Source organism: Leifsonia sp. NPDC058194 (assembly GCF_042883605.1).
In the GTDB taxonomy this organism is placed as follows: domain Bacteria; phylum Actinomycetota; class Actinomycetes; order Actinomycetales; family Microbacteriaceae; genus Leifsonia.
In genome coordinates, this window is sequence record NZ_JBHVVL010000001.1 from 380,206 (window position 1) to 490,778 (window position 110,573).

The 110,573-nt window shown below is 68.0% G+C and carries 115 protein-coding genes and 3 tRNA genes (2 of these 118 only partly in view); 46 read left to right on the plus strand and 72 right to left on the minus strand.

The genetic code is table 11. The features are described 5' to 3' along the window. The 10 genes from ACFVU2_RS01710 to ACFVU2_RS01755 form a co-directional block, all read right to left on the minus strand. Positions 1–184: the 5' end (the start) of an NADPH-dependent FMN reductase gene (locus ACFVU2_RS01710; RefSeq protein WP_387870197.1), read on the minus strand. It extends 386 nt beyond the left edge of the window; only the first 184 of its 570 coding nucleotides appear in the window; its start codon is at positions 182–184; its stop codon lies beyond the left edge, outside the window. Between the two features lie 67 nt (positions 185–251). Beyond that, positions 252–1,166: an NADP-dependent oxidoreductase gene (locus ACFVU2_RS01715; RefSeq protein WP_387870198.1), complete on the minus strand. Its 915-nt coding sequence runs from the start codon at positions 1,164–1,166 to the stop codon at positions 252–254. Between the two features lies 1 nt (position 1,167). Next, positions 1,168–2,190, minus strand: a complete 1,023-nt coding sequence (locus tag ACFVU2_RS01720; protein WP_387870200.1) for a sugar phosphate isomerase/epimerase family protein — start codon at positions 2,188–2,190, stop codon at positions 1,168–1,170. Then, the gene (locus tag ACFVU2_RS01725; RefSeq protein ID WP_387870202.1) at positions 2,187–3,278 is read right to left on the minus strand and encodes a sugar phosphate isomerase/epimerase family protein; all 1,092 of its coding nucleotides are present in this window, start codon (positions 3,276–3,278) and stop codon (positions 2,187–2,189) included. Before ACFVU2_RS01725 ends, ACFVU2_RS01720 begins: the two co-directional genes overlap by 4 nt. Then, positions 3,275–3,682 carry a DUF6379 domain-containing protein gene (locus ACFVU2_RS01730; protein ID WP_387870204.1) on the minus strand — a complete coding sequence of 136 codons (408 nt, stop codon included), beginning with the start codon at positions 3,680–3,682 and terminating at the stop codon, positions 3,275–3,277. The genes ACFVU2_RS01725 and ACFVU2_RS01730 overlap by 4 nt, the downstream gene beginning before the upstream one ends. Positions 3,683–3,704: 22 nt before the next feature. Beyond that, positions 3,705–5,246, minus strand: a complete 1,542-nt coding sequence (locus ACFVU2_RS01735) for a GMC oxidoreductase (protein WP_387870206.1) — start codon at positions 5,244–5,246, stop codon at positions 3,705–3,707. Positions 5,247–5,249: 3 nt separating this feature from the next. After that, positions 5,250–5,633 carry a DUF6379 domain-containing protein gene (locus tag ACFVU2_RS01740; RefSeq protein ID WP_387870208.1) on the minus strand — a complete coding sequence of 128 codons (384 nt, stop codon included), beginning with the start codon at positions 5,631–5,633 and terminating at the stop codon, positions 5,250–5,252. A gap of 21 nt (positions 5,634–5,654) precedes the next feature. Continuing rightward, the gene (locus tag ACFVU2_RS01745) at positions 5,655–6,653 is read right to left on the minus strand and encodes a sugar phosphate isomerase/epimerase family protein (protein WP_387870209.1); all 999 of its coding nucleotides are present in this window, start codon (positions 6,651–6,653) and stop codon (positions 5,655–5,657) included. Positions 6,654–6,684: 31 nt separating this feature from the next. Next, a complete protein-coding gene (locus ACFVU2_RS01750; RefSeq protein WP_387870211.1) occupies positions 6,685–7,779 on the minus strand; it encodes a Gfo/Idh/MocA family protein in 1,095 nt (364 codons plus the stop codon). A gap of 249 nt (positions 7,780–8,028) precedes the next feature. Then, on the minus strand, positions 8,029–8,205 hold the full coding sequence (locus ACFVU2_RS01755) for a hypothetical protein (protein WP_387870213.1): 177 nt from the start codon (positions 8,203–8,205) through the stop codon (positions 8,029–8,031). A 33-nt stretch (positions 8,206–8,238) separates the two neighbouring features. On the opposite strand from ACFVU2_RS01755, the gene ACFVU2_RS01760 reads away from it, so the two are divergent. Then, positions 8,239–9,252 (plus strand): ROK family protein, encoded by a 1,014-nt coding sequence (locus ACFVU2_RS01760; protein WP_387870215.1) that lies wholly within the window; start codon positions 8,239–8,241, stop codon positions 9,250–9,252. A gap of 75 nt (positions 9,253–9,327) precedes the next feature. Here the strand turns inward: ACFVU2_RS01760 and ACFVU2_RS01765 are convergent, their stop codons facing one another. The 7 genes from ACFVU2_RS01765 to ACFVU2_RS01795 all read right to left on the minus strand — a co-directional run bounded on the left by ACFVU2_RS01765 (position 9,328) and on the right by ACFVU2_RS01795 (position 15,886). After that, positions 9,328–10,161: a carbohydrate ABC transporter permease gene (locus tag ACFVU2_RS01765; RefSeq protein ID WP_387870216.1), complete on the minus strand. Its 834-nt coding sequence runs from the start codon at positions 10,159–10,161 to the stop codon at positions 9,328–9,330. Next, positions 10,161–11,015 carry a carbohydrate ABC transporter permease gene (locus ACFVU2_RS01770; RefSeq protein WP_387870218.1) on the minus strand — a complete coding sequence of 285 codons (855 nt, stop codon included), beginning with the start codon at positions 11,013–11,015 and terminating at the stop codon, positions 10,161–10,163. The genes ACFVU2_RS01765 and ACFVU2_RS01770 overlap by 1 nt, the downstream gene beginning before the upstream one ends. Before the next feature lie 151 nt (positions 11,016–11,166). Beyond that, entirely contained in the window at positions 11,167–12,486 is a 1,320-nt protein-coding gene (locus tag ACFVU2_RS01775) for an ABC transporter substrate-binding protein (protein ID WP_387870220.1), read from the minus strand. Positions 12,487–12,646: 160 nt separating this feature from the next. Beyond that, positions 12,647–13,279, minus strand: coding sequence for a 3-oxoacid CoA-transferase subunit B (locus tag ACFVU2_RS01780; RefSeq protein ID WP_387870222.1), 633 nt, complete (start codon positions 13,277–13,279; stop codon positions 12,647–12,649). Beyond that, positions 13,279–14,058, minus strand: a complete 780-nt coding sequence (locus tag ACFVU2_RS01785) for a CoA transferase subunit A (protein WP_387870223.1) — start codon at positions 14,056–14,058, stop codon at positions 13,279–13,281. The genes ACFVU2_RS01780 and ACFVU2_RS01785 overlap by 1 nt, the downstream gene beginning before the upstream one ends. A 2-nt stretch (positions 14,059–14,060) precedes the next feature. After that, the gene (locus ACFVU2_RS01790; protein WP_387870224.1) at positions 14,061–14,903 is read right to left on the minus strand and encodes a fumarylacetoacetate hydrolase family protein; all 843 of its coding nucleotides are present in this window, start codon (positions 14,901–14,903) and stop codon (positions 14,061–14,063) included. Continuing rightward, the gene (locus tag ACFVU2_RS01795; RefSeq protein ID WP_387870225.1) at positions 14,900–15,886 is read right to left on the minus strand and encodes a VOC family protein; all 987 of its coding nucleotides are present in this window, start codon (positions 15,884–15,886) and stop codon (positions 14,900–14,902) included. Before ACFVU2_RS01795 ends, ACFVU2_RS01790 begins: the two co-directional genes overlap by 4 nt. 133 nt (positions 15,887–16,019) lie before the next feature. Here ACFVU2_RS01795 and ACFVU2_RS01800 point away from each other — a divergent pair, with 133 nt between their 5' ends. Then, positions 16,020–17,633 carry a bifunctional 3-(3-hydroxy-phenyl)propionate/3-hydroxycinnamic acid hydroxylase gene (locus tag ACFVU2_RS01800; RefSeq protein WP_387870226.1) on the plus strand — a complete coding sequence of 538 codons (1,614 nt, stop codon included), beginning with the start codon at positions 16,020–16,022 and terminating at the stop codon, positions 17,631–17,633. A 24-nt stretch (positions 17,634–17,657) separates the two neighbouring features. Here the strand turns inward: ACFVU2_RS01800 and ACFVU2_RS01805 are convergent, their stop codons facing one another. Then, a complete protein-coding gene (locus ACFVU2_RS01805) occupies positions 17,658–19,661 on the minus strand; it encodes a GMC family oxidoreductase N-terminal domain-containing protein (RefSeq protein ID WP_387870228.1) in 2,004 nt (667 codons plus the stop codon). Continuing rightward, entirely contained in the window at positions 19,651–20,052 is a 402-nt protein-coding gene (locus tag ACFVU2_RS01810; RefSeq protein WP_387870230.1) for a DUF6379 domain-containing protein, read from the minus strand. Before ACFVU2_RS01810 ends, ACFVU2_RS01805 begins: the two co-directional genes overlap by 11 nt. Before the next feature lie 145 nt (positions 20,053–20,197). On the opposite strand from ACFVU2_RS01810, the gene ACFVU2_RS01815 reads away from it, so the two are divergent. Genes ACFVU2_RS01815 through ACFVU2_RS01825 form a run of 3 tightly spaced genes read left to right on the plus strand, consistent with a single transcriptional unit; the run spans position 20,198 to position 23,144 of the window. After that, positions 20,198–21,169 (plus strand): hypothetical protein, encoded by a 972-nt coding sequence (locus tag ACFVU2_RS01815; protein ID WP_387870233.1) that lies wholly within the window; start codon positions 20,198–20,200, stop codon positions 21,167–21,169. After that, positions 21,166–22,056: a sugar phosphate isomerase/epimerase family protein gene (locus ACFVU2_RS01820; RefSeq protein ID WP_387870235.1), complete on the plus strand. Its 891-nt coding sequence runs from the start codon at positions 21,166–21,168 to the stop codon at positions 22,054–22,056. Before ACFVU2_RS01815 ends, ACFVU2_RS01820 begins: the two co-directional genes overlap by 4 nt. After that, complete coding sequence (locus ACFVU2_RS01825) at positions 22,053–23,144, plus strand: Gfo/Idh/MocA family oxidoreductase (RefSeq protein WP_387870237.1); 1,092 nt, start codon at positions 22,053–22,055, stop codon at positions 23,142–23,144. The genes ACFVU2_RS01820 and ACFVU2_RS01825 overlap by 4 nt, the downstream gene beginning before the upstream one ends. On the opposite strand, the gene ACFVU2_RS01830 is transcribed toward ACFVU2_RS01825, so the two are convergent. Beyond that, a complete protein-coding gene (locus ACFVU2_RS01830) occupies positions 23,114–24,316 on the minus strand; it encodes a multidrug effflux MFS transporter (RefSeq protein WP_387870239.1) in 1,203 nt (400 codons plus the stop codon). The genes ACFVU2_RS01825 and ACFVU2_RS01830 overlap by 31 nt on opposite strands. 63 nt (positions 24,317–24,379) lie before the next feature. Here ACFVU2_RS01830 and ACFVU2_RS01835 point away from each other — a divergent pair, with 63 nt between their 5' ends. Both ACFVU2_RS01835 and ACFVU2_RS01840 read left to right on the plus strand, forming a co-directional pair. After that, positions 24,380–25,561 (plus strand): acetyl-CoA C-acyltransferase, encoded by a 1,182-nt coding sequence (locus ACFVU2_RS01835; RefSeq protein ID WP_387870240.1) that lies wholly within the window; start codon positions 24,380–24,382, stop codon positions 25,559–25,561. A 31-nt stretch (positions 25,562–25,592) separates the two neighbouring features. After that, complete coding sequence (locus ACFVU2_RS01840) at positions 25,593–26,309, plus strand: nuclear transport factor 2 family protein (RefSeq protein ID WP_387870242.1); 717 nt, start codon at positions 25,593–25,595, stop codon at positions 26,307–26,309. 49 nt (positions 26,310–26,358) lie between these two features. Here ACFVU2_RS01840 and ACFVU2_RS01845 read toward each other — a convergent pair whose 3' ends face one another. Next, positions 26,359–26,652, minus strand: a complete 294-nt coding sequence (locus ACFVU2_RS01845; protein WP_387870244.1) for a hypothetical protein — start codon at positions 26,650–26,652, stop codon at positions 26,359–26,361. 622 nt (positions 26,653–27,274) lie between these two features. On the opposite strand from ACFVU2_RS01845, the gene ACFVU2_RS01850 reads away from it, so the two are divergent. From ACFVU2_RS01850 to ACFVU2_RS01860, 3 genes are all read left to right on the plus strand, one after another. After that, positions 27,275–27,556 carry a hypothetical protein gene (locus tag ACFVU2_RS01850; RefSeq protein ID WP_387870246.1) on the plus strand — a complete coding sequence of 94 codons (282 nt, stop codon included), beginning with the start codon at positions 27,275–27,277 and terminating at the stop codon, positions 27,554–27,556. A 315-nt stretch (positions 27,557–27,871) separates the two neighbouring features. Next, entirely contained in the window at positions 27,872–29,401 is a 1,530-nt protein-coding gene (locus ACFVU2_RS01855) for a ParB/RepB/Spo0J family partition protein (protein WP_387870248.1), read from the plus strand. 406 nt (positions 29,402–29,807) lie between these two features. Continuing rightward, positions 29,808–30,671, plus strand: a complete 864-nt coding sequence (locus ACFVU2_RS01860; protein WP_387870249.1) for an ArdC-like ssDNA-binding domain-containing protein — start codon at positions 29,808–29,810, stop codon at positions 30,669–30,671. Between the two features lie 116 nt (positions 30,672–30,787). Here ACFVU2_RS01860 and ACFVU2_RS01865 read toward each other — a convergent pair whose 3' ends face one another. Then, a complete protein-coding gene (locus tag ACFVU2_RS01865; protein ID WP_387870251.1) occupies positions 30,788–32,551 on the minus strand; it encodes an SIR2 family protein in 1,764 nt (587 codons plus the stop codon). A gap of 292 nt (positions 32,552–32,843) precedes the next feature. Here ACFVU2_RS01865 and ACFVU2_RS01870 point away from each other — a divergent pair, with 292 nt between their 5' ends. Next, entirely contained in the window at positions 32,844–35,513 is a 2,670-nt protein-coding gene (locus ACFVU2_RS01870; RefSeq protein WP_387870253.1) for an AAA family ATPase, read from the plus strand. A 534-nt stretch (positions 35,514–36,047) separates the two neighbouring features. On the opposite strand, the gene ACFVU2_RS01875 is transcribed toward ACFVU2_RS01870, so the two are convergent. The 15 genes from ACFVU2_RS01875 to ACFVU2_RS01945 form a co-directional block, all read right to left on the minus strand. Further along, positions 36,048–36,695, minus strand: coding sequence for a hypothetical protein (locus ACFVU2_RS01875; protein ID WP_387870254.1), 648 nt, complete (start codon positions 36,693–36,695; stop codon positions 36,048–36,050). Between the two features lie 146 nt (positions 36,696–36,841). Continuing rightward, the gene (locus ACFVU2_RS01880) at positions 36,842–38,563 is read right to left on the minus strand and encodes a DUF3696 domain-containing protein (RefSeq protein ID WP_387870256.1); all 1,722 of its coding nucleotides are present in this window, start codon (positions 38,561–38,563) and stop codon (positions 36,842–36,844) included. Between the two features lie 153 nt (positions 38,564–38,716). Further along, a complete protein-coding gene (locus tag ACFVU2_RS01885; RefSeq protein WP_387870258.1) occupies positions 38,717–39,160 on the minus strand; it encodes a single-stranded DNA-binding protein in 444 nt (147 codons plus the stop codon). Between the two features lie 103 nt (positions 39,161–39,263). Further along, the gene (locus ACFVU2_RS01890) at positions 39,264–39,566 is read right to left on the minus strand and encodes a hypothetical protein (RefSeq protein ID WP_387870260.1); all 303 of its coding nucleotides are present in this window, start codon (positions 39,564–39,566) and stop codon (positions 39,264–39,266) included. Positions 39,567–39,730: 164 nt separating this feature from the next. Further along, complete coding sequence (locus ACFVU2_RS01895) at positions 39,731–39,937, minus strand: hypothetical protein (RefSeq protein WP_387870261.1); 207 nt, start codon at positions 39,935–39,937, stop codon at positions 39,731–39,733. Between the two features lie 194 nt (positions 39,938–40,131). Then, positions 40,132–41,907 carry a type IV secretory system conjugative DNA transfer family protein gene (locus tag ACFVU2_RS01900; RefSeq protein ID WP_387870263.1) on the minus strand — a complete coding sequence of 592 codons (1,776 nt, stop codon included), beginning with the start codon at positions 41,905–41,907 and terminating at the stop codon, positions 40,132–40,134. Positions 41,908–41,933: 26 nt separating this feature from the next. Then, positions 41,934–43,385, minus strand: coding sequence for a hypothetical protein (locus ACFVU2_RS01905; RefSeq protein ID WP_387870264.1), 1,452 nt, complete (start codon positions 43,383–43,385; stop codon positions 41,934–41,936). 1 nt (position 43,386) lies between these two features. Beyond that, a complete protein-coding gene (locus ACFVU2_RS01910; RefSeq protein WP_387870265.1) occupies positions 43,387–44,922 on the minus strand; it encodes an SCO6880 family protein in 1,536 nt (511 codons plus the stop codon). A 3-nt stretch (positions 44,923–44,925) separates the two neighbouring features. After that, complete coding sequence (locus ACFVU2_RS01915) at positions 44,926–45,960, minus strand: hypothetical protein (protein WP_387870267.1); 1,035 nt, start codon at positions 45,958–45,960, stop codon at positions 44,926–44,928. Between the two features lie 6 nt (positions 45,961–45,966). Next, complete coding sequence (locus ACFVU2_RS01920; protein WP_387870269.1) at positions 45,967–46,290, minus strand: hypothetical protein; 324 nt, start codon at positions 46,288–46,290, stop codon at positions 45,967–45,969. Beyond that, the gene (locus tag ACFVU2_RS01925; protein ID WP_387870270.1) at positions 46,287–46,439 is read right to left on the minus strand and encodes a hypothetical protein; all 153 of its coding nucleotides are present in this window, start codon (positions 46,437–46,439) and stop codon (positions 46,287–46,289) included. The genes ACFVU2_RS01920 and ACFVU2_RS01925 overlap by 4 nt, the downstream gene beginning before the upstream one ends. Before the next feature lie 6 nt (positions 46,440–46,445). Continuing rightward, positions 46,446–47,114, minus strand: a complete 669-nt coding sequence (locus tag ACFVU2_RS01930) for a hypothetical protein (protein ID WP_387870271.1) — start codon at positions 47,112–47,114, stop codon at positions 46,446–46,448. A gap of 73 nt (positions 47,115–47,187) precedes the next feature. Next, on the minus strand, positions 47,188–48,294 hold the full coding sequence (locus ACFVU2_RS01935) for a hypothetical protein (RefSeq protein WP_387870272.1): 1,107 nt from the start codon (positions 48,292–48,294) through the stop codon (positions 47,188–47,190). Further along, positions 48,291–48,935: a hypothetical protein gene (locus ACFVU2_RS01940; protein WP_387870274.1), complete on the minus strand. Its 645-nt coding sequence runs from the start codon at positions 48,933–48,935 to the stop codon at positions 48,291–48,293. Before ACFVU2_RS01940 ends, ACFVU2_RS01935 begins: the two co-directional genes overlap by 4 nt. Before the next feature lie 540 nt (positions 48,936–49,475). After that, positions 49,476–49,673 (minus strand): helix-turn-helix transcriptional regulator, encoded by a 198-nt coding sequence (locus ACFVU2_RS01945; RefSeq protein WP_387870276.1) that lies wholly within the window; start codon positions 49,671–49,673, stop codon positions 49,476–49,478. 103 nt (positions 49,674–49,776) lie between these two features. Here ACFVU2_RS01945 and ACFVU2_RS01950 point away from each other — a divergent pair, with 103 nt between their 5' ends. Both ACFVU2_RS01950 and ACFVU2_RS01955 read left to right on the plus strand, forming a co-directional pair. Further along, entirely contained in the window at positions 49,777–50,361 is a 585-nt protein-coding gene (locus tag ACFVU2_RS01950; RefSeq protein ID WP_387870278.1) for a helix-turn-helix domain-containing protein, read from the plus strand. 10 nt (positions 50,362–50,371) lie between these two features. Beyond that, positions 50,372–51,526, plus strand: a complete 1,155-nt coding sequence (locus ACFVU2_RS01955; RefSeq protein WP_387870280.1) for a tyrosine-type recombinase/integrase — start codon at positions 50,372–50,374, stop codon at positions 51,524–51,526. A 106-nt stretch (positions 51,527–51,632) separates the two neighbouring features. Here ACFVU2_RS01955 and ACFVU2_RS01960 read toward each other — a convergent pair. The 4 genes from ACFVU2_RS01960 to ACFVU2_RS01975 all read right to left on the minus strand — a co-directional run bounded on the left by ACFVU2_RS01960 (position 51,633) and on the right by ACFVU2_RS01975 (position 53,235). Beyond that, positions 51,633–51,706 (minus strand) — tRNA-Met (locus ACFVU2_RS01960). A 29-nt stretch (positions 51,707–51,735) separates the two neighbouring features. Next, positions 51,736–51,807 (minus strand) — tRNA-Thr (locus tag ACFVU2_RS01965). A 106-nt stretch (positions 51,808–51,913) separates the two neighbouring features. Next, on the minus strand, positions 51,914–52,870 hold the full coding sequence (locus ACFVU2_RS01970) for an aldo/keto reductase (RefSeq protein WP_387870281.1): 957 nt from the start codon (positions 52,868–52,870) through the stop codon (positions 51,914–51,916). 113 nt (positions 52,871–52,983) lie between these two features. Beyond that, positions 52,984–53,235, minus strand: coding sequence for a hypothetical protein (locus ACFVU2_RS01975; RefSeq protein WP_387870283.1), 252 nt, complete (start codon positions 53,233–53,235; stop codon positions 52,984–52,986). Positions 53,236–53,526: 291 nt separating this feature from the next. Between ACFVU2_RS01975 and ACFVU2_RS01980 the strand changes: the two genes are divergently transcribed. The 4 genes from ACFVU2_RS01980 to ACFVU2_RS01995 all read left to right on the plus strand — a co-directional run bounded on the left by ACFVU2_RS01980 (position 53,527) and on the right by ACFVU2_RS01995 (position 58,753). Then, positions 53,527–54,375 (plus strand): pentapeptide repeat-containing protein, encoded by an 849-nt coding sequence (locus tag ACFVU2_RS01980; protein ID WP_387870284.1) that lies wholly within the window; start codon positions 53,527–53,529, stop codon positions 54,373–54,375. A 144-nt stretch (positions 54,376–54,519) separates the two neighbouring features. Continuing rightward, entirely contained in the window at positions 54,520–55,743 is a 1,224-nt protein-coding gene (locus ACFVU2_RS01985) for an Ig-like domain-containing protein (protein WP_387870286.1), read from the plus strand. Positions 55,744–55,874: 131 nt separating this feature from the next. Further along, positions 55,875–57,020 carry a LacI family DNA-binding transcriptional regulator gene (locus ACFVU2_RS01990; protein ID WP_387870288.1) on the plus strand — a complete coding sequence of 382 codons (1,146 nt, stop codon included), beginning with the start codon at positions 55,875–55,877 and terminating at the stop codon, positions 57,018–57,020. After that, positions 57,017–58,753 (plus strand): glycoside hydrolase family 13 protein, encoded by a 1,737-nt coding sequence (locus ACFVU2_RS01995; RefSeq protein ID WP_387870290.1) that lies wholly within the window; start codon positions 57,017–57,019, stop codon positions 58,751–58,753. Before ACFVU2_RS01990 ends, ACFVU2_RS01995 begins: the two co-directional genes overlap by 4 nt. 33 nt (positions 58,754–58,786) lie before the next feature. Here ACFVU2_RS01995 and ACFVU2_RS02000 read toward each other — a convergent pair whose 3' ends face one another. The 3 genes from ACFVU2_RS02000 to ACFVU2_RS02010 form a co-directional block, all read right to left on the minus strand. Further along, positions 58,787–59,470, minus strand: coding sequence for a M23 family metallopeptidase (locus ACFVU2_RS02000; RefSeq protein WP_387870292.1), 684 nt, complete (start codon positions 59,468–59,470; stop codon positions 58,787–58,789). Positions 59,471–59,724: 254 nt separating this feature from the next. Beyond that, positions 59,725–60,537, minus strand: a complete 813-nt coding sequence (locus ACFVU2_RS02005) for an inositol monophosphatase family protein (protein ID WP_387870294.1) — start codon at positions 60,535–60,537, stop codon at positions 59,725–59,727. 80 nt (positions 60,538–60,617) lie between these two features. Continuing rightward, positions 60,618–60,699: transfer RNA gene (locus ACFVU2_RS02010), tRNA-Tyr, on the minus strand. Between the two features lie 188 nt (positions 60,700–60,887). Here ACFVU2_RS02010 and ACFVU2_RS02015 point away from each other — a divergent pair. Further along, complete coding sequence (locus ACFVU2_RS02015; RefSeq protein WP_387870296.1) at positions 60,888–61,448, plus strand: ATP-dependent Clp protease proteolytic subunit; 561 nt, start codon at positions 60,888–60,890, stop codon at positions 61,446–61,448. A gap of 21 nt (positions 61,449–61,469) precedes the next feature. On the opposite strand, the gene ACFVU2_RS02020 is transcribed toward ACFVU2_RS02015, so the two are convergent. Both ACFVU2_RS02020 and ACFVU2_RS02025 read right to left on the minus strand, forming a co-directional pair. Further along, positions 61,470–61,838, minus strand: a complete 369-nt coding sequence (locus ACFVU2_RS02020) for a helix-turn-helix domain-containing protein (RefSeq protein ID WP_387870298.1) — start codon at positions 61,836–61,838, stop codon at positions 61,470–61,472. Positions 61,839–61,924: 86 nt separating this feature from the next. Continuing rightward, positions 61,925–62,140 carry a DUF2283 domain-containing protein gene (locus tag ACFVU2_RS02025; protein ID WP_387870300.1) on the minus strand — a complete coding sequence of 72 codons (216 nt, stop codon included), beginning with the start codon at positions 62,138–62,140 and terminating at the stop codon, positions 61,925–61,927. A 144-nt stretch (positions 62,141–62,284) separates the two neighbouring features. Between ACFVU2_RS02025 and ACFVU2_RS02030 the strand changes: the two genes are divergently transcribed. The 4 genes from ACFVU2_RS02030 (at position 62,285) to ACFVU2_RS02045 (ending at position 64,493) form a co-directional block, all read left to right on the plus strand. Beyond that, the gene (locus ACFVU2_RS02030; protein WP_387870301.1) at positions 62,285–62,428 is read left to right on the plus strand and encodes a hypothetical protein; all 144 of its coding nucleotides are present in this window, start codon (positions 62,285–62,287) and stop codon (positions 62,426–62,428) included. Between the two features lie 89 nt (positions 62,429–62,517). Beyond that, positions 62,518–62,832 (plus strand): YbjQ family protein, encoded by a 315-nt coding sequence (locus ACFVU2_RS02035; RefSeq protein WP_387870304.1) that lies wholly within the window; start codon positions 62,518–62,520, stop codon positions 62,830–62,832. 82 nt (positions 62,833–62,914) lie between these two features. Then, positions 62,915–63,952, plus strand: a complete 1,038-nt coding sequence (locus ACFVU2_RS02040) for a YeiH family protein (protein WP_387870306.1) — start codon at positions 62,915–62,917, stop codon at positions 63,950–63,952. A gap of 52 nt (positions 63,953–64,004) precedes the next feature. Further along, positions 64,005–64,493, plus strand: a complete 489-nt coding sequence (locus tag ACFVU2_RS02045) for a YajQ family cyclic di-GMP-binding protein (RefSeq protein WP_387870309.1) — start codon at positions 64,005–64,007, stop codon at positions 64,491–64,493. On the opposite strand, the gene ACFVU2_RS02050 is transcribed toward ACFVU2_RS02045, so the two are convergent. The 4 genes from ACFVU2_RS02050 to ACFVU2_RS02065 all read right to left on the minus strand — a co-directional run bounded on the left by ACFVU2_RS02050 (position 64,480) and on the right by ACFVU2_RS02065 (position 68,972). After that, on the minus strand, positions 64,480–65,481 hold the full coding sequence (locus tag ACFVU2_RS02050) for an alpha/beta hydrolase (RefSeq protein WP_387870311.1): 1,002 nt from the start codon (positions 65,479–65,481) through the stop codon (positions 64,480–64,482). The genes ACFVU2_RS02045 and ACFVU2_RS02050 overlap by 14 nt on opposite strands. A gap of 69 nt (positions 65,482–65,550) precedes the next feature. Then, on the minus strand, positions 65,551–66,933 hold the full coding sequence (locus tag ACFVU2_RS02055; protein WP_387870314.1) for an FAD-dependent oxidoreductase: 1,383 nt from the start codon (positions 66,931–66,933) through the stop codon (positions 65,551–65,553). Positions 66,934–66,951: 18 nt separating this feature from the next. Next, positions 66,952–68,010 carry a polyprenyl synthetase family protein gene (locus ACFVU2_RS02060; RefSeq protein WP_387870317.1) on the minus strand — a complete coding sequence of 353 codons (1,059 nt, stop codon included), beginning with the start codon at positions 68,008–68,010 and terminating at the stop codon, positions 66,952–66,954. A 20-nt stretch (positions 68,011–68,030) separates the two neighbouring features. Continuing rightward, positions 68,031–68,972 carry a demethylmenaquinone methyltransferase gene (locus ACFVU2_RS02065; protein WP_387870320.1) on the minus strand — a complete coding sequence of 314 codons (942 nt, stop codon included), beginning with the start codon at positions 68,970–68,972 and terminating at the stop codon, positions 68,031–68,033. Between the two features lie 122 nt (positions 68,973–69,094). On the opposite strand from ACFVU2_RS02065, the gene ACFVU2_RS02070 reads away from it, so the two are divergent. Then, complete coding sequence (locus ACFVU2_RS02070) at positions 69,095–70,396, plus strand: isochorismate synthase MenF (protein WP_387870323.1); 1,302 nt, start codon at positions 69,095–69,097, stop codon at positions 70,394–70,396. A gap of 7 nt (positions 70,397–70,403) precedes the next feature. On the opposite strand, the gene ACFVU2_RS02075 is transcribed toward ACFVU2_RS02070, so the two are convergent. Next, positions 70,404–71,258: a polyphosphate kinase 2 family protein gene (locus tag ACFVU2_RS02075; protein WP_387870327.1), complete on the minus strand. Its 855-nt coding sequence runs from the start codon at positions 71,256–71,258 to the stop codon at positions 70,404–70,406. 38 nt (positions 71,259–71,296) lie between these two features. Further along, entirely contained in the window at positions 71,297–73,216 is a 1,920-nt protein-coding gene (locus ACFVU2_RS02080; RefSeq protein WP_387870329.1) for a hypothetical protein, read from the minus strand. Between the two features lie 90 nt (positions 73,217–73,306). Here ACFVU2_RS02080 and ACFVU2_RS02085 point away from each other — a divergent pair, with 90 nt between their 5' ends. The 3 genes from ACFVU2_RS02085 to ACFVU2_RS02095 are packed head-to-tail and all read left to right on the plus strand — an operon-like array spanning position 73,307 to position 75,116. Continuing rightward, on the plus strand, positions 73,307–73,693 hold the full coding sequence (locus ACFVU2_RS02085) for an SHOCT domain-containing protein (protein WP_387870332.1): 387 nt from the start codon (positions 73,307–73,309) through the stop codon (positions 73,691–73,693). Positions 73,694–73,737: 44 nt separating this feature from the next. Beyond that, positions 73,738–74,415, plus strand: a complete 678-nt coding sequence (locus tag ACFVU2_RS02090; protein WP_387870335.1) for a GntR family transcriptional regulator — start codon at positions 73,738–73,740, stop codon at positions 74,413–74,415. Further along, complete coding sequence (locus ACFVU2_RS02095; RefSeq protein WP_387870338.1) at positions 74,415–75,116, plus strand: GntR family transcriptional regulator; 702 nt, start codon at positions 74,415–74,417, stop codon at positions 75,114–75,116. Before ACFVU2_RS02090 ends, ACFVU2_RS02095 begins: the two co-directional genes overlap by 1 nt. A gap of 72 nt (positions 75,117–75,188) precedes the next feature. On the opposite strand, the gene ACFVU2_RS02100 is transcribed toward ACFVU2_RS02095, so the two are convergent. The 5 genes from ACFVU2_RS02100 to ACFVU2_RS02120 all read right to left on the minus strand — a co-directional run bounded on the left by ACFVU2_RS02100 (position 75,189) and on the right by ACFVU2_RS02120 (position 76,765). After that, on the minus strand, positions 75,189–75,485 hold the full coding sequence (locus ACFVU2_RS02100) for a Dabb family protein (protein ID WP_387870341.1): 297 nt from the start codon (positions 75,483–75,485) through the stop codon (positions 75,189–75,191). Continuing rightward, positions 75,482–75,745, minus strand: coding sequence for a glutaredoxin family protein (locus tag ACFVU2_RS02105; protein ID WP_387870343.1), 264 nt, complete (start codon positions 75,743–75,745; stop codon positions 75,482–75,484). The genes ACFVU2_RS02100 and ACFVU2_RS02105 overlap by 4 nt, the downstream gene beginning before the upstream one ends. A gap of 123 nt (positions 75,746–75,868) precedes the next feature. Then, positions 75,869–75,967: a 30S ribosomal protein bS22 gene (locus ACFVU2_RS02110; RefSeq protein ID WP_003792170.1), complete on the minus strand. Its 99-nt coding sequence runs from the start codon at positions 75,965–75,967 to the stop codon at positions 75,869–75,871. A gap of 70 nt (positions 75,968–76,037) precedes the next feature. Then, on the minus strand, positions 76,038–76,253 hold the full coding sequence (locus ACFVU2_RS02115; protein WP_025156026.1) for a helix-turn-helix domain-containing protein: 216 nt from the start codon (positions 76,251–76,253) through the stop codon (positions 76,038–76,040). 89 nt (positions 76,254–76,342) lie between these two features. Further along, positions 76,343–76,765: an ArsR/SmtB family transcription factor gene (locus ACFVU2_RS02120; protein ID WP_387870349.1), complete on the minus strand. Its 423-nt coding sequence runs from the start codon at positions 76,763–76,765 to the stop codon at positions 76,343–76,345. A 66-nt stretch (positions 76,766–76,831) separates the two neighbouring features. Here ACFVU2_RS02120 and ACFVU2_RS02125 point away from each other — a divergent pair, with 66 nt between their 5' ends. From ACFVU2_RS02125 to ACFVU2_RS02135, 3 genes are all read left to right on the plus strand, one after another. Next, entirely contained in the window at positions 76,832–78,268 is a 1,437-nt protein-coding gene (locus tag ACFVU2_RS02125; RefSeq protein WP_387870351.1) for a TrkH family potassium uptake protein, read from the plus strand. Continuing rightward, positions 78,261–78,932, plus strand: coding sequence for a potassium channel family protein (locus ACFVU2_RS02130; protein ID WP_387870354.1), 672 nt, complete (start codon positions 78,261–78,263; stop codon positions 78,930–78,932). The genes ACFVU2_RS02125 and ACFVU2_RS02130 overlap by 8 nt, the downstream gene beginning before the upstream one ends. A gap of 138 nt (positions 78,933–79,070) precedes the next feature. Beyond that, a complete protein-coding gene (locus ACFVU2_RS02135) occupies positions 79,071–79,979 on the plus strand; it encodes a hypothetical protein (RefSeq protein WP_387870356.1) in 909 nt (302 codons plus the stop codon). Positions 79,980–80,050: 71 nt separating this feature from the next. Here ACFVU2_RS02135 and proC read toward each other — a convergent pair whose 3' ends face one another. Beyond that, positions 80,051–80,899 (minus strand): pyrroline-5-carboxylate reductase, encoded by an 849-nt coding sequence (gene proC, locus ACFVU2_RS02140; RefSeq protein ID WP_387870358.1) that lies wholly within the window; start codon positions 80,897–80,899, stop codon positions 80,051–80,053. 22 nt (positions 80,900–80,921) lie between these two features. Between proC and ACFVU2_RS02145 the strand changes: the two genes are divergently transcribed. Next, the gene (locus ACFVU2_RS02145) at positions 80,922–81,884 is read left to right on the plus strand and encodes a cation diffusion facilitator family transporter (protein WP_387870361.1); all 963 of its coding nucleotides are present in this window, start codon (positions 80,922–80,924) and stop codon (positions 81,882–81,884) included. Further along, positions 81,881–82,597, plus strand: a complete 717-nt coding sequence (locus ACFVU2_RS02150; RefSeq protein WP_387870363.1) for a gamma-glutamyl-gamma-aminobutyrate hydrolase family protein — start codon at positions 81,881–81,883, stop codon at positions 82,595–82,597. Before ACFVU2_RS02145 ends, ACFVU2_RS02150 begins: the two co-directional genes overlap by 4 nt. 8 nt (positions 82,598–82,605) lie before the next feature. Here the strand turns inward: ACFVU2_RS02150 and tadA are convergent, their stop codons facing one another. Continuing rightward, positions 82,606–83,073: a tRNA adenosine(34) deaminase TadA gene (gene tadA / locus ACFVU2_RS02155; protein ID WP_387870366.1), complete on the minus strand. Its 468-nt coding sequence runs from the start codon at positions 83,071–83,073 to the stop codon at positions 82,606–82,608. A 38-nt stretch (positions 83,074–83,111) separates the two neighbouring features. On the opposite strand from tadA, the gene upp reads away from it, so the two are divergent. Together upp and ACFVU2_RS02165 are read left to right on the plus strand one after the other, a co-directional pair. Beyond that, a complete protein-coding gene (gene upp / locus ACFVU2_RS02160) occupies positions 83,112–83,744 on the plus strand; it encodes a uracil phosphoribosyltransferase (RefSeq protein ID WP_387870369.1) in 633 nt (210 codons plus the stop codon). Between the two features lie 398 nt (positions 83,745–84,142). Continuing rightward, a complete protein-coding gene (locus tag ACFVU2_RS02165) occupies positions 84,143–84,847 on the plus strand; it encodes a winged helix-turn-helix domain-containing protein (RefSeq protein WP_387870373.1) in 705 nt (234 codons plus the stop codon). Positions 84,848–84,926: 79 nt separating this feature from the next. On the opposite strand, the gene ACFVU2_RS02170 is transcribed toward ACFVU2_RS02165, so the two are convergent. From ACFVU2_RS02170 to ACFVU2_RS02180, 3 genes are all read right to left on the minus strand, one after another. Beyond that, complete coding sequence (locus tag ACFVU2_RS02170) at positions 84,927–85,760, minus strand: ABC transporter permease (RefSeq protein ID WP_387870375.1); 834 nt, start codon at positions 85,758–85,760, stop codon at positions 84,927–84,929. Continuing rightward, positions 85,757–86,770, minus strand: a complete 1,014-nt coding sequence (locus ACFVU2_RS02175; protein ID WP_387870378.1) for an ABC transporter ATP-binding protein — start codon at positions 86,768–86,770, stop codon at positions 85,757–85,759. The genes ACFVU2_RS02170 and ACFVU2_RS02175 overlap by 4 nt, the downstream gene beginning before the upstream one ends. A gap of 161 nt (positions 86,771–86,931) precedes the next feature. Beyond that, positions 86,932–87,609, minus strand: a complete 678-nt coding sequence (locus ACFVU2_RS02180) for a helix-turn-helix transcriptional regulator (protein WP_387870380.1) — start codon at positions 87,607–87,609, stop codon at positions 86,932–86,934. Positions 87,610–87,695: 86 nt separating this feature from the next. On the opposite strand from ACFVU2_RS02180, the gene ACFVU2_RS02185 reads away from it, so the two are divergent. The 4 genes from ACFVU2_RS02185 (at position 87,696) to ACFVU2_RS02200 (ending at position 92,010) form a co-directional block, all read left to right on the plus strand. Next, positions 87,696–88,187, plus strand: coding sequence for an acetyltransferase (locus tag ACFVU2_RS02185; RefSeq protein ID WP_387870382.1), 492 nt, complete (start codon positions 87,696–87,698; stop codon positions 88,185–88,187). A gap of 291 nt (positions 88,188–88,478) precedes the next feature. Then, the gene (locus ACFVU2_RS02190; RefSeq protein ID WP_387870384.1) at positions 88,479–88,943 is read left to right on the plus strand and encodes a MarR family winged helix-turn-helix transcriptional regulator; all 465 of its coding nucleotides are present in this window, start codon (positions 88,479–88,481) and stop codon (positions 88,941–88,943) included. Between the two features lie 91 nt (positions 88,944–89,034). Continuing rightward, complete coding sequence (locus ACFVU2_RS02195) at positions 89,035–91,377, plus strand: transglycosylase domain-containing protein (protein WP_387870387.1); 2,343 nt, start codon at positions 89,035–89,037, stop codon at positions 91,375–91,377. A 48-nt stretch (positions 91,378–91,425) separates the two neighbouring features. Further along, the gene (locus tag ACFVU2_RS02200) at positions 91,426–92,010 is read left to right on the plus strand and encodes a TetR/AcrR family transcriptional regulator (RefSeq protein WP_387870389.1); all 585 of its coding nucleotides are present in this window, start codon (positions 91,426–91,428) and stop codon (positions 92,008–92,010) included. Positions 92,011–92,024: 14 nt separating this feature from the next. Here the strand turns inward: ACFVU2_RS02200 and ACFVU2_RS02205 are convergent, their stop codons facing one another. From ACFVU2_RS02205 to ACFVU2_RS02220, 4 genes are read right to left on the minus strand one after another with little or no spacing between them, the layout of a single operon-like run. Next, positions 92,025–92,465: an SRPBCC family protein gene (locus ACFVU2_RS02205; RefSeq protein WP_387870392.1), complete on the minus strand. Its 441-nt coding sequence runs from the start codon at positions 92,463–92,465 to the stop codon at positions 92,025–92,027. A 59-nt stretch (positions 92,466–92,524) separates the two neighbouring features. Beyond that, positions 92,525–94,228 carry an alpha-glucosidase gene (locus ACFVU2_RS02210; RefSeq protein ID WP_387870395.1) on the minus strand — a complete coding sequence of 568 codons (1,704 nt, stop codon included), beginning with the start codon at positions 94,226–94,228 and terminating at the stop codon, positions 92,525–92,527. 10 nt (positions 94,229–94,238) lie between these two features. After that, positions 94,239–95,147 carry a Gfo/Idh/MocA family protein gene (locus ACFVU2_RS02215; RefSeq protein ID WP_387870398.1) on the minus strand — a complete coding sequence of 303 codons (909 nt, stop codon included), beginning with the start codon at positions 95,145–95,147 and terminating at the stop codon, positions 94,239–94,241. Further along, positions 95,144–96,346, minus strand: coding sequence for an ROK family protein (locus tag ACFVU2_RS02220; protein WP_387870401.1), 1,203 nt, complete (start codon positions 96,344–96,346; stop codon positions 95,144–95,146). The genes ACFVU2_RS02215 and ACFVU2_RS02220 overlap by 4 nt, the downstream gene beginning before the upstream one ends. Before the next feature lie 161 nt (positions 96,347–96,507). Between ACFVU2_RS02220 and ACFVU2_RS02225 the strand changes: the two genes are divergently transcribed. From ACFVU2_RS02225 to ACFVU2_RS02265, 9 genes are all read left to right on the plus strand, one after another. Beyond that, on the plus strand, positions 96,508–97,260 hold the full coding sequence (locus ACFVU2_RS02225) for an amino acid ABC transporter ATP-binding protein (RefSeq protein ID WP_387870403.1): 753 nt from the start codon (positions 96,508–96,510) through the stop codon (positions 97,258–97,260). A gap of 76 nt (positions 97,261–97,336) precedes the next feature. Continuing rightward, positions 97,337–98,281, plus strand: a complete 945-nt coding sequence (locus tag ACFVU2_RS02230; protein WP_387870406.1) for a glutamate ABC transporter substrate-binding protein — start codon at positions 97,337–97,339, stop codon at positions 98,279–98,281. A 63-nt stretch (positions 98,282–98,344) separates the two neighbouring features. Further along, complete coding sequence (locus ACFVU2_RS02235) at positions 98,345–98,989, plus strand: amino acid ABC transporter permease (RefSeq protein ID WP_387870409.1); 645 nt, start codon at positions 98,345–98,347, stop codon at positions 98,987–98,989. Further along, positions 98,986–99,933 carry an amino acid ABC transporter permease gene (locus tag ACFVU2_RS02240; protein ID WP_387870411.1) on the plus strand — a complete coding sequence of 316 codons (948 nt, stop codon included), beginning with the start codon at positions 98,986–98,988 and terminating at the stop codon, positions 99,931–99,933. The genes ACFVU2_RS02235 and ACFVU2_RS02240 overlap by 4 nt, the downstream gene beginning before the upstream one ends. After that, positions 99,926–100,936, plus strand: coding sequence for an asparaginase (locus tag ACFVU2_RS02245; protein WP_387870414.1), 1,011 nt, complete (start codon positions 99,926–99,928; stop codon positions 100,934–100,936). Before ACFVU2_RS02240 ends, ACFVU2_RS02245 begins: the two co-directional genes overlap by 8 nt. Continuing rightward, a complete protein-coding gene (locus ACFVU2_RS02250; RefSeq protein WP_387870415.1) occupies positions 100,933–101,673 on the plus strand; it encodes a copper homeostasis protein CutC in 741 nt (246 codons plus the stop codon). Before ACFVU2_RS02245 ends, ACFVU2_RS02250 begins: the two co-directional genes overlap by 4 nt. Beyond that, a complete protein-coding gene (locus ACFVU2_RS02255; RefSeq protein ID WP_387870418.1) occupies positions 101,670–102,563 on the plus strand; it encodes an ROK family protein in 894 nt (297 codons plus the stop codon). Before ACFVU2_RS02250 ends, ACFVU2_RS02255 begins: the two co-directional genes overlap by 4 nt. Before the next feature lie 58 nt (positions 102,564–102,621). Then, entirely contained in the window at positions 102,622–104,118 is a 1,497-nt protein-coding gene (locus ACFVU2_RS02260) for an FUSC family protein (RefSeq protein ID WP_387870420.1), read from the plus strand. Positions 104,119–104,122: 4 nt separating this feature from the next. Continuing rightward, entirely contained in the window at positions 104,123–106,261 is a 2,139-nt protein-coding gene (locus ACFVU2_RS02265; protein ID WP_387870422.1) for a S9 family peptidase, read from the plus strand. 165 nt (positions 106,262–106,426) lie between these two features. Here the strand turns inward: ACFVU2_RS02265 and ACFVU2_RS02270 are convergent, their stop codons facing one another. The 6 genes from ACFVU2_RS02270 to ACFVU2_RS02295 form a co-directional block, all read right to left on the minus strand. Continuing rightward, positions 106,427–106,924 carry an RNA polymerase sigma factor gene (locus tag ACFVU2_RS02270; RefSeq protein ID WP_387870425.1) on the minus strand — a complete coding sequence of 166 codons (498 nt, stop codon included), beginning with the start codon at positions 106,922–106,924 and terminating at the stop codon, positions 106,427–106,429. Continuing rightward, positions 106,921–107,676, minus strand: a complete 756-nt coding sequence (locus ACFVU2_RS02275) for a hypothetical protein (RefSeq protein ID WP_387870427.1) — start codon at positions 107,674–107,676, stop codon at positions 106,921–106,923. The genes ACFVU2_RS02270 and ACFVU2_RS02275 overlap by 4 nt, the downstream gene beginning before the upstream one ends. Before the next feature lie 37 nt (positions 107,677–107,713). Further along, positions 107,714–107,968: a hypothetical protein gene (locus tag ACFVU2_RS02280; protein ID WP_387870429.1), complete on the minus strand. Its 255-nt coding sequence runs from the start codon at positions 107,966–107,968 to the stop codon at positions 107,714–107,716. 100 nt (positions 107,969–108,068) lie between these two features. After that, complete coding sequence (locus ACFVU2_RS02285) at positions 108,069–108,398, minus strand: hypothetical protein (protein ID WP_387870431.1); 330 nt, start codon at positions 108,396–108,398, stop codon at positions 108,069–108,071. Between the two features lie 17 nt (positions 108,399–108,415). Then, positions 108,416–109,528, minus strand: coding sequence for an Ig-like domain-containing protein (locus ACFVU2_RS02290; protein ID WP_387870434.1), 1,113 nt, complete (start codon positions 109,526–109,528; stop codon positions 108,416–108,418). Positions 109,529–109,967: 439 nt separating this feature from the next. Continuing rightward, a protein-coding gene (locus tag ACFVU2_RS02295; RefSeq protein ID WP_387870436.1) for an aldo/keto reductase crosses the window boundary here: on the minus strand, positions 109,968–110,573 show its 3' portion. Its footprint extends 219 nt past the window's final position; the window shows 606 of its 825 coding nt (coding positions 220–825); its start codon lies beyond the right edge, outside the window; its stop codon occupies positions 109,968–109,970.

The following is a 110,573-nucleotide window of genomic DNA, read 5'->3' on the forward strand; positions in this document are numbered from 1 at the left end:
TCGTGTAGAGCTCGAGCGACGGCTGGTTGGGCTCGTCGAGGTGGGGAAGCGGGTGATCGGCCAAGTCGATCAGCTCATACACCGCGTCCTGACGGCCCTCGGTACGGCGCATCACCCAATCGGCAACATCTTTCCCCCTGCGGCCGGGACGCGTGGACCCGAGCACGACACCGATGCGGATCATGCGTTGCTCCTTTCCTGTGCTTCGCACCCTCGGAGGACCCCCATGATGGTCGCTATCGTTCCGCTCATCACAGTGATCCCCCCTGAATCACGACGCGGGCCGGCGCGTGCCGCGTCTCCGCCCGCGCGATCGCCGACCGATACTCTTCGAAGGGGAAGACCTCGGGTTCAGGGAGCACGAGCCCCCCGGTGACGACCAGGTCCGCCAGCAGAGCGAGCGTCTGCGGGTGCATGCCCTGACGTCCCACCCTCCGAACTCCATACTTCGTCGGATCGGTGGCGACGGTGTTGATCCGTTCGCGGGGAACCCCGAGTTCGATCGCCTGTTCGATCGTCTCGTCGCCCCACTGGTCGAAAGCCACCGTGATCCCACTCCCCGCAGCGTTGCGGATCCGGTCGACCCCTCCCTCACCGTAAGCGACCGGGATGATCCCGACACTGTGAAGAAAGGGATGGTTCCGTGTGCTGGCCGTACCGATGACGGTGGCACCCGTCCGCCTGGCTAGCTGGGCGAGGATGACTCCCACTCCCCCGTTCGCGGCCGACACGAGAGCCGTGTCGGCCGCGGTGACGGATTGCGACGCCAGCGCATCGTAGGCGGTGGAGCCGGCGACGGCGAGCGACCCGGCGACGCTCCACGGGAGTGCTCCCGGCTTGGCTGCGACTTGGCTCCGATCGACGAGGACGTATTCGGCGAGTGCGGCGAACGCCGTGCTGCCGAAGACCTCGTCTCCGGGACGGATGTCGGCCACCTCGGCCCCCACCGCGTCGACGACCCCGGCGAAGTCGCTGCCGGTACCGCTCGGAAACGTGATCCGGAAGATCTCCTGGCGAAGCCCACGGCGAACGAGGAAGTCGACGGGGTTCACTCCGGTCGCGACCACACGGACCAGCAGCTGTCCGGGGCCGGGCTTCGGCGTCGGGAGCCGCACGGTCTCGAGCACCGCGGTCCCGCCGTAGCGGGAGAACTGGACGGCTTTCATCTCAGTCCTGGTTGCTGAACGCGGCGTCGAAGGACGCCGTGGGGGTCTTCCAGAGCAGCGAGCGGATGTAGCCGACGGCCTCTTTCGCGCCGTGCAGGCGGTCCATGCCGGCGTCCTCCCACTCGATCGAGATCGGGCCGGTGTAGCCGATGGATTCGAGGGCGCGGAAGGAGTCCTCCCACGGCACATCCCCGTGCCCGGTGGAGACGAAGTCCCAGCCGCGGCGCGGGTCGCCCCAGGGCAGGTGCGAACCCAGCACGCCGGCGCGGCCGTTGCGCGGGCGCAGGCGCGTGTCCTTGCAGTCCACGTGGTAGATGCGGTCCTGGAAGTCGACGATGAAGCCGACCGGGTCGATGTCCTGCCACATCATGTGCGACGGGTCCCAGTTGAAGCCGAACGCCGTCCGGTGGTCGATGGCCTCCAGCGACCGCACCGACGACCAGTAGTCGTACGCGATCTCCGACGGGTGCACCTCGTGCGCGAACCGCACGCCCTCGCCGTCGAAGACGTCGAGGATCGGGTTCCAGCGGTCGGCGAAGTCCTGGTACCCGGCGTCGATGACGGAGGCGGGAACCGGCGGGAACTGCGCCACGTACGGCCAGATCTTCGATCCCGTGAACCCGACGACCGTGTCCACGCCCAGCTTGCGCGCGACCTTCGCCGTCAGCTTCAGCTCCTCGGCCGCGCGCTGGCGCACACCCTCCGGGTCGCCGTCGCCCCACACCTTCGAGCCGACGATCGCCTGGTGGCGGAAGTCGATCGGGTCGTCGCAGACCGCCTGGCCCTTGAGGTGGTTGGAGATCGCCCACACCTTCAGGCCGTACTTGTCCAGGATGTCGAGGCGGCCCTGCAGGTACGCGTCGTCCTCCGCGGCCCGCCACACATCCAGGTGCTCCCCCGACGCCGCGATCTCGAGGCCGTCGTAACCCCACTCGCTCGCGAGCTTCGCCACCTCCTCCAGCGTCAGATCGGCCCACTGGCCGGTGAACAGCGTGACCGGGTGCGTGCTCTTCAGTTCGGTCACTTGTCGAATCCCGTCAGTTCGCGGGCCTCGGCGGCGTCGGTGACGACGTGCGAACCGAGACGGTCGACCGTTCGACGCACGAGCGCCTGCTGTCCGGCGATCATGTCGAACGGGTCGGAGGTGTTGTTCCAGTGGAACCCCTCCCACTCGGTGGAGATGGTCTTCGAATAGCCGTTCTCGACGAAGACCTCGAGGATCTTGGGGATCGGCACCGCGGTCTCGTTGCCGTCCGCGTCGAGTTCGTAGAACTTGCCGTGGGTATGCACCGCCCAGGGCAGGATCTCGGCCCACTCCTCCGGGCTTCCGTGGCCGAACAGCTCGGTGGCGTTGACCGCGAGTTCGATGGCCAGATCGTTCTCGCCGTGGCTGTGCGCGAGCTCGACGATCTCGCCGAAGTACTCGTGCGCCTTGACGTCGTCGAGCTGGGCACCCTGAGAGTGCAGGGTGTTCCAGAAGTCGTCGACGGCGTCCACGAGCTCGGGCTTGACACCACGGTCACGGTACTTCTGGATCAGCGTGCGCGGCATCCGATCCATCGTGGACCCCCAGTCCGGGATGAAGCCGAGCAGCGGGGAGCCCAGCTTCTCGTAGCGCTCGAGAAGCGCCTGCATGACGGGGTGGTGCACGGAGTGCGGGGCGTGGAGTTCCATTCCGAGAGCGATATCCTCGCGTTCGGCGATGGGGAGCAGTCGCTCCATGTCGTCGGGCGTGACCGAGAATTGCACGCGCACGATGCGGAAGCCGAGCTTCTTCGCGGCGAGGATCTGCGCGGTCATGTACTCGACCAGTTCGTCGTTCGTCAGGCGGCGGTCACGGCGCAGGCCGGCGTCGGCGTTCGCTCCGAGTGCCGTGGGGATCAGGCCCACCTCGTCGATCAGCGAGCGGAAGCTCGAGGCGAACTCGTCGCTCACGTTCGGGAAGTTCCGGATGCTCTGGAATCCGACGATCTCGAGCCCCGGACCGAGACCTCGGCGGGCGACTTCGCGGATGAGCTCGTCGAAGGCCAGCTTCCGCGAGTGGAACAAACGTGTGAACGAGTAGAGGGTCACTCCCTGGATCGGCGTGCCCAGTGCGGTCAGGGTGCTCATGCGGTAACGCCTTCCTTGACCGGCATGGTCTTGATGTCCTGCTCGCCGATGGCGATGAAGCCGGGCCCGGCAGGCAGGTATGGGATGTAGAGGCCGACCTTGGCGCGCACCGTGTGCTCGCCCTTGACAGCGACTGCCTCGGGCCAATCGCCCTCGATGACGGCCGAGTCGAGTACGTACCACCATTCGTCGAACCGTGGAGGCAGCTCGTCGAGCGTGTAGGTGGTGCCGTTCACCGTCCAGGTGAGGGAATCACGCTCGATGTCGTGTCCGTCGATGGCGAACTCGACGCCGGTGATCGATGAGAGCGGGAGAGCGCGGTACCAGGGGATACGGACGGAGATGGCGGCGCGTGCGCCGCGCTTCTCGAGCGTCCCCTGCTCGATGATCCGGTCAGGGAGCATGTGTTCTGTCCTTTCGTGTCCGCTAATCGCGGAGGAGGTCGACGATGCGTCGAGCGCCGCGGACGGCGAGGGCGACGCTGGTCGCGGTGGGGTTGCAGGCGGTGGCGGTTGGGATGACACCGTTTCCGCCGACGAAGAGGTTGCTGGTGCCCCAGACCTTGCTGTCCGTGTCACAGACGCTGGTCCCGTCATCGGCCGTACCCATACGGGTCGTGCCCATGTAGTGCAACGAGCTGCCCGCCGGCATCACGATCGGAGGCCGGTCGTCGACGAGCCGTCCGAGAGCGTTCGCGAGCTCGGTGATCCTGGCCGAGGCCGCGGTGAGCGTGCGCCGGTCCGTCTCAGTGAGCGTGTAGTGGATGCTGATCTGCGGCATGCCGAAGTAGTCGACCTCGGTCGAGCTGAACTCGACCCGGTCGCTCGCCTGAATGTCCTTCGTACAGAAGAACCCGAGGCCGACGATGGAGCCGGGCCACGGCTCGGTGACCCCTTCGATCGGCACCGGGGACGCATCCATCTGGACGATCTGCCCGTGGAAGGGGAAGGTCTCACGGTCGTACGGGATCCAGCTGACACCGCTCAGCGGGTCGACCGTGCCTGCGGCCGTCTTAGCCGGCCGGTCGCCCGTCGGGATGAACCTGTCGTCGAGCTGGAGGACGCCCAGAACCTGCGGGTGATCATTGAGGTAACGGCCGAGCGCCTCCGGACGGATGCCCGACGCCCACAACAGCTGCGGGGTGCGCAGGGCATCACCGGCGACGACGACGATCCGGGCGGCGACCTCATAGGTCTCTCCCGTCGCTCTGTCCTTCATTACGGCGCCCGTGACGGTGGTGCCGTCTCTGAGCAGCCGTGAGGCGAGCGTCTCACTGCGCAGCTCGAACCCGTCATGGGTCCCCGTTGCCAGGTCGCCGAGGATGACGTCGGGTCCCGTCCAGTAGCGATCGCCGTTGCCGTCGACGGTGATGCCGAGGGGCATCGGTTGCACGATGCGATCCGCCGGACGCCCGGCGTTCAGCTGCTCGCCCAGCAGGGCGCGCACCTCATCGCCGAGCGGAGTGTCCCGGAAGGCGTCCTGGGTCACATGGAGCAGCTCCCAGCCCGCCGCGAACAGCTCATCGAACTCGTCCCTGGGAATGAGGTCGATGCGCTCACCGTCACCGGGAGGCGGGCACGCGCATGTCCAGTGGGAACCCATGCCGCCGACGTTGGCCGACATCGCGGCACCGGGCATTCCGTCCTCGCCGGGGAGCCTGGCGGTGGCGCCGAGCAGAAACGTCCCGGGGCGGGCGACGACCGGGGCGTCCTCGGACGTGCGCGAGCTTCCGCCGCCCGCGCCGTACCGGTACTGATCCGGCCCCTGGGCGGCGATCTGCGCCGTCTCGAACTCGTCCTTGTCGACGATGGTCTTGACATGCCGACCGGCCGGGGTCGCGATCTGGGGCCCGGCCTCGACCATAAGGACGGACAGTGTCGGATCGAGGTCGCGGATCGTCCGGGCGTACGCGCTCCCGATCGGACCGCTGCCGACGATCAGGACGTCGACCGATTCCCTCTCCGGCATAGTTCAGGCCACCGAATAGGTCTTGGTGAGGGTGGTCGGGTGGGTGCCGGAATACGAGACGCGGAGCCACTCAGTGAATGTCACCGTGTGCTCGCCCGGTGCCAGTCCCCCGGCCACCGCGACCGACAGGGTCGCGGGCTCGGTGAATCCCCAGCGGTCGTCGAAGATCTCGCCCATCTGGTCGGCGCGGTAGCTGTTGCCGTGGACTGTGAAGGTGATCTCCTCGGTGGGAACGGCCACACCGTCCACGGTGAGGGCCACATCGACCATCGACAGGCCGAGGCCGCGGTAATAAGCGATGCGCGTGTCCACCGCATAGCCGGTGACGGAGCCGTCCGTCTCGACGTTGCGAAGGGTGTCGTCCACCAGGATGTACTTGTCGAACATTGTCTGCGTTTTCCTTCCGGCTCAGGCTTGGGTCTCGCCGAGGAGCTTGGCGAACATGGCGTGCTGGCGTCGGACCTGTTCGACGCTGTCGACCTCGTGGATGTCCTGGATGTGACGGTTCCCCTCGTACTCGCTGGAGAGGTAGCCGTTGTAACCGCCCTCGATGAGAACGGGGATGATCTCGTCGTACGGGATCGAGTACTCCGTCTCGTCGTCGAGCATCTCGTAGAACTTCGCCTGGATGTGGAAGAGGTACGGCATGTGCGGCAGCATCGTCTTCGGATCGACCCAGTTGTACATGCACGCGGCGTTGGCGAGGGCGAGGTCGGCAGGATTGCCACCCGCCCAGTTGATCTCCACCGGTAGCACCTGGAGGTCGGTGGCCTCGTGATCGTTGTAGACCTTCACGATCTTGTCGACGAGCTTCGGGGTCGCACCGTCACGCAATGCCCGCTCGATCTGGATCCGGGGGAACTTCCTGACGAACGTGCCCATGTCGGGAAGGAGTCCGAGGTAGCCGTTGTCGACCTTGTGGATCACATCGATGAAGGGAAGCACCCATCGCTGGTCGTAGCGCATGGGCGAGTGGATCTCGACGGCGAGCTTGACGTCGTATTCCTCCGCGTACGGAGCAGCCTTCTCGAAGACCTCCGGCGGAGTATTGATGATGACGCGGATGACTTTGCACCCCAGCTTGTTCGCCAGCTTGATGTCGCGCACCAACGACTCGACGCCCTCGTCGATGGTCATCAGGCGATCCTTGCGACGCTTCAGGTCGATGAACATGTCGTACGCGGTCGGCGTCGTCCCGTACTTCTCGTGGAGGCCGAACCACTCGGCGATCTGCTGATCCGTGAGGTTCGGGAAATTGTCGTACGACTGCTCCGGGATGATCTCGATGCCTCGGGCGCCGAACGATGCAGAAGCGGCGATCGCGCTCTCGAGATCGAGCTTCCCCAGGAAGATCTCCTCCTGGTAGGAGTAGAGGCTCACACCCCGCTTGATGTTGTGCTGGACCATCCGGTCGTCCTTCCTATTGGTTGTGGAGAGATCAGTTCGTGTGGCGGTCGACATCGACCCACGTGCGCGTCCGGGAAGACGCGACCACCGCCTCCGTGATGTGTGCTGCTCGGAGCCCGTCGGCGAACGACGGGAGGACGTCGGATCGCCCCTGGCCGCGAATCGCGGCGTAGACGTCACCGACGAGATCGTTGAAACAGGTCTGGTACCCCTGCGGGTGTCCGCCCGGCAGTGCATTCGCGCGTGACGCGTCGCCGCTCTGCACAGACGGGTCGCGCGATACCAGCAGGTTTGCTCCTGCGCGTCCGATCCACGCGGTCTCCGGAGCCTCCTGGTCGAACGAGTACGATTCCTCTGGCCCGTCGAAGGAGAACCAGAGGCGATTGCGGCGGCCGGCGCTCGCCTGGCTGATGACGAGGGATCCCATCGCGCCGCCGTCGGTCTCGAAGGAGATCACGCCGCCGTCCTCGGTGGCATTCTGGGCCTGCCCACCCTGGCGCTCGAACGCTCGACCAAGTGCGGCGTGGACACGGACGATCCGCTGGCCGGTGACGAACTCCATCAGGTCGCACCAGTGGACGCCGATGTCACCGAAGGCTCGGCTCGCGCCACCCCTGCCCGGCTCGACGCGCCAGTTGGTCGCTGCGCTGTCGGAGAGCCAGTCCTGGAGGTAGCTGCCGTGCAGCAGCCACAGACCGCCTCCGTCTCGCGTAGCGATCCGCTCGCGGATGTCGAGGACCATCGGGTAGTAGCGGTAGACGAAGGGGATGGCCGTGAGGAGATCCTTGGCCGCCGCGCTCTCGACCAGCGCACGTGCGTCAGACGACGATGTGGCGAGCGGCTTCTCGCAGATCACCGGGACCCCGGCCGCGATCGCGGCCTCCGCCTGCTCTCTGTGCAGCGCGTTCGGGGTGCAGACGTGGATGACGTCGACGCCAGCGGCCACCATCTCATCGATGGAGGAGACCGCTCGCGCACCGGGATACATCTGTGCCCCGCGCTCGCTTGATGCGGTGCTCGATCCGAGAATGGCAGCGACGACTCCCCCGTTGGAAAGCACGGCTTGAGCATGGACAGAACCCATGAAGCCGGTGCCCAGAATCCCGGAGCGGAGCTGTTCTGGCATGACTGTTCCCTTCACGACATCGCTGTGCGCGTGCGCCACTTTGCGCGAGAGAACGGGTTTACAATTCATCTATCAACAAATCGAGCAACACTTTTCTCGCTTTCCGCAATACTAATGTTGGCGAGCGACATATGTCAACGAGCGATCGACATATAGCGTGGAATGCATCGGGGTGACGAAAGGACCAGCACGATGACGAGCACTGAGGTCGAGGCCCCGAGCCTCGTCACCCTGGATCAGGTCGAGTCGCTAGCCCGCATCGTCGACCTGGTGCGCACGGGCGCGGCGACGACGCGACCCGAGCTCGCGCGCGAAGCCGTACTCGGCCGTAGCATCGTCACGCAGCGTGTGGAGCAGGCCATCGAGCTCGGCCTTCTCGCCGATGGCGACCTCGGCCCGTCGAGCGGCGGTCGCGCGCCGCGGCATCTGAACTTCCGCGCCGACCGCGGGTTCTTCCTGGTGGCGGTCTTCGGCGCCCTCAACATCGGCGTCGGGATCGCCGATTTGAACGGGCGGCTGCTCACCACTCACCACGAGTCATGGGACATCGCCGCCGGCCCTGTCGCCTCTCTGAATCACGCGTCGAAGATCCTCGACGAGATGCTGACCGCCCACGTCGGTGCGGAGATCTGGGGAGTGACGATCGGGGTTCCCGGCCCCGTCGACTTCGCGACCGCCCGTCCTGTCTCTCCGCCGATCATGCCAGGCTGGAACGGTTTCGATATTCGCGGGTGGTTCGAGGACCGCTACGACGCGCCGGTCTGGGTGGACAACGACGTGAATCTCATGGCGATCGGCGAGTTCACCCACTCACCGGTCGAAGGCGCGGAGGACCTCCTCTTCGTGAAGGTCGGCACGGGAATCGGCGCCGGCCTGATCTCCAGCGGCCACGTGCACCGCGGCGCCAACGGCGGTGCCGGCGATGTCGGCCACATCATCGTCACCGAGGCGCCGGACGTCGTCTGCCGGTGCGGCCAGACCGGCTGCCTCGAGGCGATTGCCGGCGGCTGGGCGCTCGCGCGTGACGCTCAACTGGAGGCGAGCGAGGGCCGCAGCCTCTTCCTCGCCGAGCGATTGACCGAAAAGGGCACGATCCTCCCGATCGACGTCGCCGACGGCGCCCGCGCGGGCGACCCTGTGTGCACCGAGCTCGTGGCCAAGTCGGGGCGCTGGGTTGGTGAGAACGTTGCGAGCATGGTCAGCTTCTTCAATCCGTCTTTCGTGGCGATCGGAGGAACGATCGCCGAAACAGGGGACCAGTTCCTCGCTGCCGTGCGCCAGACGGTCTACCGTCGTTCGCTGCCGCTCGCGACGCGTAATCTGCAGATCATTCCGGCATCGCTGGAGCACTCGGAGTCCCTTGTCGGTGCGGCTCAGCTCGCACTCGAGCAGGTCTTCGAGATATCCCGTCTACAGAGCTGGATCTCGGAAGGAAGCCCGGCACGCGCACCGCGCGCCGCTTTCTACGTCTGAACCCGCTTCCAGCGCCGAGAAGGGCGGACCGCGCTGAGGCAGTCCGCCCTTCTCAAATCTGTCGATTGCTTCTCGTCAGCTCTTGATGCCGCCCGCGAATCCCTGGATGAACTTCCGCTGCGCGAACAGGTAGAAAACCAGGATCGGGATCATCGAGATGATGATGGCAGCGAAGATCACGTTCCACCGCGCTCCGAGCGAACCCACGTAGGAGTAGATGACGACGGGAAGGGTCGATGATCCGGAACCGCTCAGGAAGATCAACTGGGTGAAGAAGTCGTTCCAGATGATCAGCCCGCACAGGATCGCCACGGTTCCGGTGGCAGGGGAGAGCAGCGGGAAGATGATCCGACGGAAAGTCGAAAACCGGCTCGCACCGTCGATGGTCGCGGCCTCCTCGTACTCCCTCGGGATTTCGCGGGCGAAACCGAGGTAGAGGAAGACGGTCAGCGGCATCATCAAGCCGGAATAGAGGATGATGAGCCCGACCGGGCTCCCGACGAGCCCGAAGGTGCGCAGCGCCGAGTAGGCCGGAATCATTCCCAGCTGGAACGGCAGGATAATGCCGATCAAGAAGAGCATGCTGGCGGCCTTCGACCACCTCGCCGTGCTCCGCGCGATCACGTAGGCGGCGATCGATCCGAAAGCGATCAGGATGATCACCGACCCCACGGTGATGATCGCGCTGTTGAGCATTCCGGCAGCCAGGCTCCTCTGGCCTTGGGCGTTCCAGGCCTCGAAGAAGTTGTTCAACGACGGATTGGTGAAGCTCATAGGCGGCGACGTGAGTGTGTCGCTGTCGCTCTTCGTCGAGGTCACGACGAGCAGGTAGAACGGGACGAGCATGGCCACCGCGATAGCGACGACGATGATCTCGCGGACGAAGGTGAGCTTGGTATAGCGGAACATCAGTTGGACTCCCTGCTGCGAAGCAACCACATCTGAACGAGCGAGAAGATGATCACGATCAGCGTTAGGACGAGCGACAGGGCGGCGCCGTAGCCGAACTGCCCGTTGATGAAGGTCTGTCGCCACACCTGGGTGGCGAGGGTCTCGGTCGCGTTGAAGGGCCCGCCTCCTGTGAGGCCGATCACCTGGTCGAAGACTTTGAGCCCCTGGATGAGCATGAGCACCGAGGCGATCACGATCGACGGACGGATCAGATGCACCGTGACGTTCCAGAAGCGCTTCCAGAGTCCCGCCCCATCGAGGGCGGCGGCCTCTTCGAGCTCCGGCGGCACGTTCGCCAGTCCCGCCAGGTAGATGACCATGACCAGTCCGATGTGCTGCCACACCATCACCGCGATGATGGTGAAGATGGCGTATTGCGGATCGCCGAGCCACGCCTTCTGGAACGCCCCGAGACCGATCGCGCCGAGGAACTGGTTCAGCGGCCCCTTGAACTGGAAGATGAACTGCCACACGTACGACACGGCGAGCGGACTGAGCACGACGGGTGCGAACAGCACCACTCGAAGGAAGTGCCGACTCTTCAGCTGTCTGTTGAGTGCAAGAGCGAACCCGAGTCCGAGCACGTTCGTCAAGACGAGGAAGGCGATCGCGATCACCAGCGTGTTGATCAGCGCTGTGCGGGTCAGCGGATCGGCGAAGATCCGGGTGAAGTTCTGGAAGCCGACGAAGTTCGGGCTGGTGAAACCGTTCCAGTCGGTGAAGGCGTAGACCGAGCCTGCACCGATGGAGAGGTAGAGGATCCCGACCACCAGCAGGATCGCTGGGAGCGCCCACCACCAGTAGCCGCTCACCACTCCGGCATACCGCCGTTTCCGGCCGGCCCCGGACGCACCGGGGCCGGTCGGATAGTGCGGACGTCGCGAGCTTCTCGACGGTCGATCGATTTCATCGAGGGCGGAGCGTGTAGACGTCATCGTCGTGCTTCCTGTCAGTGCTGTATCGCTACTTGGTCGGTCCCCAGGCGGAGTCCATCGACTCGAGGACCTGCTTGATGGAGGCCTGCCCGGTGAGCAGACCCTGTACTCCCGTCTGCAGCGCAGTGTAAACGGAAGCGTTCGGCCAGAGGAGGTTGGCGAGCGGGAAGTACTTGTCCTGGTCCTTCAGATACGGTGCGATCAGGGAGAACTCGTCGGGGAAGGTTCCCGACGTCACCGTGGTCATGGACGCGTTTCCGGTCAGGCCGGCATACTTGTCCGCCACCTTGGGGTCCGTCATGTACTTCAGGAAGGCCAGTGCCGCGTCCTTGTGCTTGGACGCCGCGTTCACGCCCAGCGCGTTGGTCGGGGACGAAAACACGCGGGTGTCCGACTCCGTCTTGCCCGGGAACGCCGAGACCTTGTACTGGTTGTCCGCCACCAGGTTGTGGAGGTCGGTGGTAGCGCCCGCCGGGGCGGCGAGGGCCATCGCATCACCGGAGGCGACCGCCGGGAACAGCTGAGCGATCGTTCCCGCCTCCACGCCGTCCTGGAAGCAACCCTTCTTCTGCAGGTCGAGGATGATCTGCAAGGTGTTCTGCCATTCCTTGCTGTCGGCGAAAGTCACCTTGCCGGACGCACGCTCAGAGTTCCACTTCGGGTCCTGACCGTACACCGCGGACGCCGCGACCGACATCACGAAGATGCCGGCGTTGGGGCCGGCCGCAGCAGCCAGGTTGAAGAGGGTCTTGCCCTTTTCCTTCACGGCGGAGCACTGGTCGTACAGGTCGGGCAGCGACGTCGCGGGGGCGTCGAACCCGGCTGCCTTCAGTGCGGTGAGGTTGTAGATCGTTCCGACAGGAACCATGTCGATCGGGATGCCGTACTGCTTCCCGTCCGCGACGAACAGGTCCTTGGCGTTGCTGGGCACCGACTTCGTGGCCCAGTCATAGTCGTTCATCGGCAGGACATAACCGCCCTTTGCGAAGGCAAGGATGCCGCTCGTGTCGCCTGCACCCGAAGTCGCCCAGAAGATGTCGGGTCCGTTGCCGGCCTGGAACTGGGTCTGCAGCACCTGCGCGTAGCTCGCGACCGGAGTGAGGTTCACATTGATCTTCACGTTCGGGTGCAGTTTCTCGTAGTCCGCGACGATCGTGTCGATGGGGCTGGTGTTGCCGATCGCTGTCTGGTTGTAGAGCGACAGCGTGACCGGCGCCTCGGGGTCGTAGCTGGCCGTGCTGGTCGAGCCGGATCCGCTGCACGCGCTCAAGCCGAGAGCGACCGCGGCCGCGACGGCCGCGACGGTGAGGAGGCGCTTGCGACGCCCGATGCGGGATTGCTGTGTCATGAGGACTGCCTTTCAAACTCCATCGTTTGAGCCTCAGAGGGGGTTCTGAGGCGCCCTGCCGCGGGTGCACTCACCCGTGGACAAAGTCGATTATGACTCCACTTCTGATTTTCTGCAACATAAGTCGCGACAATCTCAACAAAAAGAGAGAAAGGGACCGTCAGGCCTGGATTACCGGCGCGCCCGTGCGATCGACGACGACGTCGAAGGGGACGCCCGGCGCCAACTCTCGTGCGACGAATGCCTCTCCCCCGACGTCGAATACGCCGAGGTCGGTGATGATCCGATCGACCACGGCTTCGCCCGTGAGCGGCAGCGAGCAGCGGGTCCGCAGACGGAAGTCGCCCTGCTTGGTGACGTGCTCCATCAGCACGATGACACGCCTCGCACCGTGCACGAGGTCCATCGCACCGCCCATCCCCTTCACCATCGCGCCCGGAACGATCCAGTTCGCGAGGTCGCCGGAGGAGGACACCTCCATCCCACCGAGGATGGCCGTGTGAATGCGACCGCTGCGGATCATCCCGAAGCTCGCAGCGGAATCGAAGGTGCTCGCACCGCGGAGGAGCGTGACGGTCTCCTTGCCCGCATTGATGAGATCGGGGTCCACCTCGTCATCGTACGGAGAGGGCCCCACGCCGAGCAGTCCGTTCTCCGACTGGAGCACGATCTCACGGCCGGCCGGAACGTGATTCGGCACGAGGGTCGGCAGGCCGATGCCGAGGTTGACGTATTCACCGTCGGCCAGTTCGGCGGCCGCGCGCGCGGCCATCTCGTCGCGCGTCCATGCCATCAGCCACTCGCTTTCTCGCGTGTCACGCGCTTCTCGATGCTCTTGTCCCGCACCTCGTCGGGTGCGAGCACCACGACGGCGTCGACGAAGGCTCCCGGCAGGTGGATCTCGTCCGGATCGAGGTCGCCGGGCTCGACCAGCTCCTCGGCCTCCACGACGGTGTAACGCGCGGCGGTCGCGCACAGCGGGTTGAAGTTGCGGGCCGAGGAATGGAACACCAGGTTTCCGTGCCGGTCGGCCTTCGCGGCTCGCACCAGACCCCAGTCGCAGGTGATGCTCATTTCGAGCACGAAACGGCTCGGCTCACCGGCGACGTCAAACTCGGCGGTGGCCAGCGGAGGCGACGCCAGGGCGACAGTCCCGTCGGCCGCGTACCTCCACGGCAGGCCTCCGTGCTCGACGACGGTGCCGACGCCGGTCTTCGTATAGAACGCGGGGATCCCGGCGCCACCCGACCGGAGTTTCTCCGCCAGCGTCCCCTGAGGAGTCAAGCGCACCTCCAGCTCGCCGGAGAGATACTGCCGTGCGAATTCCCTGTTCTCGCCGACGTACGACGCGGTGATCCGCTGGATGCGACCGGCCTCGAGTAGCAACCCGAGGCCCTTGCCATCGACTCCGCAGTTGTTGGAGACGATGTCGAGGCGGCTCGCGCCTCCCTCGAGTACAGCCGCGATAAGGACGCTCGGGATGCCGCACAGCCCGAACCCGCCGACGGCGATGCTCGAGCCGTCGGCGAGCCCGGCCACGGCCTCCGCCGCGGACCTGACGACCTTGTCCACGGTCAGGGGGCGACGCAGCGCTGGCGGATGGTTCCGATGCCCTCGATGCCGGTCTCGACGACATCGCCCGGCTTGAGGTAGATCTGCGGGCTGCGACCGAAGCCCACACCTGCCGGTGTGCCGGTGAAGATCAGGTCGCCCGGGAAGAGAGGGATGTCCTGGGAGAGGTACGAGACGAGCTCGGCGACGCCGAAGATGAGCCCGGCCGTGGTGCTGCGCTGCATCTCCTCACCATTGACCGTGCACCAGAGCGGGATGTCGTCACGATCGGCGAACTCGTCCGGCGTGACCAGGTACGGGCCCGTCGGAGCGAAACCGGGGAGCGACTTCGCCAAGGTCGGCTGGGTGTTCGGGCCGAGACGGCCCTGGATCGCGCGGTCTGAGAAGTCCTGCCCGACGGTCAGGCCGGCGACGTGCTCCCACGCCTCATCCTGACTGACTTTGTAGGCCGAGGCCCCGATCACGACGACGAGCTCGACCTCCCAGTCGATCGTCTCGCTCGGCACGACCACATCGCCGAACGGGCCGGCCAGGGCCGCGGCCGTCTTGGTGAAGACGAACGGGTACTTCGGCAGGTCGAAGCCGGATTCCTTCGCATGCGGAGCGTAGTTGAGGCCGATCGCGAAGACCTGGCGGGGCTCGGGGCTTGGTGCGCGGAGACCGCTCTCGACGTACTCGACGGTCTCGGCATCCGTAACGCCGGCGGCCCAGGCGAGCACGTCGGACCAGCGCTCGAGGGCTGCCGCCGGGTCGGCCGGCAATGCGCCGGCGCTCGCACGCTCGACGTCGACGAGTCCATCCTCGAGCACGAGGTGCAGGCGGTCGTTCTGGTTGGCGAATCTCATTTTTTACCCCACGGGTTTCCCGAGTCCCCGACCGTGATCGTGGACTCGTCGTCGATTGGCGGAAGCACCTCGAGGAAGGCCTCGGGCAGCGGATTGCTCAAGTAGAAATCGGCGGAACCGTCCTCCGGGTGCCACATGCGCGGCTCCCAATCGGGCTGCACATTGCGGTAGCCGCCCGAGACGATCTCGACGCGCATGCCACCGGGCTCGCGCACGTAGACCGACATGGACTCTCCGTGGCCGTGCCGGCCCGGGCCCCACTCGATGGTCACGCCGTGTTCGCGGAAGAGCTCGGCCGCGCGGATGACGTCGTTGCGCTCATCCACCCACAGCGCCAAGTGGTGGAATCGGCCGAAGATGCCGGAGTCGTCGCGCAGGAGCGCGAGATCGAAGGTGTCCGCGGAGGCGAGCGTCGCGAAGATGGAGACAGGTGCGTCGGAGAGCTGCGTCCACTCGAGGAAGCGGCTCCCGAGCACTTCGTGGTACCACTTCGCCTCTTCGACCGGGTCGGCGGCGGGAAAGTTCACGTGGTCGAGGTAGCGGGCCGTCGCACCGCGGCCGGTGTACCGCTGCGGGCGCGCAGGGAAGACGGACTTCAGATCGTCAGGAGCCTCGTACCGGTCGACCTCCCAGAAGACCTCCTGGATCTGGCCGTTCGGCCCAGCGAACCGGTAAGCGGGCCCGTGACCCACACCGGCTGGGATCCAGCCGATGCCCTGGCCCGACTCCTCCAGTCGGCGCGCCGCCTCCTGGAGTTCGTCCGGACCCTGGGCACGCCAGCCGACGTGGCCCAGCGCCGGCTTCTCGCCCGCCGTGAGCACGATCGTGTGGTGGAAGTAGTCGCCCCAGGTGCGCAGATAGACGGAATCCCCGACCCGCTCTGTGACCTCCAGTCCGACGAGGTCGCGGAAGAAGGCGACCGACTCCTCGAGGACAGGGGTGATGAGCTCGACATGGGCGACCTGCGAGATGAGCTTCGTCATTGGATCTCTCTTCACTGCGCGAATGGATGTTCCCGCTACTCAGCGGTCGGAATTTACGATAAGTTTGTGAGAAACAAAAGTCAAACCGATTGCGACAAATGTTGTCGTCATCCGTCCTGCAAGGAGGCAGGTTATGTCTGACGAAGTCTTCGACGTTCTCATCGTAGGTTTCGGGCCCTGCGGCCAGGTCCTCGCCGCCCAGCTGGGCGGCCGCGGCCACAGCGTGTTCGTCGCCGAGCGCTCACCCGATCCCTATCCGCTCCCACGCGCCGGACACGTCGACGACGAGATCGTCCGCGTCTTCCAGGGCATCGGCGCGGCCGACGAGTTCGAGGACCGGGCCGTCACTCCACGCGGATACGAGTGGCTCTCCGCCGACCGCGAGACGCTGTTCGTGATCGACTGGAACAAGCCGACATCGTCGACCTGGCGATCCGACTACATCTTCTATCAGCCGTACCTCGAAGAGGCTCTCACCCGCGCCGCCCTGGCACAGCCCACCATCACGGTGGTCACCGGATGGGAAGCGGTCGCCATCGTGGACGAGGGAGACGTCTTCACGGTCGAGCTCCGTGAGGGCGCCCGGACGAACGGAGACCGCTGGCAGCCCACAGGGCGCACGCGCACCGTCCAGGCGAAGTACGTCATCGGCGCCGACGGCGCGAAGTCCTTCGTCCGCGGAGCGATGGGCGTTCGCTACGAAGACCTGGCTTTCGAGGAGACGCTCTCCATCGTCGACCTCCGGCTCGACGATCCGGACATGGACATCGACATGCCCGACGCGGGGCAGATCTGCGACCCAGTTCGCCCGATCTCGCTGTTCCGCTGGCTCGGCCGCGAGCACTGCCGATGGGAATTCATGCTCCTGCCAGGAGAGGATCCTGAGGAGCTGGTGAGCGAGGCCGGCTCGTGGGCGAAACTCGCGCAGTGGGGCGTGACACCCGAGAACGCGACCATGATCCGGCGCACCCTCTACACCTTCAATTCGCTCATCTGCGAGGACTTCCGCTCGAACCGGCTCTTCCTCGTCGGCGACGCCGCGCACCTCATGCCCCCCTTCCTCGGACAGGGAATGTGCACCGGCTTGCGCGATGTCACGAACCTCGCCTGGAAGCTCGACCTGGTGCTTCGCGGGACGGCCGGTCCCGATCTCCTGGACACCTACACGACCGAGCGACGCCCGCACGTTCGCGAGGTGACCGCGACGGCGATCGAGCTAGGCAAGGTGCTCTGCGAGCTCGATCCGGAGATCGCGCAGCATCGCGACGACGCACTCCGTTCAGGGATGGTTCCACCGACGCCTCCGCTCCCCGGGCTCGCCCACGGCGTCCTCCAGCGGACGCCCGACGGCGACATCGACTTCGCGCACGGCGCGGGGATCCTGGGAATCCAGGGTCACGTCACGCTGGACGGTCGAACCGGACGCTTCGATGACGTGGTCGGTCGCGGTTGGGTGGTGCTCTCCCGCAAGCACGGGCTCGAGCACCGCCTCAGCGACCCCGCCCTTGCGACGCTGGAGGCGCTCGACGCGACAGTGGTCCACGTCACGAAGGCGGCGATGCCTATCGAGGCGCACTCCGTGATGGACCGCGACGGCGGCTACGCCGCGTGGTTCCGGCGGCTCGACGCCGACGTGATCATCGTTCGTCCCGATTTCTACACGTACGGCTCTGCCGCTGAAGAAGACGCCGCAACCCTCATCGAGGGCCTCGCCGACGCACTCTCGCTGGCGACGCAGCCGGTGTGACGGCTCCGGGGATCGCGACCGGGTTCAGAGGGCCGCGATCCCCTCGGCCACCCGCATCGCGTTGGCGATCAAGGTGAGCGTCGGGTTCACGCTCCCGTTGGTCGGATGCAGTGAGCCGTCGCACACGTGGACGTTGGAGGTGCCCCAGACCCGACCGATCGGGTCGGTGGCCGACACCTCCGCCGAAGCCCCCATCCGCATCGTTCCGGCGGAGTGCTCCGTCGCCGGGGAACGGCGGCCTCCGCCGGCCGCGCCGAAGACATCGACGATGCGGGTGCAGCCGGCCGATGCGAGCCACTCACGCATCCGCCCGGTGAGATAGTCCCGGACGCGGGCCGTCGCGGGATGCTCCGCCCGATGGATCACCGCGGAGGGCATTCCCGCGGCATCGGTGATCGCCGGGTCGATCGTGATGCGCGCGTTCGAGGTCGGGACCTCCTGGCCCATCGTCATGACGCCCACGATCGTGCCGAGCGCATCGCGCATCGCCGCCTTGTGGGAGGCGCCCCACCGTGGTGCACCCAACGCATCCATCCAGTCCGCGTACTGCATCGGATACGGCGAGAAGGCGTCGAACAGGACGCCGCCGCCGAACGGGGCTCCTCCTCCGTGGACGAAGTCCATCGTCGCGACCGAATGACCGGGCCCGCTGAAGGTCGGGATGCCCGAGACACCTGACCCGACGAGGAGCGAGACGGCGTGCCCCTGGAGGTTGCGACCGACCCAGGCGTTGCCCAGAGCGGAGGCGAGTACCAGTCGCGGCGTCTCGATCGCGCCGGCCGCCACGATGACCCGGTCGCAGCGCACTACCCGGACGCGTGCAGGGCCGGGTCCGGAAATGCGGATCCGCACCGCCGACGCGCGGCCGTCCCGGTGCTCGATCGCGAGGGCCTGCGCACTGGTGAGTAGGTCGCACGATCCCGTGTCCAAGGCCTCGGGCAGGAATGTATTGTGGGCACCGTTCTTCGCATCGACAGGACACGTGTGGCCGATGCATTGCAAGCACTCGATGCACGCCGGACGGCCGTTCCTGGGCACGCTGTTGATCGCGAACGGGATCGGACCGCTCGCCCAGCCGGCCCGTGCGGCAGCCGACCCGAGCAGCTGGCGAGTCGGTCCGCCGGGCAGCGGCGGCATCGGATAGCCCACGTGCCCTGGCATCCGTGAGGTCAAGGGGCCGAGCGCCCCCGAGACGCCGAGCTCCCACTCCGCGCGATCGTAGTACGGCGCCAGCTCGTCGTAGCCGATCGGCCAGTCAGCCAAGCTGCTGCCCGGCGGCACCCCGTGCCGCCGGGCCATCTCGAAGTCTTCGGGCAGGAATCGCCACGACATCCCCTGCCATACACGGGTGCCGCCGCCCGTGCCCAAGGCATTGAGCCCCCACTCGTCGCCGCTCCCGTCGCCGTCGACCACCCACGATGATCCGTCCGGCTCGACGACGGTCCGCGGATTCCCCGCACCGGGTCCGAGCACCGGGTCGTACCGGGAGAGCCGCTTGCCGTGCAGGTGATCGCCCCACAGCTCGCGATCCGTGTGCGCCCTCCCGCGCTCGACGATGAGCACGCGAGCGCCGTTGCGAGCGAGTGTCCGCGCCGCGACGCTTCCGCCCGGACCGGAGCCGATGACGATCGCGTCGTAGTGCGGAAGGGGGTCGTCGACCGTCACCTGAGCCGTAGGACGGTCCTGGAATCCTCCCAGCGAGTAGCCGAGCATCGACCATCCCGCCGGCTGATGCTCAGCGTCACCTCCGTAATACCCTTCGCGGCAGACCCGCAGGAGCGCTTCCATCTCTTCGGGCGGCGTTCCAGACGACATCGCTTTGGAGACGAAAGCGGTCGCCGTCCCGGCATCGCGCACCCCAGCCCCGCTCGCACGCTCGGCGAGGCGGGTGAGCGGAGCGTGCGCCCAGCGGAGATCCCTCTCCCACGCGCGCTCAAGGTAGGCCGCGACGCCGCCCTCCCATCCACCGGGGTGGTCGTCGACGGGGAGGACCGCGTCGACGAGGAGGCGAAGGGTGTCAGCCCGCATCCGGCGTCGCGTCGACGGTTCGGTCGACGAACGCTGGCACCACCATCGGGGAGTCGCCCCCGAGATAGGAGATGCTCAGGGCAGCGCTCGCCTCGATGCGGACAGCGCTCGGATCACGGACGACATGGGCGGGCACCGCGATCTGCAGCGGGACACCGACGCCCCAATATCCCTGACCGCCGTCGTGCAGTGCGCCGTACGTCCGTTCGACCCCGTCGACGACGATGCGCCCTCCCGCCGTCGGCACAGGCGTGCCGTCGACAGAGAGGGTAAGGTCTCCGATACTGCTCCAGGGGAGGGCACGCATCCACGGGAGCCGGACGCTGACGACGTACCCGTCGTCAGCGCCCCGGAGGGCATCTTCGCGGATGAAACCAGAATTGAATGCCACCTGATCCTCCTCGACCGGCGTTCTTCTTCGTGGGCTTGAACTTATATCGCGCATCAACCAAAGTCAATGTATTCTGAACATAAGTCATTGATCGGAGGCAGCGTTGCCAGACGTCACCCTTGCGGACCCCCATTGGTCCGTCACCATGTTCTCATTCACGACCGAGCTCGTCCGCGGCGACCGGTCGCCGTTGGAGTTGATCGAGGATGTCCTCGCCAGCGGCGTCACGGACACGATCGAGGTCGACGGGCCGCAATGCTTCACGAGCCTGCCCGTGTTCCCGCCGGAGGAGGTGACGGCGTTCCGCGAAATGGTCGATCGGACCGGAGTGGGCCTCAGCATGCTGGGCGTATACAACGACCGCTTCACCCGTCCCGGGCATGTGTTCACAGCACAGGAGGGCGCCGACTTCATCTCCGGGCAGCTCGCCTCGGCAGCGGCTCTCGGCTTCCGCGATACTCGGATCGCCTTCCCGACCGATCCCGAGGTGCTCCGCCTCGTCGCCCCGTCCGCCGAAGAGCATGGCGTGCGCCTGCTCCAGGAGGTGCAGGGAGCGGCGACGCCTGATGATCTGATCCGCGCTCTGGAGGCGGTGGACCGCATCGGATCCGACGCTCTCGGCTTCGTCTTCGACCTCAGTGCATGCATGCCGGCACTGCCGTTGACCTACCTCGAAGCACTCCGCCGCGACGGGGTCCCCTCGTCGCTCGTCAGCTACCTGGACGACGCGTGGCGTGCCGATTCGCTCGACTCCATGCGGCAGCGACTGGCCGAGCTCTCGCAGGATCTTCCCCTCGCACCGGCCGCCCGCACGCGCTTGTCGATGCCCTTCGGCCGCTTCGGACGCACGACCGTCGCAGACTGGCGACCGCTACTCTCGCACTTCGACGCCATCCACCTGAAGTTCTGGGACTTGGAGGACGACGAGCTCCGCGTCTCGGCTCCGATCGCCGATGTACGGCAGGAGTTCGGGGCCATCGGCTACGACGGCGTGGTCACCAGCGAGTGGGGCGGGCACGAGTGGTTCGAGCTCGCCGAACACGGTGGTCAGGAGATGTCCGTCGGGCACCGCCGCCTCTACGACGAGTCGGTCGTCCTCGACCAGCAGTCGGTATGACGCGGCGGATCGCCGTCTCGAGCTTCTCCGTCTGGGAGGATCTCGGCGGTCTGCGCATCCCCATCCAGGACGAGCGTGGCGATCCTGCCGAGATCGTTCTGGAGCGTCCGCGGCGCGTCGATCTGCTCGACTTCCCCCGGCTGGCGCGCGAGCGCTTCGATGTCACCGACATCGAGATCTGCCAGATCCAGATCCGGGACAGCTCACCCCCGGCCATCGATGCGCTCGCCACCAGCCTCGACGACGCCGGGGTGCGACTGCTGAATCTGCCGATCGACGCTGACGGCGCCGAGGCAACGCGATGGCTGGACATCGCGGGCCGACTCGGGGCGAGCTACTGCCGCATCCGTGCGAACTTCGACTGGTCGGCAGAGGCGGTGGCCTCCTCGCTCACATCCTTCGTGCGGCTCGCGAGCCGCGCGAAGGAATCGGGTATCGAGCTCCTCGTCGAGAACCAGGGAGGCATCAGCGAAGACCTCGATCGCTACGAGGACTTCCTCGACCTCCTCATCCCCCTCGGCGTCGGGCTCCTCCTCGATACGGGGAACATCGAACCGCTCATGTCGCAGAGCAATGCGCGCACAGGCGGGGAGATCGCACCTCACCGTCCGTGGAACACCCGCGAACTCGATCGGGTACACCGAACCGTCGCCCGACTCGCCCCGCGCGCTGTCGCGCTACACGCCAAGGCGAACGGATTCGACGCGGACGGCGAGCACGTCCCGGTCGACCTGCGCGCCATCCTGACCACGGTCGCCGACTCCGGTTTCGACGGACCGGTGACGGTGGAGTACGAAGGCATGGTGGGAGACAGATGGAACAACACGGCGCGCACGCTCGAGCTGGTGCGTTCCGTCTTCTCCGGGACCAGATTGGACTCAGCATGAACGCCCCCATCCGGACAGCCGTCGTCGGCTACGGCTTCAGTGGCCGGCGCATCCACCTGCCACTTCTGCAGACGACGGACGGCTTCGAGGTCACCGCCATCGTCGCCCGCTCGGACGACGCCCGCCGCATCGCCGCCGAGGAACACCCCGGCGTCGCGCTCGCCACGTCCGTCGAAGAGCTTCTCTCCACCGGACCGGCGATCGACCTGTGCGTGGTCGGCACTCCGGACGACGCGCACGTCCGCACCGCCACCCCGCTGCTCCGTGCCGGGATCGACGTCGTCATCGACAAGCCGCTCACACCCACGGCGGCCGACGGCCGGGCCCTGTACGATCTCGCCGAACAGACCGGCGCGCGGCTCACCGCGTTCCAGAACAAGAGGTGGGACGCCGATTTCCTCACCGTGCGCGCAACGCTCGAATCGGGGATCATCGGTGAGCCCACTCGATACGAGGCGTCGATCGTGCGGTGGGCTCCGGAGGTCGGGCAGACCTGGCGCGAGCAACGCCGGCTCGGCACGCTGGATGGCCGGCTCGCCGACTTGGGCAGCCATCTCGTCGACCAGGCCGTCGCCCTCCTGGGCCCGGTCGCATCGGTTTACGCCGAGCTGGATGTCAGGCGCCCCGGGGCGCGGACCAACGACGACGTGTTCCTCGCCCTCACGCACCAGCAGGGCGTGCGGAGCCACCTGCATATGGGATCCGTGACCTCGCACCCCCGGCCGACCTTCGCGCTCCAGGGGTTGGCCGGGTCGATCGAGACACACGGACTCGACGGTCAGTTCGCTGCCCTGGCGCACGGAATAGTCCCGGGAACGGACCGTTGGCGCGAGTTCGACTCCTGGACGTCCCGCGTGCTACTCGGTACTGAGCCGAGCCCCGCACCGTCTTACGTGGGCGACTGGCGTACCTTCTACCGAGAGCTCGCCGATGCGGTCCACGCGTCCGCTTCCGCACCCATCGGACGGAACGTCGTCCTCCACGTGTTGGACATCCTCGAGGCCGCCCGCGTCTCGCACCGACGGGGCGAGACCGTCCGGCTCGACCCGCTACCGCGTCAGTCCAGCTCGCCCATCCTGTCGCGCTGACGACGGGCCAGTACTCGGTTGACGGCGAAGGCCGACACCATGAATCCAGCGATCAGAAGCGCTTGCGGCAGGATGGCCGTGTACCCCAGCAGCCCACTCACCGGCGTCACGAGCGCGCCGAACAAGAACTGCGTCCCGCCTTGCAGGGCCGCCGCGGTTCCTGGGTGCTCGTGGCCCGCGCGCTGAGCGAGCGTGATGAACCCGGGGTTCACGAAACCCATCCCGAGTACCATCACGAACAGGCAGGTCCAGGTGACGGGCAGGGTCGCCACCCCGAGCGCGGCCAGCGCGGCCAGCGCGGTGGAAGCCGACGCGGCGATTCCCAGCCCCGTTGCGAGCAGTGTCCGCACCCTTACTGTCGCGATCAGTCGCGAGAACACCAGGCTAGAGATCACGAGTCCCAGCGAGTTCACCGCGAAGATTACCGTGTAGAAGCCGGCGGAGACTCCGAAGACCTCCTGCAGGGCGAACGAGGATCCGACGACGTACGTGAGCAGCCCTCCTGAGACGAGGCAGCCGGTGATCACGAATCCCATGAAGCGGGCGTCGGTCAGGAGCGAACGGATGCGGGTAGCGTTCGCCCGCAGTCCGCTTCCGGTGCGGCGCTCTGGCGGAAGCGTCTCCGGAACACCGAAGAGCGATCCGACCGCCAGAAGGATGCCGACGGCCGCGAGCATCAGGAAGATCACGCGCCACGACGACACAGTGAGGATCAGCCCGCCGAGCACGGGCGCGAGAACTGGTCCGAGAGAGGTCACCGCTGCGATCAGTGCGAACTTCGAGCCGGCCTGGGCGCGTGTGTAACGGTCGCTGATGACTGCGCGCGCGAGCACGACGCCCGCTGCGGCGGCCCCACCTTGCAGGAATCGGACGATGGCGAAGCTGATCGGGTCCTGAATCACCGAGCACACCACGGACAGCACGGCGAACGCGAGAGAACCCGAGATAAGGAAGACCTTGCGGCCTTGGCCGTCACTGAGTGGCCCCCAAACCAGCTGGCCCAAGGCGAAGCCGATGAGGAAGGTCGTGAACGTCAATTGCACGAAGGTGGGCGTCGTCGAGAGCTCCTCGGCGATGTGCGGGAGCCCCGACAGGTACATGTCGGTCGCGAAGGGCCCGATCCCCGCGAGACCGATCAGGACGATGAGCAGCGGTTCGCGTTCTCGCTTCACGAAACCGCCTTCCAGCGCCGACGCTGGCGCTCTTGTGTTGATCTATGCAAAAGTAGGTTCACTGTGAACATAAGCCTACCGATCATCGCCGGCTACGCTCGAACGCCGTTCGTCCGCTTCTGCGGCGCCTTCGCCTCCCTGAGCGCGGTCGACCTCGGGTCGCGCGCCATCGCTGCCGCCCTCGATCGCGCGGGCGTCTCCGCAGACGAGGTCGACCTCGTCGTCGGAGGTCAAGTGCTCCAGGCCGGCGCGGGGCAGAACCCGATCCGCCAGTCCGCCGTCGCGGCGGGGATCCCGCTCACCACCCCCGCCCTGACTGTGAACGCGGTCTGCCTGTCTGGCACACTTGCCGTCGCGCAGGCAGCGCACGCCATCGCTCGCGGCGAGGCCCGCGTCGTCGTCGCCGTCGGACAGGAGTCGATGTCCTCCGCACCTCATGTGCAGCGCGGGTCACGCCTCGGCACGCGATACGGTGCGATCGAGTTGGTCGACTCGCTCGCCCACGACGGACTCACCGACGCCTTCGAGGAACGCTCAATGGGTGCGTCCACGGAGGACTTCAACGGACCATTCCAACTCACACGCGTGCAGCAGGATGCGTGGGCCGCACGCTCGCATACCGCCGCCGCGGCCGAGGCTGACCTCCTGGCCGAGGAGATCGTCCCGGTCGCCGTCCCGTCGCGACGAGGTGAGCCGACGGTCGTAATGCACGACGACGGCGTGCGACCGGACACCACCACGGAGAGCCTCGCGCGCCTCCGTCCAGCATTCTCGAGCACCGGAACCATCACCGCCGGCAACTCGTCGCAGATCTCGGACGGCGCCGCCGCCATCGTGTTGGTCGCCCCAATCCATCCAAGCGCCGCTCGACCAGGCGCCGTCCGAGTGCTCTCCACCGCGTTCGTCGCGGGGCCCGATGTCTCCCTCCACCGGCAGCCTGCGCAGGCGATCGCCGCAGCGTTGGACCCGACCGGCCGAGCCGCCTCCGAGGTCTCCATAGTCGAGATCAACGAGGCGTTCGCCGCCGTCGCCGTCGAGTCCGTCCGCACGCTCGGCGTCGATCAGGACCGCGTCAACCGTGCTGGCGGCGCCATCGCGCTGGGCCACCCGATCGGAGCCTCCGGTACGCGCATCGTGGGGACACTTGCACGCCAGCTGGCGTCGCTCGAGTCGGGCGCCGCGGGCGCCGCCGGAATCTGTGGCGGCGGCGGCCAAGGCGCAGCTGTCGTCCTCGAACGCGTCTGACCATCACCCTCGACGGCAAAGGAGCCAACCGATGACACGAACACCGCCCGACGACCTCCTCCGCAGAGTGGAGCGACTGGAGGCGATCGAAGAGGTCAAACGTCTCCACAATGTCTACGGCTACTACATGGACCTACTCCTCTACGACCAGGTCGCCCCACTGTTCGCGGACGACTGCGAGATCCGCTTCATGGGTGGGATCTACCGAGGGGCCGCTGGCGCCCACCGCCTCTTCATCGGCAACCTCGGGAGCACGTTCACGGCGTCTCAGAATGCTCCGCAGCGCGGACGAATGGGCGAACACATCATGCTGCAGGAGGTCATCACGGTCGCCGACGATGCACGCAGCGCGAAGGCCCGCCTCCGTCACCTGCTGAAGGCGGGCTTGCACATGAGCGTTCAGGGTGTGGAACCGGAGGTCCGGGGCGGCGTGCAATTCGATCAATGGATCGAGGGGGGCATCTACGAGAACGAGTACGTCCTCGTCGACGGCGTCTGGAAGTTCCGGAAGGTCGACTACCAGATCGAGTACTTCGCCACGGTCGACGGCGGCTGGGCGAACACCCCCGAAGGCTACGAGCCCTGGTTCACACGCACCTACCCCGCCGACCCACTCGGCCCGGACGAGCTGATCGACCCGAAGCCGCGACTGTGGCCCGACCGGGTGGTGGTGCCGTTCCACTATCCGAATCCGGTCACGGACCAGGACGTCGTCGTGGACACGAGCATGGCCATTGAGACGCGCTGAGACAAGGCTCGGCCCGTAGTCCAGGCTCCTAGACCGAATTGGTTCTGAGTTACCGCGCAAGGACACCCGAGCCGAGTGTCGTGTGCGTGGAGCTTCTGAGTTCCGCCGGTCGACCTAGAGAAACGAACGGCGCAGCACCCGCCTCGGCCGCAATGGCGGCAAGCCGTCCGATAACCGTATGCGGATCGGCAGCTATCGCCCATCCTTCGGCCACCAGACGACTTAGCGCCTCCACGCACTCAGTCTTTTCATCCGCGGACGGATTCGCCGAACCCACCACACCAATCAGTCCGCCCCGCAGTTCCGGGCCCATGTTCGCCGTGCTGATGATGAATACCCGCATCCCAAATCACTCCCCTGGTCGATCGTTTTGTTTGCCTTTCCGGCGGAGAGATCGATGGCGAGTGGGAGGGGCGGGAGTGCCGGGACCGTGGAATACCGCAGGGAGCGCAGCGAGTGAGGATATGCCGCGAAAGCCCGGCACGGAAGCACCGGGAACGAGCTACGATCGACCACCGGAAAGACACACAAACCGGCAAAGGCAGCGCCGCCGACGGCGGCTCCACGGGCGGCCCATCGCGCACGGGAAGGGGGCAGGCGATCTCCGACGCCCCTGACTGCTTATCTCCCGCGAGATCGGCTGGCGCGCTCAGCGCGCGACGAGAACCTCACGAGTAGCTCTGTCGGCGCTGGGAGCCCGTTGCGCGGATCGAGGCCCGCCTGTCACCGAGGCTTCCCCTGTGCGCCTGCCGTTCGTGGACCGTGAAGCCTGCGGCGATTCTGCGGTCGAGCGGCTGGGATGCAAGCCCCTGCCGGGGCCGGTCCCCCGCCCTTGTTCGCACGCGCTGCGCTGATTTCGCGCGAACGAGCGCTCCTCCCCGCCCGTTCCGGGTGGCGTCCCGGCCGCCCTCCCTGATCGGCACCCTGTGCCTTCACGGCACCACGAACAGTAAGGAGCGGGGATCATGAGCACCCTCATCACCGACAGCGACGACATCATCCACTTCACCGCTGTCTTCGGGCAGATCGACCTCGCGGTCGACATCGCACCAAAGCTCGGCTGCACCGAGGTGGACGCACTCGCGGGCCTGTTGCGAGCACTCGGGGAACCCGCACTCGCCGACACCTGGGTCGACGCTCACGCCGTCGACGATGAGCTCGGCGATAGGCACTACCAGGGCGACCCCACCCCGTATTTGGTTCCGGTTGACCCGATGGATGTGCTGCAGTGCGACAGCTGCCAATGAGGTGCCGCCGCCGCGGGCCGCCCCGGCGGCGGCGGCAACCGCGTGCGCCCACTATTGCCCCGCCTCCGGCGGGCTGTCCTGGCTGTGTGGAACCGGCGACGCCGGTGCTGCCCTGTAGGACTCTTCGCCTGCTCCGGCCGCTGAATCATATTGGGGCGCTCCCCCGCCGCCAACGGCTTTCGCGGCATATCCTCGCTCGCTGCGCTCCCTCCGGTATTCCACGGTCCTCATGGCGGCTCCGCCACGCCCGAATCTGTTTCCCCTTGCCGGAACGGCAAAGAGAACGATCCACGAAAACAGACAAGGACGAACATCATGACCACCACCAAGCCCCGCACCCGCAAGGCCCCCACATCGACGGACCCGGGAGATCTCGCCGCACTTGTCTCCGCAGGCACAGTCACCATCGAAGCCATCGACGTCGCAACAGCCCAGCTCGACCCGAACGTGCGCACCGACACCACCTACACCGCCGAGTTCGCCGAATCCATCAAGACCGACGGCGTCCGCGAACCCGTCTACGCCCGACGCGACAGCGACGGCACCGTCTACATCTGGGACGGCCAGCGCCGCACCCTCGCAGCACAAGAGGCCGGAATCCCCACCATGCTTGGCATCTTCGGCCTCACTCCCGCCACCGTGAAGGACTCCCAGCGCATCCTGGACCAGCTGCGCACCTTCAACCGTGCAGACCTCACCCTCACCGACCGGATCACCGCGTACGAACAACTCGCCCTCGACGGCATCAGCGAGACCGCGATCGTCCGCGCCGCAGGCGAATCGCGCGACCTAGTCAAGAAGTCCCTCACCGTCGCCCGATCCGATAGCGCCAAGCAGGCCACCCAGGACCACGGGCAATTGTCGCTGGACAAGCTGATCCTGATCGCCGAGTTCGACGGCGACCAGGACGCCATCGACCAGATCACCCTCATCGAAGACGACGACGACCTCCCCTACGTCGCGCAGGAGATCCGGGATGACCACACCATCCGCGAGATCACGGCGAAGCTGGTCGAGCAGTACGCGGCGGACGGCGTGCAGGTGTTTACCGAGTGGAGTGGGCTGCGTTCCCTCGACCGACTCACGGACGCGCCGGATGACGCCGATGACCACCCCGCCGTCACCGCCGAAACTCACTCTGCGTGCGAGGGCCGCGCCATCTATCTCAGCGTGTGGGGCAGCGGCGAAAACGACTACCGCACCGAGGAGGTCTGCACCCGCCCCGAGCTGCACCACGACCGCTTCGGCAGCTTCGGCAACACGGCGAGCGCCGCCATCCCGGCGAACGAGACGGATCAGCAGCGGCAGGAGCGCGAGGACGCGGAGGCCGCCGCTCGGAAGGCCGAACGGGCGCGGGTGCTGGCGAACAACAAAGCCTGGCGCACCGCGACCACCGTCCGCCGCGACTGGGTCACCCGCCTACTCACCCGCAAGACGCTGCCCAAGGATGCGATCGTGTTCGTCGCACTCACTCTCACCGAGCACGCCCACACGATCACCGACTACAAGGGCGGCGACCTCGTCGGCACCTTCCTCAGCCAGCCCGACAACTACTACCCACGCTCCGCCGCTGCCACGCTGGTCGAGTCCACCCCGACCAAGGCCGGACACGTCGCACTGGCGGTTACGCTTTCGGCTCGAGAGGAACGCGCTGAGGACGTCGAGGGGTGGCGGCACCCGTCCACAGTGATCGGCAGCTACCTGCTTCAGCTCGAAGCATGGGGGTACAAGCTCTCCCCGGTTGAGCGGATTGCTGGCGGATACCCGGAGACCGCCGACGAGGCGCAGGCGGCAGCCAAGCCGGAATCGACGGAGGGTCACGAAGATCGCCCGGACGCGCACTGAGAATCGTCGGATGGTCGGTCACCGCAACGGGTGGCCGACCATCGTCGTGTCACCACGGGATCAGCGGCGGCGGCCCTCGCGGCCGGCCGCGAGGGCGGCCCCGTCCTCCCTCGCACACCCTCCCGGTCGACCTTCGGTCGGCGCCGTCGACGGAGCGCCGGGATGGAGCGCCTGCGGCGCCCTCGAGTTCTTTGCCGATTTCGCTGTCGTGAGCATACGCACGCCCGACCTCCGCCCGATGAACCCGACCGCCTCGCTCCCACGCATGGCTCGGGAAGGTGCTCCGCACCTGCGATCCCCCTCTCCCGCACGAATCGAGGTGGTCGGAACCCCCGCCCTCCGGCCCGGGCGCACGACGGCGCACTGCGCCGAAACCGGCAAAAGAACGATGAGGGAGGAAGGGACCATGGGAACCAAGACCAACACCCGGACCGCAGAGGACCGTCAGACCGAAGCAGAAGCACTACACACCTCGATCATCGACCAGGTGCAGCAGCTCGCCGATAGCGGACAGTGGCGGCGCTTCCTCGACTTTGCCCGCTCCTTCCATTCCTACAGCCTGAACAACCTGCTGCTGATCCTCGCCCAGAATCCCGACGCGACCATGGTCGCCGGATTCCGGCAATGGCAGGCCAAAGGACGCCAGGTACGACGCGGTGAGAAGTCGATCAAAATCTTCGGCTACCGGGAGAAGAAGCCGGCCGCAGAGGACGAGAACGAAACCTTCGACGAGGCCACCCGCATCGTCCGCTACTTCCCCATCCTCTCGGTCTTCGACATCGCACAGACCGACCCGATCGAGGGAGCCGAGCCGATACCGGAGAACCCCTCTCGCGGACTCACCGGCTCAGACGACCACGGCCTCGTCGCCCCACTCACCGCATACCTCGCCGCGACTGGATGGGACATCCAGCACACCCACTTGGCGCATGCGAACGGATACACCGACCCCCGAGAACGCCAAGTGATCCTTGCCACCGGCATCTCCGCCGAACAGTCCGCCAAAACCCTCATCCACGAAGCCGCACACATCGAGTTCCACCACGTCGACGACATGGACGAGTACCGGCAGCACCGCGGCCGGATGGAAGTCGAAGCCGAATCCGTCGCCTACATCGTCGCCGGCCTTCACGGGTTCGACACCAGCGCCTACAGCATTGGCTACATCGCCGGATGGGCAAACGAGGATGCCGACGTGATCCGAGAATCTGCCGCCCGAGTCCTCAAACTCGCTCACGCAATCGCCGAGGTCATCGACGATAGTCCTTAGTCCCGTCGGCGGCGCGCCACGGGCCGCCCGGCCGAACGAGCCTGGTCTATGGCCCTCTGGACCGCACGCCGCCGACAGAGCCACTCGACTGCCGATCGACGCGAGTCGACCAATCACTAGAAGTATCGAGTCAGCGGACGTAGTTCCGAATAGAGCGCAGCTATCTGTTCTTCAAACCAAACCCGATTCGAGGAACTCTCGCCCCACGCGACACGGTCGCCGTTCTCCATGAAGTCGGCGCCGATAATAGGTACCTGGGGTTCTCCCCAGGTCCACATCTGCTCTCCAATGAACTCGCCCCCAAAAAGACGTCCTCGATAGCCGCTGGTCCGACCGAATTGGTAAGCCAACGCGGCTCTAAATTCGGCCTGATTGTGGAGGGTTTGATAGTCAAGATCACCCGAAAGTGCCCGAATGAATTCCTCGAGGTCTTCCCGCACGATGCGACTGGCCGGGTAGAACCACTTTGTTCCCCCCATCCGCGGAAGCTCGTTCAATTGGTCGTGACCGGTCACGGCCCAAGGGTTAAGCACTGCCCACGCGGGCTGCGGCTTGCCCTCGCCGTTGAAGGGATGACTCCAAGTTGCATCCTGCATGATTCTGCGAGCAACATCCTCATGCCCAGCGAGCAAGGCAGCCATCGTCCCAGCGCGCATTAGCAAGAGCGCCGGATAGTGGGTATATGTATTCCACCAGCTGTTGATCTGTTCTGCTCGCCGCACGGCCATCGCCCGCTTTTGGACGTCGACGAGCAAGTCGGTGTGCTGTCGATCACGATCGAGAAGTATCGCTGTGGTGAAGAGGCGAATCAGGGTCGCCGACCGACTTCTGAGTTGGGCGAGTCCCGCTTCCAACTCAGACCATTCGGTAGGTTGCGCGGAGGAACTCAGTTCTTTCACAAACACAGATAGGCGAGTGAGTTCGACATCAAACAGGTCCCGCACTTCGATGTGCCTGGTGGGGTCCGGCAAGCTCTTCTTCAAGCGTGAGATGGCGAGATTCACGGAGTCCGGTGTGGCGCTCATTGTCTCGACGGCTTCCACGCGACTCAATAGGTCGGGAAAGAATTCGTCTGCCAGCTGTCCAGGTATTCGGTGCGCTCCCGACCGGGCGGTCAGTCGCTTGGCCACGACCCCCAACTCTGACCGCGCAACCCAGTAGAGCGGATACCGTCGATTTGCGCTTGCCTCAATCGCTGCGACGAGTGCAGTGTCCCACTCACCTGACCAGCCGCAGATTACCAAGCCGTACTCGTCCAACACGCGTTTCAAGAGCCGGGCGGTTGCCTTAGGGTAGCTCGCGAGTTCGTCGATCGTGTTGCGCTGGTCCAGGCTGGCATAGTCTCCGTGCAACTTGATGATGGTGCAGGCCATGTGCTGCATCGGTTCCATACCGGAAACCTGCGCGTCGCTCTGAACTATCTGCGGGCTCACACCCTCCGCCTCCAATGCACGCTCTATGAGGCGGTCAAAGTTTGTAGTGACAATGACCCGGACGATTCCCTTCCGAACCAGACTCGCGATAGCTTTGTGCGCTTCTCCAGGAATCTTTCTCTCGTACTCGCGATCATCTTCCGTTGGTTCGAAGAACTCGGCGAGAAGCGCGCGACGCGACGCCCGCGTCGAACCCAGACCCGCGAGCAACGACGAGTAGCCGAGTTCACCATCGCCGTGCGTTTCCCACCAGATGCTTGCGTCAAAGTCATCACCCACACTGTGGCCCGACGCGACTGCCATCTTTCTGACCAGCGCCTCGACGACTCCCCAGCCTGTCGGGATTCCCACGCCTGTCGAAACACCGGATCCGATAAGCAGCGCATAAACACCAGGTTGGCTTTGAAGGGCAGTTGCAAGACTTACTTGCGGATCGAAGCTCGGCACGGCCCCAGGATATTTGGGCGATCGCAGAATTCGGGCACGATTCGGTGAAGGTGTCGTCTTTAAGCAAGCGCTGCAAGCCCACAAACGATTCAGGCGGCGATCACGTAGAGGGTGCAGCACCATGGAAAGTGGGGGGGTGAGACAGGACCCGACTTCCAACTCTCAACCCAATGCACGCAGGCACTCTTCGAGATGTGCGCGCCATCTGCGCGCCAGATCGGACGCGCGTGCGGAACGTGGGGTTGTGCGAGGTGGTGTAGCCAGGTGGAAACGCGGGCAGGCTTCCCAAGGGGTGAAGCAGGCCACCGCGTATGCCTTCAATGGGGTCTGTGACGCGACCCTGACCGCCCGCACCGCCGACGGTGCGCTCGCTGCGGCCGGTTACGCGGACGCGGTGATGAGCCGGTACATCGTGGAGAACGGTGCCATCCGCGACGACCTCCTCACTCGGTCGCAGCTGAAGGAATGGGTCGACGGACTCGACCCCCTCACTGGTGAGCGGCGGGGGCGGGATCTGGAGTCGCCGGTGGCGGATCTGATTCTGGATGCGACGATCAATGCTCCGAAGTCGTACTCGATCGCCGCGATGCTCGACCCGGAGTTGGCGGCCGCGTACGAGGATCTGCAGGACCGGCTACGGGACCGGATCATCAAGCTCTGGCAGAGCGAGCTCAACGCCCGCCGCGGCAAGGGCGGCGTCATCCGGGAGAACCTCGCCCGCGTCGAGGTGGTCGAGTTGCGGCACGAACGGTCGCGGTCGCTGGATCCGCACAAGCACCGTCACCTGTGGCTGAACGTCAAAGTCCAGGGTCAGGACGGGCGCTGGTCGAACATCGACACCCGGGTCGCTCTCCGCTTCCAGAACGTGGTCAACGCCGAAGGCGACCTCGCCTCCCGCACCGACCCCGCCTGGGTGACCGCGCTCGCGGCGAAGGGCTTCACGCTCAACGCCGACGGCGAGATCACCCAGCTGCAGCACCTGGTCCGGCCGCTCTCGAAGCGATCCGCTCAGATCGAGGCGAACAAGGCCGCCCGAGTCGCCGAGTGGAAGCAGCAGCACCCCGAGCAAGAGCCTTCCCACGAAGTGTTGAGTCAGATCGATCGATGGGCATGGGCAGCCGGACGCCCAGACAAGCCGGCGAACCTCGACACCGGCGGCTGGGCCGCTCTCATCCGCGACGAACTTCTGACCGCCGATCCCTCACTCGGCAACGACCGTCCCGCTGGCAAGGTATCACCCGAGTCTCCCGATCACCTCGACGTCGCGCTCCTCGCAGCGATGGCGATCGTCGATGCAGACGCACGATCGACAGGAACCGGCGGACGGTTCAGCGAGATGGATGTGCGCGCCGGCGTCATCCGCGCACTCTCGCAAAGCGGCATCGTCGCCACCCGGTCAGAGCTCGGAGGGTTCATCGATCAGATCGAGATCACGGCCACGCAGACGCACACCGTCACCCTGCTCAGCCACGCTGGCACGCCTCGACACATCAAGCATCTGATGGCCACGTCGACTGCCGTGCTGAAGGCCAGCGTCGCGCATCGAGTCGAGCAGCTTGCCCGGGCCGGCGCGCCGCTGGCACTTGAAGAGGTCGCGGCAGTCGGGCGCCTGGTCGAGCCCGAACGTGGTCTGAACTCGGAGCAGCTGGATGGCGCCGCGGCGATTGCAGGAAGCGACGCGATCGTCTGCATCAGCGGAGCCGCGGGCACCGGCAAGACGACGATGCTCAAGGTTGCCGGCGCAGCGCTCCAACGCCGGGGCCACAACATGATTATCGTGGCCCCGACTAAGAAGGCCTCGTCCGTAGCGGGACGAGAAGCCAACAGCGCTTCGTCATCCCTCCACCAGCTCCTCCACGACTTCGGGTGGCGATGGACGTCCACGCCGAGCGGCGAAACCTCCTGGGCCCGGCTGGCCCCAGGCGAGATCGACCCAAGCACCGATCGGATCTACGAGGGTCCTCGTCGTCCGGTCACGGTAGGCGATCGGATCGTCGTCGACGAGGCAGGCATGATGGAACTCGAAACAGCGAACGCGCTGCTCGAGATCGTGCAGCAGACCCACGCGAGCATCGCGTTGGTCGGTGACCAACGGCAAGCTCTGCCCGTCGGGCACTCGGGAGCGATGGCACTACTCTGGCGGCGAGCATCCAGTCACATCGAGCTCACCTCGGTCCTTCGGTTCAAGGACCCTCGGTGGGCGGAACTCTCGCTACGCCTGCGCGATCCTCGCAGCCCCGAGGACGCAGCGGGTGTGGCCGATGAGCTCATCGACAGCGGCCACGTCGCTCTGGCAAATAACGACATCGACGCGCGCGAACAGATGGTGGAGGCTTGGTTCGCGGCCGCCCGTGAAGGCCAGTCGATTGCACTGGTGACCGCGACGCACTCTGAGGCGCAGGTCATCAGCGCGGCGATACAAGCCAGAAGGCTACAGAACGGGTCACTCTCTGGTCTGCGGACAGCGAGCGGGCAGGACGGTCAGCTGCTCACCGAGGGCGACATCGTGCAGACCCGCCGTAACGACGGCCGGACCGGAGTCGACAACCGCCAGACCTGGAGCATCAAGACGATCACAGATGACCATGTGGTTCTAGCGTCCACAACAGACGCATCTGACCTCCGTAAGGTGACGACGGGCTACGTCGCTGAACACGTACACCTTGGTTACGCATCTACCGTCTACGGCGTTCAAGGAGAGACAAGCGATCGCTCTCTCGTCGGACCGGGTGTCGACGCATCAGGGCTGTACGTTGGACTTACCCGAGGACGAAAGCGAAACGACGTGGTTCTCGTCTCAGCTTCGAGGGCAGGTGCGCGATCTGAGCTCATCGAGATGATGCAGCGGCAGCCCGTCGAGGAGAGCATCGAGCGATCGCGTATCGCGGCTCAGCAAGAGCTTCGGCGCGCGGCTACCAACGAGGCAACTTCCGTCGAGAGGCAGATACCGCTCGCGAATTGATCGATCTCGTCACGCTCGCCTGCAGAACGCTAGCCACTCTCGAGCCCCATAACTAGCAAGCGAGCGCCGAGGGGATTCGCACCCTCGAGAACAGCATCCGACGGAACGTACAAGAACAGCGCAACTCCGTAGCGATCGGCTTGTTGTTGCGCCACCGGTCGAACGCCACCTTGTTTGAAGATTATCGCCTGGCGACCATCCGCCGACGATAGTTGTGCCGCTCGGAGGATGGGATCAACATCAAGGTTCTGACGTTCGTTCTGAACCCAGGCGACGTACCGCGCGCTATAAATGTCACAGACTGCCCTAGCCGGTCCCGCGGCAACGACCGCTTCTCTTGCCCCGAGGTAGACCATCCAGTCCCGGCACAGCGCGACAGCTCCTTCAGTCGAGACACCGAGGGGCATCGGTTCTGGTTCCGCGCTGTGCACGTCCACAGTGTCCACCGAACTTCCAATCGAGAACAGTCCTACTTCGGAAGACGGAACGTGGACGGCTATTTCGTCACGCGGACGTTCCTCGCTCCGATGCGAATCAAGTCGCCATTCCTTCCAGATAGTCCTTCACATGTGAAGCGAAACGAACACTGTGAAGCACGTACCCCTTCTTTGAGCAATGAGTATCCATCTGACCGCTGACATCATGCCCAACCTTCCCGACGATGCAGATGATGATGTCCGCGTCACTCATTCCGTAGATCGTAGCCTTGAGGTTGCCAGCCTTCTTGTGTCGCTCGCTTGCAACCCAAGTAACGCTTGAGCCTTCGATCCCTAGTACCTCGCCCAGTGTCCCGATGACGGATTCCTCAATCTGGCCACCGACAATCAATACACGTTTGCCAGCGAACCAATCCCGATAGTGGACCCTCATCTCCTCAGGTGTGGGCAGGTTGGGTTGGAAGTGCAGCGCGAGCCTTGCCGGAGGCTCAGGAATGCAGCACACGAATTCTGATTCAGCTGGCCAAGCCTCCGGACTCGTACCCAAGGCGATTGGCCGAGATGAAGCAGTGCCCACGATGTCGTCGACCAGGAGCTGATGGTTAAGCGCTGACCCCGAATACTGAGGGTCAAGTGCGTTTGGCATGTCTTCAGCTTGATGGGCGAGCGGTCCACGAGATAGCACGTCACCGACCACCTTGTGCACAAGCTGCCCCATCGCACGCGGCGGCTGGAGAGCATTCATACCGTACTGCTCGGCGAGGACGTTCCATACCCGTTGTCCCAAACGAACCCGTCCGTCCGAGACCCATTCGAAGAACGGAGCCCATGATGACAAGTTCGCGTCTTGCGGAAGGGCGATCTCGGGACCGAGCAGGAGTACGCCCGCCATCATGCCGTACCAGCAAGCCGAGCCTGGATCGCTCGGACAATTTGGCGAGCATCATCCTCTTGTGCGTCAAAGAACCCTGCAGGCCACTCGTCAAAGTCGCCAAGCTCTGAGACGGTCAAGTTTCGGACAACTGTCGCGCTGCTCGATTGCTCAGCGAATAGGACTTGGAGTTTCGCAGCGCGAAACCGATCCTCCGCAATTCGTCGTCTGATCCGAGTAATCAGGTATTCGCTATGCGTCTCTACGACGAATCTGACGTCGATCCTCGCAAAAAGGAAGAAGTCGGCGAGCCGAGATTGAACGCTTGGGTGAAGATGGAGCTCTGGCTGCTCAACAAAGACAATAGACCCCGGTGGAGCCGAGATGCCGGCTACGAGGATCGGGAGCAGCTGGCTCGCCCCAACGCCAATGGTTGTCAGGTCACGATCCCTACCCTGGACCTCGAGGTTCACGCCCCGACCTAGCTTCCCGAGGTCGAGAACGCGGATTTGGTCTCCGATTCCGAGATATGAACACCACATCGAGACAGCCTCGGGTAGCGAATGGCGGTGGCTTCGATTATCCCAATCCCGATATACGATACGGCGATCCTTCTCGCGTGTGAGGACCTCGGCGGTGAGCTCGCCCTTGATGCCCACCGGCAACGACTGCACCCGTTCGTCCCACGCCCCATGAACGACTCGAGGCTCATCACGCAACGGTCCGAGATATCGGACTTGACCGCCGAACTCCTGCAGGGCCAATCCGATGCTGGATAGCACCTGAAGCTCGCTATCGAACTGCGATGAGACAGTGTCCTCGAGAATTCCATTCCGGAAGTACCGAAGTGAAGCCCTGTAGCCGAACGAGCTGTAGATGGGCGCAATTTGGACCCACTCGTTTATGGCCCTCTTTGCTGCTGCCCTTTCAATGAGCGCTGACAGCTGATCTTCGGAAAGATTTGCGATGTCCTTGGCTGTCCACCGCGATGGCGGGCTCTGGATGCGGCCGTCCTGCTCGGCCGGCCCTTCAATGCCTAGCGCCTTCAAGAACGCGTCTTTGCGCACAAGCGAGCTCAGTTCACTGATGACCTCATACGCCATCCGATCGCCCTGAATCAACGTGGAGAGCGCTCCTCGCATATCGCGAACAATCGAGTTTGCGTCGCGATGTAACACCAGCGAGGTGGGCGTCAATCCGAGGAAGCCAAGGTACATTCGGCTCGGTGCACGCCCGCCTGCGATGTCAGTGACCCTCAGATAACTGACTTCGCCCGCGCTAGTTATGGTCGAGAGAACGTCAGCGTCTGATCCATTCATCCGAGCACTGGTAGCAGCGAATCGAGTCACATTGGCCTCGTCCGAGACGTTGAATGACACTGGAATGAGCGATGAGTTGCTCTTGTCAGGTGCCAGGGCGATCTCGACACGCAGGATCTGTCGTCTTCGGGTAGGGCTGCTCGACGGATCGAGCTGAACGTCAAAGCCCAACTGCACTGACTTCTGGCCATCGCGGACGACATCATCTGGTAATCCGAGTCGCACCAGCGGCCCATTCAGGACGATGGGCCCCCCGCGAGTAACTGTTTGAGCGACCATCAGCACGGACTGGATGACCGACGATTTTCCGGAGCTATTGGCGCCAGCTAAGACAGTAAGTTGCGGAATCGAAAGCTCCGCATCGCCGAGCGCTTTAAAGTCCGCGACCCGCCAGGTCGTAATTGACGCCAAGGAGTCCCCCATTCGATCACACAACAACTTAGCCGCGATGGCCAAGCCAAGTCGCGCCAGTTAGCGTCGAACGGGGAATCGCCCCCAGGATTGGGGCGATGGCAACCGCGGCGATTGGATATTGACGCAAGAAGGGGGCGGATGAATCCGCCCCCTTCTTGCCATCTATGCCATTGATGCGGCTTCGTGCGCTCGTTCCCGTATTGAAGTCGGCCCGGTAGCGCTTGCCTCCGGGCCGTCAGCTTTTGGGGTGCGTCGCGCCACCTCCGCGGTCGTGTACCGCAGCGACGGACCGACGGCGTCGGCAACGATCTCGGTCGCCGCGCGCGCCTCGCCGCTGGCCGGGTCGGTCCAGTGACGGAATTCGAGGTTGCCGTTGACGACGATGGTGTCGCCTTTGGCGAGGCTGTCGCGGACGTTCTCGGCGGTGCGGCCGAAGACGGTGGTGCGGTGGTACTGGGTGTCGCCGTCGACCCATTTGCCGTCTTCGAGTTTGCGGTCGGTGACGGCGACGGTGAACTTGGCGAACTTGGTGCCGTTCTCGGATTCGCCGTAGGCGGGGTCGGCTACGAGGTTGCCTTCGATACTGATGGGGACTCGTGTGCTCATGGGTCTTGCCTTTCGGTAGCGCGGCCGTTCTATCGGGTCGCTTCTACCCACACGTTCCGTGTCGACCGACTCGAATGCGCTCTCAGTGCGCGCAAACCGACGGTCACGAATGAGCTCGCTGAATCCACTCAGCCCAGTCGGACGTCGACGTCCCGATCGAACCGGCTTGTGGCAGTTCGGTGTGTTCGTTGTGGCATTCGCCGCTGTACCAGGTGGCCAAGCGTGGGATGGCGGCGGCGAGTCGTTCGTGCCACCCAATAGGCCCGTAGCCGGCGTCGAGTGAGTCGTAGGAGACGAGCCAGGCGGTGTGGAGGGCGGAGAGTTCTTCGACGAGTGCGCCGTGTTTGAACCAGCACGGTGGGATCTTCCGGGCGGGGAGATTGTATCGCCGGGTGAACCAGGTCACCCACTCCCCTAGGTCGGTCCACGTCTCAGGGGCGTCTGCGTCTTCGAGGGTTCGCCAGTTGACAACGCTGACGCCGAGCATGTCGGGACCACGCCGAGGAAGCTGCTCGTCCCATCCCTCGGGCAACGAGTCCAGGAGGTCCTCGATAGGGGTCTCATCTCCACTCACTGCTGCTCCAGTGATTCGACGTACCGGCCGAGCTTGGCCCGGAGCCGGGCGATCGCCTGGGCGGACGCGGTGCGGCGTGAGACGAGCCCAGAGAGCGCACGGTCGCGGTCGATGAGCTGGTGCAGGTACTCGTGGCATCGCGGGTGCAGCGCGGTGAGGTCGTCGTGCTTCTCGCGGGCGGCCCAGCCAGCGGGCGTCTGCAAGACGCCGCGGTAGTCAAGATGGTGTAGCTCAAGGGTGCGCGGTGTGCCGGTTCCGAGGCAGAGCGCGCATTGCACCTGGCCGGACCGCCGGTGTTCGGTGGCGAACCAGCGGTCGCGACGGGCAAACCAGGCGGGCGAGCGGAGATAGCGGGTGCGGTAGTTGTTGTCCCAGGCGGGGCGGCGGCGGTTGGACATCAGTTCCGCTCCGCTGTCGTGTGGCGGCGTTCGATGGCGGCTTGATACTGCTCGCCGAAGACGATTTGTTGATCAGCTTCGGTGGCCTTCTTGCCGGTCTTGATCTGGCCGGCGTCGGGACGGTCGGTCCAGCCATTCAGGTCGAGGAGGATGCCGCGGCGATTGCGGTAGGCGAGGAGTCCGACGGATTCGGGCATGCGGCGGATCTCGTCGAGGGTCATGACGGGGATCTTTTCGTTGCTGACATTGGTGGAGGATCCGCTGTCGTTGTAGCTGTGCCCGGTGGTGCGGATGCGGCGGCTACCAAGGAGAGATTCGATGTCGCGGAGGTGGTCGACGTCGGAGGCTCCCCCGAGGAGGAGCTTGGCGGTGGCGGCGGACCAGATGGTGTCGGCTTCCGATCGGGACCAGGCGGTTTCGGCTTGGGAGAGGGCTTGGAGGACGACGATGGTGGAGATGCCGATGCCGCCGCCGTCGGCCATGATCCGGGGCAGGGCGGGCCAGGAGAACATGTTGGCGATCTCGTCCAGGATGAGCGCGAGCGGGAGGTCGAGTCGGGAGCCTCGTGACGCGAGGGCTTTGCGGCGGGCGGTCTCGACGATGTCGTCGAGGACGGCGCCGAGGAAGCCGCCGACGGATCCTCCGCCGGCGCCGGTGCCGACGAGGTAAAGGCTGTTGGAGCCGGTGAGGAACTGGTCGGGGTCGAACTGTTCGCCTGGGCCGGGGGTCATGGCTTTCCGGATGGCGGGGATGGCGAGCGGGCGGACGGCGCCGGAGACGCCGAACCAGGAGGAGGCGAGGAGCTTCTCGTCGCCGTTGATGATCGCGTCGAGGTCTTCAGCCCAGCCGGGGGTGCCGTGGTTGGTGAGGACGTTGACCGCTTCCAATGCCAGGCGTGGGTTGGATCCCCAGCGGGCGATCGCGTCGGCGTCGCGCCCGTCGACGGCGGCTGCGTGAAGGAGCCGGGAAAGGACCGAGGAGGAGATGTGTGCCCACTCCTGGTTGGTCTTGGATGCACCGAGTGCGGTGCCGGCGACAATCGCCTGACCCCGCTGGTCAGCGACGAGAGGGTCCTCGCATCCAGTGACAGGAGATATCCGGAGCGCAGAGCGCACGCCAGAGAGCTCCTGAGGGTCAAAGACGGTGACCTCGCCGACTCGCGCCCGCTCGCGCATGGTTGCAGAGAGGTTGTCGTTGCGGGTGGAGGTGGTGATGATCGGGCCGTCCCAGTCGAGGATGGCGTTGATGATGAACCGGTATCCCTTGCCGGAGCGCGGTGCGCCCTCGACTACGATGGAGTCTTCGATGGAGACGTAGATGTCTTGCCCGTGGGAGCGGCCGACCTTCCAGCCCACCGCTTCGGGGGTTGGATCAAGTAGCGATGGGCGGAGGGTCTTGGCGCGACGAAGCGTGGCCGCACGAGAGGTATGTTTGCGGATCTCCCCGGGTTTGGCCAGACCCTCGCGCATCCGCAGTTCGCGGATGAAGTGCCGGTCGGACTGTCGGTAGCGGAGCCACCACGACGTCGCCGCGACCTCCATTGCAAGAAGCAGGAGCAGCGCGAGGACGTCGAGGATCCGAATCAACGCAATGGGCGGCGTGCACCCGGGAGCCAGAGAGTAGCCGGTGGAGTCGCCACCGATCGCGAGCTGGAGCCCGGCAATGACGCTGCTTGGTGCGCCGCCGGCGCCGCAGACCGTGTGGAGGGTCGCGGCTCCGATGGCGGTGGCGAGGCCGCCGAGCACGGCGATGCCGAAGATCGAGTAAAGGGCCACAGTGGCCCACGGTGAGCGGTGGCCATTCATGCGCGTGCACCGCCGTGAGTGTCGGTGCTGAAGATTCTCATCTCGTAGTCGGTGCAGATGTTGCGAACTTTCGCGACCCGGTCTTGGCCGATCTGCCAGAGTCCTTCGCCTTTGTGGAGTTTGCGGACGAGGTCGGCTTGGGTGTCGTTCCAGCCGAGGATCTCGCGGGAGCGGGCGATCTCGCCGGAGTGCTGGGCGTAGGAGATGCGGGTCTCGCAGTCGGCGAGGAGGCCGAGGGCGCGGGCGTGCAGGGCGCTGTTCCGGTCGCCGAGGGAGTCCAGGTCGGCGACGCGGTGGAGCAGGTACCAGTTGCTGGTGCCGAGGTGGCGGGCGATCTTCTCGTCTTCGACGCGGTCAGCGAGGCCGTCGCCACCGGAGACGTCGTTGAGGAGTTCGACGGCGGCTTCCTCGTGGATGATGACCCGGGCCTGCCGGTTCGCGCTGAGCGCGGATCGGCGGATCCAGTTTGCGGTCGCGAGCCGGGCCAGTGCCTGCGCTTCCGGCGATGCGCCTTTGAGGGCGGAGGTGTCGACGACCATCATCGGGGCGTTCGCGTCGAAGCGGACCGTGGAGGGGCCGTCGAAGAATCCCGCGAGGTCGCCAGAGACCATGCGGCGCAGGCTGTGCGCGAGGCGATGGCCGGCGTCTGCGACCTCTTGCGGGAGCGCTTCGTCCGGGTTGACCAGCCGGTCATAGACGTGGGTGATGATCACCGTGCTCTGACCGCGGAGGGCATCGAGCGCGACGTCGAGGGCGGTGTGCTCGACCGGCTCGAGATTGCCACCTTCGCGGAGGCGGCGGATGATCGTCTTGACCGTCGCACGCCGGTACTGAAGGACGTTCTGGTTCCAGTCCTCATCGCTGAACCCGGGGTCGCGAGGGCCTTCGTCGAGAAGGTTGATCCGTGCGGCCTTGCCGGGTCCAACGCTGATCGAGGTGCCGCCGACGTAGTCGGCAACGCGCACCCACTCCCCGTTGGGGTCGTGCGGGACGGCGATCTTGCGGCCGAGGCGGGCGAGCCGGGATCCCCACGACTTGGCGAGTACGGACTTGCCTGTGCCCTTCACTCCGAGGATCGCGACCGAGTGGGAGCGGACGGCTTCGGCTGAATACGCGTCCCAGGGGTCGAAGCAGAACGGGGCGCGAGAGAGTTGGTTCTCGCCAATGTACGCACCGGTGAGGATGTCGCCGGTCTCGGCCAGGAACGGGTACGCACCGCCGAGGACTCTGGAGGAGCAGCGGTGTGCCGGCGGCTCGGCGCGTAGCGGGCCGCGCAGGTTATGAGGATGCTTCCACCCCCAGGCTGGCATTTTGGACGCCGGCAGCTCCGCCACCTGAAGCCTCCATGCGGCACCCTTCTGTTCGGTCGCGGAGGGCTGGGTACGGCGGCCGCGGACGCCGTGCGCGGCGGCGGGGATGTGTCCGATGACGGCGGTGGGCTTGGCCATCTCACTCTCCTTCCATGGGCACTGGGAGCACTGCGGTGACAAACCCGGCGGCCTGCTGCCCCGACATGGAGGCGAGCACGAGGCGGGCCGGGTGGGAGGCCTGGTCGATGTCGGTGCGAGCCATGGCGAGGCCCTCCTTCGACTCTGCTGAGGTGGTGACGAAGCCGCGGTACTGGACGTCGCCGAATCCGTCGACGAGGTCGTGTTCACGGATGGCGAGGTCCTCCTCTTCTCGCAGGTGGGTGAGCGGGATTCGGGATTGGAGCTTGAGACGGATGGTCGCAGCGGTCTCCATGTCGGACTGGGCTCGGTTGAGCTGGGCCAGCGCCTTGTGTGTCGGGACGGGGCGCACCTGCAGGGTGATGACCCGGGTGGCGTCGCCGGCGTAGAGGAGGGGTTCGAGGAAGCCGGTGCGGACATCGGTGCGAGGCCACTCTGCGACCCAGAAGGTTTGGTGCCAGGACTCGTCGACGCGGATGCTGTCCCAGTTCTCGTCGATACCCATGACCGGCGGAGGCGATGCTGCGGCCGAAGCAGTCGGGTCTTCACGGCGAGCAGCTGCGGCAATGGGGTCGGCGGCGACGGCGAGGAGGTCGTCGAGTTCGTCCGCGGTAAGCCAGCCGGCGGGGGCGAGCCGGGCGTGCTCCATGGCGGTTTCGATACCGGCTACGCGCTCTTTGAGCACGGAGGCGAGGCCGGTCATCCCTTTGCCGCCGTCGCGGATAGCAGCGTTCAGCGCGCCGGTGTCGAAGGTGAGGGTGATGTAGTTGGTGAACCCCATCGATCGCTTGGATGCGGCCTGCGTGAGGGCCCAATACTCCTGGCGCAGCTCCGGGGTGACGTGAGGGTCGAACTCGTCCTCGCGGGAGATCAGGTAGTCGCGCAGTTCGTTCGATGAGGCGCGGTCGACGCGGATGCGGATGGTGGTTTCGCGAAGGCCGGGGAGGTTCTCGAGGGTGCTGAGCCATTCGACGAAGCCATCGTAGGCGGCCTCCTGGGTGCCCTTGTCACGTAGCGCCCACGCGCGGGATCCGACGCGGACGGTGACGGAGGCGAGGCGGCCGCGGGCGTTGTAGACGAAGGCTCCTGCACCGGGGATCTGAATTATCTGCACGTCGCCGAGCGCACCAGGCAGCAGAAAGCGGGAGGTCACGGTGGGGGTGATGGCTTCCACGTGGGCTTGGCCGACGTTGAGGGAGGCGAGGCTGACGCGCATCCACACGTCCCTGCGGAAGGTGGTCTGGCCCGCGACCGTGCGATAGAGGTAGCGACCGGCCTGGGCGGCGATCGCGAGAACGGGTTCGCGGCGGTAGGTGGCGACGGCCAGGAAGCAGACGACAGCCGCAATGGGCAGCATCACCCAGACGGCGTTGGTGTCGACGAACAGCGTCGTCAGCAGGATCGCGATGCTGGCGCCGATGACGGTCAGCTGGAGGAAGCTGAGGCCGAGGAGGACGCCGCGGCGCTCGCGGGCGGCGAAGCGGACGCGGGGTGCGCCTTCCTCGGTGATGAGCTGGTCGGCGGTGAAGGTGGTCATCGGTTATCTCCCAACCTTGATGACGCGTGCGGCAGAGCGCACGGGTGCGGAAGCGGTTCCGGCGCGGGAGACCTGGTCGCGCACCGAGAACCGGTGGTGGAGGGCGGTGCCGACTTCGGCGCCGGCGAAGGACACGAGCTTGGTCGCCCACAGTGGGGAGAAGGAGGCGACGATCACAGCGCCGGCGGCGACGAGGATCACGCCGATGCTCTGGCTGGACTTGCTCAGTTGGACAGCGAGGAGGATGACACCGGCGGCTAGCGGCTTGGCGATCAGCAGCCCAGTCGCAAGGCTCATCCATCGCTGTGCCCACACGGTGAGCTTGGGCTGGCCGATCATCATCAGCCCGACCGGTGCCATCGCCGCGAGCGCGAGGAGCCCGAATTCGCGGATGGACATGGCGATGAAGAGGAACAGGGAGGCGATCATCATCAGCCCGACGATCAGGAGCGCCATGACGTACTCGCCGACCGCTCCCTGGGTCTGTCCGCCCTGGGCGGCCATGAGGTAGATGACGCTGTCTTTGCTAAAGCTGGCGCTGGCCATCGCAGCGCCGGTCGCCTGCTTGGGTGCGTCGAAGATGCCGACCACGCGCAGGAGTCCGTCGCTGAGTGCGCCGCCTTGGACGCTGGTGGTGAGGTTGCGGGTGACGTCGTCGGTGATGCCGGAGAACTGTTGCATTCCCCAGACGCAGATCGCGCTGAACGGGATGGCGAGGGCGGCACCGGCGGCGGTGCGGCCGATCCGGGAGGTGTCCTGGATGATCATTGCGATGCCGATCTGGACGAGGGCGATGATGATGATGATCGGTGCTGTCACCGCGACCCAGAACAGGAACTGCGAGTGGGCGATGTCCCAGCTGCCGGGGTCGACGTTGGTGTTGAAGGCGCCGGCGATCATGGCGGCGATGAAGTCGCCGAGGTTGCGGATGGTGGAGCCCATGAAGCCGGCGATGGCTTGAGAGGCTTGGCAGCCGAAGTCGGAGACGAAGCAGCCGTAGTTCGGCGAGAAGGGGTCCTGCGTGGCCAGCTCGATCATGAGTGATCACGCCACGTGGAGCGACTGGCCCCAGTTGACCAGCCCGGCGATGCTGCCGGCGACGGCGACACCGGCGATGCAAGCGATCACTCCGACGATGCCGCGCTTCTGGACGGTCCCGTTGCTGGAGATGTGACCGACGGCGATCGCGCCACCGGAGATGAGGCCGCCGATCAAGGCGCAGATGAGCACGATCGCGAAGGTGACGTTCGCGACCGACTGGAGGGCGGAGACGCCGGGGCCGGAGAAGTCCGGGGTAGGGCTGTCGACAGCGAAGATGTGGATGATGCGGGTCTGGACGGCGACGAGCGCGGTGTGGATGGTGTTCATGAGTGGGTGTTCCTCTCAGCGGTTCGGTCCTTCGTAGTTGGTACGGGCAGGTTCTTGCGGCGCGCGGCGAGGATGCCGATGCCGGCGATCCCGGTCAGCGCGGCGACGATGATAGCGAGCAGACCGACAAGGTTGGCGACCAGGTCCATCTGGGATCACTCCCCTCCCCCGCCGGTGGTTGTGCGGAGTAGAGAGGCGGGTAGTGGGACGGTGAGGTCGTTGGCCTGGCCTTCGCTGGGGATGTAGACCTTCAGGAGCAGTTGGTCGACGCCGGAAGGCAGGTACCAGGCGGTCGCGAACGAGGTGCTCTTCTCGTTCGGGATCGACCACGTCGCCCCGTTCGTGAAGAGCCCGGAGGGCAGCCACGGCAATCCGGCGTGCTTGGCGGCGGTCGGTCCGTCGGCGGTAGCGAGCACCGCGGGTTCGGGGCGTCCGTCGAACTTGGTGCCGGTCAGGGTGATGCCGGTGATGTCCTGGGTGGTGGCGTTGCCCTGTGCGGGTGTCCACTTGCCGGTCAGGGTGACCTTGATGAGCACGACGGGAGTTCCGGCCGGGAAGAGTTCCTGGGTCGAGTCGGGGAGAGTGCAGTGGCAGCCGTGCTTGGCGGCGAAGGTGCTGATCGGGTAGACATCGATCCAGACGGTATTGACGATGCCGGAGGCGGCGGGCATCGCGTCGGTGCTCGCAGTGGGTGTCGAGGTGGCGGGAGCGACGGTTGAGTACCCGTGCTGCGGGGCCGGCTTCGTCGCGGTGGCGCAGCCGACGAGGGTGAGGCAGGAGGCGAGGGCCGTGAGTGCGGTCAGCTTCTTGATCATGGTGTTCACCTCGGTTTCGTATGCGCCTTCGCTGACACGTTCCGTGTCGGTGTCGCGTTTGGCGCGCATTTCGTGAATTGGGTCAGGGCACCTGGAGGTGCTGGTGGTTGCAGGTGTCCGGGAAGTCGCTGGTGAAGTTCGTCAGCGCGCCCAGGCGGATCCCGGCTCCGGCGCGGCAATCGGATTGGCCAAGCGAGGACCCGTGCGGCGCATAGGGGTCGAGGGTGTGGATGAGTTGGACGGAGAGGTCGTCGGCTCCGGTGAGGGAGCGTTTGTTGACGGCGTAGAAGTCGACCGCCTTGCCCTTCCAGTGGGCGGAGGCGGTGCCGGCGCCCGGGGTGGATCCGGTGCAGCGGCGGTTGAGGTCGCTGACGCCGACCTGTTGGAAGGTCTGCACGGCGATGGCGATCAGCTGGAGCACGTGCGCGTCGATCGTGCAGTCCGGTGTCGCGGTTCCGTCGGCCATGTTCAGCACCTGCTGCTGGTAGCGCTGCTCGAGGAAGGTGAGCTTGCCGTCGTTGATCGCCGCAACGAGCAGAGTGGCTGCTGCACGTGCGTCTGCCGGCACCTGGCAGGTGCCGTTAGCGCTTCCGCTCAGGGCTGCGACGACGTGCTCTGCGGCTTGCAGGAAGGGCGTGTAGTGGTCGGGGTCGGCGTTGATCTGCACCGTGTGGGCGACGAGGGTCGGCTCGGCCGTTTGCCAGTTCGGGACCTGGAGCATGCGGGCGTAGAACGCTCCCGCCGCGGTGGCGGGATCCATCCGGGCTTCGCGCGGTCCGTAGCTGGCGCCCTGCTGGAAGACGCCGATGGTGGTGTTGTCGACCGCGTCGCCGTGGTCGAGGTTGCGCAGGCCCGACTCACCCATCCCGACCATGACTGCGATCACTTCTCCGTGCGAGGGCACGTTCATCTGCTGGCCGACCGTGATGATCGTCGCCGCGATGGTCAGCTGATCGGCGCCGTACCCGTCGACTGTCTGTCCCGCAGCCACGCTAGGTGCCGAACCTCCGCACGCTCCCCCACCTCCGCCGGAGAGGCCCGCGCCCAGGGCGAGGACCATCGTCACCGGGAGGGCGACGAGCGAGACCGGGATGACGAAGATCAGCACCACGGCGATGACGAGCAGGTTCCTGGTCGTCGGCGGGTGACGGACCGCGCTCGCGGCGACACCCGCCGCAGCGCCGATCATGCTGCCTCCTGGAGGAGAACGGTGCGGGCGATCGTCAGGAGCCGTTTCGCGGTCGCGATGCGGGCGCGGGCGGAACCCGGGTGGATGTGCAACGTCGCCGCGATGGTGTCGGCGTCGTACCCGATCATCTCGGCGACCTCGCGCAGGCCGCCGCGTTCGGGGACGCAGCACAGGATCACCGATCCGGTGATCGGCAGGTTCGCATCCGTTGCCGCCAGAGCAGCCCGCACCGTATGCGCCGTCAAGGTGACACGGTCGCGGACCGAGCGCAGCGCGCGGGCGGTGAGGTGGTGGGATTCGGCAACGTGATCGGTGTCGCCGTCGCTGAGAGCGATCTCGGTGATGACCGCCCAGTCGGCCGGGCCCACGAAGTCGGCGACCAGGCTCATCCACCGGCGTGCGTCGAACCGGCGCACCAGTACTGCGAGTGGGTCCGGAGTCGATGTGGACTCGATCTCCTCGGGCAGTTCTGCAGTATCGCGGAAGTGCTTGCCGAGTTCACGGCGGACGATGTTGCGGGTGATGCCGAACACAAACGCGTTCGGTGTTCCCTTCGACGGGTCATATGCGTTGCCGCGGTGCCAGACGGTCTCGCGGACCGATTGGAGGACGACGTCGACGTCGTCGGGACGAGTCCGCATGCGGTAGCGGACAAAGGGACGCATGGCGTCGACGTTGCGGAGCAATTCTCCGACTCGATCATCGAGCACTGCATCGACAAGGTTTCCCTCAGCCACGGGATCACGACCTTCCCCTAGTCAGGTGTGGCTTGTTGTGAAGGATTCGGGCTCGGGTCCAAGACCCGTCAGGAGCGTCCGCCAGCGCGTTTGATCACGGCAGCGCGGAAGTCGGCACGAGGTTCGGGGCCTCGGGGGCGTGCCGGGATCGAGTAACGGAAGGTTGACGACGACGTCGGGGGTTTCCGTCTTCGCCACGATGCATCATCGCCGGCCTGACTCGATTCGAGAGCCGTCGGATGCAGTGGACGGGATGGAAGTGGTGCGCTCCATTTGCTGCCGGACGCTACCCCTGAACGGGGGCCATCGATGGATGGCGCGCCGTAGTGAACGCCTTGTTCTACTGGCAGCTTTCGCATTGGAGATCGTCGATCGGATCAATCGGAACGAGATAGCCATCGACGAGCTCGCCACGGCGATCAGAGGCGACGGCGCCAGCAGCACTCACACCATCGCGCCGGTCCTGGTCTGCGCGCTCGCCTCCAGCCATGCGATCACCTCCGCCCGCTTGTAGAGGACGGTGCGCGGGGTCGGCTTGTAGAAGCGGGGCCCCTTACCCTGGTAGCGCAGCTGCGCTAGGGCAGCGAGCGAAAGGCCGGTCAGCTCGACCACGTCGGCGGGCTGAATGAATTCTCCTGTCATCTCAATCTCCTCCGTTTCGACAACTAGAGAGCTATTGATCTGTTGCGATGACAGTAGCGCGCATTCGTTGCTTTGACAAGCATTGAAGGCTTAGTCTGTCGATATGACGGACTTTCGATCAGAATCGAGCCTCGGCGGTCGCATCAAGCTGGCACGACGCCAGCGCGGTTTCCGCACAACCCGAGAGCTTGCCGACGCCATTCCCGGAGGCAACGTGACGTCCGCCGTGCTTGAGAACATCGAGTCGGGACGCAAGGCCGACATCAGCGTCAGCCAGCTCCTGAACATCGCGCGCGCACTCGGGATCCCGGCATCGTTTCTGCTCGCCCCGTTGGGCACACCGAACGCGCCCCTCGACCTGCCAAACCTCAGCGACGACTTCGTCGACATGACGGCGGCGGAGTTCGACTGCTGGCTGTCAGCCACACCTGCCAGTTCTTACCGGCCACGCCTCGCCGCCGAGCGGACGGACATCGACACCTTGAACACGCTGCGAGAACTCGGAACGCTTCGCCGCGAACTCGACCGCCTCCACATCGTGCTCGAAGTCCACGACGCATCGGGCGATCCCGACCTGATCTCGTCGAACGACGAAGTCCGCGGCCGAATCGAGCGGGTCCTGGATGAGGCTCGCCGCGTCAGCGGCCTGCTCGCGACCGCAGGTATCAGCGACGGGACTGCCGCCTAGGAGGTGCCACATGGGGAGCGTCGAGCCGTACGACAGCGCTAAGGGACGCCGGTACCGGGTTCGCTACCGCAAACCCGACCATCGCCAGGCCAGCAAGCGCGGCTTCACGACCAAGCGCGAAGCTGAACTCTTCCTGGCATCCGTCGAGGTCAAGAAGGCTCGCGGCGATTACATCGACGCGTCCACCGCTCGCGTGACCATTGGCGAACTGGGCGTCATCTGGCTCGCCTCGCAAACGCACCTCAAGCCGTCGTCCGTGGCCGCCATCGAATCGGCCTGGCGACTGCACGTCCTACCCGCGTGGGGCGATCGCCCCATCGGTGGCATCCGTCACAGCGACGTCCAGGCCTGGGTCTCTGGCCTCAGCGCCGGCGGGAAGGAGTTCGGCAAGCCGAAGTCACCCGCACTCGTCCACCGTTGTTACGGCATCCTCGCCGCGATCCTTGACGTCGCGGTACGCGACCACCGAATCGGATCGAACCCTGCGCGAGGAGCAAACCTCCCCCGCAAAGTCTCGCGCGAGCACCGGTACCTCTCCCATCGCCAGCTCGACAGCCTCGCGAGCGCGAGCGGATCGCACAGGACCCTCGTCCTCCTTCTTGGCTATACCGGGCTCCGCTGGGGCGAGGCCACCGCGCTCCGGACGAAGGACGTGGATCTGAGACGCCAGAGACTTCACGTCGTCGAGAACGCCGTCTTCGTGCGAGGCGAGGTCATCGTCGGATCACCGAAAACCCACAAGCGCCGAAGCGTTCCCTTCCCCGCCCTCCTTCTCGACGGCTTGGCGGAGGCAATCGACGGCAAGGACTCCGACGCCTTGGTCTTCCCCGGGCGCTTCGGCCAACACCAGACCACTCCAACCATCAGGGAGAACTCCTGGCTCGACCGAGCGCTGATCTCGGCCGGGCTGCCGTCGATGACGATCCACGACCTTCGCCACACCACCGCGAGCCTTGCCGTGTCTGCCGGCGCCAACGTCAAAGCGGTGCAACGGATGCTCGGCCATGCGTCTGCAGCAATGACGCTCGACGTCTACGCCGACCTGTTCAACGACGATCTCGACGAGGTCGCGAAGCGGCTGGATGAGGCTGCTTCGTCCGCGCTCGATCACGCGCGTCCAACGACACTCACGTCGTCCACATCGGATCACCCGAAGACGCCCTGACACGATTCGATGATCTGAAGTGTGTCCAAATTGTGTCCACATCGGCCCGGAAACAACGAAACGGCAGTCCGCTTCAGACTGCCGTTCCCAGTGCTTTCACCTGTTGTAGCGAGGGCGGGACTCGAACCCGCGACACCACGATTATGAGCCGTGTGCTCTAACCACCTGAGCTACCCCGCCGCGGCCTCCACCGAACATCGGGGAGACGGAGCCCCCTGTGGGAATCGGACCCACTACCTCTTCCTTACCAAGGAAGTGCTCTACCAATGAGCTAAGGGGGCGAAGCCGGTCCTGGCCGGAAGGCCCGAACGATTTTGGCAACCGTAAGAGAATACCATCACCGCGAGGTTCTTCCGACCACCGCGGACGCGGCTGTGCACAGGCCGGTCAGGCGGCCCGGGCCGCCTCCGAGGCGCCGTCGAGCGCGTCGAGCTCGGCGGGGGTCAGTTCCAGCGACACGGAGGCCAGGAGGTCCGGGAGCTGGTCGAGGGTGCGGGCGCTGGCGATCGGCGCCGTGACGGTCGGCTGCGCGGCGAGCCAGGCGAGCGCGACGGACGCGACCGACGCCGAGTGGGCCGCAGCGACCTCGTCGAGCGCGGTCAGCACGGCACGGCCGGTGTCGTCGAGGTACTTCGCGGCACCCGCGGCGCGGGCGCTGTCGACGGTCACCCCGTCGCGGTACTTGCCGGTGAGGAAGCCCGCGGCGAGCGCGAAGTACGGGAAGACGCCGAGGTTCTCGCGCTCGGCGATCGGACGGTACGTCTGCTCGAACGAGCGCTCCACGAGGTTGTAGTGCGGCTGGAGGGCGACCGCGCGGTGCAGGCCCTCGGCCTCGGTGATGCGGAACCACTCCTCGATGCGCTCGGGGGTGTAGTTCGAGATGCCGATGTAACGCACCTTGCCGGCGTCGACCAGCCCGGAGAGGGCGGCGACCGTCTCCTCCAGCGGAACGGTCTCGTCATCGAAGTGGGCGTAGTAGAGGTCGATGTACTCGCTGCCGAGGCGCTGGAGCGAGGCGTCCGCGGCGCGACGGATGTTGTCGGCGGCGAGCCCCTTGAAGTCGGGGTGCTGGCTCACCTTGGTCGCGAGCACGACGTCGTCGCGGTTGCCGCGGGCGTCGAACCATTCGCCGAGGATGCGCTCGGAGTCGCCGCCGGTGTTGCCCGGCACCCATGCGGAGTAGCCGTCGGCCGTGTCGACGAAGTTGCCGCCGGCGGCGGTGTAGGCGTCGAGCACGTCGAAGGACGTGTCCCGGTCGGCGGTCCAGCCGAAGACGTTGCCGCCGAGCGAGAGCGGGAAGACCTCGAGGTCGGAGCTGCCGATGGTGCGACGGGGTGCGGTCATGGAGGCCTCTTTCGATTCGTGTGGTTCTGTTCGGAGCGGTCCATTCACGCTAACGCGACCGACCGGTGGGAATTCCGAAGAGGCCTGAAGATGTGGAAACGTTGCGTCGCGCGTCAGCCTGTGGTGGTCGTGTTGAGATCCACGGCGCCGAAGGGGAAGGGGAACCAGAACGATCCCGCGCCGTCCCACGTGTCGATCGGCAGCAGCAGGAACCAGACGACGCTGATCAGCCAGGAGGCCGCGGCGACCGCGACGGCGACGATCGCGGCACGATTCAGGATGGCGACAGCGCGCGCGACCGTGGTGGCCTGCCGCAGGACCCGCCCGATGGCCACGAATACGATCACCGCCAACGCGATGTACACGAACGGACTCGGCCGGAGCGTGAGCGTGACGCACGACGACATGATCGCCGACGTGTCGCCGGGCTCTCCGCCTGCCGGGTCAGATCGGTGCAGCGACCCGAGGACGCCTGGGTCAGCACCGAATAGGCGAGGGCGGCCACGATCACGCAGATGAGCAGGCGGCGCACCCGCAGCAGGATCGCCGCCCCCGGCAGCGTGGACAGCTCCGGCGGAGCGGCTGGCATCGTCGGCATCGGTTCCCCCCTCGGTCGACTCCTCGATCATGGCATAGCGGGCCCGTAGGGTGGAGGGATGGACGTCGCCGCCCCTCCCTCGCTCTCGGCCGACTGCGCGAACTGCGCCGGTCTATGCTGCGTGGCGCTGGCGTTCGCGAAGTCGGCTGACTTCGCGTTCGACAAGGCGGCAGGCGACCCGTGCGACAACCTCGACGGCGACTTCCTCTGCCGCATCCACCCGCACCTGCGCGATCGCGGCTTCAAGGGGTGCACGGTGTTCGACTGCTTCGGCGCCGGCCAGCACGTCACCCAGCACACCTTCGGGGGCGCGACGTGGCACGACGGCGGTGAGACCCGCGACGGGATGTTCGCCGTCTTTCCCGTGGTCCGGCAGCTGCACGAACTGCTCTGGTACCTGCGGGAGGCGCTCCGTCTGCCGGCCGCGGCGGCCCTCCACGCGCGCCTCCGTGCGGCGGAGCGTGACGTGCGCGCCGCCGCCGACGACACCCCCGAGCGCATTCGCGAGCTCGACGTCGATGCTCTCCGAGGTCCCGCCGCGGCCCTGCTCCGCGAGGCCGCCCGTCTGACCCGGGAGGCGGCCGGCGCGCCGACCACGCACCCTCGGCAGACCCGCGTCGCGCCGAGCCGGCTGCGGCCGGGAGCCGACCTGCTCGGCGCCGACCTGCGCGGCACGGACCTGCGGGGGGCCGAGCTCCGCGGCGCGCTGCTCATCGCGGCCGACCTGCGCGGCACGGACCTGTCGTCTGCAGAGCTCCTCGGCGCCGATCTGCGCGACGCCCGTCTCGACGGCGCCGATCTGCGCGATGCCGTCTACGTCACGCAGACCCAGGTGAACGCGGCGACCGGCGACGGGCGGACCCGGCTTCCGGCCGGTCTGGCCCGCCCCTCCCACTGGCGCCCGTGAGCAGGGCGGCGTGGCCGGTCGATGTCCGCCCCTCACGATAAGTGAGTATTTGTCGACAAATGGCGTCATGAATGCCCGCGCATCGGGTCTCACAGAGGAGGGACGCACCCGCGTCTCCCCCATCGCACCCGCAAGGAATACCCGATGCCCGTCTTCAGAATCGCACTCGCGGCCGTGGGCGTCGCAGTGCTCGCCCTCCTCCCGTCGATGTCCGCCGACGCCGCCGACATCGATCCGGTCACCTCGGTGTCCATCGCGTCGCCCGACCCGGGCGACCCCGGCGCACCCTTGACCGTCGGGCAGATGTTCCGCGTCGACGTGGCGTGGGCACTGCCTGCGACCGTCGCGCCCGGGGACACCTTCTCGGTCTCGTTCCCGTCGCCCGTCCACGGCTACACGTCGTCGTTCTCGCTGAAGGATCCCGACGGCGCCGAGGTCGGGACCTGCACGGTCGACTCCGACTCGTTCGACTGCACCGTCGGCGACTACGTCTCGAGCCACACCGGCATCTCGGGGACGCTCTTCTTCTACGCCAGCGCCGTCGCGACATCCGGCGGCACCCTGCTGTTCCAGACCTCGGACGGCACGGTCTATCGCGTCGTCGTGCCCGGCGCCGGTATCGGCGAGGGCACGGGAGGCGCTGCGACGGCCCCGCCGACGGCCATCGCCAAGGGCGGCTGGCAGAACGCCGACGGCAGCCTCGGCTGGCTGATCTACCTGCCGGGCGGCCTTCTGCTCCACGATGGCGCGGAGGTCACCGTGACCGACACGTACGACGCGCGACTCTCGCTCATCCCTTCGTCGCTCTCGGTCGAGCGGGTCGCGGACGCCGACTGGAACGGCGGAGACTGGTCCGGCTCGTCGACGCGTCTCGCAGAGGGCGCGGCACCCGGCGAGTACACGGCCTCATTCTCCGCACCCTCCTTCCAGCTGACGGTGCACGACCCGGATCCGCAGAGCACCTATGTCGTCTACTACCAGCTGGCCGTTCCGGCCGGGACGGCGGACGGCACCGTCTTCTCCAACAGCGTCCGCGGCGACGGGATCGGGTCCGACGAGGCCACCGTGTCGTACGTGGCCGCCGGCGGCGCCGCGACCGGCACCGAGGTGACCGTGACACCGACGCCGACACCGACGCCGACGCCGACACCGAGCCCGACGGGCGCCGCGACGCCGCTCGCGACCCCCGACGCAGGCGGTCCGGGCGCCGCACCTCTCGCGTCGACGACGACCATCCTCGCGCAGACAGGCTCCGACGCTGCTCCCGCCGTCGTGGGCGCAGGAGCGGCCGCGCTCGCCCTCCTCTCCGGGATCGCCCTGCTCGCCGTTCGGCGCCGGCGTCGCACCGGGGCATCCCTGCGAAGCTGACGGGACGCCCGGCTCCCTCACTGCAAACGCTTCCACTTCGCAGAGGTGCCGCCGCTAGACTCGACCCGTCGACCACCGGTCGACCGGTCGCCCGTCCGGCGGCGGACACCACCCGAACGCGAAGGGATGCGATGCCCGGCATCGACGACGTCGCGCGCCTCGCCGGCGTCTCGACCGCGACCGTGTCGCGCGCCCTCAGCGGCAACGGCCCCGTCTCGGAGCGCACCCGCTCCCGGGTCGCCGAGGTGGCGGCCTCCCTCGGCTACGTGGTCTCGTCCGATGCGTCGAGCCTCGCCTCCGGCCGCACGCGCAACATCGGCATCGTGGTCCCGCACCTCAACCGGTGGTTCTTCACCTCCGTCATCGAGGGCGCGGAGCGGGCACTGCTGCGCCGCGGCTACGACCTCACCCTCTACAACCTGAGCGGCGACGACGGCGAGCGCCGACGCGTGTTCGACCACCACCTCCTGCGCAATCGCGTCGACGCGGTGATCGCCGTCGCGCTCGCCCTCGACGGCGAGGAGGTCGGGCGGCTGCTCTCGCTCGGCAAGCCCATCGCCGGTGTCGGCGGTCCGCTCCCCGGCGCGAGCGCCGTCACGATCGACGACGTCGCGCTCGGCCGGCTCGCGACCGACCACCTGCTCGCTCTCGGCCACCGGCGCATCGCCTACATCGGCGGCAGCGAGCAGTGGGACCTCGAGTTCCACACGCCCACCAAGCGCCGCATCGGCTACGAGTCGGCGCTGCGCGATGCCGGTCTCGATCCGGATCCCGGGCGCAGCCGTGGCGCCGACTTCACAATCCCCGGCGGGCATGCCGCTGCGATGGAGCTGCTGGCGGATCCCGGCGATCGGCCGACGGCCATCTTCGCCGCCTCCGACGAGATGGCGATCGGCTGCATCCTCGCCGCGCGGGAGCTGGGGCTCTCGGTGCCGGAGGACCTCTCTGTCATCGGCGTGGACGACCACCATCTCGCCGACTTCTTCGGACTGACCACGATCGCGCAGCATCCCGAGCTGCAGGGCGAGGAGGCCGTCGAACTGCTCCTGAGAAGTGTGGAGCGCGGTCGGCGTCGACCGGGTGCGCGCACGACCGCCGCCACCGCACCCCGGCCGGCGGTCGCCGACGATGAGCCCGTCACCGTGCCGGTCGCCGTCGATCTGGTCGTGCGGTCGAGCACCGCGCCACCCGCACCCGTGTCCGTGCCCGGACACGCATCCGCACAGCCAACCCCTGCACACCCAGCGCTGTCCCTCGACAGCCCGAACGAGAGGTGACGGCCATCACCGCCACGAACACCCCCGACCCCTCCTCCGCCCTCGCACCCCGCTCCCCGGGCCGCGAGTGGTGGCGCTCCGCCGTCATCTACCAGGTGTACCCGCGCTCGTTCGCCGACGCCGACGGCGACGGGATGGGCGACCTCCCGGGCATCACGCACCGGCTCCCCGCGCTGCGCGAGCTGGGCGTCGACGCGGTCTGGCTGTCGCCGTTCCAGACGTCTCCGCAGCGCGACGCCGGGTACGACGTCGCCGACTACTGCGACGTCGACCGCCGTTTCGGCACGCTCGACGACTTCGACGCCATGCTCACGTCGGCGCACGGACTCGGTCTGCGCGTGATCATCGACATCGTGCCGAACCACTCCTCCAGCGACCACCCCTGGTTCCAGGAGGCCCTCGCCGCCGGCCCGGGCAGCGCCGAGCGCGCGCGCTACCTGTTCCGTGACGGCAAGGGCGAGCACGGCGAACTGCCGCCCAACAACTGGGAGTCGATCTTCGGCGGCGCCGCCTGGACCCGGGTCGTGGAGGCCGACGGCGCCCCCGGCCAGTGGTACCTCCACCTCTTCGACAAGTCGCAGCCGGACTTCGACTGGACGAACCCGTGGGTCTGGGAGCAGTTCCGCGGCATCCTGCGCTTCTGGCTCGACCGCGGTGTCGACGGCTTCCGGGTGGATGTCGCCCACGGCATGATCAAGGAGGCCGGCCTCCCCGACTACACGCCGCCGGAGAACATGGGCAGCATGGGCGGCGGAGCCGGGTCCGTCGCTCTCGAGCCCGGCATCGAGGGGCACGCCGGCGACGAGCCGCCGACGCCGCCCTACTTCGCCCAGGACGGCGTGCACGCCATCTACCGCGACTGGCACACCGTGCTCGAGGAGTACGAGGGCGACCGCGTGCTCTGCGGCGAGGCCTGGGTGGAGCCGCTGGAGAAGCTGGCCCGCTGGGTGCGGCCGGACGAGATGCAGCAGACCTTCAACTTCGGCTACCTCGAGACCCCGTGGGAGGCGGCGGCGCTGCGCACGGTGATCGACCGTTCGATCTCGGTCTTCGCGAGCGTCGGCGCCCCGAGCACGTGGGTGCTCTCGAACCACGACGTCGTGCGCCACGCGACCCGGCTCGCTCTCACGGGCGAGAACCTCCAGGGCCACGGCATCGGGCCGAAGACGACCGGGCTGCCCGACCCCGTCTTCGCTCTGCACCGTGCGCGGGCCGCGACCGCGCTGATGCTCGCGCTCCCCGGCTCCGCCTACCTGTACCAGGGTGAGGAGCTCGGCCTGCCGGAGGCGATCGATCTGCCCGACGACGCCCGCCAGGACCCGACGTGGTTCCGCACGAACGGCGAGCGCTACGGGCGCGACGGCTGCCGCGTGCCCATCCCGTGGGAGGGCGCCGACCCCTCCTACGGCTTCGGACCCGCCCCGCAGAGCTGGCTGCCGCAGCCGGCGTCGTGGGCGACGTACACGCGCTCGTCGCAGCAGGGCGTCCCCGGCTCGACGCTGACGATGTACCAGGAGGCGCTGGCCGCGCGACGTGCGTACGATCTGGCATTCGGCGAGCTGGACTGGTTCGACCTCGGCCCCGACACGCTCGCCTTCCGCTCCGGCGACGTCACCGTCGTGGCGAACTTCGGCGAGGAGCCCCTGGAGCTCCCGGCCGGCGACGTGCTGCTCGCGAGTGGAGAGATCGTGGGCCGCAGCCTTCCGCGCGACACGACGGCCTGGCTGATCTGACGACGGCCCGGCAGCGGTGCCCGGCCGGACGGCTCAGGACGCGTTGGCCTTGAGCCAGGCGTAGGGGTCGACCGGCTGGGTCCCGTTCAGCAGGATCTCCAAGTGGAGGTGCGCGCCGGTCGAGACGCCGGTGTTGCCGACCTTGCCCACGGTGTCGGCGACCTTCACGGCCTGCCCGGTCTGCACCTGTACGGAGCCGCGCTGCATGTGGCAGTACTTGCTGCTGACCAAGGCGCCGCCGATCATGTGGTCGATCGTGACGTTGACCCCGCAGCCTCCGTTGTCGCCGAGCACGACCTCGCGCACGACACCGTCGGCGATGATCTGGATGGGCACGCCCTCGCCCGGGGTGAAATCGACACCCAGGTGGTTGGTTGACGCACCGGCCGTCGGCGCTTCGCGCGGCCCGAAGTACGACGAGATCGGGACTCCGACGGGGAACGGCCATTGGACGGCGCCGCGCGGGTTGTTGGTGAACGTGTTGGCGATGCGCATCGAGCGGACCGCTGCGAGCTGCTCGGCCGCGGTGACCTCCGGGCTCTCGCGATCGACCACGGCGGTCTGGTCCGACTCGACGCGGTCCAGCGCCTGGACATCGGTCGCGCCCCCGGCGGATGGGAAGGCCTCGGCGACCGCGTTGGCGCGCACCTGCTCCTCGGTGAGGAGGGCCATGGCGGGAAGCGAGGTGGCGACGCCGATGCCGAGCACGGCGAGCATCGCGACGAGGCTGACGCCACGGCCGGCGCGACCGGCGCTCGCGGCACTCCCGGCGATTCGCTGCGTCTTCGGTCGTGGAGCACGCGGTACACGGAGCCGACGCGACTCTCGTGCCGCGGCCTCGAGGGCCTCTCGGGCGGCCCGGCGGGTCACCGGCGCGTCCGGCTCGGATCGGCCGGCGCTGTGGTCGGTGGAGGGGCGCACTCGACCAAAAGTAACAAATCGATAAACATCACGCCAGTCGGGCGATGCGATCACTCCCAGCCGGAGAAGAACTCCTGCATCGTCGGCTCGAGCTTCTCGTACAGGTCGGGCGCCGCCGCGAGCAGCAGCCGGCTCCCCTCCGGTCCCCCGTCCAGGCCGCCCACTCGGGCTCCCGCCTCCCGCGCGACGAGCGCTCCCGCCGCGTGATCCCACGGGTTCAGCCCGCGCTCGTAGTAGGCGTCGAGCCGGCCCGCGGCGAGCCCGCAGAGGTCGAGGGCGGCGGATCCGATGCGCCGGATGTCGCGCACCTCGCCGATCAGCCGGGCGACGAACTCCGCCTGCCTGCGCCGCACCCCGGCGTCGTATCCGAATCCGGTCCCGATCAGCGCGAGCGGGAGCTCCACCCCGGCGTTCACGCGGAGCACCTGACCGTTGCGGGTGGACCCGAGACCTGCGGCGGCCGCGAACACCTCCCCCGCCTCCGGGTTGACCACCGCACCGGCGAGCGTCCGCCAGGTGGCGGGGTCGGGGTCGCCCTCCACGACGGCGATGCTCACCGCGTAGTCGGGGATGCCGTACGCGTAGTTGACCGTGCCGTCGATCGGATCCACCACCCAGGTGAGCCCGCTGGTGCCGGCCTCGGCGCCGGACTCCTCGCCGAAGAAGCCGTCTGCGGGCCGGGACGCCGCGAGCACGCCGCGAATCAGATCCTCCGCCTCACGATCCGCACGCGTCACGATGTCCGACACCGACGACTTCGAGGCGGCGATCTCGACCCCGTCGCGCCGGCGCTGCTGGGCGAGCGTCGCCGCCCGCTTGGCGACGGCCACGGCGATGTCACGGAGCTCTGCAGAGGAGGTCATGGCCTCAGCCTCCCACGCGCCGCGCATTCGCGCCGAGATACACGAAACCCCCGGTCGTCGACGACCGGGGGTGTTCTCGGTGGCGAGTGAGGGATTCGAACCCCCGAATGCTGAGCAGTCTGATTTACAGTCAGATCCCTTTGGCCGCTTGGGTAACTCGCCGTTCGCGCTCCCGACCACCAGTCAGCTGCTGACCGAAGGCGCCGTCTAAGGATACTGGTACCGCGGCCGGTCGCGAAATCAGACCGCGTCCAGCCCGTTCCCACCCTCGGGAGGGCCATCTGCCCGGCGCGAATTCGCGACCGGCAGAAGGCGGAGACACGGGCTCCCCCGCCGCGCAGGATGGGCGCATGGACACCGACATGAACTCCCCGGTCCAGCGTCTGCTGGAAGAACGGATCGTCTTCCTCGGCAGCGAGGTGACGGACGAGACCGCCAACGAGGTCTGCGCCCGCCTGCTGCTCCTGGACTCGATCTCGTCCGACAAAGACATCTACCTTTACATCAACTCCCCGGGCGGCTCGATCACCGCCGGCTTCGCCGTGTACGACACGATGAACTTCGTGCGTGCCGACGTCGCGACGGTCGCGCTCGGCTTCGCCGCCTCCATGGGGCAGTTCCTGCTGTCGTCCGGCGCGAAAGGCAAGCGCTTCGCCCTGCCGAACGCCTCCGTCGTGATGCATCAGCCGCACGGCGGTTTCGGCGGCACGAGCGCCGACATCCAGACCCAGGCCAACCAGATCCTCCATTTCAAGCGCCGGATGGCGCAGCTCACCAGCGAGCAGACCGGGAGGACGGTCGACCAGATCGTCGAGGACGGCGACCGCGACCGCTGGTTCACGGCCGATGAGGCGCTCGACTACGGCTTCGTCGACGCGGTGGTCGAAACGACCGGGGCGCTCCGCCGCTGAGGCTGTGGCTGTGGCTGTGGCTCAGGCGACGAGCAGGAGTGCGGCGGGCGCCGTGTCGGTCGACGGCGTCCGCTCCATGGCCGGCGTCACGACGGACCCGACGGCCGCGCCCGCGTCGCGCTCGGGGACGAGACTCAGGACCTGTGCGTGCTCAGCAGCCTGCACGCCCGCGAACTCCGCCGCTGCACGCGTGAGCAGCTCGCCTTCCGGCACCTCCAGCACCCGGCACAGCGCGGCGAGGATCTCGGACGACGCCTCCTTGCGACCGCGCTCGATCTCGGAGAGGTACGGGATGCTGACCCGCGAGGTCTCGGAGAGCTGGCGCAGCGTCGTCCCCCGCTCCGTCCGTATCCGGCGGAGCACGGACCCGAGCGCGTGCCGCAGAAGCATGTCGCCAGCCTAAGCCGCGCCGAGCGGATCCGTGCCGGATGCCGTCCGCGATTCTGCTCCGGGCAGAATGCGCAGCACTGCTCCGGTCAGGCCGGCTCCGCGCCGGCGAGTACCTCCGGCGGAAGGACGCGCTGCGCGCCGAGCACCTCGAGACCGACGAGCCGGCCATCGCGGTCGTACTCGGCGTCCACGTAGCCGCCCGCTGGCACTCCGGCGACCGAGCCGCGCCCGGGCACGATCGCGGCGCCTTCGTCGAACAGGAGGTGCGCCACATCCAGCTCGGGGTCGTAGACGATGCGCATGACACGACGCTACGCGGCACGTGGCGGCTCCGTCGTCGGACCGTCGTACGATCTCGCACGTCCTCCGAGAGACGGATCCCGCCGATCGACGACACCCCGAGGCCGCTTCCACGGATGTCGGTGGCCGGGCGCAGAATCGTCGGCATGAGGACCTTGGAGATTTGCGAACGGTGCGACGGGACCGGAGCCGACCCCGCACAGCACGGTGAGGAGATCACCGTGTGCGTGGAATGCGCCGGCGACGGCTGCCACGTCACGTACTACGCCGAGCTGGAGCAGACGGCCTAAAGCCAGACGGCCGCGAGCCGACGGCCGCGGCGTCGTGTGCCCCGTACCGGAGGCTGGAGTTGCGGCGGCCGGTGTGCGAGTGTCGGGTCATGCTGATCGTGACGACCAACGACATCCCGGGCCACACCGTGACGAACGTCCTCGGCGAGGTGTTCGGCCTGACCGTGCGTTCCCGCAACCTCGGCTCCAACATCGGAGCCGGATTCAAGTCGCTCGCCGGCGGTGAGCTCAAGGGGATCACCACCCTGCTGCACGACGCACGCGTCGAAGCACTGGGCCGCCTGGGTGACGAGGCGCAGGCGAAGGGCGCGAACGCCGTGCTCGCCTTCCGCTTCGAGACGAACGACTACGGCCAGGGCGGCGTCGAGGTGTGCGCCTACGGCACCGCCGTGACGATCGACTGACCCACAGCCACAACCCGGCGCTGTAGCTGTACAACCGCGCGCCGCTGGCCGCCGGCCGGTCCGGCACGGGATGCTCGATGGAATGAACGTCTCCCCCGTGCGCACCCTCCCGGCCCGTCTCGTCACGCGGGGTGCCGACGTCGCGCCCGGTGTCGGCGTCACGATCGTCATCGCGCTCGTCGCGACGGGCATCGCCCGCCTCGTTCCGGCCCTCGGGAGTGCGCTCCCCGCGCTGCTGATCGGGGTGGTCGTCGCGATCGTCCGCAAGCCCACGGGGCGGGTCGCGCCCGGGGTCGCCTACTCGGGCAAGTTCGTCCTGCAGCTGGCCGTCGTCCTCCTGGGCGTGCAGCTCTCGCTCTCCAGCATCCTCGTCGTCGGGGTGCAGTCGCTGCCCGTCATGCTCAGTTCCCTGGTGGTGTGCCTGCTCGCCGCCTGGCTGATCGGTCGCGCGTTGCGCATCCCGGCCCGGGAGCGCACCTTGATCGGAGTCGGCACGGGCATCTGCGGGGCCTCCGCGATCGCCGCGGTCTCTCCGATCATCGGCGCGGCCAGCTCCGAGATCGCGTACGCGGTCTCGACGATCTTCCTCTTCAACGCCATCGCCGTCGTCGTGTTCCCTTACCTCGGCCACGCCCTCGGGATGGATCCGCACACCTTCGGCCTCTTCGCCGGCACGGCCGTGAACGACACCAGCTCGGTCGTCGCCGCGGCGAGCCTGTTCGCGACCTCCGCCCTCGGGTTCGCCGTGGTGGTGAAGCTCGTGCGCACCCTCATGATCATCCCGATCAGCATCGGCCTCGCTGTCGTCGAGAACCGCCGGACCAACGCGGGCACACCGATGACCGCACGCCGGGCACTCGGACTGGTGCCGTGGTTCCTGGTCGGCTTCGTATTGGTTGCCGTCGTGAACAGCGTCGTACCCATCCCGGCGCCCGTGCACGACGGGCTGGTCACCGTCAGCGTGTTCCTCGTCTCCGTCGCCCTCGCCGGGATCGGGCTCTCCACCGACCTCACGGCCATCCGACGCGCCGGCTGGCGGCCGCTCCTGCTGGGCGCGACCCTCTCCACCCTCGTCGCGGGGACGAGCCTGCTCGTGATCTGGGTCACGGCGCAGTTCTGACTCGTAGACTGGAACGGTTCGTCAGCAACTCTCGGAAGATCGGATGGATACCGTGGCAGACTCCACGTTCGACGTCGTCAGCAAGGTCGACAAGATGGAGGCGGACAACGCCGTCAACCAGGCGCGCAAGGAGGTCGAGCAGCGCTACGACTTCAAGAACGTCGGCGCCTCGGTCGAGTGGAGCGGCGAGAAGATCCTGCTCAAGGCCAACACCGAGGAGCGCGTGAAAGCGGTGCTCGAGGTCCTCGAGTCCAAGATGATCAAGCGCGGCATCACGCTCAAGTCGCTCGACGCCGGCGACCCGTACGCCTCCGGCAAGGAGTTCCGGATCGAGATCGGGCTGAAGAACGGCATCGAGCAGGATGCGGCCAAGAAGATCACCAAGCTGATCCGCGACGAGGCCCCCAAGTCGGTCAAGGCCCAGATCCAGGGCGACGAACTGCGTGTCTCCTCGAAGAGCCGCGACGACCTCCAGGCCACGATGGCGCTCCTCAAGGGCGCCGACCTCGACGTGGCACTCCAGTTCGTCAACTTCCGCTGAGATACCCGCGGATCCACCGGTCCATCTCGCTGTACGCGGCCGCGCGCGGCTGCTCCCTCGACAGGAACACGTCGTGCAGTGCTCCGTCGATCCGTGAGACCGTCACGGTCGGCGCAAGGCCCAGCGCACGCCGCGCGATGTCCTGCACGACCAGCACGATGTCGCTGCTCATCATCTCGGCGGTCCAATAGGGCAGCAATGCCGACCGCGCGGACAGCAAGGTCAGCACGGGCACGTCCAGCCCCAGTCCCGCGGCCACGCGGGCGTGGCCGGAGAGGATCGCCGTCAGCCAGGCGGGATGCACGGGGAATCCGCGCACCGGGCGCCACGCCAGGTCGTAGTCCCATTCGCCGTCCATCGTCTTCGAGACGGAGCGGGTGTAGTAGCCCAGGTCGACGTTCGGCAGCGCGGCCTTGGGATCGATCCGCGCGTGCAGGTCGATCAGGGGGGCGAGTGCGGCCCGTCCCGGTCCGCCGGCCTGGAACTCGAGCCACGGGCTGTTGAGCACGAGCGCGTGCGCCCGGCCGGGGTGGCGTTGGGTCCAGAGGCTCAGCGTCAGGCCGCCGGTCGAGTGGCCCAGCAGCAGAAGCCGCCGTCCGGACGCCGTCCCCTCACCCTGACCGATCGCGTCGAGCGCGGCGGCGATGTCCTCGTCGTAGGTCGCCAGATCGTCGACGAACCCCGGAGTCTGCCCCTCCCGGAGGCTCCGGCCGTACTTGCGCAGATCGAGCGCGAAGAAGCGAGCTCCCCGGTCGTGCCAGAACCGCGCGAGCTCCTTCTGGAAGAAGTAGTCGGACCAGCCGTGCACGTAGAGCACGTCCACCTCGGCCGCCGGGCGGTGCGGCCGCAGATCGGCGAGACGGGGAGGCGGCACGTACCGGACCAGAGTCGCGACGACCTCGCCCTCGCTGTCGGGACGCAGCGGCAGGGTGAGCTGCTCGAAGGGCTCGCCGAGCACATCCGGTCGCCACTCGTGCTCGCGCGTCATCCCCCCAGCGTGCCAGGTCGGGGGCCGTACCGGTACACCCGGTGCATCGAGCCGACGATGTGCCTGCGGCTACTCTTCGGTCGAGGCCGAGACCGATGCGCGGTTGGAGACGCGCACCATCTCGTCACGGGGAACGACCTTGATGCGCGCGCGCCCGCGCTCGGCGCCGAGGGCCTGTTCGTGCTGGTCGAGGTTGTGCCACCCGTCGAGGTCGGTGTACTCCACACCTCGCTCGCGCAGGAGCTTGTCCACAGATTCCTCGTCAGGGTCGGTGGGAGACCACCAGTTGCCCTGATCGTTGATCACATGCTTGATCGTCTCCATCGCGTCCGACTTGGTGTGTCCGATGAGCCCTACGGGGCCGCGCTTGATCCACCCGGTCGCATAGACGCCGTACATGCGCTCGTTGTCGTCCCCGCGCAGCACCTGGCCCTCGTGGTTCGGGATGACGCCGTGCTTCGTGTCGAACGGGATGTCGGGCAGCGGCGAACCGAAGTACCCGACCGCACGGTAGAGCGCCTGGATCTCGACCTCGCGGATCTCGCCGGTGCCGCGCACGCCGCCCTCGCCGTCGGGCTCGGTGCGCTCGTAGCGGAAGGCGCGCACCCGGCCGTCGTCGTCCGACAGGACTTCGAGGGGCTTGGCGTAGAAGTGCAGGTGCAGGCGGCGGGACGCCGAGCCGACCTCGCGCTGACGCCACTGCTGCAGCACGCGGTCGATGACCATGACCTGCTTGTTGCTGGCGATGGCGTCCTTCGACTGCTCGTCGTACTCGAAGTCCTCGTCGTGGACGATCATGTCGACGTCGCGCAGCTCGCCGAGCTCGCGCAGCTCGAGGGGGGTGAACTTCACCTGGGCCGGACCGCGGCGCCCGAAGACGTGCACGTCGGTGACGGGCGACTTCTGGAGGATCTCGTACACGTTGTCCGGGATCTCGGTGGGCAGGAGGTCCTCGGCGTGCTTGGCGAGGATGCGCGAGACGTCGAGAGCCACGTTGCCGTTGCCGATGACGGCGACCGACTCGGCTTCGAGCGGCCAGGTGCGCGGCACGTCGGGGTGCCCGTCGAACCAGCTGACGAACTCCGCGGCTCCGTACGAGCCCGCCAGGTCGATGCCGGGGATGTCGAGGCCGGCGTCGCGGACGGCGCCGGTCGAGAAGATCACGGCGTTGTAGTGGCGCTTCAGGTCTTCGAGCGTGATGTCGGTGCCGAAGTTGACGTTGCCGAAGATCCGGATGTCGCCGCGGTCGAGCACGTCGCGCAGAGCGGTGATGATGCCCTTGATACGGGGGTGGTCAGGGGCGACCCCGTACCGCACCAGGCCGTACGGCGCGGGGAGCTGCTCGAAGAGGTCGATGGACACGTCGAATCCGCGTTCCGCCTTGAGAAGGATGTCCGCGGCGTAGATCCCGGCAGGGCCGGCGCCCACGATGGCCAGTCGGAGTTTGGTCATATGATGCGTCCTTCGTGTTCAGCTGGAGCGTTCGACGATCGTGTCCGCGAACCGGACGAGCGCCTTCTTCACGGGCCCGTCGGGCAGCGGGGCGAGGGCCTCGACGGCCTCCCGCGCCCACCGGTGGGCCTCTTCCAGGGTCTGGTGGGTGACCTCGTGATCGCGCAGCGCGGCGATCGCGGCAGTCGCCTGGGGCGTGACCTCGCCCTCGTCGGCGGTGCCGATCACGTCGCGCTCGAGGCGATCGAGCAGCTCGGCGGCGGAGGCGTCGTCGGCGGCGCGCTCCCGCAGCCGCAGCACAGGCAATGTCGCGACGCCGGCGCGCAGGTCGTTGCCCGGGGTCTTGCCGGTCTCCGAGACGCCCTTGGCCGAGAGGTCGATGACGTCGTCGATGATCTGGAATGCAACGCCGATCTTCTCGCCGAAGGTCACGACGGGCTGTTCATAGCTCTCGTCGGCACCGGAGAAGACCACGCCCATCTGCGCGGCGACGGCGATCAGCGACCCGGTCTTGTCCTCGAGCACCTTGAGGTAGTGCTCGATCGGGTCCTCGCCGTCCTGGGGGCCGATCGTCTCGTGGAGCTGACCGAGGCAGAGTCGCTCGAACGTGTCGGCCTGGAGCTGGATGGCGCGCTCGCCGAGTGCGGAGACCAGCTTGCTCGCGCGGGCGAAGAGCAGGTCGCCGGTCAGCACCGCGACCGAGTTGCCCCAGACGAACTGCGCGCTCGGGACGCCGCGACGCATGTGCGAGTCGTCCATCACATCGTCGTGGTACAGCGAGGCGAGGTGGGTGATCTCGACCGCCTGCGCGGCCTGCAGCACCTGGGGCGTGGTCCCCCGGCCGAGCTGCGCCGCGAGCAGGGTCAGCATCGGGCGGACCCGCTTGCCGCCGGCCTCGAGCAGGTAGCGGGCCGTCACGTCGGCCAGACCGTCGGCGAACCGCATCTGCGCACGGAGTCCGTCTTCGATCTGCACGAGCCCGTCGTCGATCGCGGCCGCGAGAGCACGGTCCTCACCGCGTGCGAAGATCCGCTCGGTCAGGCCCAGCTGGCTGGACACCGATGCAGGGCGGCGCACCGCAGGAACACTTCGTGGCACTACTCCCCCTCGGGTGGGACGGTCGGCGTGGAGTTCGTGCCCTCGGCTGCCGGCTTCGTCGCTGCCGGCTTCGTTGCAGAGGAAGGCTTCTTCGCAGCCGATGTCGTTGGCTTCTTCGCAGCGGTGGTTGGCTTCTTCGCAGCGGTCGCAGGCTTCGCAGCGGTCGCAGACTTCGCAGCGGTCGCGGCAGGCTTCTTCGCGGCAGCGGCGGGTTCGGCGACCTCGACGGGCTTCGCCGGGATGGGCTTGCGGCCGCGGTGCAGGGCGACGATCCCGGCGGTCAGGTTGCGCCAGGCGACGGACTCGTAGCCCGCATCCCGCAGCCAGGATGCGAGCTCGGGCTGGGCGGGCCAGGCCTGGATCGAATCCATGAGGTACTCGTAGGCGGCCGGATTGGAGCTCGCCAGCTTGGCGAGCACGGGCATGCCGTACTTGAGATAGGCGCTGTACCCGGCGCGGATCAGGGAGACCGGGGGGTGGGAGAACTCGCAGATCACGACGCGCCCGCCAGGCTTGGTGACGCGATAGAACTCGGCGAGCGCCGTGCGCGGGTCCACGATGTTGCGGAGGCCGAAGGAGATCGTGACGGCGTCGAACGTGTCGTCCTCGAACGGCAGCTGCATCGCATCCGCCTGCACGAACGAGACGTAGGGGTTGTCGGCTTGACGCCGGCGCCCGACCTCGATCATGCCCTCGGAGAAGTCGGCGGCCACCACGCTCGCACCGTTGCGCGCGAGTGAGGCGCTCGAGGTGCCGGTGCCGGCTGCGACGTCGAGGATCTTCTCGCCGGCGCGCGGGCCCACGGCACGCGTCGTCGCCACACGCCAGAGGGATGCGTTGCCCACCGACAGGACGGTGTTGGTCCGGTCGTAGTGGGTCGACACCTCATCGAACATGGCGGCGACCTGGGCGGGCTGTTTGTCGAGGTCGGCCTTACTCACCACACCAGCTTAGGCTGCGCCGTGATCCCGTGCATTCCCGGGGCGGGATGGACGGCACCTGCGCGGCGAACGCGCAGCCGGCGCGCATCCGACGCCCAGCGTCCCGGGCGTAGTCTGTAGCGGTGACAGCACCAGCGACCACGCGACAGGCGACGGACGTGACGGCGCTCTCGGTCGAGACGGCACCTCTCGACGACGTACGCCAGCTCATTCCCTTCATCGATGCCCGCACCCCTCTTCTGTGGTTGCGCAAGGGCGAGGGGATCGCCGGCATCGGCGAGGCGTTGCGGCTCGAGTTCTCCGGCCCCGACCGCATCGGCGACGCCTCCGCCGCGTGGCGCGCCACCGTCTCCGCCGCGACCATCGTCGACGGCGTGAGGACCCCGGGCACGGGGCTCGTCGCCTTCGGGACGTTCGCGTTCGCCGACGAGAGCGAGGCGTCGAGCACGCTCATCGTTCCCGAGATCGTCCTCGGCCGCCGCGACGGCCGCAGCTGGATCACGCGCATCCGCCCGCTCGACGCCTCCGGCGAGAACGGGACGGCCGCCGGGGACGACCCGGCCCCGACACCCGCGGGCATCCCACGTCCGACCGCGTTCGGCGACGAGTACCGGCTCACCCTCCTCCCGGGCCGGCTCGGCAAGGACGGCTACCGCGATGCCGTCGCCGCCGCCGTCGCGCGCATCCGCGAACACGATCTCTCCAAGACGGTGCTCGCCCGCGACCTCGTCGGGCACCTGCCGCACGAGTCGGACCTGAGGCGCGCCCTCGTGGAACTGGCCCTCGGCTACCCGGAGTGCTGGACGTTCGCGGTCGACGGCCTCGTCGGCTCCTCACCCGAGACGCTGGTGCGCGTGCACCACGGCACGGTCACCGCACGCGTGCTGGCGGGCACGATCTCGCGCGGAACGGATGCGGCGGCCGATCACGACGCCGCCGTCACCCTGGCGAGCAGCACCAAGGACCAGCAGGAGCACCGGTTCGCCGTCGCCAGCGTGCTGGAGGCGCTGCGTCCGCACAGCGCCGACCTCGACGTCAGCGATCTGCCCTTCACCCTGAAGCTCCCGAACCTCTGGCATCTGGCGACCGACGTCGCCGGCACGCTCAGCGACGGCGCGAGCTCGCTCGACCTCGCCGAGGCCCTGCACCCGACGGCGGCCGTCGCCGGGACCCCGACCCCGGACGCGCTCGCGGTGATCCGCGAACTCGAGCCCTTCGACCGCGGCCGTTACGCCGGACCGGTCGGCTGGGTCGGCGGCGACGGGGACGGCGAATGGGCGATCGCCCTCCGATGCGCCCAGGTGGACCCCGACGGCGACATCACGGCGTACGCGGGAGCCGGGATCGTCGCCGACTCCGACCCGGAGCGCGAGCTCGCGGAGACCACGATGAAGTTCCGGCCGATCGTCGAGGCCTTCGGCTGACGCTCGGTCAGGTCGCGGCGAGCCGGGCGCGCTGCTCCTCGACGTCGTAGGCCGGCTCCGGCCAGCCGAGATCGAGGCGCTCGAGGGCGTCGATCAGAAGGTGCTGGACGGCGATCCGCGCGTACCACTTCCGGTTCGCGGGGACCACGAACCAGGGCGCGTCGTCGGTCGAGGTGCGATCGAAGACCACCTGGAACGCGTCCTGGTAGTCGTCCCACAGCATCCGCTCGTCGACATCGTTGGTGGTGAACTTCCAGCGCTTGTCCTCGCGGTCGAGGCGATCCTCGAGCCGTCGCTTCTGCTCATCCTTGCCGAGGTGCAGCATCACCTTGACGATGGTCGTCCCGGTCTCGGTCAGTTCGCGCTCGAAGTCGTTGATGGCGCGGTAGCGGCGCTCGATCTCCTCCGGAGGGGCGAGCTGCCGCACACGGCCGATGAGCACATCCTCGTAGTGCGAGCGGTCGAAGACCCCGACCTGGCCGGCGGCGGGGACCGCCTTCTCGATGCGCCAGAGGAAGTCGTGGGCGAGCTCCTCCCGCGTCGGCTTCTTGAACCCCGTGTAGCGCACGCCACCCGGGTTCATCGCGCCGACGACGTGCGAGACGATGCCGCCCTTGCCCGCCGTGTCCATCGCCTGCAGCACCAGCAGAACCCGGCGCTGGTCGCCTTGCGTGGCGGCCGCGTACAAACGCTCCTGAAGGTCGGCGAGGATCCCCGCGCCTTCGGCGAGCGCTGCCTCCCCGTCGCGCTTGCCGCCGTCGAAGGCGGGCTTGGCGTCGGGGTCGCGCTCCGACAACCGGAAGCCCGCGCCGACGCGCAGCAGGTCGTCCGGGTCGGTGCTCCAGTAGCTCTCTCGTCCCACCGTTCCTCCTCGCTCGGGGTGGGTCCATCGTAGGGACCTCAGCGGGGCAGCGCCACGCCCACCACGCTGCCGAACGCGTCCGGCGGATGAAGGAGCACGACCGGCTGCGTGTCTCCCGGGAAGAGCCGGGCGACCTCGCCGGGCTCTGCGCGGTCGTCGACGGTGATGTCGATGGTCTCGCGCCAGCGGCCGTCGGCGGTGCGCTGCAGGGTGGCCTCCCAGGTGATGCCGGGCGTGCGCTTGGCCTGCACGCGCAGGTGGACGCCCACGGCACCGCGGCGCCCGAGGAGGGAGAGCAGCCCGCGGTAGACGGCTGAGCGGCTCCGCCGTGAGAGCCACGGGCCGAGCGCGACGGCCAGGACGTCGGCGTTCCAGATCACCGTCGTCGCGAATCCCGAACGCGACTGGTAGACGTCCACCGCGATGACGCCCGCGATGCGGCGCACCGTCTGACGCAGGCTCTGACGGGTGATCCCCTCCTCCACCGTGCTCCGCAGATAGAGCGGCACCGACGCGCGGGGCGGCAGGTCTCCGGCCCGCACCGCGGCTCGATCGTCGACATGCTGGCCGGCGCCGAGGAAGGGCGCGAGCTCGGCGAGGAACGAGGCGACGCGCGCATCCGGAGGCCGGGCTTCGACGACCGCTGCCGTGTCGGCGTATGCGGTCGACTGGTGCAGGGCGCCGAGCCGGAACCCGACGGTGAGCGGCGGCGCCGCCTTCACGGTGAGCAATCCCGCGTGGCCTCGGCTGACGACGTTCTCGCGGCCGTCGATCCGCGGGACGATGTCGAGCACGTGCTCGAGCGAGAGCGCATGGATGCTCGCGGGCAGCCGGAACCGCCCGAGAGGAGACCCGCCCACGACCAGGTGCGTCACGGTGAACCCGTCGGCGGCCGCGGCCAGCGCGATCTGGGCGGCGACCATCCCGCCGAGGCTGAAGCCGGTGAGCAGCACGGGCTCCCCGGCGGCGATGCCCGCGGCCCGCATGGTCGCGACGGCCGCGCGCGTGATCGTCGCCTGCCGTTCGGTGCCGATCACGAGGTCGGCGGTGAGGTCGTTGGGCGCGGCGCCCGCTCGCGGATGCCACGACTTCGTGCTCGGGAGCTGGACGATCCAGCGGCGCCCGCCGGTCTCGTCGACGCGATGGACGAGACGGATGACCGCGACGTCCGCCCGGTCGTCGAGGTCGGGATCGCAGAGGTCGTCGATCTCGCGCTGGCTGAGGAAGATCTCGCGCAGCGATCGCACCGCCCGCCGCCGCATCGCTCCTGCGGCCAGCCCCGGCTGCCCCAGCGGGTCGGGCGGCGCCCCCAGCCGGAGTCCCAGCCGGGCCGCCGTCGTGTCGCCGAGACCGGCGGGCGGCCGGTAGCGCCCCTGCGCATCCGGATCCGCCCACCACCGGAAGAAGTCGTGCAGCGCCGGGAACGCGGCGGCGAGGAACTCGTCGTAGCCGAGCAGGCGCGCGTCGTGGCCGTCGCGCAGGAGACCACGACGGCGGCCGAGCCCCACCACCTTGCGCAGCAGCCCGGGCAGGGTGAAGACGGCGACGTAGGGGCGAGCGCGCCAGCGCGGGAGGATGATCCCGGCGGCGCTCGCGCCCAGTGCAAGCGGTGAGAGCAGCCAGCCGGCCAGACGTGCGGCGCCGCCGACGGTCCGCGGGAGCAGTGAGAGGTACAGTCCGCTCAGAGCGACCCGGCGCGCGCGGCGGCGAACCGGGGGCGGCGACGGGAACGGGTAGGGGACGCGTCGCGAGCGCTGAACGGCGAACCACACCCAGGCGGCCACGATGCCGACCAGACGGCCCACCAGCCCGACCAGTGCCGCGACGGCTCCGATCGCCAGCAGCAGGACTCCTGCGGCGAGCGCGAACGGGATGCCGACGACGAACCCGGCGACGAGCGCCGCCCATCCTGCGGCCGAACGTCCCCCCCAGAGGTGCGGAGGCGACTGCGGCGTCATGCGGTCAGCCTAGGCGTGGCGGGCGACCGGGCGCCTCTAGCCAGGGGCGCGCCGCGCCCGCTACGGTGAGCCGACGGATAGGAGCCGACGATGAACACTTTCTGGGACTTCCTGTGGCTGATCTTCTGGTCGTTCGCTTTCGTGGCCTACCTGTTCGTGCTGTTCGGGATCCTCGCCGATCTCTTCCGCGACCGGCAGCTGAACGGGTGGTGGAAGGCCGTCTGGATCATCTTCCTGGTCTTCGTGCCCTGGCTGACGGCCCTCGTGTACCTGATCGCCCGAGGACGCGGGATGGCCGAACGGAACGCCGAACGCCGCCAGACGGTGGCGGAGGACGACGACTACGGCCTCCAGCCGGTGGCCTCCGCGAGCCCCGCGAGCGACATCGCGCGGGCCAAGGAACTGCTCGATCAGGGTGTGATCAGCGCGAACGAATTCGACGCGCTCAAGGCGAAGGCGCTGGGCCAGCGCTTCTGAGCCCGACCCGTTGAATCTCGGCAGGGCGGATGTAATATTCAAGTATGCCTGTACCCGTAACCGAGGCCGTCAGCCCCCGACGGCTCATCCGAGACGAGGTCTTCCTCCGTCTGCTCGACGCGATCGTCGAAGGGGACCTCACACCCGGCGAACAGCTCTACGACGCCGAGATCGAGAAATGGGTCGGCGTGTCCCGCACGCCGGTCCGTGAAGCGCTCAATCAGCTCGCCACCATGGGCCTGGTCGAGATCATGCCGCAGAAGCGCACGCGGGTGACCCCGATCGACACGGTGCGACTGCGCGGCCTCCTCGACACCGTCGGCACGCTGCTGCGCGGCGTCATCCGCGACTCGACCCCGCTGCTGACCGACGCGGACAAGAACGCCCTCCTCGGCCTCCGGGAGCGCGCCTCCGCGACGGGGCTGACCGCGCTCGAACGCGACCGCGTCATCACCGAAGGTTTCGTCGACGTCTTCGTGCGCCGCCTCGACAACCGCACCGTCGCCCGCCTGTTCAAGCGCCACTTCCCCGAAGTGCGCCGCGCCCTCGTCGCCGCGCCCTCCAGCGCGGCGTTCGACCGGGGACTCCCCTACCTGGAGCCCCTGGTCTCGGCCGCCGTCTCCGGAGACTCCGCCTCCGCCGCACAGGCCTTCGCCGACTACTGGGACAACGGACTCGCGACCGTCGTCGACGAATTCGCCGCCGAAGGGAAGACCGCCTGATGCCGCTGCCCGTGAAGGACACCGCCCCCGTCGAACGGCAGCTGCTGCGCGACGTCGTCTACAACCGCCTGTACGACGGCATCCTCGACGGCACGCTGGAGCCGGGCGAGACCCTGCTCGACGACAAGCTGACCGCCTGGCTCGGCGTCTCGCGCACCCCGATCCGGGAGGCGCTGATGAAGCTCGCCGACATCGGCCTGGTCGAGATGGCGCCGAACCGGTACACCCGCGTCGCCCCCATCGACCACCGCGCCATCGACGAGGCCATCTACACGACCGGCCTGCTGCACGAGCACGCAGCGCGCACAGCCGTGCCGAACCTCGACAACGCCGCCGTTGGCCGTCTCGACAAGGCGCTGAAGGAGGTCCGCAAGGCGTCGAAGGCGTCCGACCTGCCGGCCCTCGGCCGGGCGCTCAACGACTTCTTCCTCGAGTTCGAGCGCAACGCGGACAACGCGGTGCTCCTCGGCGTGAGCGAAGGACTCAGCCCGCAGCTCCTGCGCTACATCGCGGTCTGGCACCAGCCGTTCGCCGCCGACGACCTCCCGGCCCGTCTCACCGAGATCCACGAGGCCGCCAAGGCCCGCGACGGCCAGAAGGCCGGCGACCTCATCGCCGCCCTCTACGCGCCGACGCTCACGCAGTTCCTGGCGGAGTACCGCCGCGCCGACCGCGAGATCGACGAGAGCCCGAGCTACTGAGCTCCCGCTCCCCGCAACGCAGAAGCGCCCGGCCCCGACAGGGACCGGGCGCTTCTGCGATGCTGGCGAGGGTCAGACCTCGAAGTCGACCGCGCTGCGGCCATCGACGACCGAGCGGATGAACGCCGCGACCTCTTCGTGCGCGGGATGCACCTGGTAGCGGGCCACCGCGTCCAGGTCCGCGAAGTCGCCGATGAGGACCAGATCGAAGTTGCCCGGCAGCACGTTGACCCCGACCTCCAGCCGCTCGATCTCGGGCACGACGCCCACGAGCGACTCCAGCTTCGCCTTGACGGCGGCAGCCTGCTCGGCGCGCTCGGACTCGTCGGTCGAGGCGAGCTTCCACGTGACGACGTGGCGAATGGTCATCGGTCCTCCAGGATCGCAGTGCGCAACCGGGCCGGGTCGACCCGCCAGTAGGTGTGCATCCTGCCATCCACCAGGACGACCGGGATCTCCTCCACGTACTTCTCGTGCAGGGCGGGATCGTCCAGGATGCTGAGCTCCTGGACCTCCACGACGGGAGCACCCTCGGGGAGGCCGTCGATCACCGTACCGATCACCGCACGGGCGTCGTCGCACAGGTGGCAACCCGGCTTGCCGATGAGAGTCAGGGAGACGGCGGACACGGGGTCCAGCCTAGCCCGCCCGGGGACAGCACTGTGCTGTCCGGGCACAGCGCTGTGCTGTCCGGGCACAGCAAAAAGCGCCGGACCATGACGGACCGACGCTTGAGCTGCAGACGCGGAGGTCTACTTCTTGTTGCGACGCTGGTGGCGCGTCTTGCGGAGAAGCTTGCGGTGCTTCTTCTTCGCCATACGCTTGCGACGCTTCTTGATAACGGAACCCACGTAGACCTCACAAAGTTAGGGGGGTTTGCCGCGGGGTGCGCGGCGACACAAGCAACCAGTTTACCCGACGTCACGCCGAATCGGCGACGCCGCCTTTCTCGGAGTGCACGAGAGCCTCCAGAGCCTGGTCGACAGCCGACTCCGGAACCCGGAACGAGCGCCCGAAACGGATCGCGGGAAGCTCGCCCGAATGCACCATCCGGTACACGGTCATGCGGGAGACGCGCATCATGTCGGCCACTTCTGCGACCGTCAGGAAGCGCACGTCCTTGAGATCGTGTGCCATCGCCGTACCTTTCGTACCCGCCATGGTACCCGGGTGGACCGGCGGGTGTCAGGAACTCTATTGGCCCGCAGGCATCCGCGGCAAGCGGCTCAGTCCCGCCGCCACTTCGTGACGCGCTCGGTCGCGCTCGACACCGCATGCCGGGTGTCGGCGAGCACCTTGCCGACCGTGCTGGCGAACTCACGGGTCTCTTCCGCGAGCTGCGCCGAGAGGTCGGCGGCGTCGACGTCGGCCGTCGTGAACGGGATGACCCAGTCCTCCACCAGTTCGAGCGGCCCCGCATCGAGGCGGTAGTAGCGGTGCTGGCCCTCTTCGCGCACCGAGACCAGGCCGGCCTCGCGCAGAACCTTGAGATGCTTCGACACGGTCGGCTGGCTCAGCTCGAGCGTCGAGACGATCTCCGAGACCGAGATCTCGCCGACCGCATCCGCCGCCTCCGAATGACGGTCGAGCAGCACGCGGAGGATGTCGCGCCGCGTGGGGTCGGCGATCACGTCGAAGATGTCGGCCATCCCCCCAGGCTAGTCACTCCACACCCGGAGTACCATGTCCGAAGCTTCGGTGGGAGGGAACGGACCATGGCTACGACCCCGGCAGCCCGGCGCGGGACTGCGGTTCCCGTGCACCGGGTGCGCGCCGCGATCAACGGCTTCGCCTCCCGCAGCCCGTCGCGATTCGCGATCCTGGTCTTCACCCTCCTCATCCTGATCTTCACGCTGCTGTTCTCGCTGCCCATCGCCTCGGTGAAGCAGACGGTCACCCCGCTCGCGGACGCCCTCTTCACGGCGGTCTCCGTCATCTGCGTCACCGGCCTGTCGACCGTGGACATGGCGACCCACTGGTCCGTCTTCGGGCACCTGCTGGTGTACCTGGGCGTGCAGATCGGCGCGGTCGGCGTGCTCACGATGGCGAGCATCCTGGGCCTCGTCATCTCCCGTCGCCTGGGCCTGCGGGCCAAGCTCATGGCCGCCAGCGACAGCAACCCGCTCCGCATCCACGCCGGTCCTGTCGCCGAGGGACAGGCGGTGCGTCTCGGCGAGGTCGGCAAGCTGCTCACGACCGTCGCGCTCAGCATGGTCGTGATCGAAGGGCTCGTCGCCCTCCTGCTCCTGCCCCGGATGCTGATCGCCGGGATGTCGTTCGGCTCTGCGCTGTGGGAGAGCCTCTACTACTCGGCGATGGCCTTCACGAACACCGGATTCGCGCCCAACGCGGAGGGGCTGACTCCGTTCAAGGAGGACTTCTGGTTCCTGGGCGCGCTCATGATCGGCGTGTTCCTCGGAGCGATCGGGTTCCCGGTCATCCTCGCCATCGCCTCCAACCTCCGCAAGAAGCGGCGGCGCTGGTCCATCCACGTCAAGCTGACGTTGCTGACCTCGGTCATCCTGCTCGTCGCGGGCGCGGTCATGTACATCGTGCTCGAGTTCGACAACCCGAAGACGTTCGGGAACCTCGACGCCGGGCACACGGTGTTCCAGTCGTTTTTCCTGTCGACCATGGCGAGATCGGGCGGCTTCTCGACGATCGACATCAGCGACCTCCACGGGTCCAGCCTGCTCGTCACCGACATGCTGATGTTCATCGGCGGCGGATCGGCCTCCACCGCCGGCGGCATCAAGGTCACGACGCTCGCCGTACTGTTCCTCGCCGCCTTCGCCGAGGCGCGCGGAGTGGAGTCGATGGATGCGTTCCGCCGGCGCATCCCGATCGACGTGCTCCGCCTGTCCGTCGCCGTCGCCCTCTGGGGTGCGACGATCGTGGCCGTCTCGACCATCGTGCTCACCCAGATGACCAAGGCGCCCCTCGATCACGTGCTCTTCGACGTGATCTCGGCGTTCGCGACCTGCGGACTCTCCACCGGCCTCACGGCGTCCCTTCCCGATCCGGGGGTGTACGTGATGGCGGCCACCATGTTCTGCGGACGCGTTGGTACAGTGACTCTCGCTGCCGCCCTGGCCCAGAGCCAGCGCAAGCAGCTGTACCAGAACCCCGAGGAGAGGCCACTCGTTGGTTGACCGGATCAAGCACAACGCCCCCGTCCTGGTGATCGGCCTCGGCCGGTTCGGAGCGGCGACCGCCGGCCAGCTCGACCGCCTCGGCCGCGAGGTGCTCGCGATCGACACGGATGCGGGCCTCGTGCAGAAGTGGGCCGACCGTGTCACCCACACCGTGCAGGCGGATGCGCGCTCCATCGAGACCCTCCGCCAGATCGGCGCGGAGGACTTCTCGATCGGCGTCGTCGCCGTCGGCTCCTCCATCGAGGCCAGCGTGCTCATCACGGCGAACCTCGTCGACCTGAAGGTGCCGCAGATCTGGGCGAAGGCGATCTCGCAGTCGCACGGCAAGATCCTGGAGCGCATCGGCGCCAACCACGTCATCTACCCGGAGGCCGAGGCCGGCGAGCGCGTCGCGCACCTCGTCTCGGGCCGAATGCTCGACTTCATCCAGTTCGACGACGACTTCGCCCTCGTCAAGATGTACCCGCCGAAGCCCATCCGCGGCCTCAACCTGACCGAGTCCGGCGTGCGCAGCAAGTACAACATCACCGTCGTCGGCGTGAAGAGCCCCGGCAAGCCGTTCACCTACGCGACCGCCGACACCGTCGTCTCCAACCACGACCTCATCATCATCTCGGGCACCTCCGCCGACATCGAGCGCTTCGCCGCCCTCGACTCCTGACCGCGCGCGCGTCGTCCGCTGCCATCCGTTCCGGAGTTTTGCACGCAACTCGCGGGGCGGCCATGTACAAAACTCCGGAACGGATGGCCGTGTTGTGGAGAACCCGCAGTCGATACGACCGTCGGGGAGGATCGGGGCGTGGATGCTGACGTACTTCTCGACCGCACCGGCTTCTCCGTGCGCCGCGGCACCCAAGCCGGGCTGACTCGTCGGCAGCTCGATGGGCGGCGCTTGCAGCGACCATTCCGCGGGCTGAGGACCGAGGGGCAAGACCTCGACGATCATGCGACGCGATGCCGCGCATATGCGGCACTGGATCGGCACGGTCACGCCTTCAGCCATCATTCGGCAGCCGTGCTGCACGGCTTTCCTCTGAAGCATGGACCGGCGCAACCCATCCATGTCTCCGTCTTCGCTCCGCGCAAGCCTCCCCAGATGGCGGGAGTCGTCGGTCACGAACTCCGCGCGGCCGGTCACCGGGTCGTGGAGGTCGACGGCCTCCGGGTCGTCGCGGCGGAGGACACGTGGGCTCAGCTCTCCTCTACGCTGCCGCTGACCGATCTCGTGGTGATCGGCGATTGGCTCATCACCGGCGACGAACCGTACTCCGGGGCGCCCAGCCGATGGGAGCGATCCGACCTCGAGAGGGCTGTCCGCCATCACGGCCGCCGCCCCGGCATCAGGGTCCTGCGCCAAGCCCTCGATGCGGTCCGCTACGGGTCCCTGTCACCTCAGGAATCACGTCTCCGATTAGAGCTGACCGCCGCCGGTCTTCCACAGCCGGCACTCAACCATCGCGTCACCCACGAAGGACGACGCGTCGCGATGGTCGACCTGGCGTACCCCGACCGACGCCTCGCGATCGAATATCTCGGGGATCACCATCGGACCGATCAGGATGCGTATCGCGAAGACATCCACCGCCGTGAACGCCTGATCGGCGCCGGCTGGGAGGTCGTGTTCCTGACGGCCGCAGACCTGTCCGGGCCGGTCCCGCGCGCCATCCTCACCGTCCGACGGGCGTACGCCAGATCCATTCCGGAGTAATGCGCACCTCGCGTCGGCGTGTTGCGCGCAAAAGTCCGGAACTGAGTGCGGCGCGGGGCGAGGGGCGCGGGTCAGCCGGCGGCGAGTTCGCGGGCGCGGGCGAGAGCGGCGTCGGTCGCGCGGGCGAAGAGCGCGGGGAGGTCGGCCTCCTGGAGGACGGCGATCGCCCGCTCGGTGGTGCCCTTCGGGCTGGTGACGCGGCGGCGGAGCTCGGCGGGCTCCTCGCCGGAGGCGGCGAGCAGCTCGGATGCGCCGAGGAAGGTGCCGTTCACCAGCACCGCGGCCTGCTCGGGCGTGAACCCCTTGGCGACGGCCGCGTCGGTCAGCGCCTCGATCAGCAGGAACACGTACGCCGGGCCCGAACCGGAGATGGTGCTGAGGGCGTCCAGCTGCGACTCGGGCACCTCCACGACCTGGCCGACGGTCTCGAAGAGGGCGCGGACGAGGGCGAGGTCCTCCGGCTCGGTGCGGGTCCCCGCGCTGATGCCCGTCACGGCCTTGCCGACGACGGCCGGGGTGTTCGGCATCGACCGCACGACCGTGACGGAGTCGGGCAGGAGGGACTCGAACGTCGCGATGGTGACGCCGGCGGCGACGCTGACGATCACGGCGCCCGGGATGAGGGAGGACTCGATCTCGCGGAGCAGGTCCGGCACCATCGCCGGCTTGACCGCGACGATGACGATCTCGGCGCCCTCGACCGCGCGACGGTTGGCGTCCGGGTCGTCGTCGGTCGCATACGCGGTGACGCCCGGAGTGCCGGCCAGCTCGGCGGCACGGACGGCGGATCGGTTGGTCACCCGCACCCCGCCGGTGACGGAGACGCCGGGGGCGAGCAGCCCCGAGAGGATCGCGCGGCCCATGGAGCCTGCTCCGAGCATCGCGATGGTGGGCAGCGTCACGTTCTGCGTGTCGGTCATGCGGCCATCCTAGGATGAGTCCATGAGCGCATCAGGAGGCACCAGGGCGATCGTCGCGGCGTTCTCCGCGAACCTCGGGATCGCGCTGACGAAGTTCATCGCCTGGTTCTTCTCCGGCTCGTCGTCGATGCTCGCCGAGGGCGTCCACTCGCTCGCGGACTCCGGCAACCAGCTGCTCCTCCTGCTCGGCGGCCGCAAGGCGAAGCGCCAGGCCGACAAGGAGCATCCCTTCGGCTACGGCCGAGAGCGCTACGTCTACGCCTTCGTGGTGTCCATCATCCTGTTCTCCGTCGGCGGCGTGTTCTCGCTCTACGAGGGGTTCGAGAAGCTGGCCCACCCGCACCCGCTCGACAACTGGTGGCTGCCCGTCCTGGTGCTGCTGATCGCGATCGGCCTCGAGTCGTTCTCGCTGCGCACGGCCGTCCATGAGTCCCGCCCGCACAAGAAGGGCATGTCGTGGCCGCAGTTCATCCGCCGTGCCAAGGCCCCGGAGCTGCCGGTCGTCCTGCTGGAGGATGTGGCCGCCCTCACCGGTCTGGTGTTCGCCTTCATCGGCGTCGGGCTGACCGTGCTCACCGGCAACGGGATCTGGGATGCCGTCGGCACCCTCCTGATCGGCACGCTGCTGATCGTGGTGGCGATCATCCTCGGCATCGAGACCAAGAGCCTGCTCGTCGGCGAAGGCGCGACCGATGCGGACGTCGCCTCGATCGAGAGCGCGATCCTCGCCGGCGACGAGGTCGAGCGCATCATCCACATGAAGACCCTCTACCTCGGCCCGGACGAGCTGATGGTCGCCGCCAAGCTGGCGCTTCCCGGCGAGCAGCGGCTCGCCGATGTCGCGGCGACGATCAACGCGATCGAACGGCGCGTGCGCGACGCCGTCCCGGCCGCCCGCGTCATCTACATCGAGCCGGACGTCTGGATCGATCCGAACGAAGCGCACCCCGCCACCGACACCATCATCCTGAAGGGCCTGGAGTGACCGGCACCGCAACCCGCACAGCGCTCGTCCTGCAGCACGACCCGACCATCCACCTCGGCAACATCGGCCCCACCCTCGAGGCGCACGGGTACGAGCTGCGCGTGGTCGAGGTCTCCTCCGCGGAGGATGTCGCTGCGATCGACCCGACGGAGGCCGACCTGGTCGTCGTGCTCGGCGGCGAGATGGGCGCGTACCAGACCGACGAGTTCCCGTTCCTGAAGGCAGAGCAGGCCCTCCTGCGCGAGCGACTGGATGCCGAGCGGCCGACGCTCGGCGTGTGCCTCGGCGCGCAGCTGATGGCCGGCGCGCTCGGCGAGCGCGTCTACAAAGGCGACACCACCCAGATCGGTTTCCGGCGGGTGGAGACGACGGAGGCGGGTGCGGGTTCGCCGATCCGTCATTTCGAGGGTGTGCCGGTGGTCGAATGGCACGGCGACACCTTCGAGCTGCCCGAGCGCGCGACCCGGCTTGCTTCGTCGAGCGACTACTCCAACGAGGCATTCTCGATCGGCGGCTTCGCGCTGGCGGTCCAGTTCCATCCCGAGGTCACGGACGAGATGCACGAGTCCTGGGTGTCGGACGGATACAACGAGTTAGACGAGCAGGCCATCGATCCGGATGCCCTGCGCCGCGACCGCGAGCTGTACTCGGCCGGTATGCAGGAGGCCTCACGCGCCGCGTTCTCGGAGTGGCTCGAGGCTCTGCCGCGCTGACGGCGCCCTCAGCGCTTGGCGCGGAAGAAGTCGAGCAGCAGCTCGGCGCACTCCTCGGCGAGCACCCCGGCGAAGACCTCGACCCGGTGGTTGAGCCGGCGATCGCGCAGCACGTCGTACACGGATCCCGCAGCGCCCGCCTTCTCGTCCCAGGCGCCGAACACGACGGTAGGGACGCGAGCCGCGAGCACGGCGCCGGCGCACATCACGCAGGGCTCCAGAGTGACGACGAGCGTGCATCCCTCCAGATGCCAGTCGTCCCGGGCCGCGGCCGCCGCGCGCAGCGCGAGCACCTCGGCATGCGCCGTCGGATCGTGGTGCAGCTCGCGCTCGTTGCGCCCCGTCCCGATCACCGCACCGTGCTCGTCGAGCACGAGGGCCGCGACCGGCACGTCGCCGGTGTCGAACGCGAGGCGGGCGTCCGCGACGGCGCGGCGCATCCACTGCTCGTAGTCGGCGGGGACGGACAGGGACACAGGCTCCTCCAGGCGGGATGTCGGCTAGCCTTGAGCCTATGCGAGTGCACGTAGCGGACCACCCCCTCATCACCCACAAGCTCACCGTGCTCCGCGACAAGACGACTCCGTCGCCCGTGTTCCGTGCGCTCACCGAGGAGCTCGTGACGCTGCTCGCCTACGAGGCCACCCGCGCCGTGCGCGTCGAGCCGATCGAGATCGAGACTCCGGTGACGACCACGACGGGCGTCGCGATCAGCGAGCCGCGTCCTCTCGTCGTCCCCATCCTGCGCGCCGGGCTCGGCATGCTCGAGGGCATGGTGCGGCTCATGCCGACCGCCGAGGTCGGATTCCTCGGCATGGCCCGCGACGAGGAGACCTTCGAGCCGACGACCTACGCCGAGCGCCTTCCGCACGACCTCTCCGACCGCCAGTGCTTCGTGCTCGACCCGATGCTGGCGACGGGAGGCTCGCTCGGTGCCGCCATCGACTTCCTCTTCGCGCGCAACGCGGTCGACGTCACCGCCATCTGCATCCTGGCCGCCCCGGAGGGCATCGCGGCGCTCGAGAAGGCCACCGAGGGCCGGAACGTGACGATCGTGCTGGGTGCGCTCGACGAGCGGCTGAACGAGAACGGGTACATCGTCCCGGGCCTCGGCGACGCCGGCGACCGCCTCTACGGCACTGTGTGACCGCCTGCAATAATCCGTAATGATTTGACACCGCGAGTCATCGTTCGCTTTACTGACTCCATGACTGACAACTCGCGTACCCTGACCTCCTTCGAGGCCCTTGGGGATGCCGGCATGATGATGGCCGGCCGCGACTCCGTCATGTGTTGCCGAATGTGTCGCTGATCTGACGACCCTTCGCCGAGCCGACCGCCCTCCGACCACCCCCTCGTGATCGGGCGAGAGCTCCCCGGGAACGCCACACCCAGGCTCCCGCGCATCAGCCGTCTCTGACACGGCCAACACGAATTCTTCTGCGATTCTCCGCACCGTCTCTCCGCATCACTCGTATCGGGACGACCGTCCCGCGGCGACGGTGGATCATCAGGGATCGCGACATCATCTAAGGACTTCCTCCCATGTCTCTCGCCACCATCGACACCTTCGCCCCCACCGCCCTCCGCCCCGCCGAGGCCGCTCCCGCCCCCGTCTCGAAGATCCGCGCCGTCCCGACCGGCACCGAGGCCCGGGGATTCGTCCTCTACGTGGGCATCGACGAGGCCAAGGCGGCGGCGGCCGGAACCGATCTGGGCCGCATCGTCGAGGCGCTGAAGGCGCTGACCGCCGAGCTCGCGCCGTCGGCCGAGACCTACGCCGCCGTCGCGATCGCCCCCGCCGGCGCAGGCGGACGCGATGTGGACGTCGTGCGCCTCGCCCTGCAGGACCCGTCGGCGATCGCGAAGCACCGCCACACCGCCGCCATCGACGAGGACGAGGACCGCGCCGCCTCCGGCGTCGTCGTCGACATCTCGCGCAAGCGTCTCATCCTGGACAACCAGACGGTCGCCCTCACCTACAAGGAGTTCGAGCTGCTGCAGTACCTCGTGCTGCGCGAGGGCCGCACCATCGAGCGCGCCGAGCTGATCTCCTCCCTCTGGAACGGAGCGGACGAGGAGGATGTGCCGAACGAGCGCACGATCGACGTCCACGTGCGCCGCCTTCGCGCCAAGCTGGCCCGCTACGAGGACATCGTGCGCACCGTCCGCGGGGTCGGCTACCGTTTCGATCGCCACGCCGACGTCTCCATCCGTCACGCGAGCGCCCCCTCCCCCGACCTGTTCTGAGTCGTGCGGTGCCGAGAAGGCAATAGATCGCACGAAAGCCGCCGAGCGGGCGGATAATCCGCCCACTCGACGGCTGCGGTCACGCGCTGCGCTGGTAGACGCGGAAGGCGCTGGTCGCCAGCGCCGCCATAACGACGGCGAGGGCGGCGAGCAGTCCGACATGCCCCCACAGAGCGGCCGTGTCGGGATGCGCACTGAGCGCCTCCCGGCCCACGATCACGGCCCACTCGAACGGATTGAAGGCGGCGGCGTTCCGCACCCATTCCGGCGACAGCTTCGTGTTCATGATCGCCGAGCTGAGGAACATCAGCGGGAGGGTGATGAGCTGCGAGATGCCGATCAGGGCGGTCTGATCGCGGGCGAGCAGTGCGACGGCGTTCGACAGCGAGCAGAACACCGCGGTGAGCAGCACCACGCCGAGCAGGAGCAGCAGGATGCCGCCGACGCCTCCGTCGAAGCGGGCGCCGGCCCAGAACGCGATGCCGAGCACGATCAGCGATTGGAACACCGCGAGGATCGACTGGTACACGAGGGTCGCGATGATCATCGCGCCACGGTTGGCCGGTGACGTGAGCAGCCGGTCCATGACGCCGCGCTCCATGTCCTGGATGTAGACCGTGCCCGACCACGCGCTGCCGAACAAGGCGAGCATCATGACCACGCCGGGTGTGAGGTACTCCAGATAGCTCTGCCCGACCCCGAATCCGGGGATCTCGATGACGGACTTGAAGAGCTGCCCGAAGAGCAGCAGCCAGATGATCGGCTGCACCAGGTTCATCACCAGGAACGCCGGCATGCGGATGGCCCAGCGCAGTTGCCTCCCGGTCAGGAGGAGCGTGTGGGTGAGGAACGTCGGCCCGCTGCGGCGGGCGGTGCGGACGGGGGCGGGAGCCGGGGCGGTGATGGTGCTCATGATGCGTTCTCCAGTGCGTGCTCGGCGGACGCCTGCGCCCGCGTGAAGGTGCGGCCGGTGTGCCGCAGGTAGACGTCGTCGAGGCTGGGGCGGGCGACGGTTGCGGAGGCGACGGCGACGGCCGCTGCTTCCAGGGCGCCGAGGGCGAGCGGCAGTGTCGCGGCGCCGTTGTCGGCGCGGGCGCGCAGGGTGCGCCCGTCTCCGCCAATGTCGCGCAAGGCATCCACGCGCTCCAGCGCCGCGAGGGCCGCGAACGGATCGCCGTCGGGAGCGACCTCGACGATCACCGTGTCTCCGCGCAAGCCGCTCTTCAGCTCTTCCGGCGTGCCCCCGGCGACGACGCGGCCGTGGTCGACGATCGCGAGCCGGCCGGCCAGACGGTCGGCCTCGTCGAGGTAGTGCGTGGTGAGCAGCACCGTGATGTGCTCGGCGGCCGTGAGGCGCTCGATCTCGAGCCAGAGCTCGGTGCGTGCCTCCGGGTCGAGGCCGGTCGTCGGCTCGTCGAGGAACAGCACCTCCGGCCGGTGCATGAGTCCGAGGGCGACATCGAGCTTTCGGGCCATGCCGCCCGAGTAGGTCTTCACCTGGCGCCCCGCGTGCTCGGTGAGGCCGAAGCGGTCGAGCAGCTCACGAGCGCGAGCGCGGGCATCCCGGCCGCTCATGCCCTGCAGGCGCCCGGCGAGCACGAGGTTCTCGGCCCCGGTGTCCATCGGGTCGGAGACGGGCTTCTGCGCGACGAACCCGAGGGCCCGGCGCACCCGCGCCGGATGCCGCGCGACGTCGATCCCGGCGACGAACGCCTGGCCGGAATCGGCGCGGGCGAGGGTCGACAGGACCTTCATGGTGGTGGACTTGCCGGCGCCGTTCGGGCCGAGGAGCCCGAAGACGGTGCCGGCCTCGACGTCGAAGTCGAGGCCGTCGAGCGCACGGACGAGCGGGGCGCCCCGTCCGCCGCGGTAGGTCTTGACGAGCTGGTCGGCGGCGAGCGCCGGACCGGTTGATGATGCCACGATGGCTTCCTCTCTGAGAGGTCACCGTCAGGGGCATATCATCGGATACGACCCTCGGTGACTGTTGACGCAGGTTCCGTAAGGAACGACTGAAGGTTTCCGATGGCCGGGGAGTTGCCGCTCTCCGGCCATCGTCTTGTGTGCGGCGGCTGCCGCCGGAATCAGTTCCCCAGCAGTTCGGCCACCTCCTCACCGAAGGCGCCGGCCGCGATCCGCTGCTGGATCTCGGCCATGCTGAGGCCTGTCGCGAGCAGCACGTGCAGCTGCTCCCACCACTCATAGCCGCCGACCGTGCCGGCTCGGAGCCGTGCGAGCAGGTCGGCGACGAAGGCGCGCTCGGCGTCGAGCACCGCCTGCCGGTAGTGGAACTCGATCATGAAGAGCTCGGGGAGGGCCGGTCCGCTCGACTCCGCGAGGGAGCGCCGCTCGGCGATGTCGGCGTCCAGCCGGGCGAGTCTGCGCTCGAGGAGGTCTGCCGCCGTCGCCGGCGGGAGCATCGGGAGAAGGGAGAGTCCGGTCTCGATCGCCGGGTACTCCTTCACCGGCGTCTCGATGAGGTCCCCGAGCCACTCGACGGCCTCCCGTCGCCCGCTATCGGTGATCTGGTAGACGACGCGCTCGGGGCGGTTGCCCTCGCGCTCGGTCTGGGCGACCTCGATGAAGCCGTGCTTCTCGAGCGACTTGATCACGGAGTAGAGGGAGCCGAAGTTGAGGCGGATGCTGTCCTCTTTGCCGCGCTCGCGCATCGTGGTCGTCATCTCGTACGGGTACATCGGCTTCTCCCACAGGCAGGCCAGGACGGCCAGGGCCAGCGGGTTCGCGATCGCGCGCTTCGACATTGCTCGCCTCCGAATACTCTGTTCAGAGTATTCGCTCACGGGTGATGTGTCCAGCCTCAACACCGCCACGCGCTAGCGTGGATCGCATGCTCGTCACCATCCGTCCCGCACGTCCCGACGACCACAGTGCACTGCTGGCCGTCTGGAGACACGCGGTGGAGGCGACCCACCATTTCCTCACGGCGGACGACATCGACTGGTACGAGGGGATGGTCGCCTCCTACCTGCCGCAGATGGCCGACCTGCGAGTCGCCGTGGTCGACGACGCCGACACGCCCGCCGGGTTCATCGCCCAGGATGACGGCGAGATCCAGATGCTGTTCGTCGATCCCGCCCGGCACGGCTCCGGGATCGGGACGGCCCTCCTCGAGGCCGTCGCGCCCGGGCACGCCTCTCTGCGTGTCGACGTCAACGAGGACAACCCGAGCGGCCGGGCCTTCTACGCGGCACGGGGATTCGTGCAGACGGGCCGCTCGGTGCTCGACGGAGAGGGCCGGCCGTTCCCGATTCTGCACCTCCGCCGCCCGGCCCCCGACCGGGGGCAGACCGTTTCTGAGCGTTCCGCTGGCCCCGCATAGAAAACTCGCAGCAAAAATAACGACTTGATAACTAGATCCCGTTACCTCTTCGTTATATAGTTCAAGAGCAATGGTTGTTTGCTGTGGCAGCCATCGCGGAATGTGATTGCAGGACACTCTTGGTGCAAGGGAGAGGGCCGGCCGCTAGCCTCTGCGGCCGGCCCTCAATCTGTCTCTCCCGCTCCTCTCGCATTCCGGCTCCTCTCCCGTGCTGGCACGGATGGCCCTGTCGGCGGATGATGAGAAGATGCGAATGCATCGAGACGCGTTCGAGTACGAGAGGCAGGCGTCATGAGCAGCAGCGCCACCGGGACGGCCCCGGCCCGACACCGGATCAACGCCGTCTCCGCCTGGGAATCGTTGTTCCGGGCGCAGGTCGCGGTCATGCGATCCCTTGCCACGGAGTTCCCGACGAAGGACATCTCGTTCAACGAGTACGACGTGCTCTTCAACCTCTCGCGCCAGCCCGATCGCACCCTGCGGCTGCGTGAGCTCAACAAGCACGTACTCCTCACGCAGCCCAGCGTCAGCAGGCTCGTCGACCGCCTGGTGGCGCGCGGCCTGCTCGCCAAGTGCCCCGACCCGGTGGACGCGCGCGGCACGCTGATCATGCTCACGGACACCGGCTTCGAGATGTTCCGGAGCGTCGCCGTCGAGCACATGAAGACGATCACGAGCCGTGTCGGCGGGCGTCTCGACCCGGAGGAGCTCGAGACTCTCGCTGCCCTCTGCGACAAACTCCGCGGCGCGGCCTGAGCTCCTCCACAGCTCGGCCCCGACGCCCACTCTCCCCAAACTGTGCGTCGCCCCGGGGAGGTCGCCACCTCCCGCGCGTATCATGACGCCCATGGCCTCGACGACTCGCAGAAGATGGAAATGGGCGCCTGCGCTCGTCGGATTCGTCGCCCTGAGCGGCATCGCAGGTCTCCTCGCGGCTGCCGCCGTGACGCCCGCCGTCGCATTGACCGGATCGGCCGCAGACTCGACCATCGACGTCTTCGACGGACTGCCCGAGTACATCAAGGTGGAGCCGCTCGCCCAGGCGTCCACGATGTACGCCACATCCAACGGCCAGCAGGTGCCGATCGCGACGTTCTACTCCCAGAACCGCGTCGAGGTCGGCTGGGATGCGATCTCGCAGAACCTGAAGGACGCCGCGATCGCAACGGAGGACCCGCGCTTCTACGAGCACGGCGGCATCGATGTGACCGGCACGATCCGCGGTGCGGTGCTGACGGCGCTGCACAAGTCGGTCCAGGGCGGATCATCGATCACCCAGCAGTACGTGAAAAACATCCTGGTGCAGCGCTGCGAGAACAAGCAGCCGGACCTGACGGCCACGGCCGAGGTGCAGAAGAAGCAGCTGGCCGCATACAAGGCCTGTTACAACGACGCCACCGAGGTCGACCCGGTGCGCAAGCTCAAGGAGATGCGGTACTCGATCGGCCTCGAGAAGGAGTACTCGAAGAACGACATCCTGCAGAGCTACCTGAACATCGCGCTGTTCGGCGGCCGGGTCTACGGCGTGCAGTCGGCGGCGTCGTACTACTTCGGCGTCTCCGCGAAGGACGTCAACCTGCAGCAGGCGGCGACCCTGATCGCCATCCTGAACAACCCGGACAACCTGCGCATCGACCAGCCGGACAGCACGGAGAACGGCGCGGCGAACGGCTACAAGGAGACGCTCGACCGCCGCAACTACGTGCTCGATCGCATGCTGGTCAACGGCAAGATCACGCAGGAGGAGCACGACGCGGCCCGCAAGGCGCCGGTCGAACCGAAGATCACGCCGGTGCAGAACGGCTGCATGACCGCCCAGCAATACCACGCGGCGTTCTTCTGCGACTACGTCGAACGCATCATCGAGCAGGACCCGACCTTCGGCAAGACCGACGACGAACGCTCCAGCTTCCTCACCCGAGGGGGCCTGAAGATCTACACGACGCTCAACCTCGACCTGCAGAACTCGGCTCAGTCGGCTCTCAGCGCGTACATCCCGCCGACCAGTCCGCGGCTCGATCTCGGCGCCTCCAACGTCGCGGTCGAGGTGGGCACGGGGCGGGTGATCACGATGGTGCAGAACAGACCGTACGACAACACCGCGCAACCCGCGCCCGGCACGACCGCCGTCAACTACAACACCGACAGCGACTACGGCGGCTCGCAGGGCTTCCAGACCGGATCGTCGTACAAAGCATTCGACCTGCTCGAATGGTTGCAGGAAGGCCATTCCCTCTATCAGACGGTCAGTGGCACCCAGCACAGCTTCCCGCAGAGCTCGTTCCACGCGAGCGATCCCTGCAACGACATCGGCGGGGCTCCGTGGAACGTCTCGAACGACGAGGGAGAGACGGTCGGCAGCACCACGGTGATGAACGCGACCGCCCAGTCGATCAACACGATCTTCGCCAAGATGGCCACGCAGCTCGACCTGTGCGGGATCAAGGAGCGGGCGCAGGACCTCCTGGTCCACGGCGCCGATGAACAGATCAACCCGTTCATGGCCAACCCGTCGTCGGTGCTCGGCACCAACTACATCGCCCCGCTGACGATGGCGACCGCCTACGCCGGCATCGCCAACAACGGTGTCGCGTGCAGCCCCGTCGCCATCGACAAGGTGGTCGACGCCGACGGTGGCGAGCACGCGGTGCCCAAGACCCAGTGCTCGACCACCCCGATCGACCCGGGCGTCGCCGCGGCCGCGATCTACGCCTTGCAGGGCGTCCTGCGCGGCGGGGGAACCGCCGCGTCGGCCAACCCCGGCGACGGCGTGCCGATCTTCGGCAAGACGGGAACGACGGACGACTCCCTCGAGAACTGGCTCGTCACCTCCACCACCAAGACCGCTCAGGCCACCTGGGTCGGCAACGTGTCCGGCTACGTCGCGCTCCGCAGCCAGAGCTTCCAGGGCGTGGGCGGCGGCAACGTCAAGTTCTCGATCGTGAAGCCGATCGTCGCCGCGCTCAACGCCGCCTACGGAGGCAGCGCCTTCCCGGCGCCGCCCTCGAAGTACGTGGCGGTGGCTCCTGCGCCGAAGCCCGCGGCACCCACCACTCCGACCCAGCCGGGGACCGGCACGGGAACGGGAACGGGTGGCGGCCAAGGCGGCGGAGGCCAAGGCGGCGGAGGCCAGGGCGGCGGAGGCGGCCAAGGCGGCGGAGGCGGCCAAGGCGGCGGAGGCCGGGGCTGACCAGGATTCACCGCTCACAAATGACGAAAACTCCGTTATTGTTGGCGCGTGGGACGCACACCTGATCCGACGCGGAAACCGGAGCTCCTCAGCCGCATCATGGAGCATGTGGCCACCGAGCCGCTCTCCCGCATGACGTTCCGCAGCCTCGCGACCTCCCTCGGCGTCAGCACGTACTCGTTCGTCTACCATTTCGGCTCCCGCCAGGAGATGATCGACGCCATCCTCGAAGAGGGCGTGCGCCAGCAGAACGAGTCGCAGATCGGCGTGGACATCGTCTCGTTCGACCGCGAACAGTTCCGCGACTGGTACCGCCAGGCTTTCCGCCACTCGCTGCGCGAGGGCAACCGCACCGGGTTGCGGCTGCAGTTCGAGGCGGGCGTGCTCGAGCCGATCGAGCCCGACCTCGGCGAACGCATCACGACGGCGTTCAGCCGGTGGCGCGACACCGTGCGCGCGTGGCTCAAGAAGCAGGGCGTCGACAGCCGGCGCGCGGGAATCCTGGCGCACGGACTGGTCGACTCGGCGGCAGGACTGCAATTCGGCTACCTGCTCACCGGCGACCGCAACGCGACGGTCGCGGCCTTCGATCTCTTCCTCGACGCCTACCTGCGCGAGGCGCTCGGCGACTGACCGATCGAAACGGCTCAGGCCTGCCGCTCGGCCACCGCCTTGACGCCGGCGAGCATCTGCGCCCAGTTGCGCTGGGAATGCTCCGCGGCCTCCCGGGTCGCGTTGTTGTCCTGATCGAGCGTCACCTGCGTACCGCCGGCGATCTCCTCGAGTTCGAATCGGAGCGTGTGATAGTTCTCGGGCTCGTCCGGCAGACCCGACATCGGGCTGAAGTGCGTGAGCACGATCCGCCAGGGCTCCTCGCGATCCTCGAGTTCGATGACACGGCCGTGGTCCTCGAACGATCGCCCCTCCCACTCCCCGCTCCACGTGATCGGGGACCCGAGACGCCAGTCGGAGCGCACGTCGGCACCGAACAGGATCTCGGGATGCGCGCCGTTCGACGTCAGCACCTGCCACACCGTCCGGCGCGGAGCACGCACCGTCACCTCGGCTCGCGCAATGAAATCGCCCATGACCGCCTCCCGCGTCTCGCCGCCATCACACACCCGGTCGGACTCGGTGCGCAAGACCGTCAGCGCTGCAGCACCACGGCCTCCCACGGCCGAAGGACTCCGGACAGACCCGGCACGACCGCGTCGCCGCCCGACGCGAGCACGACCCGCGCCACCTCCCACCCGGCGAGCTGAGAGGTGTCGTACTCCGCCGCATCGCCGCTGAGGTTCACCAGCACGAGGAGTGCGTCGCCGTCGAGTCCGCGCACATAGCCGAAGATCTGCTCGTGCTCGGGAAGCACGAGCGCGAAGCCGCCCGCCGACACGACGCGCGATCGATGGCGCAGCTCGGCAAGTGCCCGATAGTGGGCGAACACCGAATCGGAGTCCGCCCGCGCGGCCTCCGCATTGACCTCCGGATAGTTGGGATTGACCGCGATCCAGGGCGTGCCGGTCGTGAACCCGGCATTCGGACCACCGGTCCACTGCATGGGCGTGCGCGCGTTGTCGCGGCTGGTCCGGCGCAGGGCTGCCAGGACCTCGTCCGCCGGCCGGCCGAGCACGTCGACCGCCTCGGCGTAGTAGTTGAGGGTCTCGATGTCGCGGAAGTCGTCGATGGTCGAGAACGGGACGTTCGTCATCCCGAGCTCCTCACCCTGATACACGTAGGGCGTTCCCCGCATCAGGTGCAGGAGCGTGCCGAGAGCCTTCGCCGAGACGACGCGGTTCTCGCCGTCGTCCCCGAAACGGCTGACCACCCGTGGCTGGTCATGGTTGTTCCAGTAGAGGCTGTTCCAGCCGACGTCGGCCAGACCCTCCTGCCACTGGGCGAGGTTGCGTTTGAGGTCGAGCACGGTCGCTTCGCGGTGATCCCACTTGCCGCCGGGCCCGTGGTCGAGGTCGACGTGCTCGAACTGGAACACCATGTCGAGCTCGCGACGGTCCGGATCGGTGAAGCGACGCGCTTCGGCGATGTCGACGCCGGGCATCTCGCCGACCGTGAGATAGCGGTCCTCCCGGCCGGCGAACACCCGCTCGTGCATCTCGTGCAGGAACTCGTGGATGCGCGGTCCCTGCGCGAAGAACGGATACGCGTCGCCGTAGAGGCCACCCGGCGGGACGACGCCGTCGGGCAGCGAGACGTCCTTCGAGAGGAAGTTGACCACGTCCATCCGGAAGCCGTCGACGCCCCGGTCGAGCCACCAGTTCATCATCTCGTAGACGGCATCGCGCACCTGGGGGTTCTCCCAGTTGAGATCCGGCTGCTTGCGCGAGAACAGATGGAGGTAGTACTCACCCGTCTGCTCGTCGAGCTGCCAAGCCGAGCCCGAGAAGAACGAGCCCCAGTTCGTCGGCTCGGCGCCGTGCTCGCCCGGCTGCGCACCGTCCCGCGGCGGCCGCCACCAGTACCAGTCGCGCTTGGGGTTGTCGCGGCTCGACGCCGACTCCACGAACCACGGATGCTCGTCGGAGGTGTGGTTGACGACGAGGTCCATCACCAGCTTGATGCCGCGCTCGTGCATCCCCGCGAGCAGCTCGTCGAAGTCGTCGAGGGAGCCGAACAGCGGGTCGATCCGCTGATAGTCGCTGATGTCGTAGCCGTTGTCGTCGTGCGGCGACGCGTAGATCGGCGACAGCCAGACGACGTCGACGCCGAGCGCCTCCAGATGGTCGAGGTGCTGGATGATGCCGCGCAGGTCGCCGATGCCGTCGCCGTCGCTGTCCGCGAAGCTCCGCGGATAGACCTGGTACACGACCGCCGACTGCCACCACTTGTCGCTCACGCAGGCCACCCTACTCGGCGAGGACCACCCTGGTGCCGGTGCGGGCCGACTCGCGCGCCGCCCGGCACACGCGCAGGGCCTCCACCGCCGCCCGGACGGGTGAGCGCTCGGGAGGGGTTCCGTTCGTCACGCACTGGAGGAAGTAGCGGGCCTGCTCCCGGAACGGGTCCCCCGGAAGCTCGGCGACCGCGTCCACGCCGCGATCCCCCACGACGTCGAGCGAGGTGCGGAACGGCGTGCCGACGGGAAGGTCAGCGGCGGCGAGGATCTGCGCCACCCCGCCGGACCGGTACTCGATGGTCAGGGCGGCCGGAGCGCCGAAGCCGTCGCCGGGGGCCCGCGTCGCCGTGACCGCGAGAGGAGCACCCAGCAGGGCGTTGGCCTGATCGACGTCGTGGATGGCGAAGTCCACGATCATCCCGCCCGAATCCCGCTCGTCGTCGAGCCAGGGGGCGTCGGACGACCGTGCCGAGAGACGGGTGGCCCGGACCGCGCGGGGCGTGCCGACCGCGCCGGCGGCGACCCGCTCGTGGAGTGCCGCATAGCCGGGGAAGAAGCGCACGACGTGCGCGACCATCAGCGCAGCGGGGCCTCGCTCGGCCGCGGCGGCCACGCGCTCCGCATCGGCGACCGTGAGCGCGATCGGCTTCTCGAGCAGGACGTGGCGGCCGGCCGCGAGCGCGCGCACGGCGAGATCCGCATGACTGGGGGTCGGCGTGCAGATCGAGACGATGGTCGCCGCAGGATCGGCCAGCGCCTCGTCGAGGTCGGTCGCCCAGCGCGCGCCGGGAGCGGCCGTCAGCTCGGGCCGGCGACGGGGCGACACCGCCCAGATCACCGGGACGCCGATGGCCTCCCAGGCGGCGGCATGGGCTTGCCCCATCCGGCCCGCGCCGACGACGACGGCGGCGTGGCTCACCGCACGGCCCGGTCGACGTGCGCCGGATCGAACAGGGCGTCGAGCACGAGCCGGCCGGCGCCGCGGATGCCCGCCTCCTCCTTCGCCTCGGTGATCGCGATGTCGAGCTGGTCCGTGATCATCGGCAGGCAGTCGGAGTAGATCGTCGAGCGCACCCCGGCGACGAACGCCTCCGCCTCGCCCAGGATGCCGCCGAGGACCAGCCGCTGCGGATTGAAGAAGTTCATGATCGTGGCGAGCACTCCGCCGGTGCGCAGACCCGCCTCCCGCAGCATCAGCGTCGCCAGCGGGTGCGCATCCCTCGCCAGGGCCAGGATGTCGCGGGTGTCGGCGACGTCGACCCCCTCGCGCCGCAGGGCCTGGACAATCGCCGCGCCCCCGGCGACGGCGTCGAGGCAGCCGATACGACCGCAGGAGCACAGGATGTCGGGAGCGCCGGGGACCGTCACGTGGCTGATGTCGCCCGCCATGCCGTGGTGGCCGCGGTAGACGCCGCCGAACGCGACGATGCCGCAGCCGATGCTCGACCCGGCCTTCACGAAGACCAGTTCGTCGGTACCGCCGCCGAGGGCGACGTGCTCCCCGAGCGCCATGAGGTTGGCGTCATTGTCGGCGACGGTGGTGAGCCCGGTGCGCGCCCGCATCTCGGAGGCGACATCGAGGCCGTTCCAGCCGGGCATGCGCGACGGCGACACCATGCGGCCGGTGCCGGAGTCCACCGGGCCGGGCAGGCCGATCCCGAAGCCGCGCAACGCCTGCTCCGGCGCAGCGTGAGCGGCGCGGAGCTCTTCCGCGACGGCGGCGATCCAGCCGAGCACGTGGGCGGGGCCGGCGCCGATGTCCATCGCGTCCGTGCGCGAGGCCAAAAGGCGGCCCGCGAGGTCGAAGAGGCCGAAGGTGGCGTGGTGCGAGCCGAGGTCGGCGGCGACCACGACGCCGGCGGCGGGGTCGACCTCGAGGGCGCGGGGCCGGCGACCGCCGTGCGAGACGCCCTCGCCGGCCTCGCGGAGGAAGCCGCCCGCGAGGAGCGCATCCACCCGCTGGGCGACCGTGGAGGGCGAGAGGCCGGTCTGCCGGGCGATGTCGGCGCGGGACGCCGCCCTGCCGGTGCGCACGAGATCGAGGATTCCGCCCGGACCCGACGCCGACGGCGGCGCCGAAACGACGTCCGGCTGCGCAGTTCTGGTGCTGCTCGACATCGCGCGTCCCCTTCGTCCGGCGCGATCTCGGACGCGCTGCTGGTGTTGAGGATAGTGTAGTCACTTTCTTCGATTTCGAACCAACCAAAATCAAAATTGCATGAACTTTGATTACTTAGTACGCTCATCGCAATCTGCCCGACAATGATGCGAGGAACACGATGGAAGCAGCGAACGCCCGGCCCATGGTCAGCCTGCGCGGCGTCGAGAAGCACTTCGGCCAGCTCCACGTCCTCAAGTCGATCGATCTCGACGTCGCCCCGCGCGAGGTCGTCGTGGTCGTCGGCCCGTCCGGCTCCGGCAAGTCGACTCTCTGCCGTTCGATCAACCGGCTGGAGACGATCGACAGCGGAGAGATCCGCGTCGACGGGGAGACGCTCCCCGAAGAGGGCGCGGCCCTCGCGCGACTGCGCGCCGAGGTCGGCATGGTGTTCCAGTCGTTCAACCTGTTCGCCCACCGCACCGTGCTCGACAACGTCGCCCTCGCACCGATCAAGGTGCGCGGGATGAAGAAGGCCGACGCCGAGCGCCTGGCCCTCGAACTGCTCGACCGGGTCGGCATCGCCGACAAGGCGGACAACCACCCGACTCAGCTCTCGGGAGGTCAGCAGCAGCGGGCCGCGATCGCGCGGGCGCTCGCGATGCAGCCCAAGGTCATGCTCTTCGACGAGCCCACCAGCGCCCTCGACCCCGAGATGGTCGGCGAGGTGCTCGACGTGATGACCTCCCTCGCCCGCGACGGCATGACCATGATCGTCGTCACCCACGAGATGGGCTTCGCCCGCCGGGCGGCCGACCGGGTCGTGTTCATGGACCACGGTCAGATCGTGGAAGAGGCGACGCCCGCCGAATTCTTCGACTCGCCCCGCTCCGAGCGGGCGCGGTCGTTCCTGGCCTCCGTGCTCTCGCACTGAGACCCAGCATCACCGGCACCACCGCACCATCCGCTCCACCGCACCACGACCCGTCCGAATCCGAAAGGGAAGCACCATGACCCGCAGCACGACCCGCCGGAAGGCCGCCTTCGCCGGCGCCCTGCTCGCGGCCGTGACGCTCGCCGTCACCGCCTGTTCGTCCGGCACCACCAGCCTGCCCGGCTCGGGCTCCAGCTCCACGTCGTCCGCCGACGCCGTGTTCTCGGGAGCCCCGGTCGCCTCGGGCGACCTCATCATCTCCGGCTCGACGATGGAGAAGATCAAGAAGCGCGGCAAGCTCATCGTCGCCGAGGCCCTCGATGCGCCGTTGCTGTCGCAGCAGGACCCGACCAACCCCGACTCGGTGACCGGCTTCGACGCCGACCTCGCCAAGCTCCTCGCGATCTACATCCTCGGCAAGCCGAACGTGGAGATCGTCCCGCCCGCCAGCGAGACCCGCGAGGCGATGCTGCAGAACGGCACCGTCGATGTCGTGTTCAACACGTACACGATCACCGAGGAGCGCGCGCAGCAGGTGGACTTCGCCGGCCCGTACTTCGAGTCCGGCCTCGCCGTCGCCGTCAAGAGCGACAACAAGGACATCACGAGCTCCAAGGACCTCGACGGCAAGACCGTCATCGTCGGCGCCAACACCCCCGCCGTGACCGAGGTCCCGAAGATCGCGCCCACGGCGACCGTCACCGCCTTCGCGACCGACCCGGCCGCCGTCCAGGCGCTCATCCAGGGCCGCGGCGACGCGTACGTCCAGGACTACACGCTGCTCGCGAGCGACGCTGCCAGCGAGAAGCAGATCAAGGTGGTCGGGCAGCCGTTCACCAAGGAGCCCTACGGCATCGGCCTGAAGCACGGCGACTCGGACTTCAAGTCGTTCGTCAACGACTGGCTCACCAAGATCCAGAAGGGCGGCCAGTGGGGCCAGGCGTGGAAGACCACGCTCGGCACCGTGACCGACTCGGAGATCCCCACCCCGCCGAAGATCGGCTCCGTTCCGGGCTCCTGAGCCCACCGGCGGGGCCGGTACGCCGGCCCCGCCCTCCCGACTTCTCTCACGAGTGAGCGAGCGATGAACCCACTGATCGACAACCTCGGACCGCTGGTCCAGGCTCTCGGCACGACCCTGCTCATGGCGGTCGTGGCCGGCATCGGCTCGATCGTGCTCGGCGTGCTGATCACGATCGCGCGCGTGAGCCCGATCCCGATCCTGCGCACCGCGGCCTTCCTCTACGTGCAGTTCTTCATCAACGTGCCCCTGCTGGCCCTGCTGCTGCTCGCCGTCTTCGCACTGCCGGACGCCGGGCTGCTGCTGCCGCTGACCCCCACCGCGATCATCGTGCTGACGGTGTACGAGGCCGCCTACGTGGCCGAGGCCGTGCGATCGGGCGTGAACACGGTGCCGGTCGGCCAGGTGGAGGCCGCTCGCGCGCTCGGCTTCACCCTGGCGAAGACTCTGCGCCTCGTCGTCATCCCCCAGGCTCTGCGCGCCGTCGTGCAGCCGATCGGCAACGTGATGATCGCCCTGGCGATGAACACGGCCCTCGCCGCGGCGGTCGGCGTCGTGGAGCTCACGGCCGAGGTCAACAAGGTGAACCTCGTCGCCGCGCAGCCCATCCTGATCTTCTCCAGCGCCGGGCTCGTCTACATGGCCATCGCCCTCGCCATCGGCCTGACGGCCGGCTGGGTCGAACGAAAGGTGGCGATCGCCCGATGACCGCCCAGCTCATCCCGGACCGTCCCGCGCCCACCCCTGCCAGGCGGCCGAAGCGGACGTATGCCGCGTCGTTCATGTACGACACCCCCGGCCCGCGCGGGCGCCGCAACATCGTCCTCGGCTCGTTCATCAGCTGCGTCGTCTTCGCCGCGGTCATCGGCTACGGGATCTGGCAGCTCGCCTCCCACGGCCAGTTCGCGGCCGAGCGCTGGGCGCCGTTCACCGATTGGGCGATCTGGCAGTACCTGCTGGTCGGGCTGCTCGGCACGCTCGAGGCGGCGGCCATCGTGGCCGTGCTGGGCGGCGCGCTGGGCATCCTGCTGGCCCTCGGCCGGCTCAGCCGGCTGCGGCCGGTGCGCTGGCTGTGCGGCTTCTACATCGAGGTGGCGCGCACGATCCCCGTGCTGCTGATGATCTACCTCATGCTCTTCGGCCTCCCGCAGCTCGGGATCAACCTGCCCACCCTGTGGAAGCTGGTCGTCCCGCTCACCATCGCCAACTCCGCGGTGTTCGCCGAGATCGTCCGCGCCGGCGTGCTGAGCCTTCCGCGCGGGCAGCGCGAGGCTGCCCTGAGTCTCGGGATGCGACCCCACCAGGCCATGCGCCACGTGGTGCTCCCGCAGGCCCTGCGGAACGTCGCACCGTCGCTGATCACCCAGCTCGTCAGCCTGCTGAAGGACACCTCGCTCGGCTACATCGTCGCCTTCACCGAGCTGCTCTACCGCGGCCAGGTGCTCGCCTCGTACCTGCACCTGCTCATCCCGACCTACGTCGCCGTGACCGTCATCTACCTCGTCGTCAACGGCAGCCTGTCGGCGCTCGCCTCCCGCGTGCAGCGCGGTTCGGCGCGTGGACCGCGGCGCAGCAGGCGGCGGCCGACCTCCACACAGCCTCCCCTGCCGCCACTGCCGGCGACCCCGCACCAGGAAGAGTCCCATGCCTAGCTCCACCTCCACCACCGACCCGGGCGCCGTCGCGGCCCTCGCCGAGGTCGCCGCCGTCCGTCGTTCCGGGATGATCGAGAGCCGTCACTTCGGCAGTCTCGTCGCGCTCGCACCGGACGGGAGCACCCTCCTCGAGCTCGGCGCGCCCGATGCCGCGATCCTGCCCCGCAGCACGGTCAAGCCCCTCCAGGCGCTCGCGTGCCTGACCGCCGGAGCCGAGCTCGCCGGACCGGAGCTGGCCATCGCCGCGGGAAGCCACACGGGCGAGGACGAGCACGTGCGGGTCGTGCGCGAACTGCTCGCCCGTGCCGGAGTCGACGACGACGCGCTGGGCTGCCCGGTCGACCGCCCCGAGGACGAGGGGACGTTCGAGCGGATGATCCGCGCGGGCGAGCCGCGTGCGCGGGTTCGGATGAACTGCTCCGGCAAGCACGCCGCCATGATCGTCGCGGCCGCCGCGAACGGCTGGGATGTCGAGGGCTATCTGCACGTCGACCACCCGCTGCAGCAGCACGTGCGCGCGACGATGGCGGAACTGACAGGGGTGCCCGTCTCGCACGACGCGGTCGACGGATGCGGCGCCCCCTTGTTCGGCACGACCGTGCGCGGCGTCGCCCGCGCCTTCGGACGGCTGGTGCAGGCCGCCCCCGGGACCCCGCAGCGTGCCGTCGCGGATGCGATGCGCGCCCATCCCTTCTACGTCGGAGGCACCGGGCACCAGAACTCGATGCTGATGGAGACCGTGCCCGGCGCACTCGCCAAGGGCGGGGCCGAGGGCGTCATCGGCGTCGCGGCCGCGGACGGCACGGCGGTCTCGATGAAGATCGTCGACGGCAGCCCGCGCGCCACCACCCTGCTCGCCCTCCGGGTGCTCGAAGCGCTCGGGACGGACATCGGCGGCGCGGGTGCGCTGGTCGACCTCCCGGTGCTGGGCGGAGGCGTGCCGGTCGGGCGCATCGAGCTCGGCGCCGATCTGGCGGCCGCGCTGGAGCGCATCGCGTGACCGTCGTCGAGATCTGCCTCGACGACCTCGCCGGCGTGGGCCGCGCGGAGGCGGCGGGCGCGGACCGCATCGAGCTCTGCTCGGCGCTGTCCACCGGAGGTCTCACTCCCTCCATCGGCACGGTGGCAGGCGCGCTCGGGATGGCGGAGCGGCTCGGGGTCAACGTGCTGATCAGGCAGCGCCCCGGCGACTTCGTCTTCGACGCCGACGAGCTCGCGGCGATGGTGGCAGACATCCGGGCCGTCGCCGCACTGCCGCGACCCGAGGGCGTGCCCCTGGGCTTCGTCGTCGGGGCACTGCGTCCGGACGGCACCGTCGACGCGGATGCCACGCGCGCCCTGGTCGACGCGTGCGGGCGCGCCCCGGTGACGTTCCACAAGGCCTTCGACCAGACTCCCGATCGCGCGGCCGCGCTGGAGACGCTGATCTCCCTGGGCGTCGCGCGGGTGCTGACCTCCGGCGGCGCGACGACCGCGGCCGACGGAGCCGCCGAACTCGGCGCGCTCGTCACGCAGGCCGGCGACCGGATCGTCGTGCTCGCGGGCGGAGGCGTCCGCCCCTCGAGCGTCGCGGATCTCGTGCGCCGGACCGGCGTCCCCGAGGTGCACCTGCGCGCCGTCGAAGAGGCCGCGAGCGCCTCGCTCGTCCCGAGCGCGTACGACACCGGACGGCGCGAGGTCACCTCCGCCGCCACGGTCGCCGCCGTCGTGGACGCGGTACGCGGGGTCCACGCATGAGCGGCGATCCCGTCGCCCTCGCGGTCGACCTCGGCGGCACCGCCATGAAAGGCGCCGTGCTCTCGGAGAACGGCGCCGTTGTCGCCGAGGTGACGCGACCGACTCCGGTCGGCGACATCCTCGGCGCTCTCGTCACCCTGCTCCACGATCTCCGCGAGCTCGCTCCCGGAGAGGTCGTCGGTGTCGGCGTCGCGACCCCCGGGATCCTCGACGAGGAGCGCGGCATCGTCCAGTACGCCTCGAACCTCGACTGGCGGGACGTGCCTCTGCTCGACATCCTTCGCACGTCGCTGCGGCTGCCCGTCGCGGTCGGGCACGACGTGCGTGCGGCCGGACTCGCGGAGCGCCGTCTGGGTGCTGCGCGCGGCTTCGACGACTTCGTGCTGATCCCGATCGGCACGGGAGTCGCCGCCGCCCTCGTCACCGCCGGTGGCACGATCACCGGTGCGACCGGCTCGGCCGGCGAGTTCGGCCACATCCCCGTCATCCCGGACGGCGAGCCCTGCACCTGCGGTCAGCGCGGCTGCCTCGAGGTCTACATGTCGGGCGCAGGCGTCGCCCGGCGCTACGTGGAGGCCGGCGGGGAGGCCCTCAGCACCCGTTCGATCGTCGCCAGGCTCGGCACCGACCCGCTGGCCGATCGTGTGTGGGACGACGCGGTGACGGTGCTCGCGCAGGGGCTCGTCACGATGACCCTCATGCTCGACCCCGGCGTGATCGTCCTGGGCGGGGGTGTCTCGCAGGCGGGCGACGCGATGTTCGGCCCGCTGGAGCGCAAGGTGCGCGAGGGTCTCGCCTGGCGACCGGCGCCGGCGATCGTCCGCAGCGCTCTCGGCGGCGATGCGGGACGCACCGGCGCCGGGCTGCTCGCCTTCGGCGCGGCTCGCTGAGGCCGCCGCTCCCGCTTCGCCCGGGGCCGCAGCGCCGACCCGGTGAGAGGATGACCGGGTGAAGCACCTGCGGCTCGGCCTGGCTGCCCTCATCACGACGGCCGCCTCCGCAGCAGCGTGCGCGACGGTGTGGTTCGCCGTCGGCGCGATCGCCGGTCCCGCCGCCGCCGGTTCCCCCGCCGTCGTGGCCACGGTGGTCGCCCTCAGTCTCGCCCGCCGCAGTGTGTCCGGCCGGCGCGAGTTCGCGCGCTCGGCGGCCTTCCTGCCGGTGATCGGCGTCGCCGCTGCCGGGGTCGGTTGGTTGCTCGTCGCCGTTCCGGCGCTGGGCGCGCTGCTCTACATCGCCGGGATGAGCGTCCCGATCTGGCTCCGCCGGTTCGGGCCGTTCGCCGCCCGTCTGGGCGCCCTCATCGCGCTGCCGCTGACGGCCGTCCTGGTCGTGCCGGTCGTGCCTGTCGAGCCCGGAACCTCGCAGTCGCCCTGGTCGGCGGCGCTGCTGACGGCCGGCGCCGGAGTGGTCGCGGTGCTCTGGGTGGCGGTGGCCCGGGAGGTGCTCGGGTTGCTGCGCCTCGGCTCCGGCCCCGACCCCGGTCCCGGCGATCCCGCAGCGCCCGCTCCAGGCGCTCCGATCCAGCGCACGACCGGCCCCACGACATCCTCCTCCGCCTCCCGTCGCCTCCCCGCGAGCACCCGGATGGCGATCCAGATGGCGGTCGCACTCGCGGCGGCGTTCGTCGTCGGCTGGCTGGTCTTTCCCCAGCACGCGATGTGGGTCGTGCTCACCGCCTTCATCGTCAACTCCGGCAATCGCGGCCGAGGCGACGTGCTGCACAAGAGCGCTCTGCGTGTGGGAGGAGCCGTCGCCGGCACCGTGCTCGCCCTCGGGCTCGCGGCCGCGGCACCGTCGGCGAGCGGGTTCGCCGCCGTGGTCGTCGTCTTCGTCGCACTGTTCGCCGGCACGTGGTTGCGCTCGTACAGCTACGCGTTCTGGGCACTGGCGGTGACCGTGGTCCTCACCATCCTGCAGCAGCTGTTCGGCGTCTCCCCGGCTGCCGGAGAGGCCGGCCTGCTCGTCGAGCGGGTGCTGGCGATCGTCGTGGGTGCCCTGCTCGGGATCGCCGCCGCCTGGTTCGTGCTCCCCGTGCGGTCGACCGACGTGCTGCGCCGGCGGCTCGCCGACCTGCTGGTCGCGCTCGGAGCGGTGCTGAAAGACGACGCGGACGACACGGACGAACGCGCGGCGCGTACGGCCGCCTTCGGCGCCGCCCTCCGCCGGGTCGAGGAGCTCGCTCCGGCGCACCGGGCGCGACGGCGGTTCGGCGGTGGACGCATCCAGCCCATCGACTGCATCGATGCGGCGAGCGCTCTCGGCCGGGCGATGGAGGCGCGCGGCCGAGCGGCGGAGCAGCTGCGCGTCCCACCGGAACGGCGCGAGCAGGTGCGCGACGCGCTCCGGCAGGCACGTGCGAGCCTCGCCTCCCCGGTGGACCTGGAGCGGGTGCGCTCGCGGCTGACGGCGCTCGTATCGGCGCTTCAGCACGGCCCGGTAGCCTGAGCACATGCTCACCCCGCCGACCACCGCGAAGAAGCCGACCGAACGCGTCCACCACGGAGACGTGTACCTCGACGAGTACGAGTGGCTCCGCGAGAAGGACGATCCCGCGGTCCTCGCGCACCTCCACGAGGAGAACGCGTACACCAACGCGCGGACCGAGCACCTGTCCCTGTTGCGGGAGCAGATCTTCGAGGAGATCAAGGGACGCACGCGCGAGACCGACCTGAGCGTACCGGTGCGCGAGGGCGACTGGTGGTACTACACCCGCACGGTGGAGGGTCAGCAGTACGGCATCCACTGCCGGGCGCCGATCGCCTCCGCCGACGACTGGAACCCTCCGGCGCTCGACGACACGGCGCAGGTGGAGGGCCTCCCCGGCGAGCAGATCCTCCTCGACGACAACGTCGAGTCCGAGGGGCACGACTTCTACGCGCTCGGCAGCTTCGACGTGAGCGCCGACGGCACGCGACTGCTCTACGGTGTCGACACGGAGGGCGACGAGCGTTACACGGTGCGGGTGCGGTCGCTGACCGCCGACGGCGCCGTCTTCCCCGACGAGATCGAGGGCACGGGCGCCGGAGCCCTCTTCGACCAGAGCGGCGAGCACATCTTCTACACGACCGTGGACGACGCCTGGCGGCCGGACACCGTGTGGCGTCACCGGGTCGGCGACGGCCCGGACGACGGCGACGACGCACAGGTGTTCCACGAGCCCGACGAGCGGTTCTGGATCGGCGTGGGGCTGACCCGCAGCCGCCGCTTCCTCGTCATCGAGGCCGGCTCCAATGTCACGAGCGAGGCCTGGCTGCTGTCGTCGGACGACCCGACCGGCGAGTTCACGGTCGTGTGGCCGCGCAAGGACGGCGTCGAGTACGACCTGGAGCATGCGGTCGTGAACGGCCACGACCGGCTCCTGATCGTGCACAACGACGACGCGGTCAACTTCGAGCTGGTCAGCGTGTCGGCCGAGGACCCGCAGGGGCCGCGCAAGACGATCCTGCCCCACAACCCGGCCGTGCGGATCGAGGGCGTGGACGCGTTCCGCGACTTCGTGGCGCTGGAGTACCGGCGCGAGGGTCTCACCCGGGTCGCCGTCGCCTGCATCCCCGAAGACGGCGGATCGACCGACGACACCCTGCACGAGCTCCACTTCGACGAGGAGCTGTTCACCGTCGGCGTCGGCGGCAACCCCGAGTGGACGCAGCCGTCGCTGCGCCTCGGCTACGGCAGCTTCGTGACGCCGTCGAGCGTCTACGACTACGACGTGCGCACCCGCGAGCTCACCCTCCGCAAGCAGCAGCCGGTGCTCGGCGAGTTCGATCCGGAGCTGTTCGAGCAGAAGCGCGAGTGGGCGACCGCGAAGGACGGCACCCGCATCCCCATCTCGCTGGTCTACCGTCGCGACCTGGTCACGCCGGGCGAGCCGGCGCCGCTCGTGCTGTACGGCTACGGGTCGTACGAGGCGAGCATGGACCCGTCGTTCGGCATCCCGCGTCTCAGCCTGCTCGACCGCGGAGTCGTCTTCGCGATCGCGCACGTGCGCGGTGGAGGCGAGCTCGGCCGCCTCTGGTACGAGAACGGCAAGAAGCTGCACAAGAAGAACACCTTCACCGACTTCGTCGAGAGCGCGCGTCACCTCATCGACGAAGGATGGACCTCCCCCGACCGCCTCGTCGCGCAGGGCGGCAGCGCCGGCGGTCTGCTCATGGGCGCCATCGCGAACCTCGCCCCCAAGTACTTCGCCGGTGTGCTCGCCGAGGTGCCGTTCGTCGACCCGCTCACGAGCATCCTCGACCCCTCCCTGCCGCTCACCGTGATCGAGTGGGACGAGTGGGGCGACCCGCTGCACGACGCCGATGTCTACGCCTACATGAAGTCGTACTCGCCGCTCGAGAACGTGCACGAGACGCACTACCCGAAGATCCTCGCCGTCACGAGCCTGAACGACACCCGCGTGCTCTACGTCGAACCGGCCAAATGGGTCGCGAAGCTGCGCGATATCGCCGGTGCGGACGCCCTGCTCAAGATCGAGATGGCGGCCGGCCACGGCGGCGTCTCGGGACGCTACTCCGCCTGGCGCGAGCGCGCGTTCTCCCTCGCATGGATGCTCGACGTGATCGGGGCGCACCCGACCGGGGAGTAGCCCGCGCCCTGCGTCTGTCCTGGGCCGCTGTCACTACCGCGGTCGTTCGGTACGTCTGCGTGGCGGCGACCAGCCGCAAATGTCCCGCAGGACAGCGTTCAAATTGGGATTGCGGTCCCCAGATTCCTACCACTGGACTGTCCACGGTTCTCCTGGGGAATTGGCTCAGGAGAGAAGTGCGCGTAGTCGCACCTTCGCTCGGGCGAATCGAGTGCGCGCGGTGGCCGGCTTCAGTCCGAGCACCGCTCCAGCCTCGGCCACGCCGAGCCCGTCCCATAGGACGAGGGTGACCAACTCCCTGTCTTGATCCTTGATGCGAGACAGGGCTTCTGCGATCTCGTCTTTGTCATGGAGCCTCTGCGGTGCGGTGAGCAGCGCTGTACGAAGTTGGTCAGCGAGCGCCAGCCGACGTACCGTACCGCGTCGGTGGTTCGCCAGGACGCGCCGGGCGACGCCGAAAGCCCAGGCACGCCGAGCATCACCCTCCGTTGGAAGGTCCGGGTGTCTCCTCCAAAGCACAAGCAGCGTTTCCGAGAGACAATCAGCCGCATCCTCGGTCGGCGAGACTCGACGCGCGAAGTAGGCAAGGAGGTCGGGTGCGACGTCCTCGACGAAGTGCTCGAAACCGCTCTGCGTGACATCCGCTTCAGCCTCGGCAGTCATCGGTTCAGCTGCCCAGTGAACGACGTACACGCATCTGCGCTGTAGCCCGATGCGACGGCTGTCCGCTCGCCACTCTCCGCCGCCTCAGCCACGTCGCGGAGGTGAGCGACCACTCCGCCTCCATCAGTCGCGACTGTCGCCGGCCATGCGGTGGACTCCAACAGGACCTCGGCAGCGCGATCACGGGCGATCACGTCTCCGTTATCGTCCGCGTCAATCCAGGTCTTGTACCAAGCGCAACGACCGAACGACTCGAACATGCGCCTGATGTCGGTCTCCTGTGTGAGCACGGACCTAGCCCCGTCGCTGTCTGCATCAGTGACGGCGCCACTGTACAGTTCGTTCACGGTTCGCTCGGCGGCCGCTCGACTCCATCCCTGGGGCAGGACCATCCACGTCGGGTAGGCCGCGCGAATTGCGTCCGGCGCATCGGACGCATTCACGCGGATCCACTCCGACTCATCGACCTCCGAGCCAGACCCGCCGAAGAGCCCGGTGTGCGCCAACCAGCCCGCTGCGCCTGCCGGAACACCCACAGCCCCGACAGCCAACACCAAACCGACTAGCGCGCCGAGGAGAGGACGCCGGCGCCAGAACGGGCGCATCCTTTCCTGTCGTGCCCTAACGCCTGGATCGCGCAACTCATCGACGAGAGACCCCACGGCGGTCAGGGTCGCAGGATCGCGTCCTACGCTGTCCTCGTCAAGGTCTCGAATCTTGCGTTCGAGCTCTGCGTCGGAAATCGTGCTCATACCCCTGACATGTCCCCCCGCACGCCAAACGTTTCAATCACAACGAACTCTTGAAGCGTAGCGACGCGCAACCCGGCCTGGCGTCTCCGGAACTGAGATCGTCCCGTATGCCAAACCGGATCGTCCACGCAGAGTTGGGCAAGGCGGAGACGTAGCCGGTCGGCAGAGACGCCGGATACGCAGGGTTGTCAGCCACGGAAGCCCCCGACGGGATCACGGTGACGGCAAACGCTGCCACGGTGCCGATGGCCGCGGCCAGGCGACGGGAGGAACGGTTCTTGAAGGGGGTCACGCTCGCATGATGAAGCGCCGACGCTCTCCGTTACGCGGATCCCGATATCCGTTCCGAGCGCCTCTCCGGCAGACAGACCGATGTGCTCGCGGGGGACGCGCTATCGACGCACCGGGAGCTGGAGCTGCCGCGCCGGGCGGTGCGACGCGCCGGGCACAGCGATGAAGACCTGGGCGCCCATGGCGATGAGGGCGACCCGTGCCCGCCTCGCCATCGCGGGCGGGACTCCGGCCACGCGGGCGAGTTCGTCGGTGACGAGGGTGACCGCGCCGGTCGGGCCGGTGTGCTCGGCCTCGATGCGGGCGATCTCCACCACGGTCGCGGCGGACATTCCACGGTGAGCGAGCCCGTCGACGACCTCTGGATCGCCGACGCGGCGCTTCACCGCATCGAGCCATTCGCTCGCGCTCGGGAACTCCAGGTGAGGCACGGGTGCACCGGACCCTGCTACCGGACGCGGCGGGTGCGGAACAGTGCCACACCGCCGGCGGAGGTCAGGAGCAGAGCCGCCACCAGGGCGGCGGGACCCCACTGACCGATCTCGGAGCCGGTGTGCGCGAGCGCCGCAGCTCCCTTCGTGGTGTCGGCGACCGGGGCGCTGACGCGCGCGTCGGACCCGGGCGCGCCGGGCTCGGGGGCGGTCGGGTCGAGCGGCGCCGTCTCGACCGGGGTCTCGGGCTCCGCCGGAGCCTCCGGGTCGACAGGGAGTTCCGGGTCGACAGGGAGTTCCGGGTCCACCGGGACCTCCGGGTCGACAGGCGTCGTCGGGTCTGTGCTTCCGATCATCGTGTACGGGCCGCGGTCGAACTCCTTCGGCGTGCCGTCCGTCCCGGTGCTCTCGAACACGAGGTAGACCGGGCCGTTGTCCGGCGTGGGGCTGAGGGTGGCCGACCAGGTGCCGTCGGCTCCGATGACCGCGCTGCCGACGATTATGCCGTCAGTGTCCGTGATCGTGACCGTCTCGCCGACCGGTCCGGTGCCGTTGAACACGGTGTCCGGAGTGATCGTCGATCCCGGCTTCGGGGTCGTCAGCGTCGGTGCGACCACGACCGGAACGGCGAATTTCGTGCCCGCCTCCCACACCGTGCCCGACGACGTGTTGGTGATGAGATCGTCGCCGCTGATGCGGAGCATGGGACCCTTCGCGGTGGCGTTCTTGAAGGCCAGGGCGCCCGGATAGGCGCCGAACCAGGTCTGGCTCGGGAGGCTCGCGTCGCACGGCGCCGCCGTGACCAGCCCCTCCGCACCGGCCGCCGGGCCCTGCAGGCAGATGCCGTCGCTGGAGATCGGACCGACCCCGTCTGCTGCCGGATACGTCCAGATCGGAGCCGCACCCGAGGCGACCGCGGCCTCCAGCTCGGCGGCACCCGAGTAGGTCCCGTACTTCGCGTCCAGCGTGGCGTAGTAGGCCACGCCGGCGAGCGGGCCGGTGACCAGGTTCGTCGGCGTGGCAGCGCTCGCGGGCGCGGCGACGGCGACCGCCGCGGCAGTGAGGCCGAGCAGAGTCGCTCCGGCGAGGGCCACGCGGCCGGCGGGTGTCATCGGGGTGTTGTTCTTCACGTTCTTCTCGTTTCGTCGGGGCCGGGCGGAACGTCGTGAGCACGCGCGGGTGCCTGCACGGGATGCAGGCGTTCAGCGGCCATCGCGGTGTGCGATTCGGGAGAGGGTCCCCCGCCCCGGTCCGGGAACGCATCGGGTGAGCCGGGTGACGGCGACGAGCGAAGAGGTGGCAGACACGGGTGGGGTTGCTTCCACGCTACGAGCGGGCACCCGCCTTCACAGTGGACGAAGATCGGAGTTAAGCACCCGGCCCGCCAATGCACGTATTAGTCAGCGGGTCATCTCCGTAGAGTGCGGGGTCGGAATCGCCAGGCCCGCAACTTCGGCTATCGGGTCGTGCGCAGCCCGCCGATGAACGCGGACGCCGACTCCTTCGCGACGCGACGCGCCGCGGGCATCGTCGCCGCCGGCTGGATCGCCGCCCTCGCCGGGCGTCCTGTCAGCCCAGGTCGTCCGGGTCCTTGCCCGTCCGCTCGCCAGTCTCGAGCGCGGCGATGGCAACCAGGTCGTCGGCATCCAGGCTGAAGTCGAAGACCTCCAGGTTCTCGCGGATGCGAGCCGGGGTCGACGATTTCGGGATGACGACGTTGCCGAGCTGCAGCTGCCAGCGGATGACGACCTGCGCCGGCGTGACGCCGTGCTTCTCGGCCAGCGCGGCGAGGACGGGGTCACCGAGAACACGACCGCGCGCGAGCGGCGACCACGCCTCCGTCACGATTCCGTGGAGGCGATCGTAGCGGCGCACCTCCTCCTGCGGCAGCCACGGGTGCAGCTCGACCTGATTGACCGCCGGGACGACGTCCGTCTCGGCGGCGAGCCGGTCGAGATGGTGGGTGTGGAAGTTCGCGACGCCGATCGACCGGGCCCGGCCCTCCTCCCGGATGCGCTCGAGCGCCCGCCACGCGTCGACGTACTTGTCGTGCTTCGGCGCGGGCCAGTGGATGAGGAAGAGGTCGACCGTGTCGAAGCCCAACCGATCCAGGCTCGCGTCGAACGAGCGCAGCGTCGAGTCGTACCCGTTCTCGGTCCACCACACCTTGGTCGT

Bases quoted from the DNA above. Each gene is read 5' to 3' on its own strand.
- ACFVU2_RS02120 (WP_387870349.1), bottom strand. From the start codon at position 76,765: ATGGCCGACATCTTCGACGTGATCGCCGACCCCACGCGGCGCGACATC.
- ACFVU2_RS01840 (WP_387870242.1), top strand. From the start codon at position 25,593: ATGACACGAACACCGCCCGACGACCTCCTCCGCAGAGTGGAGCGACTG.
- ACFVU2_RS01815 (WP_387870233.1), top strand. From the start codon at position 20,198: ATGTTCTCATTCACGACCGAGCTCGTCCGCGGCGACCGGTCGCCGTTG.
- ACFVU2_RS01970 (WP_387870281.1), bottom strand. From the start codon at position 52,870: ATGACCGCACCCCGTCGCACCATCGGCAGCTCCGACCTCGAGGTCTTC.
- ACFVU2_RS01765 (WP_387870216.1), bottom strand. From the start codon at position 10,161: ATGTTCCGCTATACCAAGCTCACCTTCGTCCGCGAGATCATCGTCGTC.
- ACFVU2_RS01750 (WP_387870211.1), bottom strand. From the start codon at position 7,779: ATGCCAGAACAGCTCCGCTCCGGGATTCTGGGCACCGGCTTCATGGGT.
- ACFVU2_RS02145 (WP_387870361.1), top strand. From the start codon at position 80,922: ATGAGCGCATCAGGAGGCACCAGGGCGATCGTCGCGGCGTTCTCCGCG.
- ACFVU2_RS02095 (WP_387870338.1), top strand. From the start codon at position 74,415: ATGCCGCTGCCCGTGAAGGACACCGCCCCCGTCGAACGGCAGCTGCTG.
- ACFVU2_RS02050 (WP_387870311.1), bottom strand. From the start codon at position 65,481: ATGACGCGCGAGCACGAGTGGCGACCGGATGTGCTCGGCGAGCCCTTC.
- ACFVU2_RS02180 (WP_387870380.1), bottom strand. From the start codon at position 87,609: ATGTCGAAGCGCGCGATCGCGAACCCGCTGGCCCTGGCCGTCCTGGCC.
- ACFVU2_RS02005 (WP_387870294.1), bottom strand. From the start codon at position 60,537: ATGACCTCCTCTGCAGAGCTCCGTGACATCGCCGTGGCCGTCGCCAAG.
- ACFVU2_RS01875 (WP_387870254.1), bottom strand. From the start codon at position 36,695: ATGAATGCTCTCCAGCCGCCGCGTGCGATGGGGCAGCTTGTGCACAAG.
- ACFVU2_RS01790 (WP_387870224.1), bottom strand. From the start codon at position 14,903: ATGAGATTCGCCAACCAGAACGACCGCCTGCACCTCGTGCTCGAGGAT.
- ACFVU2_RS01820 (WP_387870235.1), top strand. From the start codon at position 21,166: ATGACGCGGCGGATCGCCGTCTCGAGCTTCTCCGTCTGGGAGGATCTC.
- ACFVU2_RS01755 (WP_387870213.1), bottom strand. From the start codon at position 8,205: ATGCCGCGGCGCGCGACCGCCGCTCGACGGGCCGAGGTCGCCATCGGC.
- ACFVU2_RS01725 (WP_387870202.1), bottom strand. From the start codon at position 3,278: ATGAGCACCCTGACCGCACTGGGCACGCCGATCCAGGGAGTGACCCTC.
- ACFVU2_RS02245 (WP_387870414.1), top strand. From the start codon at position 99,926: ATGCCTAGCTCCACCTCCACCACCGACCCGGGCGCCGTCGCGGCCCTC.
- ACFVU2_RS01735 (WP_387870206.1), bottom strand. From the start codon at position 5,246: ATGCCGGAGAGGGAATCGGTCGACGTCCTGATCGTCGGCAGCGGTCCG.
- ACFVU2_RS01730 (WP_387870204.1), bottom strand. From the start codon at position 3,682: ATGCTCCCTGACCGGATCATCGAGCAGGGGACGCTCGAGAAGCGCGGC.
- ACFVU2_RS01915 (WP_387870267.1), bottom strand. From the start codon at position 45,960: ATGATCGAGCTGGCCACGCAGGACCCCTTCTCGCCGAACTACGGCTGC.
- ACFVU2_RS01800 (WP_387870226.1), top strand. From the start codon at position 16,020: ATGTCTGACGAAGTCTTCGACGTTCTCATCGTAGGTTTCGGGCCCTGC.
- ACFVU2_RS01950 (WP_387870278.1), top strand. From the start codon at position 49,777: ATGACGGACTTTCGATCAGAATCGAGCCTCGGCGGTCGCATCAAGCTG.
- ACFVU2_RS02195 (WP_387870387.1), top strand. From the start codon at position 89,035: ATGGCCTCGACGACTCGCAGAAGATGGAAATGGGCGCCTGCGCTCGTC.
- ACFVU2_RS01740 (WP_387870208.1), bottom strand. From the start codon at position 5,633: ATGTTCGACAAGTACATCCTGGTGGACGACACCCTTCGCAACGTCGAG.
- ACFVU2_RS02100 (WP_387870341.1), bottom strand. From the start codon at position 75,485: ATGACCATTCGCCACGTCGTCACGTGGAAGCTCGCCTCGACCGACGAG.
- ACFVU2_RS02035 (WP_387870304.1), top strand. From the start codon at position 62,518: ATGCTGATCGTGACGACCAACGACATCCCGGGCCACACCGTGACGAAC.
- proC (WP_387870358.1), bottom strand. From the start codon at position 80,899: ATGACCGACACGCAGAACGTGACGCTGCCCACCATCGCGATGCTCGGA.
- ACFVU2_RS01980 (WP_387870284.1), top strand. From the start codon at position 53,527: ATGGACGTCGCCGCCCCTCCCTCGCTCTCGGCCGACTGCGCGAACTGC.
- ACFVU2_RS02190 (WP_387870384.1), top strand. From the start codon at position 88,479: ATGAGCAGCAGCGCCACCGGGACGGCCCCGGCCCGACACCGGATCAAC.
- ACFVU2_RS01955 (WP_387870280.1), top strand. From the start codon at position 50,372: ATGGGGAGCGTCGAGCCGTACGACAGCGCTAAGGGACGCCGGTACCGG.
- ACFVU2_RS02275 (WP_387870427.1), bottom strand. From the start codon at position 107,676: ATGAGCACGATTTCCGACGCAGAGCTCGAACGCAAGATTCGAGACCTT.
- ACFVU2_RS01925 (WP_387870270.1), bottom strand. From the start codon at position 46,439: ATGGACCTGGTCGCCAACCTTGTCGGTCTGCTCGCTATCATCGTCGCC.
- ACFVU2_RS01905 (WP_387870264.1), bottom strand. From the start codon at position 43,385: ATGGCCAAGCCCACCGCCGTCATCGGACACATCCCCGCCGCCGCGCAC.
- ACFVU2_RS02230 (WP_387870406.1), top strand. From the start codon at position 97,337: ATGACCCGCAGCACGACCCGCCGGAAGGCCGCCTTCGCCGGCGCCCTG.
- ACFVU2_RS01775 (WP_387870220.1), bottom strand. From the start codon at position 12,486: ATGACACAGCAATCCCGCATCGGGCGTCGCAAGCGCCTCCTCACCGTC.
- ACFVU2_RS01910 (WP_387870265.1), bottom strand. From the start codon at position 44,922: ATGACCACCTTCACCGCCGACCAGCTCATCACCGAGGAAGGCGCACCC.
- ACFVU2_RS01940 (WP_387870274.1), bottom strand. From the start codon at position 48,935: ATGCGGACTCGTCCCGACGACGTCGACGTCGTCCTCCAATCGGTCCGC.
- ACFVU2_RS02020 (WP_387870298.1), bottom strand. From the start codon at position 61,838: ATGCTTCTGCGGCACGCGCTCGGGTCCGTGCTCCGCCGGATACGGACG.
- ACFVU2_RS02235 (WP_387870409.1), top strand. From the start codon at position 98,345: ATGAACCCACTGATCGACAACCTCGGACCGCTGGTCCAGGCTCTCGGC.
- upp (WP_387870369.1), top strand. From the start codon at position 83,112: ATGCGAGTGCACGTAGCGGACCACCCCCTCATCACCCACAAGCTCACC.
- ACFVU2_RS01780 (WP_387870222.1), bottom strand. From the start codon at position 13,279: ATGGCATGGACGCGCGACGAGATGGCCGCGCGCGCGGCCGCCGAACTG.
- ACFVU2_RS02040 (WP_387870306.1), top strand. From the start codon at position 62,915: ATGAACGTCTCCCCCGTGCGCACCCTCCCGGCCCGTCTCGTCACGCGG.
- ACFVU2_RS01990 (WP_387870288.1), top strand. From the start codon at position 55,875: ATGCCCGGCATCGACGACGTCGCGCGCCTCGCCGGCGTCTCGACCGCG.
- ACFVU2_RS01715 (WP_387870198.1), bottom strand. From the start codon at position 1,166: ATGAAAGCCGTCCAGTTCTCCCGCTACGGCGGGACCGCGGTGCTCGAG.
- ACFVU2_RS01845 (WP_387870244.1), bottom strand. From the start codon at position 26,652: ATGCGGGTATTCATCATCAGCACGGCGAACATGGGCCCGGAACTGCGG.
- ACFVU2_RS01805 (WP_387870228.1), bottom strand. From the start codon at position 19,661: ATGCGGGCTGACACCCTTCGCCTCCTCGTCGACGCGGTCCTCCCCGTC.
- ACFVU2_RS02270 (WP_387870425.1), bottom strand. From the start codon at position 106,924: ATGACTGCCGAGGCTGAAGCGGATGTCACGCAGAGCGGTTTCGAGCAC.
- ACFVU2_RS02225 (WP_387870403.1), top strand. From the start codon at position 96,508: ATGGAAGCAGCGAACGCCCGGCCCATGGTCAGCCTGCGCGGCGTCGAG.
- ACFVU2_RS02085 (WP_387870332.1), top strand. From the start codon at position 73,307: ATGAACACTTTCTGGGACTTCCTGTGGCTGATCTTCTGGTCGTTCGCT.
- ACFVU2_RS01985 (WP_387870286.1), top strand. From the start codon at position 54,520: ATGCCCGTCTTCAGAATCGCACTCGCGGCCGTGGGCGTCGCAGTGCTC.
- ACFVU2_RS01945 (WP_387870276.1), bottom strand. From the start codon at position 49,673: ATGACAGGAGAATTCATTCAGCCCGCCGACGTGGTCGAGCTGACCGGC.
- ACFVU2_RS02240 (WP_387870411.1), top strand. From the start codon at position 98,986: ATGACCGCCCAGCTCATCCCGGACCGTCCCGCGCCCACCCCTGCCAGG.
- ACFVU2_RS01855 (WP_387870248.1), top strand. From the start codon at position 27,872: ATGACCACCACCAAGCCCCGCACCCGCAAGGCCCCCACATCGACGGAC.
- ACFVU2_RS01920 (WP_387870269.1), bottom strand. From the start codon at position 46,290: ATGAACACCATCCACACCGCGCTCGTCGCCGTCCAGACCCGCATCATC.
- ACFVU2_RS02090 (WP_387870335.1), top strand. From the start codon at position 73,738: ATGCCTGTACCCGTAACCGAGGCCGTCAGCCCCCGACGGCTCATCCGA.
- ACFVU2_RS02255 (WP_387870418.1), top strand. From the start codon at position 101,670: ATGAGCGGCGATCCCGTCGCCCTCGCGGTCGACCTCGGCGGCACCGCC.
- ACFVU2_RS01880 (WP_387870256.1), bottom strand. From the start codon at position 38,563: ATGGGGGACTCCTTGGCGTCAATTACGACCTGGCGGGTCGCGGACTTT.
- ACFVU2_RS01885 (WP_387870258.1), bottom strand. From the start codon at position 39,160: ATGAGCACACGAGTCCCCATCAGTATCGAAGGCAACCTCGTAGCCGAC.
- ACFVU2_RS02185 (WP_387870382.1), top strand. From the start codon at position 87,696: ATGCTCGTCACCATCCGTCCCGCACGTCCCGACGACCACAGTGCACTG.
- ACFVU2_RS01795 (WP_387870225.1), bottom strand. From the start codon at position 15,886: ATGACGAAGCTCATCTCGCAGGTCGCCCATGTCGAGCTCATCACCCCT.
- ACFVU2_RS02205 (WP_387870392.1), bottom strand. From the start codon at position 92,465: ATGGGCGATTTCATTGCGCGAGCCGAGGTGACGGTGCGTGCTCCGCGC.
- ACFVU2_RS01935 (WP_387870272.1), bottom strand. From the start codon at position 48,294: ATGATCGGCGCTGCGGCGGGTGTCGCCGCGAGCGCGGTCCGTCACCCG.
- ACFVU2_RS02220 (WP_387870401.1), bottom strand. From the start codon at position 96,346: ATGTCGAGCAGCACCAGAACTGCGCAGCCGGACGTCGTTTCGGCGCCG.
- ACFVU2_RS01745 (WP_387870209.1), bottom strand. From the start codon at position 6,653: ATGGTCCAGCACAACATCAAGCGGGGTGTGAGCCTCTACTCCTACCAG.
- ACFVU2_RS02030 (WP_387870301.1), top strand. From the start codon at position 62,285: ATGAGGACCTTGGAGATTTGCGAACGGTGCGACGGGACCGGAGCCGAC.
- ACFVU2_RS01860 (WP_387870249.1), top strand. From the start codon at position 29,808: ATGGGAACCAAGACCAACACCCGGACCGCAGAGGACCGTCAGACCGAA.
- ACFVU2_RS02080 (WP_387870329.1), bottom strand. From the start codon at position 73,216: ATGACGCCGCAGTCGCCTCCGCACCTCTGGGGGGGACGTTCGGCCGCA.
- ACFVU2_RS02125 (WP_387870351.1), top strand. From the start codon at position 76,832: ATGGCTACGACCCCGGCAGCCCGGCGCGGGACTGCGGTTCCCGTGCAC.
- ACFVU2_RS01825 (WP_387870237.1), top strand. From the start codon at position 22,053: ATGAACGCCCCCATCCGGACAGCCGTCGTCGGCTACGGCTTCAGTGGC.
- ACFVU2_RS02165 (WP_387870373.1), top strand. From the start codon at position 84,143: ATGTCTCTCGCCACCATCGACACCTTCGCCCCCACCGCCCTCCGCCCC.
- ACFVU2_RS02000 (WP_387870292.1), bottom strand. From the start codon at position 59,470: ATGCTCGCCGTGCTCGGCATCGGCGTCGCCACCTCGCTTCCCGCCATG.
- ACFVU2_RS02025 (WP_387870300.1), bottom strand. From the start codon at position 62,140: ATGCGCATCGTCTACGACCCCGAGCTGGATGTGGCGCACCTCCTGTTC.
- ACFVU2_RS02115 (WP_025156026.1), bottom strand. From the start codon at position 76,253: ATGGCACACGATCTCAAGGACGTGCGCTTCCTGACGGTCGCAGAAGTG.
- ACFVU2_RS01850 (WP_387870246.1), top strand. From the start codon at position 27,275: ATGAGCACCCTCATCACCGACAGCGACGACATCATCCACTTCACCGCT.
- ACFVU2_RS02265 (WP_387870422.1), top strand. From the start codon at position 104,123: ATGCTCACCCCGCCGACCACCGCGAAGAAGCCGACCGAACGCGTCCAC.
- ACFVU2_RS02015 (WP_387870296.1), top strand. From the start codon at position 60,888: ATGGACACCGACATGAACTCCCCGGTCCAGCGTCTGCTGGAAGAACGG.
- ACFVU2_RS02170 (WP_387870375.1), bottom strand. From the start codon at position 85,760: ATGAGCACCATCACCGCCCCGGCTCCCGCCCCCGTCCGCACCGCCCGC.
- ACFVU2_RS02055 (WP_387870314.1), bottom strand. From the start codon at position 66,933: ATGACCAAACTCCGACTGGCCATCGTGGGCGCCGGCCCTGCCGGGATC.